This window comes from Stenotrophomonas sp. RIT-551, assembly GCF_026241915.1.
Lineage (GTDB): Bacteria > Pseudomonadota > Gammaproteobacteria > Xanthomonadales > Xanthomonadaceae > Stenotrophomonas > Stenotrophomonas bentonitica_A.
This window is the reverse complement of the sequence record NZ_JAPJIU010000010.1, coordinates 1-114259: the sequence shown is the minus strand read 5'-3', so window position 1 is coordinate 114259 and position 114259 is coordinate 1. Positions and strand designations below refer to the sequence as shown.

Below are 114259 nucleotides of genomic sequence, written 5' to 3'. Positions count from 1 at the left end.
GCACACGGCCGCACACCGCGTGGCGGTGGCGACATGGCTGGATTCCCCTGGTACCGGGTGCGGTAACGGCCCGGCGCAGGGGATCTTTAGCGGTTTGTGTGCGACATCACGGTGCAGGCCAATGCGCGATGCCCCGGCCGCTTACTCGAACGAACCCACCGAATCGTGCGACAGATTGTCGAAGCGGGTGTATTCACCGAAGAACTTGAGCTTGCACGAGCCGGTCGGGCCGCCTCGGTGCTTGCCGATGATGATCTCGGCCAGGCCCTTGTCCGGGGAGTTTTCCTTGTTGTAGTAATCGTCGCGGTAGATGAAGACGATCATGTCCGCATCCTGCTCGATAGCGCCGGATTCACGAAGATCGGCCATCACCGGGCGCTTGTCGGTACGCGTTTCCAGCGAGCGGTTGAGCTGGGACAGGGCGATCACCGGCACGTTGAGCTCCTTGGCCAGGCCCTTCAACGAACGCGAGATTTCCGAGATTTCGGTCGCGCGGTTTTCGCTGTTGCCCGGCACGCTCATCAGCTGCAGGTAGTCGATCACGATCAGGCCCAGGTCGTGCTCGCGCTTGAGGCGGCGGCACTTGGAGCGCAGGATTTCCGGCGACACGCCCGGCGTATCGTCGATGAAGATCTTGGTTTCCTTCAGCATCCGGATCGCGCCGGTGACGCGGCTCCAGTCCTCGTCTTCCAGCTGGCCGGTACGCAGGCGCTGGGCGTTGATGCGGCCATTGGAGGAAATCAGGCGCATCGCCAGCTGCGAGGCCGACATTTCCATCGAGAACACCGCCACGCCCTTCTTGGATTTGATCGCGGCGTACTCGGCGATGTTCAGCGCGAAGGTGGTCTTGCCCATGGCCGGACGCGCGGCCAGGATGATCAGGTCGGTCGGCTGCAGGCCGGCGGTCATCGCATCGAAGTCGGCATAGCCGGTCGGCAGGCCGGTGATGTTGCCGCCGTTTTCGAAGCGGATGCGCAGCTCTTCGAAGGCATCCTTCAGCGCGCCGGGCATCGCCACGAAATCGGTGCGGCCGCGCGCGCCCTGCTCGGCGATCGCGAACACGGATTTTTCCGCGGCCGAGAGCAGCTCGCTGCTCTCGCGCCCTTCAGGCTGGAAGCCATCGTTGACGATGTCGGTGCCGACCTGGATCAGCTGGCGCAGCACCGCCTTGTCGCGCACGATCTCCGCATAGGCGGCGATGTTGGCGGCCGACGGCGTGGTGCTGGCCAGTTCGATCAAGTAGGCGCCATCGCCGACCAGCTCCATCTTGCCTTGCGATTCGAACCACTCGCCCAGGGTCACCGCATCGAACGGGCGGTCGCGCTCGGACAGCTCGCGGATCGCGCGGTAGATCATCTGGTGATCGCGGCGGTAGAAGTCGGTTTCGGTCAGCTGGTCGTTGACCCGGTCATAGCTTTCCGGGGCCAGCATCAGCCCGCCCAGCACCGCCTGCTCGGCCTCGATCGAATGCGGCGGCACGCGCAGGGCGTCGATGCGCATCTCATCGCGATCAAAGCGGTCACCGCGGTCTTTGCGGTCGGAACGGAAACCAGAACGGGCGGACATGGGGGGCGTACTTCCTGCAGTGTGAGGCGTGGGACATGGTAGGCACGCGGGGAGCCCCGCAGCCATGCACAAACCTGTGGATAAGCAGTGGATGGGCTGGGGATACCGGCGCCTGCCGGAACGATCGGCCGGGGCCGTCGCATTGCGTGCGACGGACGCCATTGCGACGCCCGTCCACGCCATTATCGCAGAAGCGCCACCCTCCCGCGGTGGATCAGTGCGTGCCGCCGTGGGTGCCGACCCAGGCGATGAACGTGTCCACGAAGCCCTGCAGGAAGTCCTTGGTGCCCTCGTTGCTGATCGTGCCCTGCTCGTCGATCAGCCCTTCCTTGAAGTGCAGGAAGGCCTCGGGCTGGCCCAGCACCGGCATGTCCAGGTAGGCCAGGATGTTACGCAGGTGCTGCTGGGCCAGGGCGGTGCCAATCACACCGATCGAGGCACCGATCACCGCCGCAGGCTTGCCGGCGAAGGCACTGTCGCCATACGGGCGCGAGCCGAGGTCGATGGCGTTCTTGAGCACGCCCGGCACCGAGCGGTTGTATTCGGGGGTGACGAACAGCACCGCATCGGCGTCACGGATCTGCTGTTTGAGGCGGACGCCCTGGCTGGGGTAGTCCTTGTCGAAATCCTGGTTGTACAGCGGCAGGTCGCCGATCTCCACGTATGAGAACGCAGCCTTGCCGGCGGCCAGCTTCTCCAGCGCGCGCGCCAGCGCCTGATTGTGCGAGCCCTTGCGCAGACTACCGACGAGTACGGCGATCTTGTATTCGGCCATCACGTTTGCTCCGTTGGGGGGAAAGGTCCAGCCTAGGCGGGCCCACCTTCGGCAACGGTGAAGGCGACGTCAGCCACGCATGGCGCGGCGCTACGGCCGACACCACATACGGTAGAGCCACCCCATGGGTGGCTGCTTTCCGTGTCCGGACCCGCACGCGTAGCGCTATGCGCGCGTCACGTCCGCGCGTGCGCTGCGCCAATGCGCCTGCCAGGCCTGGAACATCAGCACGTTCCACAGGTGTGTGTGCCATTTGCGCTCGCCCTGCTTGAACTGCTGCCACAGCGGGGCGACCGCCTCGACATTGAACACGCCCTCCTCGGCCAGCCGCGCCGGATCCAGCAGGTCATCGGCCCAGCCGCGCAGGTCGCCCTTGAGCCACGCGCTGACCGGGGCACCGAAGCCACGTTTGGGGCGGTGCACCATGTCCTGCGGTACGTAGCGGCCCAGCACGCGCTTGAGCAGGTACTTGCTCACGCCATCGCGCTGCTTCATCGCCATCGGCAGCGACCAGGCAAACTCGGCCACGCGCCAGTCCAGCAGCGGTGCACGGGCTTCCAGGCTGACCGCCATGCTGGTGCGGTCCACTTTGCACAGCAGGTCATCGGGCAGGTAGGTGCTGAAATCAGCCAGCATCATCGCGTCGGCCGGCGAGCCGGCACCGTGCAGCGGATCGGCCAGGTCGTAGAAACTGCCGGCCGCCTGTGCGCCACGCACGGCCGCCACCGGGTCACGCCAGCGGGAAATCCGGTTGCGGTAGACATCGCCGATGCCGCGCGCGCCCGACTCGGCCAGCAGCGCGGCCAGCCCACCGGTGCGCGAGGCCTCGCCCTGCGTGTGTGAATGGCTGGCCATCCAGCGCCGCAGCGGCGCCGGCACCTTGCCCAGCAGCCGCCAGTTGCGCATCGCCCGCTGGTAGCGGGTGTAACCGAAGAACAGTTCGTCGCCGCCGTCACCGGACAGCGCCACCGTCACGCCCTGCCGCGCCAGCCTGGCGACCAGCGCCGTGGGCACCTGCGAGGCATCGGCGAAGGGTTCATCGAACATCGCCGGCAGGCTGGGCACCACCGCCAGCGCATCGGCGCCGCTGACATACAGCTCGGTGTGATCGCAGCCCAGGTGCTGGGCCAGCGCCTTGGCCAGCGGCGCCTCGTCATGGTCCGAACCGGTAAAGCCGATGCTGAAACTGTGCACCGGCTGGCTCGATTGCGCCTGCATCAACGCCGCCACCACCGACGAATCGGTACCGCCGGAGAGGAACACGCCGACCGGCACATCGGCCACCATGCGCAGCGCCACCGCGTCGCGCAGCACCGCATCCAGGCGTTCTTCGGCCTCGGCATCGTTGCCCGTGAACGGGGCGGCCAGCGCCTGCTGCATGCGCTCGCGCGCATTCCAGAATGGCTGCTGCAGCTGATCCGGGCGATGCGCGGCAGCACCGGCGGCTACCGCCTCGGCATCGAGCCGCAGCACGCGGCCGGGCATCAGCTTGAAGCAGCGCTCGTGGATGCAGTGCGGCGCGGGAATGTAATCCAGCCGCAGCAGCAGCGTCAGCGCATCGCGGTCGACCTCGTTGTCGAAGGCCGGGTGCTGCCAGAGGGCCTTGAGCTCGGAGCCGAACACCAGCGTCTCACCGGCCCAGCCGTAGTACAGCGGCTTCTTGCCGACCCGGTCGCGGGCCAGCCACAGACAGCGCTCGGCGCGATCCCACAGCGCGATGGCGAACATGCCGTTGCTGCGCTGCAGGGTTTCCTCGAAGCCCCACTGGGTGATCGCGGCGAGCAGCACTTCGGTATCCGAATGGCCGCGGAAGCCATGCCCCAGCGCTTCCAGCTCGGCGCGCAGCTCGGCGAAGTTGTAGACCTCGCCGTTGTAGGCCAGCACGTAACGGCCATCCACCGAGGTCATCGGCTGATGGCCCAGCGGCGACAGGTCCAGGATGCTCAGCCGGCGATGCGCCAGCGCGATGCCGGCCGAGGCATCGGCCCATACCCCGCTGTCATCCGGGCCGCGGTGCACCAATGCGTCGCCCATGCGCCGCGCCTGTTCTTCCAGTGCTGCCTGCTCCCTTGCCGGAGCGGGCAGCAGCATGCCTGCCAATCCACACATGTATCAATGGTCCTGCGCCAGCGCGAGGGCGGCGTTCAATACCGCATTGTCGCTTGGAAGCACGCACAATGCTGCCCCCGCCAGTGGCGTGTAGGTATCGGCCCCGCACACCCGCTGGATCGGCAGGTGCCCCAGCCCGGCCTCGACCAGCGCGGTGATCACGCCCTCCCCCACCCCGGCGCTGTGCCGGCCCTCATCGACCACCAGCACGCGCTGGGCATCGGCGGCCTGGCCGCTGATGAACCCGGCGTTGAGCGGCACCAGCCAGCGCAGGTCGACCACCCGCACCTGCCAGCCCAGCTGCTGCTCGATCGCCCGCGCCGCACGCAGGCTCATCGGCACGCCGTTGCCATAGGTGAAGATGACCAGGTCACTGGCCTCCGGCGCGTAGACCCGGCCCTCGCCGAGCACCAGTGCCTGGTCCGGTGCCGGATACGGGAACAGCCACTGGCCATCGCCCGGCGCGTGCAGGTCCTTGCTCATGTACAGCGCGATCGGCTCGAGGAACACCGCGACCCGGCCATCGACCGTCGCCAGCGCCGCCAAGGTGCGCAGCATCATCGCCGCATCGTCGCCGCGCGAAGGACAGCCGACCACCAGGCCGGGGATGTCGCGCAGCGCGGCGATGGAATTGTCGTTGTGGAAATGTCCGCCGAAGCCCTTCTGGTAGCCCAACCCCGCGATCCGCACCAGCATCGGGTTGCGGTACTGGTCATTGGAGAAGAACTGCAGCGAGCACGCCTCGCCCCGCAGCTGGTCGGCCGCGTTGTGGAGATAGGCCAGGTACTGGATCTCGGGAATCGGCAGCATGCCCAGGTTGGCCAGGCCCTGCGCCATGCCCAGGATCATGGTTTCATCCAGCAGGGTGTTGAACACCCGGCGCGGGCCGAACGCCTTGAGCAGGCCCTTGCTGACCGTATACACCCCGCCCTTCTGCGCGACGTCCTCACCGAACAGCAGCGTGGCCGGGTACTTGGCCATCAGATCGTGCAGGGCCTGGTTGATCTGGATCGCCAGGTGGCGCGGCGGTTGTGTTTCGGGCAGCTGCGCCGCACCGCCAAACGCAGCGACGCGCGCCTCATCAGCGGCCGTGCGCGTGGCTTCTGCCTGGACGGCCGCCGGCGAGTAGGGGGCCAGCGGCGCCACGACCTCGGCCAGATCGGTCAGCTTCGGCCGTCGATCCGCTTCGGCGGCCGCGGCGAAACAGCGTGCGCGCACGCGGTCGTAGAGATCGAGCACCTGCGCGGCGGTCATCCAGCCGGACTGCATCGCAATCGCCGCCGAGCGCAGCAGTGGATCGCTCGCTTCTGCCGCGCACAGCTCCGGCAACGGCCGCCATTCGATTTCGAAATCGGTCCCCGCATGGCCCATCAAACGCGTGGTGCGCAGGTGCAGGAAGGTCGGCCGCCGGGTCTGCCGGCAATGGGCCAGCGCGCGCTCCACCTGTGCATGCCCCTCCACCAGATCCAGGCCATCAGCGTAGAAATAATCCAGGCCCGGGCGGTGCGCGAAACTCTGCGCGATCCAGCCATCCGGGGTCTTCACCGAGATGCCGATGCCGTTGTCCTCGCAGACAAACAGGATCGGTGCCGGCAGCCGCTGGTACGCCGCCCACGCCGCGGTGTTGAACGCAGTTTGCGCGGTGGCGTGGTTGGCCGAGGCATCGCCGAAGGAGCAGATCACCACGCTGTCGCCGGGAATCGGCAGCGTGTGGCCGATGCGTCGCCCACTTTCGATGGCCAGCGCCGTGCCCAGGGCCTTGGGCAGGTGCGAGGCGATGGTGGAGGTCTGCGGCAGCACCCACAGTGGTTTGCTGCCCCACACCTTGTGGCGCCCACCGCTGGCCGGGTCGTCCCGGCTGGCCGCGAACGAGAGGGCCGCGTCCATCACCGGGTCCATGCCCGGCAGCTTGCGGAAGCGCTCGGCCATGAAACCGCCGGAGCGGTAATGCAGGAACGCCGGATCGGTATGCCGCGCCAACCGTGCCACCAGCGCATTGCCCTCATGGCCGGACGAGCCGATCGTATAGAAGACCTTGTTCTGCACGCGCAGCACGCGCGCCATCAGGTCCAGATGGCGGCTGACCAGCTGTGATTCCAACAGTTCGGCAAAGCCCTGCGCATCCAGGGTGCTGCCGGGCAGGATCGGCGCGTCGGGTGCCGGCGTCGGCGCCGGATCGCCGCGCCACTGCTGCACGAAATCGATGAAGTTGGCGTCGCAGATTTCGGCCCGGTTGAGGCCCTTCATGCGCGCGGGAATCGGCTCGGGAACCACGGCAAACATGCATCAGCCTCCGTGACGTGTTGCGTAGGCGGACAACCGGATGGGGCGGCCTGCCCACGATGCCGAGTCTGGCCTCACCCCATCGCATTTGCCAAGCGCGGGTGCAGCATCACCGCTGCGTGGCGCGACGCTGCTGCCACTGCTGCCGCGACTGGCCCCAGATCTCGATCGGCTTGCCGGCGTGCGGCGGCGGCAGCTCGCCCATGCGCAGCAGCGAGCTGCCGAGCTTGCGCGCGACCACCTTGGAGTTTTCGTTGGCCGCATCAATGGTGTGGATGATCTCTTCCCAGCCGAGCGTGTCGAACGCCCAGTCCATGCTGGCCACCGCCGCTTCGGGCGCATAGCCCTTGCCCCAGCTCTCGCGGCGGATACTCCAGCCGACCTCGGTGCCCGGCCAGTCCAGCGGTTGCCACGGGCCCATGCGGCCAACCCACTCGCCGCTGCTTTTTTCGATCACCGAGAACATCGAAAACCCATACAGGTGCCAGCTGCCCACCAGGCAGCTGAAACTGCGCCATGCCTGGGAGGGGGCCTGCACGCCACCCAGGTGCTGCATCACCTCAGGGTCCGAGCAGAAGCGCAGGAAGGCATCGAAATCCTCGGCGCGTGGCGGGCGCAGGATCAGGCGCTCGGTCTCCAGCTGGAGGTCGAAAATGCTCATGGCGTCCTCGTCTGTTGCGTGTGTACCGCCATGATCGCAGACGCAGCCACCGGCATGCCGTGCACCGTTCCCCACAACGCAACACGCCGGCAGTTGCCGGCGTGTTGGTGGTGCGTTGGAACGGCTGCGCTTTACTGGTTGTTCGCGCCCAGCGCGGCGGTCTGGGTGACCAGCTGACCGTCGATCACCGGCAGGCGATCGCTGCTCGGCTTGTTGTCCATCTTCACGGTCTTTTCGGCGCCGTCGTAACGGTAGGTCACGTTATAGCCGGTGACCGCATTGGTAGTGCCCATCGGGATGCGGTTGCCCGGCTTGCTGGCCATGCGCATCGTGCCGGTGGTGCCATCCTCATTGCGGTAGGTGACGTTGTAGCCGGTCACCCGGGTCGACTCGGAGGTCGCGGTCTCGGTGTGGCACTGGCGCTCGGTGCGGTTGACCACGCGGCCACCCACATGGCGCTTGTCCACCTGGTTGCCGATCATGCCGCCGGCAACGGCACCGGCGGCCGTGGCTGCCTTGCGGCCGTTGCCACCGCCGACCTGGTTGCCCAGCAGGCCGCCGATCACGGCACCGGCAACGGTACCGCCGACATTGCCATCGCGCTCGGGCAGGCGTTCCTGGACCACCACGTCCTGGCAGACTTCATGCGGGGTCTGCGTGCTGGACGTCTCGCGCACCGGCTCGGTGCCGATCACGGTGGCGTAGGCCTTTTCCTTCCTGGTCAGCGGATCGACCTTGACGATGTCGGCGTACTCGAGCTTGCCGGCCTTGTCTTCGATCGCCAGTTGGTCGGTGCGCGCGCCATCGTCGGCGAGTGGCGTGGTGTCCAGGGTGGGCCGGGTCTGAGCAGCGGTCACCGCGTCGGGCGAGGCACTGCCGCCCTTCATGAAGGCAGCAGTGGCGATCCCGCCGACCAGCAGCGCACCTGCAGCGACCAAAGCAGTAGTAGTTGTACTTTTCATAACCGGCTCCTTGCGGACGATCCGCAACGTTCTTGAGTGAATTCCAGCACGGCCAGCCTGAACGGAATCTCGACGGATCGTGAACATCCTCCCGCCCATTCAGGTTCAGCGAGCCCCAGGCTCGTGATAGCGTTCACAGCATCTGCCCAGGAGTGCCCCATGTCCAATCCCATACTGTTGCCGGTGCTGGAATGGGCGCGTCGGCTGCGCTACCCCACCCTGTTCAAGATCACGGCCGCGCTGTTCGCGGTGACCCTGGTGATCCCCGACCCGCTGCCGTTCGTGGATGAAATCCTGTTCGGCCTGGGCACGCTGCTGCTGGCCAACTGGAAACGGCGCGGCGACTCGACCCCACCGCCATTGCCGAGCAAGCGCCGCGCGTGAGGTTGATCGATAGTCATTGCCACCTGGATGCGGGTGAGTTCGATGCCGATCGGCCTGAGGTGATCGCGCGCGCCCGCACGGCGGGTGTTTTCGCGCAGGTGGTGCCGGCCGTCACCGCCGCCAGCTGGCCCGGGCTGCGGGAGGCCTGCAGGCTGGCCGACGGATTGCACCCGGCATACGGACTGCACCCGATGTTCCTGGATCAGCACCGCCCCGAGCACCTGGACGAACTACGCGCGTGGCTGGAGCGCGAGCGCCCCTGCGCGGTTGGCGAGTGCGGGCTGGATTTCTTCGTCGAAGGGCTGGACCCGGACAGCCAGCGGCATTACTTCCTCGGCCAATTGAGGCTGGCGCGCGAATTCGACCTGCCGGTGATCGTGCATGCGCGCCGCGCGGTCGATGCGGTGATCGCGGCGATCAAGCAGGTCGGGGGCCTGCGCGGCGTGGTGCACAGCTTTTCCGGCAGCCCCGAGCAGGCGCGGCAACTGCACCAGCTCGGCTTCCTGATCGGGCTGGGCGGCCCGTTGACCTATGACCGCGCCCAGCGCCTGCACCGCCTGGTGGCCAACATGCCCTTGGCGCAGCTGCTGCTGGAGACCGACGCACCGGACCAGCCGGATGCGGGCATCCGCGGCGAGCGAAATGAGCCGGCGCGGCTGCCGGTGATCCTGGAGGCGGTGGCGCGGCTGCGCGGGGAGCCGGCGGCGGTGATTGCCGCGCAGACCACGGCCAATGCCGAGGCATTGTTCGGCCTGTGAGTGGACGGTCCGCCCGGATCAAGCCTCGGCGGCCGCTGCACCCTTGTTCGGCTTCATCAACATCTCCAGCGCCTTGCCCACCGCCGCAAACGCGAACGCACCGGTGATGTGGGTGGCCGCGCCCAGGCCCGCGCCGCAATCCAGCTTCAGCGCCGCATCCGCGCCAAGGTTCGGACGGATGCCACACACGCTGCCGTCAGCCTGCGGGTACTTCACGTTCTCCAGCGAGTACACCGCCGGCACGCCGAAGTAGCGCGAGGCGTTCTTGGGGAAGTTGAAGTCGCTGCGCAGTTTCTTGCGGATCAGCGCCATCATCGCGTCGTGCTCGGTGCGCGACACATCCCGGATCCGCACCAGGGTGGGATCGGTACGGCCGCCGGCAGCGCCCACGGTCAGGATCGGCAGCTTGCGGCGGCGGCACCAGGCAATGGTCTCGACCTTGACCCGGAAGCTGTCGCACGCATCGATCACCAGATCGAAATCGCGGTCCAGCAGCTCGACCATGTTGGACACGGTCAGGAACGAGGCGATCGCATCGACGCTGATGTCCGGGTTGATCGCGCGGCAGCGCTCGGCCATCGCCTCGGCCTTGTTGCGGCCGTACTGGCCGGCCAGCGCGGGCAGCTGGCGGTTGGTGTTGGAGACACAGATGTCGTCGGCATCGATAAGGGTCAGATGCCCGACCGCCGTGCGCGCCAGCGCTTCCACCACCCACGAGCCAACCCCGCCCATGCCCACCACCGCCACCCGGCGGGTGGCGAGTAGATCCACGGTGCCTACCCCATACAACCGGTCGATGCCGGCAAATCGTTCGCGCAGTACGTCGTTCATGCGGACATTTTAATGCGCGCAGGCCAGCGCCGGTACGCGCCGTGGACAGGACGCGTCGTACCATCGCCGCAGCCGCCCCTCAAGGAAGCCTTCACCATGAACGACCCCGTGACGCCGTCCCGCCGCCCCTCCGCCGCCTATCGCTACCTGTTCGTCGGCCTGCTCGGGCTGGTGATCGGCCTGATCGCCACGGTGATGGTCTCGCGCGCCATCCAGGCCCGCCAGGACCCCTTCCCGGATGCGCTGATGCACGTGATGAACCGCCAGGTGGAGCTGCTGCAGGCGGCGCAGGCGCAGAACCGCTGCAGCCTGGCCGATACCGTGCCGCGGCTGCAGACCCTGCGCTCGCTGTCCAATGATCTGGACCTGGCCTTTCCCGGCCTGAAGGACAGCCAGGGCTTCCAGCAGCACGCCAGCGCCCTGCGCGCCACGCTCAACGAGGCATTGGCCGCACCGCCGACCGACTGCCCGGGCATGGCCACGCTGGTGGAAAAGATCCAGACCGACTGCAAGGCCTGCCACCAGGATTTCCGCTGATTCATCTTCCAGCCACGCTGGCAGCCCGGGATTGGCACGCTGTTCACGCAGCACAGGACACGATCTGCCCCATGCGCACCAGACGCATTCGACCACCCCTCTGGCCAGGAGATACACCATGAAGATTCAACTGATCGCCGCCGCTGCTGTTGCCACCGTCGCCCTGGCTGGCTGTGCCACCACCTCGCCGGGCTACGGCAGCAGTGGCTACAACAACGGTTACGGCAATTCCGGCGGCAACTACAACACCAACCGCTGCGCTGACTGCGGGATCGTGACCCGCATCAACCAGGTCGCTTCGGGCCGCAGCGCGCCGAGCGCGACCGGCGCGGTCCTGGGTGGCATCGTCGGCGCGGTCGCCGGCCATGAAATCTCCGACCACACCGGTGGCAGCCGTGGTAACAAGAACATCGCCGCCGCCGCAGGCGCGGTGGGTGGTGCACTGGCCGGCAACCAGATCCAGAAAAACGTGACCAGCGATACCTTCGACATCACGGTGCGCATGGATGACGGTCGCACGGTCGTGGTCAACCAGCGCGACCTGGGCGGAATCCGCGAGAACACCTATGTCCGCGTGGTCAACGGCAAGGTGATCCTGCGCTGATCTGCCCCGCACACGGCGTGCAATGAAAAGGGCCCGCTTGCGCGGGCCCTTTTCATGTCTCAACCAGGCAGGACCCGGCGTGCGCTCAGAGCGGCTTGACCTTGTCGGCCTGCAGGCCCTTCTGGCCAGTCACCACTTCGAACTCGACCGCTTGACCTTCCTTCAGGCTCTTGAAGCCCTGGGATTCGATCGCACGGAAGTGCACGAATACATCTTCGCCGCTCTCACGGCTGATGAACCCGAAACCCTTCGCGTCGTTGAACCACTTGACGGTGCCCTTCTCAGCCATCTCAGCTACTCCCTAACTGTCTTGTTGTTGGATACACCCGTACAGGCGGCTGACAGCAAGGGGGAAGCGAGGTGCAACGATGCAGCGGATCCGGAAGATCTACCATCATCAGGCCACGATCCACGGTGACCTTGCCAAGCTCAGCGCCTGCAACTTAACCCGAGCAAAACGAAAAAGCAACTAGCCAAAAGCTTGCGATGTCAACCCCATTTCAGGAACCATACTGGACAGCATGGACCCTTCATTCATCTTGTATCTGCTAGCCGTCCTCTTGGTGCTGGTCGGCATCGCCGGCATCATCCTCCCCGCCCTGCCCGGCATTCCCCTGGTGTTCGCCGGCCTGCTGCTGGCCGCATGGGCCGATGGCTTCGTGCATGTGGGATGGCTGCCGCTGACGCTGCTCGGCCTGTTGACGCTGGTTTCCTTCGCCGTGGACATCCTGGCCACCGTGGTCGGCGCGCAACGCGTAGGTGCCAGCCGCAAGGCCCTGTGGGGTACGTTCCTGGGCAGCATCGCCGGCGTGTTCTTCATGCCGATCGGTCTGTTCGTCGGGCCGTTGGCCGGCGCCCTGCTGGGCGAGTACTGGCACACACGCGAGCTCGGGCGGTCCACCAAGGTGGGCCTGGCGACATGGCTGGGCATCCTGCTCGGATTCGCCCTGAAGCTGGCGCTGGTGATCGCGATGCTGGGCCTGTTCGCCTTTGCCTGGATCTTCTGACCGCCCACGACACGCGGACTTTCACACCCCGAGCACACCACTGACCGGCATAAACCCGGTCAGATCGATGGCATCGCGTGCTGGCAGGAATGCCGGGCAGCGGCGACACTGTGCGATCAGACCCATTCATTTTTGTCACGCGGCCCTGCTCCCATGACCCTGCCCTATTCCCGCTCCGCCCTGTTCACTGCCCTGGCCCTGGCCGGCACCGCCCTGCCCGCTGCAGCACAGGAGGCGGCACCGAAGCCGGCGTCACCGGAGGCCTGCGCACTGGTGGACACCGACGCGGCGCGTCTGGCGTGCTACGACACGCTGTTTGGTCGTACGCCGGACGTGACCCTGGCCGCCGATGCGGCGGCCACCGCCGCAAAGCAGGAACGCCGCGAAGAGCGCCAGGCCGCACGCGGGGCCGATGCCGATGCGCCTGCGGCACAGCGGGTGAAGCAGCGTCTTGGCGAAGTGTTCAAGAACGACGGCCACCAGGACGCCCTGGCCAACGCCGGCAAGGGCTCGCTGCTGGACAGCCGCTGGGAACTGGCCCAGGACTCCAAGCTGGGCGCCTTCCAGCTGCGCGCCTACAAGCCGGTCTACCTGCTGCCCGCCTTCTGGACCAGCGACAAGAACCAGATGCCGCAGTCGCCCAACCCGGTCAATACGGTCACCACCTCGCAGCAGCTGGACAGCGCGGAACTGAAGTTCCAGCTCAGCTTCAAGACCAAGGTCGTGGAGAACCTGTTCGGCGACAACGGCGACATCTGGGCCGGCTACACGCAGAGCTCGCGCTGGCAGGCCTACAACGCCGACAACTCGCGTCCGTTCCGTGAGACCAATTACGAGCCGGAAGTGATGCTGATGTTCCGCAATGGCTACTCGCTCGGCGGCTGGCGCGGGCGCATGAGCGGGATCAGTGTCAACCACATGTCCAACGGCCGCGCCGATCCCCTGTCGCGCAGCTGGAACCGGGTGATCGCCACCGTCGGCCTGGACCGCGAGAACTGGGCGCTGGTCCTGCGCCCGTGGTATCGCATCCCGGAAGACCGCAAGGACGACAACAACCCGGACATCTCCGATTACATGGGCCGCGGCGACGCCACCCTGACCTGGAACAAGAACGGTCACGAGGTCTCGCTGATGGCGCGGCACTCGCTGCGTGGCGGTGATCGCTCGCACGGTGCGCTGCAGCTTGATTACGGCTTCCCGATCAGCAACCTGCTGCGCGGTCACGTGCAGATCTTCGATGGCTACGGCGAGAGCATGATCGACTACAACCACAAGGCCACGTATGTGGGCTTGGGTGTGTCGCTGCTGGAGTGGTATTGATGGCGGTGACGATCTGGCACAACCCGCGCTGCAGCAATTCACGCGGGGCGCTGGAACTGCTGCGTGAGCACGGCATTGAGCCGGTGGTGATCGAATATCTGAAGACGCCGCCCAGCCGTGCCACGCTGGCCACCCTGATCACGCGCATGGGCATCGCCCCGCGCGCGTTGCTGCGCAGCAAGGAGCCGGCCTATGGTTCGCTCGGGCTGGACGACGCCGCGCTATCCGATGCCGCGCTGATCGAGGCGATGGTCGCCCATCCCGAACTGATCAACCGGCCGATCGTGGAGACCCCGCGCGGGACACGCCTGTGCCGGCCGCCGGAGACGGTGCTGGAGATCCTGCCGGCGTAAGGCTGCGCCTCAGCTGCCTCCGCAGCGGCTGGTACACCGGTTGTTATCCTCGCCGCAGGTCAGTGCGGGCAGCCGGTTGCGGCAGTAGTCGCTGCTGGCCTGACATGATTTACGCAGGTCCGGGTTGTCGATCTTGTCGCACTTCGCGTCGCGCTGGGTCGCCACCCCGGCGCTACAGCTGTCGCCGCTGCCAAACCCGGTACGGCTGGTCATGCAACTATCGTACTGACGCTGGCACTGCTGCATGCACTGATTGGCAGCGGTGACCTCGCGCAGGCTGGGCGGGGCGGCGTGGAAATCGCCATCACTGCTGCAGGCGCTGACCAGCAGGATCAACAGCAGGGCGAAAAGCATCCGTGGCATCGTCGTGCTCCGTGTGGAAGGCATCCGGCCGTGGCCGGCATGTGTGCATGCCCGGACTGTAGCACTGCTTGTTTTCCGAATTAATAGCCGGGCTGCCACCGCAGCCGCAAATGCCCCTTCCGTTACGTCGGCTCAGGCGCTCACAATAGCGCCGCCCTTCTAACTGGATGCCAGCGGATGACCCGACCACGTCGCTCGTTCTTCGCCTACGGCTCGGCTCTGTTGGGACTGCTCAGCCTGATGGGCGTGGCCTGCTTTCATTTTCCGGATCTGCTGACCAGCCGCGAGTTCCGCGCGGTCTACAACGAACAGTTCGCCCGCCACCTGCTGCTGGTCGGGCTGGCCGCCTCCTTCATCATGGGCACCCTGGCGATCCTGCGCGACCGCAACAAGCGGATCGCCACGATCGGCGTCGGCAGCGCCACCCTCGCGGTGCTGCTGGGCGGTACCAACGTGCAGTTCGATGCGATCGGGCAGACCCCCTACTCGCTGGGTCTGGACTGGTTCGTGCTGTCGCTGTTCTTCTCGGCGCTGGTGTTCGTGCCGCTGGAGCGCTACCTCGGCCAACGTACGCTGTCGCCGCTACGGCCGGGCTGGCGTACCGATGTCGGCTATTTCTTCATGAGCCACGTGCTGGTGCAGTTCATCCTGATCCTGGTGACCGCCTCGACCTCGACCATTGCCGGGCTGGCCGCGTTTCCTGCGCTCAAGACGTTGATCCAGTCGATGCCGGTGTGGCTGCAGTTCCTGATCGCGGTATTCGTCGCGGACATGGCCCAGGCACTTCTGCACCGCGCGTATCACAACACCCCATGGCTCTGGCGCTTCCACGCCGTGCACCACTCCAGCCGGCACATGGACTGGCTGGCCGGCTCGCGCATCCATTTCGTCGAAATCGTCATGACCCGCAGCTGCGTGCTGCTGCCCCTGCTGGTGCTCGGCTTCTCGACCCCGGCGATCAACGCCTACGTGATTCTGGTGGGTCTGCAGGCGGTGCTGGCCCACGCCAACCTGGGCATCCGGTTCGGCTGGCTGGAGTACCTGCTGGTGCTGCCGCGCTACCACCACTGGCATCACGCGCGGCAGCAGGAGTACGTCGACGTCAACTACGCCATCCACCTGCCGTTGGTAGACATGCTGATGGGCACCTTCAAACTGCCACGGGATCAGCGCGAATGGCCGCGGGAATACGGTGTCATGAAACTGGAGACCGTGCCCAAGGGGCTGCTCAACCAGCACCTGATGCCATTCCGCGCGCGCCGCACCTTCGACGAGTACGTCGACTGAATCCAGTCAGCGCCAGTCGTTGATGCCCTCGCGCCGGTAGACCTCGGCGAACGCCGGCCGTGCTTTCAGGCGATCGGCGTAGGCCTTCAACGCCGGCCAGGTGTCACTCGGCGTGGGCATGTTGCGCGACCAGCGCATCAGCATCACCAGCATGAAATCGACGACGCTCAACGCGTCGCCCAGCACATACGGCCCGCGCGTGGACAGATGCTCGGCCAGGTGCTGCCACGCGCCTTCCAGCCGCTCGCGCGCCCGCTGGCGGGCCGCCTCCACATGCTCGGGGCCGGCCATTTCCTGCGGGTAGAACCACGCCCGGTACGCCGGCTGCACGGTGTTGGCACACCAAAACATCCAGCGGTAGGCCTCGGCGCGATCGGCAGTCCCCGGGGCCGGCAGCAGAGCCGCGTCCGGATGGCGGTCGGCCAGGTGCAGCGCGATCGCTGCCGCTTCGGTCAATACCTGCCCGTCCAGCACCAGCGTCGGCACCAGGCCTGCGGGATTCAACGCGAGATACGCGGCATCCTTGTGCTCGCGCTTGTCGAAATCCAACAGCACCAGATCGTGCTCGATCTGCAGTTCCAGCAACAGCCAATGGACGACCAGGGCGGCGGTACTCGGCGATCCATACAACGTGGTGCGCATGCGTGGGTGCCTCTCAGGGGAAGGCCCGCATTATGCGCGCGCCACGCGCAGGGGTGGACAACGAAAAACGGCGCCCTCGGGCGCCGTTTTCGTTTCAGCAGCGTATCAACCCGTGGCCGATACCTGCCGTATTGCCGCGACCGGAAGCCTCAGGCAACCACGACCGGAATCTTGCCGATGCGGGCCTGCCATTCGCGCGGGCCGGTCTGGTGCACGGACTCGCCGGTGGAATCCACCGCCACGGTGACCGGCATGTCCTGCACGGTGAACTCGTAGATCGCTTCCATGCCCAGATCGGCGAAGCCGACCACCTTGGCTGCCTTGATCGCCTTGGACACCAGGTACGCCGAGCCGCCGACCGCCATCAGGTAGGCCGACTTGTTGTCACGGATCGCTTCGATCGCCGCCGGGCCGCGCTCGGCCTTGCCGACCATGCCCAGCAGGCCGGTCTGTTCCAGCACCTGGCGGGTGAACTTGTCCATGCGGGTGGCGGTGGTCGGGCCGGCCGGGCCCACCACTTCGTCGCGCACCGGATCGACCGGGCCAACGTAGTAGATGAAGCGGCCCTTGAGGTCGACCGGCAGCGGTTCGCCCTTGTCCAGCATCTCCACCATGCGCTTGTGCGCGGCGTCGCGGCCGGTCAGCAGCTTGCCGTTGAGCAGCAGGGTCTGGCCCGGCTTCCAGCTGGCGACGTCTTCCGGAGTGATCGTGTCCAGATCGACACGGGTGCCCTTGGAGGCGTCGTAGGTGATCTGCGGCCAGTCTTCCAGCGAGGGCGGGTCGAGCATCACCGGGCCACTGCCATCCAGGGTGAAGTGCGCATGGCGGGTGGCCGCGCAGTTCGGGATCATCGCCACCGGCAGATTGGCGGCGTGGGTCGGGAAGTCCTTGACCTTGATGTCCAGCACGGTGGTCAGGCCACCCAGGCCCTGCGCACCGATGCCCAGCGCGTTGACCTTGTCGAACAGCTCCAGGCGCAGCTCTTCGGCGCGGTTGGAGGCGCCACGGGCCTTGAGCTCGTTGATGTCGATCGGCTCCATCAGCGATTCCTTGGCCAGCAGCATCGCCTTCTCGGCGGTGCCGCCGATGCCGATGCCGAGCATGCCCGGCGGGCACCAGCCGGCACCCATGGTCGGCACGGTCTTGAGTACCCAGTCCACGATCGAGTCGGACGGGTTGAGCATGGCGAACTTGCTCTTGGCTTCCGAACCGCCGCCCTTGGCCGCGACAATCACCTCCACGGTGTCACCCGGGACGACCTTGACGTTGACCACGCCCGGGGTGTTGTCCTTGGTGTTGATGCGCTTGCCGGCCGGATCGGCCAGCACCGAGGCGCGCAGCTTGTTGTCCGGGTAGTTGTAGGCGCGGCGCACGCCTTCGTTGGCCATGTCCTCCACGCCCATGGTGGCGTCGTCCCAGCGCACGTTCATGCCGATTTCCAGGAACACGGTGACGATGCCGGTGTCCTGGCAGATCGGCCGGTGGCCTTCGGCGCACATGCGCGAATTGATCAGGATCTGGGCCATCGCCTCCTTCGCGGCCGGCGACTCTTCGCGCTCATAGGCAGCGTTGAGGCTCTTGATGTAATCGACCGGGTGGTAGTACGAGATGTACTGCAGCGCGTCGGCGATGGACTGGATGAGGTCTTCCTGCTTGATCGATGTCACGACTTGCTCGCTTGCTGGAGGCTGGCGGGGGTTGAACCGCCGATTTTAACAACTACCGCCCGGCGGCGTTGAGAATCGCTCGCGGTGGCGGGGTTTGGTGCACAGTGGGCGCCCCGCCTTGTCACAGCGGCCTGCCCGGCCGCGTCCTCCTGGCATGACCCCGACCGATACCTTCCAGACCCACCGCCCCCGCCTGTTCGCCTTGGCCTACCGCCTGCTGGGCAGCCGCAGCGACGCCGAGGACATCGTCCAGGACGCCTGGCTGCGCTGGCAGGGCGCCGACACCGGCGTGATCCGCGACCCGGAGGGCTGGCTGGTCACGGCCACCACCCGGCTCGGCCTGGACCGGCTGCGCGCCCTGCGCAGCGCGCGCGTGGAGTACGTCGGGCCGTGGCTGCCCGAGCCGCTGGAGATCGCCCTGGACCCGGACCCGCTGCAGGACCCGGCCCAGCGCCATGCCCTCGCCGACGAGGTCTCGGTGGCTTTCCTGGCACTGCTGGAGCAGCTCAAGCCGGATGAGCGCGCCGCCTTCCTGCTCAAGGATGTGTTCGACTACGACTACCCGGACATCGCGCCCCTGCTGGAGCACTCCCCCGCCAACTGCCGGCAACTGGTGCACCGGGCGCGGCAGCGACTGCAGACCGGCGCCCCACGCTTCACCGTCTCGCCCGCCCAGCACCGCGACCTGCTGGCGCGCTTCATGGACGCCTCGCAGCAGGGTGATCTGGACGCGATCCGCGCCCTGCTCGATGCCAATGCCGAGATGATCTCCGACGGCGGTGGCCGCGTGACCGCAGCGATCCGCCCCCTGCTCGGCGCCGAGCGCATCGCGCAGCTGTACTGGGCGATCGCGCGCCGCAACGGCCAGCATCCGGCGCAGCTCGGCCAGGTCAATGGCGAGCCGGCGATCCTGCGTTTCGCGGGCGACCAGCTGCACTCGGTGACGATGATCACGGTCGATGCCGGACGGATCGTGCGCGTGCTCAGCGTGCTCAATCCGGAAAAACTCACCGGCCTTGTCACAGCGCGCGATGCTGGCGCGTCCTCCTGATGAAGACGGCCATTGCGGCCGTCATGGAGTCCCCGATGTCCACCTCACCGCGCGTTCCATACACCCGCCTCGCCGCCGAGGCCTTCAAGGGCCTGCTCGCCACCAGCAAGGCCGTGCACGACAGTTCGATCGACCCCGTATTGATGGAACTGGTGTTCCTGCGTGTCTCGCAGATCAATGGCTGCGGTTACTGCATGGACATGCATGCCACCACCCTGCGCAAGGGCGGCATCGAACCGCGCAAGCTCGATACGCTGCCAGCCTGGCACGAGAGCCGCTTCTTCGATGCGCGCGAGCGCGCCGCGCTGGGCTGGGCCGAGGCGCTGACGCGCTTGAGCAGCGCCGCCCCGTCCGATGCCGCCTACGACGCCCTGGCACCGCATTTCGATGAGCAGGGCATCAGCGACCTGAGCATGGGCATCGCGGTGATCAACGCCTGGAACCGCCTCGGCGCCGGCCTGCTGCCGCCGCTGCCATAAGGGTCGGGTAGTGCCGGCCGCTGGCCGGCTCCGCACGATGCTGGATGCGACCTGGAGCCGGCCAGCGGCCGGCACTACCGGGTAGCGGTGTACCGGCTGCACCTTTCTGCGGGGCGTACGCGTCTGCAATCTGCGCAGGCACTGACTTCATGCATCAACCACGGTCACGGCGCGCACAATACCGCCCATGCCCGCCTCCCCCGCTGCCGGTGCACCCGGCCAGAAGAATCCCAGCCTGCGTGAGCGCGTCAATGCGATGCGCAACCTGCCCCCGTTCCTGCGCCAGGTCTGGCAGAGCAGCCCGGGGCTGACCCTGGCCAGCCTCGGCCTGCGCGTGATCCGTGCGTTGCTGCCGGTGGCGATGTTGTACGTCGGCAAGTTGATCATCGATGCCGCCGTGCAGCTCAGCCAGCATGATGCCGGCTTCCCGCCGTTCGGCGAGGCACTGTCCAGTGGCCTGCTCAATCCCCTGCTGGGCCTGCTCGCGCTCGAGTTCGGCCTGGCGATGGCCTCGGACCTGCTTGGCCGCATGGTCAGCTACGCCGATACCCTGCTGTCGGAGCTGTTCACCAACGTCACCAGCGTGCGCTTGATGGAACACGCCGCCGAGCTGGACCTGGAGGATTTCGAAGACCCCGACCTGCAGGACAAACTGGACCGGGCACGGCGCCAGACCATGGGCCGGATGAACCTGATGAGCCAGCTGTTCGGCCAGGTGCAGGACAGCATCACGGTGGCCAGCCTCGCGGTCGGCCTGATCGTGTACGCGCCGTGGTTGATCCTGCTGCTGGCGGTGGCACTGATACCGGCCTTCATCGGCGAATCGCACTTCAACGCAGCCGGTTACAGCCTCAACTTCCAGTGGACGCCCGAGCGCCGACAGCTGGAGTACCTGCGCCAGATCGGGGCCAGCGTGGAGACTGCCAAGGAGGTGAAGATCTTCAACCTCCATCGCTTCCTGATCGATCGCTACAAGCTACTGGCCGAGAAGTTCTATCTCGCCAACCGTGCGCTGGCCCGCAAGCGTGCGATCTGGGGCACGCTGCTGGCAGCACTCGGTACGCTGGGCTATTACGCCGCCTACGCCTACATCGCCTGGCGCACCGTGCGCGGCGATTTCTCGATCGGCGACCTCACCTTCCTGGCCGGCAGCTTCCTGCGCCTGCGCCAGCTGCTGGAAGGCCTGCTGATCGGCTTTTCACAGGTTGCCGGCCAGGCGCTGTACCTGGACGATCTGTTCTCGTTCTTCCAGATCGAACCGGAAATCCACTCGCGCCCGGATGCCATCGCCATCCCGCAGCCGATCACCCAGGGCTTCGTGTTCGAGAACGTCGGTTTCCGCTATCCCGACGCCGAAAGCTGGGCGGTGCGGCATCTGGATTTCGACCTGCGTGCCGGTGAAGTTCTGGCGCTGGTGGGTGAGAACGGTGCCGGCAAAACCACCCTGGTCAAGCTGCTGGCCCGCCTGTACGACCCCGATGAAGGCCGCATCCTGCTCGATGGCCGCGACCTGCGCGACTACGACCTGGATGACCTGCGCGCCAACATGGGCGTGATCTTCCAGGACTTCGTGCGCTACAACCTCAGCGCCGGCGAGAACATCGGCGTCGGCCTGGTCGAGGCGATGGGCGACGACGCCCGCATCCGCGATGCCGCCCGGCGCGGCATGGCCGATGAGGTGATCGCCGGCCTGCCCGGTGGCTACGACCAGCTGATCGGCCGCCGCTTCAAGATGGGCGTGGACCTTTCCGGTGGCCAGTGGCAGAAGATTGCGATCGCGCGGGCCTACATGCGCGATGCGCAGGTCATGATCCTGGATGAACCGACCGCGGCGCTGGATGCGCGCAGCGAGTTCGAGGTGTTCCAGCGCTTCAAGGAACTGTCCGACAACCGCACGGCGGTGTTGATCTCGCACCGCTTTTCCTCGGTGCGCATGGCCGACCGCATCCTGGTGCTGGCCGGCGGCCGGATCGAGGCAAGCGGCACCCATGCCGAGCTGATGACCCAGGGCGGCCGGTATGCCGAACTGTTCGAACTGCAGGCGGCCGGTTACCGCTGAAACCCAGACACGACAGGCCTGTCCGGCCAGTCAATGAGAATTTATCTCATTTGAGATAAACTAGACCCGACGAAACCGACCAGAACCCCACCCCCATGTCTTCCGCTTTTGGCGCCGAAACGGTGCTTGAGGTCCGTCACTGGACCGACGCCTACTTCAGCTTCACCACGACCCGCGACAGCGGCTTCCGCTTCGAGAACGGCCAGTTCGTGATGATCGGCCTGGAAACCGAAGCGCGCCCATTGCTGCGCGCGTACTCCATCGCCAGTGCCAACTGGGAAGAAAACCTGGAGTTCTTCAGCATCAAGGTGCAGGACGGCCCGCTGACCTCGCGCCTGCAGCACATCAAGCCGGGCGACAAGGTGCTGGTCGGCAAGAAGCCTACCGGCACCCTGCTGATCAGCGACCTGCACCCGGGCAAGCACCTGTACCTGCTCGGCACCGGCACCGGCCTGGCGCCGTGGCTGTCGGTGATCAAGGACCCGGAAACCTACGAGCGCTTCGACAAGGTGATCCTCACCCACGGCGTGCGTTACGAAAAGGACCTGGCCTACCGCGAGCTGTTCGAGAAGGAACTGCGCGAGCACGAATTCCTCGGCGAGATGATCGGCGACAAGCTGCTCTACTATCCGGCCGTCACGCGCGAAGCCTTCCCCAACCAGGGCCGCCTGACCTCGCTGATGGAAAGCGGCGAGATGCAGAAGACCCTCGGCCTGCCGCCGCTGGATCCGGAAAACGACCGCGCCATGATCTGCGGCAGCCCGCAGATGCTGGCCGACCTGCGCACCGTGCTGGACAGCCGCGGCTTCCAGACCTCGCCGCGCATCGGCACCCCGGGCCACTACGTCTTCGAACGCGCCTTCGTCGAAAAGTAATCGCGGCGCCTGGCTCCGCGTGGCTGATCGACCAACCTGCGCGCCAGCCGGACAGAGCCCGGCTCTACGGAGCTGATTTGCCGACCGCGGCCCTGCCGGGCAGAGCCGACCCTTGGTCGGCTCTCGCGGCAACGAACGCATGCACGTTGGGCTATATTCCGCGTCAGCCCGGCAACGGCCGGGCCTGACCTGGAGCCGTACCGATGATCAGGAAGATCCGCCCCGCCCTCGCCTGCCTGCTGCTCGCCATGAGCCTGGCTGCCAGCGCCGCCGCGCCCGCGACGCCCTCACCGAGAGCCGGCGATATCCCGCCGCAGATCCTGGGCAAGGACCGCCAGGGCAATGTGGTGGACCTGGCCAGCCAGCGCGGCAAGGTCGTCATCGTCACGTTCTGGGCCTCGTGGTGCGGCCCGTGCCGCAAGGAACTGCCGATCCTGGGCCAGCTGCAGAAGGTCATCGGGCATGACGCGCTGCAGGTCTACGCGGTGAACCTGAAGGAACCGCGCGCCGATTTCGCCGCCATCGCCCGCAGCCGCAAGGCCCCGCCACTGGACTACATCCACGACGCCAAGGGCGAGGTCAGCGACCAGTACGGCATCCAGACCATCCCGCACATGTTCATCATCGGCCACGACGGCAGCATCGCCGGCGTGCATCGCGGCTACTCCGAGAAGAGCCTGCCAAAGATCGTCGACGACATTCTCGCCCTCCTGCCCGAAGACGTGCGCAACCGGAAAGCAGGCAGCTGATTCCACCGCTGTGGTGTAGAGCCACGCCATGCGTGGCTGGAACGTTGGGCGAACCGGTAATGCGAGGAGCCGGCCAGCGGCCGGCACTACCGGGATCACGGAGCCGGGCAGAGCCCGGCGTTACGCCAGCGCCGCTTCGATGTCGCCGCGTAGCGACTCGGGCTTGTCGGTCGGCGCATAGCGGCCCAGCACCTGCCCATCGCGGCCGACCAGGAACTTGCTGAAGTTCCACTTGATTCCCCGCGTGCCCAGCACCCCGGCCTTCTCGGCCTTGAGCCACTGCCACAGCGGATCAGCGCCGTCGCCGTTGACCTCCACCTTGTCCGACATCGGGAAACTGACCCCATAGGTCAGCGAACAGAACTCCCCGATCTGCGCCGCATCGCCCGGCTCCTGGTGCCCGAACTGATCGCAGGGAAACCCGATCACCACCAGCCCGCGCGGCCCGAATTCCCGCCACAACGCCTCCAGCCCCTCGTACTGCGGCGTGAAGCCACACTTGCTGGCCACATTGACCAGCAGCAGCACCTTGCCCCGGTACTGCGCCAACGCCTGTGGCTGGCCCGACAGGTCCACGAACGGGAAATCGAAGGCAGTGGTCATGGCAGGGGCTCCGGTGGAAAGGCCTCTCATCTTAGCTCGCCCAGCGTATTCGGCCTGGTGGGCTGAGGAGCCGGCCGGTGGGCCGAGGAGCCGGCCAGCGGCCGGCACTACGCCTCGGGACGGCAACGACCAGGCTGGCTCTTGCAGTGGCTGCAGCCTTCTCTATGCCCTGGCCTGGCCAAAACATGCCTTTCGACACAAGCCGCTCCCCAATGGCCCGGGTTACCCTCAAAGACTTGTCTGACCGGAGAATTCCCCTTGACCACCCGTCTTGCCCTCGCCGTCGCCGTGACCCTCGGCCTGGCCCTGCCCGCCTATTCCGCCACCGCCGCCACCCCGGCCGCGACCACCGCCCAGCAGGCCAACCCGTTCTTCGCCGACAGCCCGCTGCCGCTGCACTTCCCGCAGTTCGACAAGATCAAGGACAGCGACTTCGCCCCCGCCTTCGACGCCGGCATGGCCCAGCAGCTGAAGGAAGTGGAGGCGATCGCCAACAACAAGGCCAAGCCGACCTTCGACAACACCCTCATCGCCCTGGAAAAGAGCGGTGAAACCCTGGACCGCGCCACCACCGTGTTCTTCAGCCTGGTCGGTGCCGATACCAACGACGCACGCAAGAAGCTGCAGGCCGACTACTCCGCCCGCTTCGCCGCGCACAGCGACGCCATCGCGCTCAACGGCAAGCTGTTTGCCCGCATCCAGACCCTGTATGACACCCGCAGCCAGCTCGGCCTGGACGCCGAAGGCGTGCGCCTGGTCGAGAAGTACTACGAGAGCTACGTCCGCGCCGGCGCCAAGCTGTCCGAAGCCGACAAGACCAAGCTCAAGGAAATGAACGCCGAGCTGGCCAACCTGGGCACCAAGTTCAGCCAGAACGTGCTGGCCGAAGTGAATGCCTCGGCGATCACCGTCGATGACGTCAAGGACCTGGACGGCCTCTCGCAGGAGCAGATCTCCGCCGCTGCCGAAGCCGCCAAGGCCCGTGGCCAGGACGGCAAGTACGTCATCACCCTGCTCAACACCACCGGCCAGCCGCCGCTGACCAACCTGGCCAACCGCGCCCTGCGCCAGAAGATCTACGAAGCCTCCATCACCCGCGGCAGCCGCGGCGGTGAGTACGACAACACCGCCCTGGTCTCGCGCATCATGCAGCTGCGTGCCGACAAGGCCAAGCTGATGGGCTTTGCGAACTTCGCCGCCTACAACCTGACCAACCAGACCGCCAAGACCCCCGAAGCGGTCAACGCCATGCTCGGCCAGCTCGCCCCGGCCGCCGTCGCCAACGCCAAGCGCGAAGCCGCCGACCTGCAGGCGATGATCGACAAGGAGCAGAAGGCCGCCGGCAAGCCCACCTTCAAGCTGGAAGCATGGGACTGGGCGTTCTACAGCGAGAAGGTCCGCCAGGCCAAGTACAACTTCGACGAATCCCAGCTCAAGCCGTACTTCGAAATGAAGAACGTGCTCGAAAACGGCGTCTTCCACGCCGCCCAGCTGGAATTCGGCCTGACCTTCAAGCAGCGCACCGACCTGCCGGTCTACCACGACGACGTCACCGTCTATGACGTGTTCGATGCCGACGGCAGCCAGCTGGCGATCTTCATCTTCGACCCGTATGCACGCGCCTCCAAGCGCGGCGGTGCGTGGATGAACTCGTACGTCTCGCAGTCCGAGCTGACCGGCTTCAAGCCGGTGGTCGCCAACCACCTCAACATCCCCAAGCCGCCGGCCGGCAAGCCGACCCTGCTGACCTGGGATGAAGTGACCACCACCTTCCACGAATTCGGCCACGCCCTGCACGGCATGTTCTCGAACGTGAAGTACCCCTACTTCTCGGGCACCTCGGTGCCGCGCGACTTCGTCGAGTTCCCCTCGCAGGTCAACGAGATGTGGGCCGATGACCCGGTCATCCTGAAGAACTACGCCAAGCACTACCAGAACGGCACGGCCATGCCGCAGGCCCTGCTCGACAAGGTCGTCGCCGCCGCCAAGTTCAACCAGGGCTTCGCCACCACCGAATACCTCGGTGCGGCCATGCTCGATCAGCGCTGGCACCAGATCGGTCCGGACCAGGTCCCGGCCGCCAAGGACGTGATGAAGTTCGAAGCCGAGGCCCTGGCCAAGGACGGCATCTTCTACGCGCCGGTCCCGCCGCGCTACAAGACCCCGTACTTCAGCCACATCATGGGCGGCTACTCGGCCGGCTACTACGCCTACATCTGGTCTGAAGTGCTCGACGCCAATACCCAGAAGTGGTTCCGCGAAAACGGCGGCCTGAGCCGCAAGAACGGCGATCACTTCCGCCAGACCCTGCTTTCCAAGGGCGGCAGCGTCGATGCGATGGAACTGTTCCAGAACTTCGCCGGCCATGCCCCGCAGATCGAGCCGCTGCTCGAAAAGCGCGGCCTGACCTCGGGTGACGGCAAGAAGTAAGCGTTCGCTTCAACGACGTGCACGACGAAAAACGCCCGGCACCGCCGGGCGTTTTTTTGTGCCGCCATCTCATCTCACCGTGGCGCCAGGTAGCCTCCAGGCACGCCATTGGGCGACAACACCAGCTGCCACAACTGTGCATGCCGGCAGCGGAAACTCGCCATCGAACCGGCCAGATAGAACCGCCACATCCGGCGGAACCGTTCGTCATACCGCTGCGCATCCAGGCGCGGCCACGCCGCCTCGATGTTGGCCCGCCACGCCTGCAGGGTCCGGTCGTAATCGGTGCCGAAGTTGTGCCAGTCCTCCAGCACGAACACCCCTTCGAACGCGTCGGTCACCTGCGCCGCCGAGGGCAGCATCGAGTTCGGGAAGATGTACTTTGCGATCCACGGATCGGTGCGATGCCGCGACAGATTGCTGCCGATCGAATGCAGCAGGAACAATCCTTCCGGCCGCAGGCAGCGCCGCGCCATCTCGAAGTACCCGCGATAGTTCTTGTCGCCCACGTGCTCGAACATCCCCACCGACAGGATCGCGTCGAAGGACTCCTCCACGTCGTGGTAGTCCTGCAACCGTATCTCCACCGGCAACCCCGCGCACAACTGCCGCGCATAGTCCGCCTGCTCCTGCGAGATCGTCACGCCGACGCCGGACACGCCATAGCGCTCGGCCGCAAACTTCAGCGCCTCGCCCCACCCGCAGCCGATATCCAGAATGCGCTGGCCGGGGCGCAGGCCCAGCTTGCGGCAGATCAGATCGAGCTTGGCCTCCTGCGCCGCGTCCAGGTCCGCGGCCTCGCGCCAGTAACCGCAGCTGTAGACCAGCCGCTGGCCGAGCATCGCCTCGTACAGATCATTGCCCAGGTCGTAATGGCGACGGCCGACCTCGAAACTGCCGGCGCCGGCCTGCAGATTGAACACCCGCGCCTTGATCGCATCGGCCAGATCGCGCCAGCCGTGCACGCGTTCGTCCAGATGCGCCTGCATCAGATGAAAGAGGAAGTCGTCCAGCGCGCGGGCATCCCACTGCCCGTCCATGTAACTCTCGCCCAGGCCCAGCGAGCCCTGGGCCATGACCCGTGCATAGAAGCGCGGGTCGTGAACCGTGATGTCCTGCGGCTGGTCACCGTCAACGGTGACCCCCGCTTCGTGCAGCAACCCCGTGACCCGTCGTTGCAGCCCAGCGTCCACATCGCCTCCGTCGATCAGCCCCGGGCGAACAACCCCGCGACATCCTGACCCACGTGCGGCACCAGCACGGCGGCCGGGACGTCCACGGTCTGCGTGCCGTCCGAGTACGGCCCTACCTGGTAGGGCGGGAACACGAAGCGTATCGCAGAGATGCGTCCGTCGGAACCGGTCAGCGGCTGGAACTGGCTGAAGTTGTCCGCGCTGGGCCCGGTGCCATCGGCGATCATCCGGCTGGCGTTGCGCAGGGACTCCTGCATCTGCGCCGGCTCCATCTCATCGCCGCTCAGGCGCGTGGCCACGCGTTCGCGCAGCTGGTCGGCCACGTAGTCGCTGATCGCCTTCCAGCCCTTGGCATCGGCCACCAGCTTGTCGGCGGTCAGCATCTGCTGCTGCTCCGGCAGCCATACGAAGCGTGCCACCAGCGGCTCACCGTGGGCGCCACCGGTGTAACGGCTGCCATCGGCGGTCACCACCACCAGCTGCGGCGTCTCCAGCACCTTCTCGAAGGTCAGCGAGAGCTCGTAGGGCATGGTCGGCTTGTCGTTGCCCAGCCCGTCCAGCGCCTGCTGCAGCTCGGCCCGGGCGCTGTCGGCATAGCTGCCCAGCGTCTTGGCCAGGCCCGGATACCGCGCGATGTCCGGCGGATAGGTAATCCCGACCACCGCCTGCGGCGAGGTCTCGATCACGTCGCGCAGCTCGACCGGCGCATCCGGCGTCGCCGTCGGTGCAGCCGGTTCGGCGGCGGTATCGGCCGCTGCCACCGGCGCCTGCGCGTCACCGTCGCGCTTGCAGCCTGCCGCCACCACCAAGCCCATAGCCAAGGCCAACGCGCTGGTGCGCAGCGCGCAACGGTTTCCTGCGATGTTCATCCTGAAATCCCCTTGTTGTAACCCACCATCATGATCAGCCATCCCTGAAGCATGACCCGCTGCCCTCATCGGACCAGCAGGTCGTCGTACTCCTCGTGCCGCTGCAGGAACGCTTCGGCGTACGCGCAGGCAGGCACTACCTTGAATCTGTGTTCGCGCGCGTAGCGCAGCGCCACCTTGGTCAACTCACCGGCCACGCCGCGGCCGGCGATCGGCTCGGGCACCTCGGTGTGGGTGATGATCATCCGCTTGCGCTTGATCTGGTAATCCAGCAGCGCCAGATGCCCTTTGACCCGGGCCTGGAACCGGTGATGGGCCAGATCGTGCTCCACCTCGTAAGCCAGTCCGGGCGGCGTGACCGAAGCCATGAGCGGTGTCTCCTGCGGCGACTGCAGCGATAGTGCGCAGCCGGCCGCCATGATCGCGTGAAGCCTGAACAGGGGCAAGCAGCGACGTGGCGCGTCACATCCGGCCCTAAAGGCTGGAGCCGCCACGCCGATATCGGATCCGGACAGGGCGTAAAAGCTGGCATGGCTTTTGCGAAGACCTGCCTGCACGCACCCGCTCTTCCGGAGGTCCGCATGGACAACACCGCACCTGCCCCCGCCGCCCACGGCGATGCCGACAGCTCCCTGCTCGAGGGCCTGTTCCAGCTGGCCGTGAACGGCCAGACCCAGGGCTGGGAATTCGACCAGATCAACCACGAGGTCTACGCCCGGCTGCTCAGCACCTATGGCGTGGACGGCAAGAAGGCCGCCTGACGGTTGCCGGGCTCACGACCAACGGTCGTGAGCTACCCCCCCGACGCGACGACGCATCGACCCACCGTCGGTAGGTACCGACCGCTGGTCGGTACGCCCCACCCCGCGCCAGATACCACGTCGTAGGTACCGACCGTTGGTCGGTACGCGCCCAATCAACCGCCGAGGCGGAAGGCCGGGTTGCTCAGCTCACGCAGGAAGTGGCTGAAGATGCTCGGCTGCATGGCCAGCATGAACAGCACGCCGAAGGCCGCACCGGCCAGGTGCGCGCTGTGGTTGATGCGGTCGCCGCCACGGCGGTCCATCCAGATGCTGTAGCCCACGTAGAACACCGCATAGATGATCGCCGGGGCCGGAATGAACAGCACCAGGATGATCGACCACGGCTTGATCAGGATGAAGGCGAACAGCACTGCCGAGACCGCGCCCGATGCCCCCAGGCTGAGGTAGTTCGGATTCTTCTGGTTCTTCAGGTAGCTGGGAAGGATCGAGACCAGCAACGCACCCAGGTAGAACGCCGGATAGGTCAGGTAGCTGCCGCTCAACTGCAGCATCACCTGTTCGATGAAGCCGCCGAAGAAGAACAGCGTGATCATGTTGAACGCCAGGTGGGACAGATCGGCGTGGATGAACCCGTAGGTGATCAGGCGATCGTACTGACGGTTGCGGTCCACTGCCGGCGGCCACAGGATCAGGCGGTCGGCGAGCGCACGGTTCTTGAACGCCATCCACGACACGATGACGGTGATGGCGATCAGCAGCAGGTTGACTGGGGTCATGTCAGGCTCAGGCGGTGCGGTAGTTGTCGACCATACGATAGCGCTTGGCATACCAACCAAAGGCCAACGCCGCCAGGAACGCAAAGCCGGCGAAGAAGAACATCAGGAACGCCGCCTCGCTCAAGCCGGTACTGGCGATCTGGTGGGTCACCGTGTCGTTGCGCACCGCCGCGTTGGACAGCAGCACCCACAGGTTGCCGATGGTGGTGGTCAGGTTCCAGAAGCTCATCACCACGCCCTTCATGGCCTGCGGCGCCTGGCTGTAGGCGAACTCCAGGCCGGTGGCCGAGACCAGCACTTCACCGAAGGTCAGCAGCGCGTAGGGCAGCATCTGCCAGAAGATGGACATGACGTTGCCGCCATCCATCATCACCTGGATACCGCCGACCACGATCCAGGCCAGGCCGCTGAAGGCGATGCCGGCGGTCATCCGGCGCAGCGCGGTCGGCTCGAAGCCGAAGCGGCGCAGCATCGGGTACAGCACCAGGTTGTTGAACGGGATCAGGATCATCACCAGCAGCGGGTTCAGCGCCTGCATCTGCGAGGCGGTGAACCAGCTTGGCATCGCCATCTGCTGGCCCTGCAGGACCCAGGTCGAGGCCTTCTGGTCGAACAGCGAGAAGAACGGCGTGGTCAGGGCGAAGATCACCAGCACGCGCAGCACCGAGCGCACGCCCTCCACCGCCTCGGCCGGGTGCACGGCGCGGGCGCGGTCCAGCTGGATCCAGGTGCCGCCACCGATGCCGGCCAACAGCAGGACCAGCGCGATGCACAGGCAGATCACGATGCCCAGGCTGCCGACCAGCCCCATCGAGGCCACCGCCAGCACCGCACCGAGGATGGCCAGGGTACGACCCGGACGGCCCTTGCCCGGCACCTGCGCCGAGAGCGCCGTGCGCACCACGTTGCCGAACGAATGCGGGTCCTTCGGCGGCAGCGGCACCAGCACGTAGCGCTTGCGGCCCATCCAGAACACGAAGGTGGCCACGAACATCAGGATGCCCGGGATGCCGAAGGCCCACGACGGACCCAGGTTCTTCAGCGCCAGCGGAATCAGCAGCGAGGCGAACAGCGAGCCGAAGTTGATGATCCAGTAGAAGGCGTCGAACACGACCTTGGCCAGATGCTTGTTGCTCTGGTCGAACTGGTCGCCCATGAACGAGGCCACCAGCGGCTTGATGCCGCCGGCACCCAGCGCGATCAGGCCCAGGCCGACGAAGAAGCCCTGGCGGCTGTCTTCGAAGATGGCCAGGCAGGCGTGGCCGGCGCAGTAGATCAGGCTGAACCACAGGATGGTGTGGTACTTGCCGAAAAATTTGTCGGCCAGCCAGCCACCGAGCAGCGGGAAGAAATACACGCCGATCATGAAGCTGTGCATGATGTCCTTGGCCTCGCCGGCCCGGCCATCGGCCGTGATCTCCTGCAACAGCAGCGAGGTGATCAGGAACTGCACCAGGATGTTGCGCATCCCATAGAAGCTGAAGCGTTCGCAGGCCTCATTGCCGATGATGTAGGGAATCTGGCGCGGCATCTTTCCTTTGCCGGCGCTGGCGGCTGCGATATTGCTCATCCTGTGGGGCTGTCCTGCGAACACGAAAGGACCAAGATTACCGGAAGCCCCTACCCCAGCGCACGCTGCACAGCTGCATGACAGGGGCCACCGGACATGGCAGGCGGGCGGGAATCCCATCCGCGCGATGGCACCCGTGTCACGGATCCTCGACGGCGAAAGCGTAAACTTATCGTTATGCGCACGCACATCACCGGTGGGACCCGAGGTTGGACAGGCTGGATCCTGCTGCTGTTGCTGGCCGCGCCCGCCGCCGGCGCGCATGCGCGCCAGGCCGAGGACGCCCTTCCCTCGCTGAAGATCGCCACGCTGGAACTGCCGACCCAGGACGATGCCCAATGGCAACAGCGGCGTGACCAGGTGCTGCAGCTGCTGGAGTCGATGCAGCCGGACGTGATCGCGGTGCAGCGGGTGCTGCAGACCCAGGGCCGCAACCCCGCCTGCTGGCTGGCCAGCCGGCTGCGCTACAGCTGCGATTTCGTCACTGCCGATCCGCCCAGCCAGCCACTGCGCCACGGCAGCGCCATGCTGACCCGGCTGCCGGTGACCGATGACGCCGTCACCCTGCTGCACCCGCCGGGGCAGTTCAGCGCGGCCGGGATGCTGCGGGTCAAGCTGCGCGAGGAACTGATCAACATCTACGTGGCCCGGCTGCGCCCGGAACCGGACGACGCGCAGATCCGCCGGCACCAGACCACCGATCTGATGACCTGGATCGGCGCGACCGCCGACGGCCTGCCTTCGCTGATCGCCGGCGACTTCTCGGCCGAGATCACCGAGCTGGTGGGAAGTACCCCGGGCTTCCAGCCGGCCCGCAAGAACCCCGGCGAACGCGTGGATCCGCCGTCGCTGGCCGGCGCGGCACGGGGCCACGGCCTGGACGTGCTGTTCCAGGTGAAGCACTTCGGCGGCATCCGCCAGGACAGCATCAAGCTGCCGGCCAGCGAGGGCGACGCTGCGGCGATGCGGCTGGGCACCATGGCTACCCTGCGCCTGCAGACGCCGGAAAGCACCAGCGCGCCCTGACCGGCACCGTTTGCGGGGGCGCAACGAAAAACGGCCAGGCATCACTGCCCGGCCGTTGGTGTTTCAGGTGACCGTGCCGATCAGGCGATGGCTTCCTGGTAACGACGCTCGACTTCGTTCCAGTCGACGACGTTGAAGAACGCGCCGATGTATTCCGGGCGACGGTTCTGGTACTTCAGATAGTACGCGTGTTCCCACACGTCCAGGGCCAGGATCGGCGTGTTGCCGTCCATCAGCGGGCTGTCCTGGTTGGCGCTGCTTTCGACCACGACCTTCTTGTCCGGGGTGACGCTCAGCCAGGCCCAGCCGCTGCCGAAGCGGGTCAGCGCGGCCTTGGTGAAGGCCTCTTTGAACTTCTCGACACCGCCCAGCTGCGAATCGATCGCCTTGGCGACGTCACCGACCGGAGCGCCGCCGCCGTTGGGCGACATCACGGTCCAGAACAGAGTGTGGTTGGCATGGCCGCCGCCGTTGTTGCGCACGACGCCCTGCAGGTTTTCCGGCAGCGACTTGGTCTTCTTGACCAGCTCTTCCACCGGCAGGTCGGCATATTCGGTGCCTTCCAGCGCAGCGTTGACGTTGTTGATGTACGTCTGGTGATGCTTGGTGTGGTGGATTTCCATCGTCGCTGCGTCGATATGCGGCTCGAGCGCGTCGTAGGCGTAGGACAGCTTGGGGAGGGTATAGGCCATGTGGTTCTCCTGGTAGCTCACTCACCCGGCAAAGACCGGGCGTTGCGGAGTCGATGATGGGGATGGCCGACAAGCTTACCAAGGGCGATGTAAAGGAAACTTCGTCCTGCGTGGTCGATGGCGTGTCGGGCGCGTTACGCGACAGTGACGGTGTACGCCGCTGCGGCGCAGGACCCGCGGTGCAGCATGCCTGTTCGGCTGGGCCTCACCGTGCCGGGCGATGATCGCAGTAGAGTAGTGGCCTCGCCCCTCTTCGCTGGCCCCTCATGCGCAAGCCGCTGTTGTTGTTGATCGCCATCGTGCTGCTGGTGGGAGGCCTGGCCGCCATCAAGCTGGCCCAGCGCCCGCCCGCGCCGCAGTTCGCGCCATCGCTGACCCAGCCCGACAGCGCGCCGGCCGCCCCTGCACCGACGTCATCGAGCCGGACGACGCGCGATCCCCTGCCCCCGTTCCTGCCGGCCGAAGCGCGCGACACCATCGCGCTGATCCAGCGTGGCGGCCCGTTCCCGCACCGGCAGGACGGCAGCATCTTCAGCAACCGCGAACAGCGGCTGCCGCAGCGGCCGCGCGGCTATTACCACGAATACACGGTGGACACGCCCGGCGCAGGCAATCGCGGCGCACGGCGCATTGTCACCGGCGGCACACCCCCTACTGGCTGGTTCTATACCGATGATCACTATGAAACGTTCCGCAGTTTCGACGTTCCACCTGCCGGGAGCTGGCAATGACGCATGACGGATTCGAGTTGGGCCTGCACGACATCAACAACGCCGGCATCTATGCGATCGGCAACGATGATGTCGCCCCGTTGTCGGCGGCGATGCGCGATGCCGGCCTGCGTGTGATCCAGATCGACCTGGCCGGCTGCCAGGACAAGCGCACTTTGCTGATGCGGCTGGCCGCCCGCCTGGACTTCCCGACCGGCTTTGGCGGCAACTGGGATGCACTGACGGACAACCTGCGTGACCTGGCGTGGCTGCCGGCCAATGGCTATGCCCTGTTCTTCAACGACGCCGATGCGCTGCGCAGCGAGGCGGGCGCGGAGTTCGACACGCTGCTGGATGTGCTGGACGAAGCCAGCCGCTACTGGGGCGAGAGCAACGTGCCGTTCTGGGCGTTCGTCGCGCTGCAGGACGCGGACGTGGAACCGGACGCGGACCCCGCACCGTAACGCCCAGCATCCGGCAGAGTCACGCCATGCGTGGCTGCGAGGCGCCGTGACACCCGGCCGAAACCCAGCCACGCATGGCGTGGTGGCTCTACCCGCCGCCGAGGCCGCGCCTCATCGGCTGCCGTTGTCTTCCTGCAGTTCCTTCTTGAACGGGATGTCTGGCGGCGGACGCGCGATGGCTGGCTGGTCCTGCATGTTCGGATCGCTCAAGCCACAGCCGCCGCCGAACTGCAGCACGGAGATCACGCAGGAAATCGACGAGCTCGTGCCAGGGATCGGAATCTCCACCGCCTTGATGCCCTTGCGGACCCATTCGGCCAGCAACGATTCGTTGGGCGCCCAGTATTTGTCGAACGAGGTCGGGGTGTAGTCGTACGGCGGGCGCTTGAGCCAAGTGCCGGACTGCGCAATGCGCTCTTTGCTCCAGCCATCTTTCTCGCCGCCCGGTGCGCCCCGCTCACTGTTGCCGTGACCCTCCTGGCCGGGCACGCGCACACTGCCATCGGCCTTGAACAGACTGCTGCCATTGCCCTGGGTCGCACTGACGGCACGGCCATTGAGATCGGCGTCCTGCGGATGATTGGCCGCGCCCCAGTCATCGGACCGGTTGGGCGTGGTCCAGCTGCCGGGCGGTGCCTTGGATGGGCTCGCCGGGGCGCGGGTCGCGGCCGGCGCCGTGGACGTGCTGGCCGCCGTGCTGGCATTGGCGGCCGCCGGCGCCGTCGCCGTACTGCTCGCCGCGGCCGGTGATGGCGGTGCCGGACGCGGTGCGGCGTTGGGCACCGCGCGTTCGCGCACGGCGACCTCAGGCGATCGGCCCGGTACGGCCACCTCGCGCGTGGGCAGCGTGGCCACGTTCACCGCCGGCGCGGTCACCGGCCGGATCTCGCGTTCGCGGACCTGCACCTCACGTTGCGGCACGGTGGCCTCCACCCGGGGCCCGGCAATGGCCACGGTGGGAGTCGGGGCTTCGACCACCGTGACCTGCCGCTCCTGCACGGTCAGCTCGGGCGTGCGCAATTGCGGTTCGGCCGTGCGCGGGGCCGGCACGGTGGTACGCGGCGTCGGCGCTTCCACCGTGACCACGGTGCGCTCACGCACCGCGATGTCCTGCGGCTCGCGCGTCACCACCCGCACTTCGGTGCGCGGCACGCTGGTCGGCGGCACCACGAAATCGGTCGTGGCCTGGGCCACCTCGGTCGCCTGGACGGGCTGCTCCACCGCCGGCGTCGCGGGCGCCGGTGGCGCCGGTTGTGGCTCGCTTGGCGGTGCCGGCGCCGCGGTCGGCTGCGGGGCCGATGCTGTGCGTGCATCCGCCTCGGCCTGCGCCATCGCCTGCGCATTGGCCATCGCCGCAGCGATCGCCGCGTCCGCCGTGGCCGGCTCGGCAGCGGCCGGTGACGCCCCTTGCTCCTGCTGCGGGGTGCCGCGGCCGACGAACGCCACCTGCACGCGCCCGCTCTCGCCGCCCTGTTCGGGCTCGCTTGGCGGGCGAATCAAGGCCACCCACAGCAACAACAGCGCGAACATCAGATGCAGCAGCGCGCTGATCAGCGCCGAGGTCCAGCGCATCCAACGCTGATCGCGCGGGGCCGGGTCCCAGCCCTGCCAGAGCAGCCGGCGCATCGCCTGGACGAAACTCAGTTCGGGCAGGCGCCCACCCGCGGGCATCGGCTCACGCCGGGCCAGTTCGGCAAGTACTTCGCTGGCCCGGAACGGCCGCGGCAATGGCGACAACGCGCGCAGCCACAGGCCCCACCCATAGGGGAGGCCCGTGGTTTTTTCGAGAATGCGCTTGTCCGGCTGGCGAGCCAGCAGCCAATCGAGGATGTCGTCAGCCCGGCGCAGTGGCACGCAGCGCGATCAGGCAGCCGTGCCGCGGGGAATGTACGGCGCGTCGCCACTCTCGTGGTCGGTCGCGTCGCGCACCGCGGTGATGCCGGGCACACGTCCCATCAAGGTCTTTTCGATGCCCTGCTTGAGCGTGACGTCGGCCATGCCGCAGCCCTGGCAGCCGCCGCCGAAGCGCAGCAGCACCACGCCCTCGGCCGAGACTTCCTGCACTGCGACCTTGCCGCCATGCGAGGCCAGCTGCGGATTGACTTCGTTCTCCACCACCCAGCGCACCCGCTCGACCAGGGAAGAACCTTCCGTCGGCGCCTCGCCCTTGATCTTCGGCGCCTTGATGGTCAGCTGCTGGCTGCCGGTGGCGTTGGTGACGAAATCGATCTCGGCGCCATCAAGCCAGGCCACGCTGGTGGCGGCCACGTAGAGGGTGAAGCCATCGCAGTCCACCGCCCACTCATCACCGAGCAGCTCGCCGGGATCGGCGAACTCCAGGCGGGCATCGGCGCGCGGGGTACCCGCATCGACGGCGGTAAGGCGCACACCCATGCCGGGCACGGCCTCACGCTCGATCAGCTTGCGGAAATAGGATTGGGCAGTGTCGGATATCTGGATCATCGGGCTATTCTAGCCAATCCCTTGTTATGCGCTCATTCGGTTTATACACCCGACCGCGCATTGTTCAGTCATCCAGATGTGGAGGAACCCATGGCCGACCTGATTCCGCTGGCGCAGGCCCATTGCGTGCCGCGCAAAGGCAGCGACCACAAGCTCGGCACCGCCCGGGTCACCGAGCTGCTGGCCCAGATTCCCGGATGGGAGCTGGCCGAGGCCGGCCAGGCGCTGACCCGCACCTTCCGCTTCGACAACTACCACGGCACCATGGCCTTCGTGAACGCCCTGGCCTGGGTTGCCCATCGCGAAGACCACCACCCGGACCTGGGCGTGCATTACGACCGCGCCGTGGTGCGATTCTCCACCCATGATGTGGGTGGCCTGAGCGAAAACGACTTCATCTGCGCGGCGAAAGCCTCGGCCCTGACGGAGTAAGCCCATGAAACTGCAGTACATCGTGCTGTCCAGCCTTGCCGTGGCAGCCCTGGCCGGCTGCAACAAGACGCCCGAACAACCGGCCGCCCCGGTCGCTGCGCCCACCGAGGTCGCCGCGGTCAAGACGCCACCGCCGGAGTACCCCATCGAACTGGCCTGCCAGGGGATCGGCGGCACCAGTACCTTCAAGGTCACCATCGCCGCCGACGGCCAGCCCAGCCAGGTCCAGCTCGCCAGTGGCAGCGGCAACGCCCAGCTCGACGAGCAGGCGCAGAAGGCGGTCCAGGCCTGGCAGTTCAAGGCGGGCACCCGTGCCGGGCAGACGGTCTCGACCACGATCCAGGTACCGGTCAGCTTCAATCCGCCGCAGCCCAAGCCGGACGAGTGCTTCGCGATCGAAGAACGGCTGCGTCGCGGCGGCTGATCGCCGCAGGGTGTTGAGGTCAGCCGCCGCAAACCGCGCATCATGGATCGTCAAGGCGTCCGTCGGATCGACGCGTCGCCACGCGCCCGGTGAACACCGCCCCCACGGAGCACCGCATTTCAGCGGCCCGGTGGGGAGGTGGGGACCGCACGGCGCACTTTTCTCGTACAAGGACGCGTTGGCGGATGCCTGATATTTCCACTGAAAACGTATGGATCGCCCTGGCGGTCACCCTGGCCGCCGGCCTGGCCACCGCGCTGGGCAGCCTGATGGTGCTGTTCTCGCGCCGCCCCAACCCGCGCCTGCTGGCGTTCGGGCTGGCGTTTGCCGGTGGCGCGATGGTTTTCGTCTCGCTGACGGAGATCCTCAACAAGGCCATCGATTCATTCACCCAGGCCTATGACGCCCGATTGGGCTTCGCCTACGGCACCGCGGCCTTCCTGGTCGGCGTGCTGCTGATCGTGGTGATCGACCACCTGATCCCGAACCCGCACGAGAGCCTGGACAAGCAGGACCCGCTGTTCCGCGACAACAACAAGGCCTACATCAAGCGGGTCGGCCTGCTGACCGCCGTGGCGATCACCGCGCACAACTTCCCCGAGGGGCTGGCGACGTTCTTCGCCACCCTGGAGAGCCCCTCGGTCGGCATGCCGCTGGCCTTCGCCATCGCCATCCACAACATCCCCGAGGGCATCGCGATCGCGGTGCCGGTGTATTTCGCCACCCAGAACAAGTTCTATGCGTTCGGCGCCAGCCTGCTGTCCGGGCTGGCCGAGCCGATCGGTGCGGCGATCGGCTATGTCGCCCTGTCCGGGGTGCTCAACCATGCCACCTTCGGCTGGGTGTTCGGGATCATCTCGGGCGTGATGGTGTTCCTGGCCCTGGACGAACTGCTGCCGGCGGCCAAGCGCTACGCCAAGGGCCACGAGACCGTCTACGGCCTGGTGGCCGGCATGGGCAGCCTGGCGATCAGCCTGGTGCTGTTCAAGTGGTGATGCCGGGGGTTCTAGCCCGGCAACTCCGGGCCCTTTCAACCGGGTAACGTCAGCGCAGGGCCCCACCGCCCGGTAGTGCCGGCCGCTGGCCGGCGCTTCCCTTGTCGGTCGTGATTGTGCAGAGCCGGCCAGCGGCCGGCACTACCCTCCGTTCGGCGCGGCTTTGACGGCCTTACTTGAGCCGGTTCAACACCTCGACCAGCTCCTCGGCCAGCGGCGCATTGATCAGATAAGGGGTCTTGCCCGCATCCAGCGCGAACTCCAGCGAGGCCGCGTGCAGGAACAGGCGTTTCAGGCCGATCTGCTCACGAAGCCGCTTGTTGACGTCCGGATCGCCGTATTTGTCGTCACCGGCCACCGGATGACCCAGATGCTGGGCATGCACGCGGATCTGGTGGGTCCGGCCGGTTTCGATCCGCACTTCGCAGTACGAGTGGCCCCCCTTGCGCTCGAGCACCTTGAAGTGGCTGATCGACTCCTTGCCGATCGGATTGACCTGCACGTGGCGCTCGCCACCCTGGCGCAGGCCCACGTGCAGCGGGGCGTCCACGGTCATGGTGCCATCGGGCATGCGGCCGGCCAGCAGCGTCAGGTAGCGCTTGCGGATGCCGGCGCCGTGGTCTTCACGCAGCAGCGCCTGCAGCTCGCTCAGGGCCGAGCGCTTCTTGGCCACGATCAGCAGGCCGGAGGTATCCCGGTCCAGACGATGGACCAGCTCCAGGGTCTTGCCCGGCCGCAGTGCGCGCAGGGTTTCGATGGCGCCGAAACTGATGCCGCTGCCGCCGTGACTGGCCACGCCCGACGGCTTGTTCAGCGCCAGCAGCCGATCGTCTTCGAACACGATGGCATCGTCCAGCCGCTTCATGAACGCGGCCGGCGGCCCCGCCTTGTCGCCCTCTTCGTTGAGACGTACGGGCGGCACCCGGACTTCGTCGCCGCCCTCCAGCTTGCGCTCGGCCTTGGCGCGGCCGCCATTGACGCGGACCTGGCCACTTCGCACGAGCTTGTAGATCAGGCTGCGCGGTGCACCCTTGAGCTGGCCGAGCAGGAAGTTGTCCAGGCGTTGCCCGGCACGGTCGGCCGGAACAGTGATGATACGTACGCTGGTCATGGCTTCAGCGGCTTTGGGGGTGGGCTCGGTAACGGTCATTGGCCTTTTATTCTGTTACACTCGGCGGGCGAGATAAGGGATTGATTTCGTTGGAAGTTGCTCTGGGCCAGAAGCCCGACTTCCCGCGATTCCGGCACAGTGCGCAGCCACCGCCCCCGGGGCGGCCATGTTAGCGGCTCACCGGCGGTCCCGGCCATCGCCGGATGTCTGACACACATTCGCGCTGAACATGTCCCTGTGGCGCTCCAGCCTGGCTGAAAGCTGCCTCCGGCCCAGTTACACCCAAACCAAAACAAATGAAGCGCTCCCGCGGCCTGCCGTGGTGTCGTAGCGCTGGAAACCCAAACCGCCCTCCCCGCGCATGCGCGATGGGCGGTGAAGCGTGACCAGAAGCGAAACCCCATGGCGTTCCGCGCGGTAGCAGCGCGCGAGGAACGCAAGAATGAAGCGAATGCTGATCAATGCCACGCAGGCTGAAGAGCTGCGGGTAGCCATCGTGGATGGCCAGACGCTGTACGACATCGACATCGAACAGCCGTCCAAGGAACAGAAGAAGTCGAACATCTACAAAGGCCGCATCACGCGCCTTGAGCCTTCACTGGAAGCGGCCTTCGTCGAGTACGGCGGTGAGCGCCATGGCTTCCTGCCGCTGAAGGAAATCTCCCGCGATTACTTCCAGGCTGGCGTCGACCACAACAAGGCCGGCATCCGCGAGCTGCTGCGTGAAGGCCAGGAAGTCGTGGTCCAGGTGGACAAGGAAGAGCGCGGCAACAAGGGCGCTGCCCTGACCACGTTCATCTCGCTGGCTGGCCGCTACATGGTCCTGATGCCGAACTCGCCGAGCGCCGGTGGCGTCTCGCGTCGCATCGAGGGCGAAGACCGTGCCGCGCTGAAAGACGCGCTGGACAAGCTGAACATCCCCGACGACATGGGCGTGATCATCCGCACCGCCGGCGTCGGCCGCGATGCCGAAGAACTGCAGTGGGATCTGGATTACCTGCTGCAGGTCTGGAAGTCGATCGCCGAAGCGGCACTGACCAAGCCGGCCTCGTTCCTGATCTACCAGGAATCGCGGCTGATCGTGCGCGCCCTGCGTGACTACCTGCGCGCCGATGTCGGCGAGATCCTGGTGGACACCGAGGAGCTGTACGAGACCGCCCAGGAGTTCATGCAGCAGGTGATGCCGCAGACCCTGCGCAAGCTCAAGCATTACAAGGACGACATCCCGCTGTTCAACCGCTTCCAGATCGAATCGCAGATCGAAGGCGCGTATGAGCGCAATGTCCGCCTGCCGTCCGGCGGCTCGATCGTGGTCGACCAGACCGAAGCGCTGACCGCCATCGACGTGAACTCCTCGCGCGCCACCAAGGGCAGCGACATCGAGGACACCGCCTTCCAGACCAACCTGGAAGCGGCTGAAGAAGTGGCCCGCCAGCTGCGCCTGCGCGACCTGGGCGGCCTGGTGGTCATCGATTTCATCGACATGGCCTCCAACAAGCACCAGCGCGAAGTCGAGAACCGCCTGCAGAACGCGCTCAAGTACGACCGTGCGCGCGTGCAGCTGGGCCGCATTTCGCGCTTCGGCCTGATGGAAATGAGCCGCCAGCGCCTGCGCCCGAGCCTGGGCGAATCCAGCCAGATCGTCTGCCCGCGTTGCGATGGCCATGGCCGCATGCGCAGCGTCGAGTCGCTGTCGCTGTCCATCATCCGCGTGGCGGAAGAGCATGCGATGAAGGAGAACACCGGGCAGGTGCTGGTCCAGGCCCCGGTCGAGATCGCCAACTACCTGCTCAATGAAAAGCGCAGCGCGCTGCGTGAGATCGAACAGCGCCACGACGCGCCGATCGTGATCGTGGCCGATGAGCAGCTGCACACCCCGCATTACGAAGTGACCCGCCTGCGCGAGAACGAGCTGGGCGAAGAGAGCGGCAAGCCGAGCTACCAGCGCGGCACCCCGCGCAAGCTGCCCGTGCATGCACTGACCAAGGCCCAGCTGAACATCCCGGTCGCCCCGGTGGTGACCCAGGTCAAGCACAGCCAGCCGGCCCCGGTGCGTGAAGCCCCGGAACCGGTGGCCGCACCGGCCCCGGTCGCCGCCCCCGTGGCCGCCCCTGCCGCCACCGGCGTGGTGGGTTGGCTCAAGCGCATCTTCGGTGGCGAACCGGCCCCGGCCGCCGCACCGCAGCCGAGCAGCCGCCCGGGCCAGGACGGCAACCGCAGCGGTCGCAACAAGGACCGCAACGGCAAGGACCGCAACGGCCGCCGCGATGAGCGTGGCGAGCGCGGCGGTAACGGCAATGCGCAGGCGCAGGGCCGTGGCAAGGACCGTGGTGAGCGTGGCGAGCGCGGCCCGAAGGGCGAGCGTCGTGACGAGCGCCGCCAGGACACCGCCGCACCGGCCAATGGCAACGCAGCACAGGTGCAGGCGCCCAGCCAGGGCAAGCCGCGCAACGAGCAGCAGCCGGCCAAGCCGCGCAATGAAGCGCGCAATGACCAGCAGCAGCCGAAGCTGAAGCAGAAGCAGGGCCAGAACGGCCAGGCCAAGCCCCAGCAGAATGACGGCGACAAGCCGGCCGTGAGCGAAAAGCCCGCGCGCCAGCCGCAGGCCGATGCACCCAAGCCGACCACCGCTGCCCCGGTCGCCGCCGATGCCGCGGTGATCGCCGCCGCTGCCGTGGTCGCCACCGATGCTGCTGCATCGGCTGCCCACGCGCAGGACGCGACCAAGGCCGTTGTGGCCGAGGACACGCAGGCTGCAGTGAGCGAGGCCACCGAACAGGGTGACGCCCCGGCCAACGCCGAAGACGGTACCGGCGAAGGCGCTTCGCGTCGTCGTCGCGGTCGTCGCGGTGGCCGTCGTCGTCGTCGTGGCAACGGTGAGCAGGCCGCCGGAAGCGATGGCCTCAATGGTGACGAGAACGGTCTGGATGACGAGGGCGACGATCAGGATGGCGATCAGGACGGCGACACCGCCGCCCCGGCCGAGCGCCAGGTCGCCAACCATGGTCAGCCGCAGCCGGAGTTCGAGTTCGACGACGAATCCGGCAACGCGCCGGCCGCCGCCGCTGTCCAGGTCCAGGCCCCGCGCCCGGCTCCGGCAGCCGCTGTCGCCGCTGCCGCTCCGGCGGCGGTGGTCAGCAGCCCGGTCGTGACGGCGGGCCACACCGAGCCGACCCCGGCGCCGGTGGCAGCACCGGTCGCCGAAAAGGCACCGACCCCGGTCGTTGAAAAGGCCACTGCCCCGGCAGCCGAACCGGTCGCCGAGAAGGCCCCGGCCTCCTACAACGACCCGGTGCCGTTCGTGGAAAGCCCGAAGCCGACCCCGGCCGCTGCGCAGCCGGCTGCACCGGTGGAAGCACCGCGTGTGGTTGAACCGGTGGCTGCTCCGGTGGCTCCGGCTCCGGTGGCTGCTCCGGCGGCTCCGGCTTCGGTGGCTGCTCCGGCGGCTCCGGTTCCGGTGGCTCCGGCTCCTGTCGCTGCTCCGGTGGCTCCGGCCCCGGTCGCTGCTCCGGTGGCTCCGGCTCCGGTCGCTGCTCCGGCGGCTCCGGCCCCGGTCGCTGCTCCGGTGGCTCCGGCCCCGGTGGTTGCTCCGGCGGCCCCGGTCGTCGAGACCGCCCCGGAAGAAGTGAAGGAGCCGACCGCCGCGCCGGTGCAGACCAGCATGCTGGATGCCGTCGATGCGACCCAGGCCCCGGCACAGCCGGCAGCCCCGCAGGCCCGCACCGAATCGGCCCCGGCCGGCCCGGTCGTGCATAACGGCCAGCTGTTCGGTGCGACCGCCAGCGAAGCCCCGGCCACCACCAATGCCGCCGAACAGGCCGCCCAGGCCGAGGCCCGCGAGGACATCCCCACCGATGCCCCGCAGGCCGACGAAGGCGACAAGGCTGACCAGGAAAAGAAAGACACGCTCTGATCCTGGGTGAGTGACGCAACAAACAGACAGCGGCCTTCGGGCCGCTGTCTGCGTTTGGGCGGTTGGATGGCGGAGCCAGCGGCGCGGGTCAGGCAGTCATGATGGCGGCGTTGAGCGTATCCACGCACGGCGTGGATCTACACAGGCCGTGGGATGCAGCAAGGGTAGATCCACGCCATGCGTGGATCCCGGATCGGTCGCATCAAGGGCAGATCCACGTCATCCGTGGAGGCAGCCGGTAGCGCGCTACACCATCACCGATGACGTGGCGCGCGCCTCAGGGCGTCGTCGCGCCAGCGTTGCCGGTACCCGGCGCGAACTGCAGCCGGGTCCACACGCCGTAGTGATCCGAGGCCCAGCGGCCATCGGCGTACGGCTGATCGAACAGGAGCTTCGCTTCGCGGGCAAGCAGGCGATCCTGCTGGAAGAAGATATGGTCGATGCGCGATGGCGCATCGTAGTAATGGCGGTTGAGCGTGCTGACCTGGGCCAGCTCGTTGTTGACGTGCACGCTGCCGTAGCTGTCGCCGTAGTGATTGCGCAGCTCGCTCAGGTCACCTGCATCCACCAGCGCGTTGAAGTCCCCGGCCACGACCACCGGCGCATCACCTGCGGTCTGCGCGATGAACGTCAGCAGATCGGCCACCTGCTCGCCGCGGATGCGGCTGCCCACCTCGTCCGAGCGCTCGTTCAAGTGCGTGGCATAGACGTTGACCGGCCGACCGTCCACATCGATGCGCAGATGCGCCACGGTGCGGTAGTCGTTGATCGGTGCCAGCAGGTGGTCGTTGCGCGTCAGCACCGGGCGCCGGGTCAGCAGTGCATTGCCATAGCGCTTGAAACGGCCCGGCGGATCGGTGGAAACGAACTGGTACTCATAGCCCAGCTTGCGCGCCAGCCATGCGGCCTGGTTGCGCACATGGGGCTTCTGGATCACCTCCTGCAACGCGATCGCATCGGGCTGCAGGGCCTGCAGCTCCCGCAGGATCACCTGGCGGCGGGCCGGCCAGTTTTCGCGGTCGTGGTGCAGGTTGAAGGTGACCATGGTCATCTCCTGCCCGGCCCCTGCCCCTGCGGCCTGCGCCATCGCGACCACCGGCGCGAACGCCAGCACGGCGGCCAGCAGGCCGCGCCTCATTCTCGTCATCTGCCGCATTACGGTGCCTTGCGTTCCGCCCGGCGTACCGATGCCGGAATCTCGATCTCGACCTTGGCCGGCACCTGCATCACCCGCAGCTCGCCGCCCACCCATTGCGCTGGCTCACCGTTGATGGTGGTGGCGCCCGGCTCGCCGCTGTACGGCCATGGCAACACCACGCCACCGGCGGGCGGAATCAGGCCGGCCGACACGGTCAGGGTGAGCTGCTTGTCATTGCGGACCAGTGCGTAGTTGAGCTGACCGTTCGGCGTGCGCAGGCCCTGCACGCCGACGCCCTTGCCTTCCAGCCAACGCGACGGCACTCCGGCGGCCAGCACCAAGCTGTCGTCGATGTCGCGGCTGTAGGCGAACATGTCCAGCGCGGAGCGCACGAAGTCCGAGGCCACCCAGGCGTGTGGCAGGTCGCCCAGGAAGAACGGCTTGCGCGGCGTGCGCGAGACCACTTCGGCCCACTGGTTCCAGGGCTGCGGCGCGCGGTCCTTGAAGAAGAACTCGGTCGCCTGCCAGGCGCGGTCACGCCAGCCCAGGCGCACGAACGCAGCCACGTTGCGCCACTCGTACGGGGTGTAGTCCTTCCACTCGCGCTTGCCATCACGACGCGCTTCGAACTCGCTCCAGTAGCGCTCGAAGGTGTTGTTCAAGTACGGCTGCGGCAGGCGCCCCTGCTCACCGGCCGGGGCCAGTGCGATGGTGGTCGAGGTCGCGTCGAAATCGCCCAGCTCGGCCGAACCGGGCAGGTAGTCGATGCTGTGCTGCGCGGTCGCTGCCAGCAACGAGGCCTGCAGGTCGTCACGGAACTGATCGCGCGACTCGCTGATCTGCATTGCCTCGGCCTTGCCCAGGGTGCTGGCGATGATCGCGGCATCCTTGTAGCCACGCAGCGCCCAGAAGTTGTCCCAGTAGGAATGCATCGGCTTGGCCGAATAGCCTTCGTGGCTGATCGAGACCGGCATCATTCCGTAGAAGGCCGGGTTGCGGGCGCGGTTCTCCTCGGTGCGCTCGCTCAGGCGCAGCTGCTCCATGTACTGGTAGGCGCCCTGCACGTGCGGCCACATCACTTCCAGGAAGGTGGTGTCGCCGGTGTAGCGCCAGTATTCGGCGATGTTGAAGATCAACTCGCCGTGGCTGTCGTTCTCCGGCACCGGATCGCTGCCGCGCGAGTCCACGCAGCACGGCACCTTGCCGTTGTCGAACTGATACGGCGCGTACCAGTTCACGTACTGGCGCACCGCATCACTACGGCCCATGCGCAGCAGGCCCTCGGAAATCATCGCGCCGTCGCGGATCCAGCTGCGCGAGTACGAGCGCGTGCCCGGCTGGATGCTCGGCCCGATCCGCGAGATCAGCATGTGCGCCAGCGCGGTGCGCAGGGTATCGGCCAGCGGCTTGCCGGCGGCCGGCACCTGCAGCGTCACCTGGTCCAGCTTGGTCCGCCACATCGAGGCGACCTGCTGTTGCGCCTTGGCGGCATCAAAGGCCTTGGGCATCGTCCAGTTGCCGGTCTGCGGCAGCACGATGGCGACCTCCCGGCTCTGGCCGGGCTCCAGCTTCCAGCGATACAGCAGCGCGCCCGAGGCCAGGCCGGTGCCGTCCTTCACTTCGGTGGTGCCCGGCAGCTTGCCGCTGGCCAGGTGGACCACGTCCAGCTTGCTGTCGAAGGCGGTGGCGAAGGCCGCATCCGGCGCCTGCGCCGGATACAGGCGCGGCTTGCCGTTGACGTCCACATGGGTCGGGTCGACCGACAGGTTGTCGATCCGGCTCACACCGCCAACGGTGTTGAGGAACTGGGTCGGCGGGTTGACCTGCCACGGGCGCACCGCCAGGGCCAGGGTGTACTCGTGGGCGACCTTGTCCGGGTTGCGCAGGGTGTAACGCCCGACCAGCTGCGCATTGTCCGGCGTGCCCTGCACGAAGCCGGTGACCTGCAGGCCGGCCTTGTCGTGGGTCCAGCCGACATTGGCGATCGGCAGGTAATCATCCTGCAGCGACTGGCTCGTCTTGACGTCGGCCCAGCTCAGCAGCTTGTTGTCCACCAGCACGAACGGCTCCACGCTGAAGCTGGACTTGGCCACTTCCAGCGCACCGTCTTCGCCGATCAGGGCCTGTTCGCGACCACCATCCAGGCCCAGCAGCGTCCAGTACGGCTGTTCACCGGTGAAGCCACGCGGCACCGAACCGCGCGGCAGGTCGGCGCCCACCGAGCGGACGAAATCATTCGGGGTATCGGCGAACTCGAGCGGCTTGAGCGTGATGTCACGGATGCCGTAGCGCCAGCTCGGGCCGCCCTTGAGGTCGAAGCGCAGATAGCGCGCCTCGGTATCCGGCAGCGCCAGCCAGTCGCGGCCACCGCCGCCGGCGGTCACCTCGCGGCGCGTGTCCCAGCTGCGCCCGTCGGCCGAGGAGCGCACTTCATACCGCGTGGCCTCCAGCCCGGGCAGCCACTCGATCACCGCCCCGCCGAACTCACGCACCTTGTGCAGGTCCAGGGTGATGGTCTGCTCGGCCACGCCGCCGCTGATCCAGACCGTGTCCGGCTTGCCATCGACGATGCGGTTCTGCAGCGCGGTGGCGGTATCGGCGATCACCGATGGGCTCAGCGAAGAGGTATCGGCCGCCGGCAGTCCCTGCAGCGTGAGCCGGTCGAAACAGACCGTGCCCTTGCCGCCGACCTTGCTGTAGATGGTGAACTCGATCGCGGCGCTGCGCTTGAGCGTCGGGTCCGTTTCCGGCCCCCAGGCCTTGTCGATCTGGCGCTTGCGGTACTGCACCGGTGCCCAGGCCTTGGGGAAGGCATAGCCGGGGCGGTTGACCCACCAGACGTTGTCGCCGCTGGCGTCGATCAGCTTGAACTGCAGATCGTTGGCCGGGGAATCACCGCGCAGCTGGAAGCCGAACTGGTAATTCTCCGGGTACTGGATGCCCAGCTCGCGGCGGATGCCGACGTAGCCGGACACGTTGTGGAAGTCGTAGTCCAGGCAGAGCGCGCGCCCGCCGCCGTTGCCGGCGACGCTGCGCAGCGAGCCGCTGACCTGGTCGGAGACGACCAGCTTCCAGGGCGTCATGTCGTCGAAGCTGTCCAGCACCTTGGGTGCGGGCAGCACCGGCGTCGCCGGCGGTGCGGCCGAGGCCGCCAGTGACCAGACCAGACCCAGACCCACCGCGACGACGGCATGCTTCACCCTTTGACACTCCCCAGCAACAGACCTTGGATGTAATAACGCTGCAATGCCAGGAACAGCAGCAGCACCGGAACCACCGTGACCACCGCGCCGGCCATCATCATCTCAACGTCCATGATGTGCTCGCGCGAGAGCGTGGCCAGGGCCACCGGGAGAGTGTAGTGCTCCTGGTCGGTCAACACGATCAAGGGCCACATGAAATCGTTCCACGCGGCCATGAAGGTGAAGATCGACAGCGTCACCAGCACCGGCTTGAGCATCGGCAGCACGATCTGGAAGAAGATCCGCAGCTCCCCTGCCCCGTCGATCCGGGCCGCTTCGAGCAGCTCGTCCGGGATCGAACGGGCGTACTGGCGGACCAGGAAGATGCCGAACACGGTCGCCAGCGCCGGCACGATCACGCCACCGAAGTTGTTGACCAGGCCCAGCTGCTTCATCAGCAGGAACAGCGGCAGCATCGCCACCTGCGCCGGGATCACCAGCGCGGCCAGCAGCAGCTGGAAGATGCGCTCGCGGCCGGCGAAGCGCAGCTTGGCGAAGGCATAGCCGGCCATGGTGTTGAGCAGCAGCGAGCCGAAGGTGATCGCCAGCGACACCATCAGGCTGTTGACGAAGTTGTTGGCCATGCCGGTACGGGCGAACAACTCATGGTAGTTCGCGGTCGTCAGCGACGAGGGCAGCAGCGGCGGCGGGAAATGCGCCGCCTCGCCGGTCGGCATGAACGACACCGACAGCATCCACAACAGCGGCGCCAGGCTCAGCGCGGCCAGCACCAGCAGGCCACCATTGACCCACCAGGCGTGCCAGCGCGATTGACCGATTTCACGACTCATACCAACTGCCTCTTGCGGCCGAAACGCAGCATGATGCTGGTCACGCCCAGGATGATCAGGAACAGCAGGAACGCCACCGCGGAGGCGCGGCCCAGGTTCCACCACTTGAAGCCTTCTTCAAACATGAAGTACAGCACGCTGACGGTGCTCTGCAGTGGGTCGCCACGGGTCATCACGTAGGGCTCGGCGAACAGCTGGAAATAGCCGGACACGGTGATCACGCCGACCACCAGCAGCACCGGGCCGAGCATCGGCAGGGTGATGTGCAGGAACTGCTTCCAGCGCGAGGCGCCGTCGATCCGGGCCGCCTCGTACAGGTCATGCGGGATCGCCTGCAGGCCGGCCAGGAAGATCACCATGTTGTAGCCGAAGTTCTTCCACACCGCGAACAGCATGATGGTCGGCATCGCCCAGTTCGGGTCGCCCAGCCAGTCGATCGGGCTGATGCCCAGGTGGCCCAGGCCGTAGTTCACCAGGCCGTAGCTGGTGTGGAACAGGTAGCGCCAGATCACCGCCACCGCCACCAGGGTGGTCACCACCGGGGCGAACAGTGCGGTGCGGAACAGCGCCTTGAAGCGCGCGGCCGGGGCGTTGAGCAGGATCGCCGCGCCCAGCGACACCGCGATCGACATCGGCACACCGACGATCACGAAGTAGGTGGTGTTCCACAGCGACTTCCAGAACATCGGGGTCTGCAGCAGGTCGATGTAGTTGCCCAGCCCGACGAAGCGCAGGTTCTCGCCGTCGGCCAGTGCGTACAGATCGAAATCGGTGATGCTCAGGGCCAGTGCCGAGAACACCGGCAGGCCGAAGAACACCGCGATGACCAGGATGGCCGGGCCGGCGAACATCCAGCCGGCAAGCGAACGCTGCTTCATGGCGCCGCCTCCGTGGCGACCGCGCTGGAGTGCTGCTTGTCGCTCACCCCGGAGGCGTCGCGCCGGTGCTGCTCATGCATCCAACGGCGTTTGGCGAGGACCTTGTCCACGCGTTTGTCCAGTTCTTTCACTGCCACGTCCTGATCCATGCCACCACGCACCACCTGTTCGGTGATGATCCGCATTTCCTGCACGATGCGCTCCCACTCCAGCACCTTCGGCGTGGGCTTGACCCGCTCGAGCTGGTCGCGGAAGGGCTGCGCCAACGGGTCGTTGGCCAGCGAGGGGTAATCCCAGGTGCTGCGCCGGGGCGGCAGGTCACCGATGATCGAATGGAAGCGTTCCTGGATCGCCGGGCGCGACAGGAACTCGATCAGCTTCCACGACGCTTCCTTCTGCTGCGAGGAGCGGAAGATCACCAGGCTGGTTCCACCGGCGATGCCGGCGCCGGGGCCGTCCGGGCCCGGCAGCGCAGCGGTGCCCCACTGCCCTTCCAGCGCCTTGGGCTGCAGCTTCTTGAACTCGCGGATGTTCCAGGGGCCGGACACGTAGAACACGTTGAAGCCACGGAAGAATTCATCCCAGACGTTGGAGATCTGCGTCTCGGACATGCGCGGGGCCCAGCCCTGCGCGAACATGTTCTCGTAGAAGCCCAGCGTCCTGCGGAAGCCGGGGCTGCTGAAGTTGCCGCGGGTATCATCATCGCGCAGCAGCGGGTCCGGCTGCTGCAGGGCGAAGGACAGCTGCTGCTCGAACTCGTTGATCGGCATCAACACGGCATAGCGGTTCGCGCCCTGCATCTTCTTGATCGCCGCCATCATCGCGTTCCACTCCACCCAGGTGCGCGGCGGATGGTCATAACCGGCCTTGGCGAGCATGTCCTTGCGGTAATACAGCAGGCGGGTATCGACGTACCACGGCACGCCGACCAGCTCGTCATGGATGACGTTGGTATCCCAGATGCCCTGGAAGTAATCGGCCGGGTCCACGACCTTGGACTGCGCCACGTAGGGCTGCAGCGGGGTCAGGGTATTGAGCTCGGCGAATTCGGGAATCCAGGTATTGCCCAGCTGGCACACATCCGGCAGGCCGTCGGCCGCGAACGCGGTCAACAGCTTTTCATGCGCGGCCGTCCACGGGATGTTCTGCACATCCACATGGATACCCGGGTTTTCCGCCTCGAACTCGCGGATCAGGCCGGTGACGACTTCGGCCTCGCGGCCCATCGCCCAGAAACGCACGGTCACGCCTTCCGGTTCTTTCCGGCAGGCACTCAACAACAGGCTGCCGACCAGCAGCAGCAACAGACTCAACCCCAGCTTCGGGCGCGACGACGATGGCACTGCTTACTTCCCCTGCTGCTGGTTGCGGTTCGAATTGGAATTGTTCTTCTGTTCCTGGGCGGCTGCCGCACGCGATTCGGCGATGCCGACCGAGCGGGCCGAGGCCGCCTTTTCATCTTTCTGCAGTTCCATCGGCTGGTCCTCGCCTTCCGGCGTCAGCCAGCCACCGCTGAAGCCGGCGCGCTCCAGACCCTTGCGGATATGCGCGTTCTTCTTCATCACGTTCCAGACGAAATCGTTCCGGTAGTTGGCGATCATGGTCAGGATCGGGCCCTGGTCGATGCCGATGTAATCGCTGGCCACCCAGCCGCGATCCGGGACCAGGCGACCGGTCTTGATCGGGATGTCGTAGTTGAAGCTCGGGTTGAACGAATCCAGGAACCCGTAGCTGGAGTAGATGTAATCGCCGTAGCGCTTGTGCATCTCCACCGCGGCCGGGATCACTTCTTCCGGGGCGAACACGATCGAGGAGATCGCGGCGGTCGGTGCGATGGTGCCGTCATCGAAATTCTCGCGCAGGCCCGCGCCGCGCGAGGAGTAATGGCGGAACTGGCGCTGCTCGCCGCGGTACTCCTGGGTGGTGTTCTGCGGGCCGTCGCTGGCGGTCAGGCCCCACACGTTCTGGCCGTAATCCTTCCAGTTCATCGGGTTGGCGATCGCGTATTCGCGCTGCGCCAGGGCGGCCGAGCGGCTGTTGAGGAAGTAGGTGCTGCCCCGCTCGCGCATGTAGGCATCCTGGATGTCGCGGAAGTCCACCCACACGTGCGTGTACTGGTGGCCGAACAGCGGGCCGAAGGACAGGTATTCCTGGCCCTGGTAGACACCCCAGTCGTTGTCGTAGGTGCGCGTCCAGACCGTCCAGGCGTCCGGGCTGACCGGGTGGGTCGGCGAGCCGAGCGCGAGGATGTAGACCATCATCGCCTCGTTGTAGCCCATCCAGTCGTGATCGATGAAGCCGCTCTCCGGGAACCAGCCCATCGAGATCAGCGGTGCGCGCTGCTGCAGCCAGGGCCAGTCCACGCGCTTGTAGAGCGTGTCGGCGATCTCGCGGATCTCTTTCTCGCGCGCGTCGTCACCGTCGTAATAGGACTGTGCGAACAGCACGCCCATCATCAGCAGCGCGGTATCCACGCTGGAGAGCTCCACCCAGCTGTCGTAGCGGCGGCCTTCCTGCATGTCCAGGAAGTGGTAGTAGAAGCCCTTGTAACCGGCCTTGCCGGTGCGCTGCGGGCCCATCGGCAGGTCGCGGAAATACTTCAGCGTCAGCAGGGTGCGGTCGATCGCCTGGGTGCGGCTGACCCAGCCGTTCTCGATGCCGATCGGATAGGCGGTCAGCGCATAGCCCACCGAGGCGATGCTCGCGAACGGGCGCGACGGGTAACGGTCCGGGCTGAGCCCGTTGACCTCGTTGGTGGTATCCCAGAAGAACTGGAAGGTGCGGCGCTCGATATCGTCGAACAGCGGCGGCAGTTCCGGCTTCATCGGCCGCGGCGGCACATCCGCCTCGACCAGGATCACGGGCGGCTTGGGCTTGGCCGGCTCCTGCTGGGCCTGCGGCTGACAGGCAACGGCGGCGACGCTGATCGCCGCAGCGGTCAACAGGTGGCGTGCCTGCATGGGCCAACTCCTTCTACGGTGTTCGTGACTGGGAAGCATAACGTCCAATGACCTGAAATCGTTTACAGAACGCCGCTTAAAAAAACCACGCGTGCGTGGTCCGAACAAGCGGGTCATTGCCCAGGCCGCTGCCACCCTCCGTGGCAGCGGCCTGGACAATGGACTGGCCCGAAGGCCAGCCATTGCCATGAAACCGGCCCCGTCCAAAGACGGGGCCGTTGTTGCATCAGAAGCGGAAGCCGACTTCTGCCTTGACCTGACGCGGCGTACCGATGATGTCGCCGGTCTCGTTGTAGCTGGCCTGCAGCTTGCCGTTGGTCTTGACGTAGTTGTAGGTCGAGAAGTTGTCGAAGTTGAACACGTTGATGATGTCGATACGAGCGTACAGCTCGGTCTCGCCCGGCATCTTGAACGTCTTCGTCGCCTGCAGATCGACCGAACGGTAGCCGAAGATCTTGCCACCCAGCAGGAACTTGCCATTGGCATTGGGCACGGCTGCCTGCGGGGTCGGCAGGTTGTAGCCACTGGCCTGCGGCACCGGGTACCAGTCGTTGACGGCGGTCGGGGTAGCCAGGGTGACCTTGCCACCGAAGGTGATGCCCCAGAAGCCCGCGTACGAACCGGTGACCACCAGGCGGTGGCGCGGCGCGCCGTTGGAACGGATGGTCGGATAATCTTCGATCAGGCCGCGGTCGAAGGCGTACTTCTCGTTGATGTCACGGTTGTGGCGCGCGGTGGTCCAGGTGTAGGCCACCGAGGTGCCCCAGCCGCTTTCCTGGGTGAACGGCTTCTGCGCCGACAGCAGGACCTGGGTCGCGCGGGTCTTGATGCCCTGCTGGCCGATGATCAGGCTGCCGAAGCCCGGCACGTTGCAGCTCCAGGCCTGGCTCAGGCCCGGGTCGGTGCCGCCGCACAGGCGCGGGTCATCAAAGAACTGGCCGGTCGGGTAACGGTTGCCCAGGGTGAAGGCGAAGCCGTCGTAGCTCAGCGTGCGGGAAATGGTGGCATCGGTCAGCCACTCACCGACCTGGTTGCTCATGCCGAAGCTGAACTGATCCGAGTACGGCACCTTGAGGTTGTTGTTCAGCAGATCGACTTCCAGGCCGGCGTTGCTGGTCGAACCGACCAGGGCCTGCAGGTTGCCGATGCCGTTGAGCAGGTTCGGGTTCCAGTCATAGCAGGCGGCCTGGCCGTCGATGCAGGTGCCGGTGGCCGGGTTGCGGAAGTAGATGGTCGGCTGCGGCAGGGCCAGCTTGGTGGTTTCCAGCTGCAGGTTGTCGAACAGATCGCGGTCATACGAACGACCGGCACCACCGTGGAACACGTGCTGCTCGTCGGCATTGACGTCATACGAGAAGCCCAGGCGCGGCTGCCAGGCATCCTTGAACGCCTTGCGGTTGTGGCCGTTGCTGATGTAGTCGCCGATGTTCAGGCCGCCCAGCGCCAGCGAATCGGCGTAGGTCTGGCCCGCGGCGGCGCGCGGATCCTGCGAGTAGATCGCGTCGACCACCTGCTGCGGGGTCACGAAGTCCAGGTAGGACGGGGTCTTCTCGTAGTCCCAACGCAGGCCGAGGTTCAGCTGCAGATGGTCGTTGACCTGCCAGTCGTCCTGGATGAACAGGCCGATCTGCTTGGACTTCGAACGCACTTCGCCCGACACGCCCGACACGCCGGTCACCGGCTTGACGAACTGCGCCTTGTACGGAATGGAAGACGGGAAGTCCGGATCACCCAGGCTGTAGGTGAAGGTCGGATTGATCTGCGCGGCATCGGATGCGTACAGATCGATCTGCTTGTACTTGGCGCCCATCTTGATGGTGTGGTCACCCTGCCACTCGATGCCGTCCAAGGTCAGGTTGTCTTCGATCGACCAGCCCTTCTGGCCCTTCACCTGCGAATCCAGCGCCGATGCGCCACCGATCTTCACCACGGTGCGGTCTTCGGTGCCGTCCGGTGCGGTGTAGGTGATGCCGTTGGCCAGGGTCAGCGGGGTCGGGTTGTTGAACGAATCTTCGTGGGTGACCATCAGTTCGTTGTAGTAACGCTCGCCGCTGTGGTTCCAGCGCAGAGCGTAGCGTCGGTCGGTGTTGACCACTTCGCGGCCGGCTTCCGGCGAGGTCTGGCCGCTGAACTGCGACTGGGTTTCATCGCGGTCCTGGAAGGTCAGCTCGATGCGATCGTTGTCGGTCGGCTCGAAGTCGATCTTGCCGAAGATCAGATCCTGCTGGAACGGCTGGCTGGCCGGGCCGAGGCCGGCGGCGCCTTCCGGGGGCAGCAGGGCGGCAGCGCGGCCGACCGCGCCGTCCGGCGCGATGGTGACCGGCAGGTCGAAGCGCTTGGCTTCGTAGGTCACGAAGAAGTGCGCCTTGTCCTGGATGATCGGGCCACCCAATGCAAAACCGTATTCCTTCTCGGCCGATGCCTCTTTGCTCTGGCCAGCCTGGCGCTCGGCCGGGGTCTTGGCGCGCATGTCTTCGTTGGTGTAACGGTAGAAGGTTTCACCCTTGAACTCGTTGGTACCGGACTTGGTGGCCGCGGTCACGGCCGCGCTCGACACCTGGCCGTATTCGGCCTTGTAGTTGCCGCTGATGACCTTGTATTCACCGATCGCCAGCTGCGGGAACGGGTTGCCGGCACTGCCGGACTGGCCGGCCACGCCGCCGCCCTTGACGTAGCTCTTCTGGCCCACGCCGTCGATGTAGACGTTGGTGCCGTCGGAGTTGGTGGCACCGCCGCGCAGCGAGGTGTTGCCCTTGGCATCACGGGTGAAGATCAGGCCCGGGACCGCGTCGGCGAATTCCAGGAAGTTGCGCGACACCTGCGGGGTGGTCTGGATCTGCTGCAGGCTGACGGTCTTGCCCACTTCGGAGGTACGCACTTCCTGCAGCAGGGTCGGTGCAATGACGTTGACCGTGTCCAGGTTGGTGGCGTTGGCGGTGCCGCCGTTGGCCGGTGCGCCGCTGAAGTTCAGGGTCGCGGTGGAGGCCACGGTGACCGTCACCTTCTGCGTCTGGCCATTGGCCACGACGTTGTAGGTGCCCGGGTCCAGGCCCATCAGCGAGTAGCTGCCATCGGCACGGGTGGTGGCGCGGCGCACGGTGCCGCTGGCCACGTTGGTGGCGGTGACTTCGGTGCCGGCGGCAGCCTCGGCGACCTGGCCGCGCAGCGACGAGGTAGCCGACTGCGCCATCACGCTCGGGGCGGCGCCCAGCATCAGGCAGGTGACCAGCGCGCTGGACAACAGACTGCGTGCGGGCGCGCGGTTGCGGTGATTGGAATACGTCATGTAACTCTCCGGGTGGTGGTGGCCGTCTTTGCGGCCCCTGTCGTTTTATGTGGTGCGTTTTTTTAGGGCGTCACGACCAACGGTCGTGACCTACTGCTCGGTTCTGGCTCTGCTCGAATCACGCACGATCAGGGTCGGTACAAGCGTCTGCTTGTCGCCGGCCCCTTCTGTGTTGTTGCCATCCATCAACTGCAGCAGGCGCGTCGCGGCCTTATCGCCGAGGTCGGCGATACTCACCTGCATCGTTGTCAACGATGGGTGAACGAAACGTGCCAGCGGAATGTCATCGAACCCCGCCAACGCGACATCGAACGGGACACGGACGCCTGCCTGCGCGAACGCATACAGACACCCCAGCGCCATCATGTCGTTGGCGGCGAACACCGCGTCGGGCAGCGTGCCGGCTGCCAGCAACTCCTGTCCGGCGCGATGGCCGGAAGCTTCGTCAAAGTCACCGGGCAACTCGATCCCTTCGGCAGCATCGCCGAAGGCCGCCAGCGCATCGCGGAAACCGCGCAGGCGCTCACGGGCGTCGTAGTTGAGGTCCGGACCGGAAATGAAGGCGATGCGCCGATGCCCGACGTCCAGCAGGTGGCGGGTCATGGCCATCGCGCCGGCATGGTCATCGATGCTCAGCACCGGATGATCCTGCTCGGGCAGATACGTGTTGATCAGCACCGTGGGCAACGACTGCGGCAGGTTGTCGGTCAGGAAGCCCGGGCTCTCGGCATACGGCGAGAGCACCAGCAACCCATCGACACGGCCGCGCATGGCCCGCAGGGCCGCGCCCTGCTGCTCCTGGTCACCGTGGTAACTGGACACGAGCAGATGCTGGCGACGCTCGCGGGCCACCCCATCGATGCCGCGCATCAGTTCGGAGAAGAATTCGCCATAGAGATCGGGCAACACCACGCCAATGGTATTGGTCCGCCGGCTGCTCAGGCTCCGGGCCGCTGCATGCGGGGTGTAGCGCAGTCGCGCCGCCACCTCCAGCACCAGCTTGCGCACGGGCTCGGCAACATTTTCATGGCCATTGAGTGCGCGCGAGACCGTGGCAACAGAGACACGGGCTTCACGGGCGACATCTTTGATAGTGATCGCTGCCTTGTTCACTTCGCCGCCCTCCACGGCTTAGAGATCTGGGCTTGGCGCGGAATGTAAGCGTTTTCAAACCCGGATGTAAACACTACGTTAGCCTCATGTCGTACGGCGGTAACCAAAAGCTGTCCACGGCGACCCTGTCCGGGACCGACCAGGACAAGGCGGGACAAGGGTTTCAGCGGTTTTTGACCGGTGTCTCGGCGCGAATGGACAACGCGTGGATATCGGTCTCCATCATCGTCCCCAGGGCCGCATAGACGGCCCGATGGCGCGCCAGCGGGAGCTTTCCTTCGAAGGCTGCGCTGACCACGTGCACCTTGAAGTGCCCCCGGCCATCACGCGCGCCCTCGTGGCCGGCATGGCGATGACTGTCGTCCTTGACCTCCAGCAGCTCCGGATCCAGCGCCTGCTGCAGCGCCTCGCGGATGCGGTCGACCCGGTTCATGGCAGGACCTTGCGGAACGGACGCACCTGGACGCGCACGTAGACGCCCGACTCCACATAGGGATCGGCGGCGGCCCAGTCCTGGGCGTGGGTCAGCGAATCGAACGCGGCGATCACCACGCTGCCGCTGAAGCCGGCCGGACCGGGATCTTCGCTGTCGATGGCCGGGCACGGGCCGGCCAGCAGCAGCCGGCCTTCATCCTGCAGGGCCTGCAGCCGGGCCAGATGGGCCGGGCGCGACGCCAGACGGGCGGCCAGCACATCGGTGCCGTCATAGCCTTCAATCACATACCACACGGGCAACTCCGAGGTCTTGTTGAATCGATCCCGCGCATTCTAGCGGGGCTGGCTGGACACTGGCGCCCCAACCCCGTAGTCTTAGCTCCATTGCACGTGGCTGGACGCAGCGCCCCGTCGGCCCCCGGCTCCACCGCCAGCCGACGACCGATCCACTGCCCCACACCAGCACACGTAGACGACCTCCCCGTAGTTCTGTCGCTGCCCATCGCGGCGCGCCTTGCTGTTTGAAGTGTGGAACCGCGCCGACCCAGGCGTGTCATGGCTTGCCATCCTGCCGCCCGGGACCGTTCCGGACGCTGGCATGGTGCGGCGACCGGTCCGTTGCAATACTGACGTCTATTTGATGACTGCCGAACTCGCGCCCGACGCGAACCCGCCAACCCGAGTGCCCGCCCCACAGCAGCAGGAAATGCCGCTGGCCGTGGTGCATGGACAGCCGGTCCTGCAGATCCCGCAGGACCTGTACATCCCACCGGACGCGCTGGAAGTCATCCTGGATGCCTTCGAAGGTCCACTGGACCTGCTGCTGTACCTGATCCGCCGGCAGAACCTGGACATCCTGGACATCCCGGTGGCCGAGATCACCCGCCAGTACGTCGAGTACATCAACGTCATGCAGGAGCTGCGCTTCGAACTGGCGGCCGAATACCTGGTGATGGCGGCGATCCTGGCCGAAGTGAAGTCGCGGATGCTGCTGCCGCGGCCGCCCAGCATCGAGGGCGAGGAAGCCGATCCACGCGCCGAGCTGGTGCGCCGGCTGCAGGAGTACGAACGTTTCAAGCAGGCCGCCGAAGACATCGACAGCCTGCCCCGCCAGGACCGCGACACCACCGTGGCCCACGCCTTCGTCCCCGACCGCGCGGCCGTCAAGCTGCCGCCGCCGGTGGATCTGAAGGAAATGCTGATGGCGCTGCACGACGTGCTCAAGCGCGCCGAGCTGTTCACCGGCCACGCGATCAAACGCGAGGCACTGAGCGTGCGCCAGCGGATGGGCGACGTGCTGGGTCGTCTGGAAGACGGCAGGTTCTACCGGTTTGAAACGCTGTTCACCGCCGAAGAAGGCAAGCTGGGGGTGCTGGTCACCTTCCTGGCCCTGCTCGAACTGGCCAAGGAACAGCTGCTGGACATCGTCCAGGAAGCTCCGCTGGCGCCGATCTACGTCAAGTCCCTGGCCGCCGGCAACACCAACGAACCGCTGCAGTTCAACAGTGAGTTCGACGACAACGACGCCGCCAACGAATCCGACTGAGCACCCGACCCACGTATGGATCAACCGCTGATCAACCGTATTGTCGAAGGCGCCCTGCTGGCCGCCAGCGAGCCGTTGACGCTGGCGCAGCTGCAGGGTCTGTTCCCGGAAGAGGAACCGGCACCGCCGGGCAGCATCGAACGCGCGCTGGAACTGCTGCGCGAGGGCTGCCAGGACCGCGGCGTGGAACTGGTCGAGGTGGCCTCCGGCTTCCGCTTCCAGGTCACCAGCGAGGTGCACGGTTACATCACCCGGCTGTGGACCGAACGCAAGACCCGCTACACCCGCGCCACCCTGGAAACGCTGGCCCTGATCGCCTACCGCCAGCCGATCACCCGCGGCGAGATCGAACAGGTCCGCGGCGTGGCGGTCAGCAGCAACATCATCCAGGCCCTGGAAGAGCGCGAATGGATCCGCGTGATCGGCCACCGCGACGTGCCCGGCAAGCCGGCGCTGTTCGGCACCACCAAGGGCTTCCTGGATTATTTCGGCCTCAAGCGCCTGGACGAACTGCCGCCGCTGTCCGAGCTGCGCGACCTGGGTGAGCTGGAACCGCAACTGCCGCTGGACAGCGAAGGCCAGCCGGCCGGCCGCCTGCCCGCTGGCGCGGCGACACCGGATGCGGCGCTGGACAGCGACGCGGCCAACGACGACGACGCCCCGGCGCCGACGGACCCGGCGGACCCGGCGGAGCCGCTGGATCCTGCAGCGCCGGTGGATCCTGCAGACCCGGTGGACCCGGCCGCCGCCCGCCTGGCCGCCCGCGTGGCGCTGGCCTCGGCCCGGCTGGCGGAGCAGCCGGCAGATCCGGACAATAGCGAAGCTTCCGCCGATGCGGACGCTTCGGACACCCCATTCCATGCGCCGTTGTCGCCTGCCGACGACGACGCGGATACGACCGCCAGCGATGGCGAACCCGATACCGCGCCGGGAGAGCGCGCGGCGCCCCAGAACGAAACCGAAAACAACGCCGTCGCGAAGACGACCGTGGCTGTTGACGAAGCCGATCCCGAACCAGAGGCCGACGCATCCGTTGCCGGCCGGAGCCAAGTAAATGAGTGACACCCCCCGCAAGCCGTCGTTGAACAAGCTTTCGCTCAAGCGCGAAACCGCCTCCGAACAGCCCAAGCTCGAAGAGCGCCTGCACAAAGTGCTGGCGCAGGCGGGCCTGGGTTCGCGCCGCGCGCTGGAACAGCGCATCGCCGATGGCCTGGTCAAGGTCAATGGCGAGGTCGCGCAGACCGGCCAGTCGATCAAGAGCGGCGACAAAGTCGAACTGGACGGCCGTGGCTTCGTGGCCACCGCGCTGACCGAAACATCGCGCGTGCTGGCCTACAACAAGCCGGAAGGCGAAGTGACCACGCGCGAAGATCCCGAAGGTCGCCCGACCGTGTTCGAAGCGCTGCCTGCCCTGAAGGGCGCGCGCTGGATCGCGATCGGCCGCCTGGACATCAACACCACCGGCCTGCTGCTGGCGACCACCGACGGTGAGCTGGCCAACGCGATGATGCACCCCTCCTACGAGGTCGAGCGCGAATACGTGGTGCGCGTGCGTGCCCCGGAAGGCGAAGAGAAGGTGCCGGACAGCATCGTCGACCGCCTCGCCCGTGGCGTCGCGCTGGAAGACGGCCCGGCCAAGTTCGACGAGATCGAACGCATCGGCGGCACCGACTCGCACGACTGGTTCCGCGTGGTCGTCAAGGAAGGCCGCAACCGCGAAGTGCGCCGCCTGTGGGAATCGCAGGGCTGCCAGGTCAGCCGCCTGAAGCGCACCCGCTACGGCAAGGTGAGCCTGCCGCGCGAACTGCTGCGTGGCCAGTCGGTCGAACTGCCGGCCAAGCAGGTCGAAGCACTGCGCGCCGAACTGAAGCTGGAAGAAGGCGCGCCGTCGGCGCTGACCCTGCAGCCGGTGATCGGCCAGCGCCGCGCCGCCAAGACCACCGTGCGCGTCTCGCGCGAGGGTGGCCGTGGCAACGCCTACGTCAACGGCCACAACTCGGCCGATGAAGGCCGCGAACTGCGTCGTTTCGACAACGTGCGCGAAGAGCGCGGCCGTGGTCGCGGCGGCAAGGGCGGCGGCTTCAAGGGTGGCCTGACGGTCAGCGGCGAAGCAGCAGCCAAGCAGTCGCAGCGCCCGTTCAAGGCGCGCCCGGACAAGGGCAACCGTGCGCTGCCGGAAGGCAACCCGGCCGCGTTCCGCAGCTGGTATGTGCCCGACGGTGTCAGCACCGGCCCGAGCGGCCACCGCAATGCCGGCCCGGGCGCTGCCCGTGGCCCGGGTGCACGTGGTCCGGGTGCCGGCGCAGGCGCCGGCGGCCAGGGCCGTCCGTACGGCAAGCCGAAGGGTCCGGGTGGCGCAGGCGGCCCGGGTCGCGGCAGCTACGGTGGCGGCGCTGAAGGCCGCGGCGGTTATGCCGGCGGTGGCGAAAGCCGTGGCGGTTATGGCGGCCAGGGCCGTCCGGCCGGTCCGGGCGGCGGTGGCAACCGCGGCGCCCAGGGTGGCCAGGGTCCGTCCCGCCATCCGTATGGCCATCCGGGCAATGCGCCGAGCTTCCCGTCCGACCACGCCAATCCGGGCGCCAGCCCGTACGGCAGCGCGCGCCCGGCGGGCAACCGCGGTCCGGGTGGTCCGGGTGGCAACCGTGGTCCGGGCGGCGCCAATGCGCGCGGTCCGGGCGGCAATCGCGGCCCCGGTGGTCCCGGCGGCAACCGGGGCCCGGGTGGCCCGGGTGGTCGCGGTCCGGGCGGCCCGGGCGGTCGTCCCGGCGGCAACCGTGGCCCGGGCGGCGGCGGTCACCGTGGTGGCGGCCCGCGCGGCGGCTGATCAGTGACACAAAAAAACCCCGGCTTCGGCCGGGGTTTTTTGTTGGGTCCGCGCGGGCGGCGATCAACCCGGTCGTGGAGAGCCACCCCATGGGTGGCTGCGCGTCATGCCCAAGACGGTGGTGCAGCCACGCGTGGCCTGGCTCTACCTCAACGTCGCTCGATGGTGAAGCGGCCGACACCCACGCCCAGGTCCCAGCCCTTGCCGGTGCCCGCCAGAGCGAGTGAGATATCGCCCTTGGTCATGACCTGGGCATTGCTGGATTTGTCGGCACCTGCGTGCGCTTCAACGGCGGCATAGGAGCCGATCAGGTCGTTGACCGAGTAGGCGCCGGAGAACTTGCCCTTGCCATCGACGATCTTGGACTTGCCCACGGTGAGGCCGCCGCCCTTGGCGGTGATCTTGACCGGAATGCGCGCGCCGTTGTCGCACTGGATGGTGCCCGTGCCGGAAGCGGTCTTGTACAGCACCGACCACCCGGCCAGGTTGTAGTGCAGCTCGCAATCAATGTTGCCGGCGGCCTGCGCAGCCGGGACGGCCGAGATACCGGCCAATGCGATCAATGCCAGGGAGAACTTCTTCATGCGGGTCCGCTCGTACTGAAGGGGTAACGCGCCGAATCTAGCAGCGTGCGCGTGTGGCGCGGATGATGCACACCGCCCGCATCCGGCGTCTGTTCAGCCCGAGCGGCCCCGGTAGTGCCGGCCGCTGGCCGGCTCCAGGCAATCCTGCAATGCCCATGAGAACCGGTCGCTGGCCGGCGATGCGCACCGCCTGCAACGTGCAGAGCCGGCCAGCGGCCGGCACTACCGTTTCAGCTGCGTTCCTGAAGGCTGAAGCTGTCCGCATCAAGCATCGCCGGGAAGCGCGCGCGGTGCGCGGCCAGGGCCGCTGCCGAGATGGCGGTGGTGACCACCTGCTCGCGTTCGCGCACTTCCACCTGTGGCTGGCCCAGGAAATCGATCACGGCACTGTCGCCGGCGTAATGCAGCTCGTTGCCGTCCACGCCGATCCGGTTGACCGCCGCCACGTAGCAGAGGTTCTCGATCGCGCGCGCGCGCAGCAGCGTCTTCCAGGCGTAGGCGCGTGCCGAGGGCCAATTGGCCACGAAGATCTGCAGATCGAAATCCAGCTGGTCGGCGCGCTCTACGTTGTAACGGTTGCGGCAGAACACCGGGAAACGCAGGTCGTAGCAGACCTGCGGATTGATCCGCCAGCCCTTCCACTCCACGCTCAGGCGCTGCCTGCCGGCGGCATAGCGCTCATGCTCGCCGCCGTAACGGAACAGATGGCGCTTGTCGTAGTACTGCAGCTCGCCATCCGGCGTGGCCCACAGCAGACGGTTGTAGACGCCCTCGCCTACCCGCAGCTGCACGCTGCCGGTCACCGCCGCGCCCAGCCGCACGGCCTGCTCGCGGATCCACGCCACGGTCGGGCCGTCCATGCCTTCGGCCTTGTCGATGGCGTCGTTGGAGAAGCCACTGGTGAAGGTTTCCGGCAGGATCACCAGGTCGGTCTGCCCGGCCAGCGGTGCCAGCAGCGCACCGTAGTAGGCACGGTTGCCGGCCGGATCGTGCCAGCGGGTGTCGCCCTGGACCAGGGAAATACGCAGATCCTGCAGTTCGGCCACGGTGCCCATCACAGTGCCCGCAGGCGTTCGATCGCCGCGTCCATCGTGGCGTCGTTCTTGGCAAAGCACAGGCGAACCAGGCGCTGGCCGGCGGGCGCGGTTTCATAGAACGGCGACAGCGGGATCGCCGCCACGCCCTTCTCGATCGTCAGCCACTTCACGAATTCGTGGTCGGGCAGATCGCTGATCGCCGAATAATCCACCAGCTGGAAATAACCGCCCGGCACCGGCAGCGCCTTGAGCCGGGTACCGGCCAGCTGCTCGCGGAAGCGGTCGCGCTTGGCCTGGTAGAACGCGCCCAGTTCCAGATGATGCTGCGGCTCGTCGCGGATCATCGCGGCGAAGCCGTACTGGGCCGGCCCGAAACTGGTGAAGGTGTTGTACTGGTGCACCTTGCGGAATTCGGCGGTCATCGCCGGCGGCGCGATCGCATAGCCGATCTTCCAGCCGGTGCAGTGGTAGGTCTTGCCGAAGCTGGAAATCACGAACGCGCGCTCGCGCAGTTCCGGATGACGCAGCGAGGATTCGTGGCGGCGACCGTCGTAGATGATGTGCTCGTACACCTCATCGGAGATCAGGTAGATGTCGGTGCCGCGCAGCACATCGGCCAGGGCCTGCATGTCATCGGCCGTCAGCATCGCGCCGGACGGGTTGTGCGGGGTGTTGACCATCAGCAGACGGGTGCGCGGGCTGATCGCCGCACGCACGCGGTCCCAGTCCACCGCGAAGGTCTGCGGGTCCAGCGGTACGTGCACGGCGCGCGCACCGGCCAGGTCGATCGCCGGTTCGTAGCAGTCGTAGGCCGGGTCGAGCACGATCACTTCCTCGCCCGGGCGGACCACGGCGTGGATGGCATTGAAGATCGCCTCGGTGGCGCCGCTGGTGACGGTGATCTCGGTGTCCGGATCAACCTGCGCGCCGTACAGATCCAGCGACTTCTGCGCGATGGCCTGGCGCAGCGGCGCCACGCCGGTCATCGGCGGGTACTGGTTGAGCCCGCCCTGCATCGCGGCGATGGTTTCATCGATCAGCCGCTGCGGTGCGGAGAAATCCGGAAAGCCCTGACCAAGGTTGACCGCGCCGTGTTCGGCGGCGAGCTGGGACATCACGGTGAAGATGGTGGTGCCCACCTTGGGCAGCTTGGTTTGCGGTTGCATCGGCAGCAGGGAAAGAACCGGGGGAACTCCCAGTGTACGCAAATCATCCGACCCGTTCCCCCGATACAATGGCGGCCCATTCCGGTGCAAAGATCCCGCCCCTTGAACGCCCCTCCGTTGCTGGCCGCGCATGGCCTTGGCTTCAGTCGCAACGACGAACCCGTCTTCGGCCCGCTGGACCTGCACGTGGATGCCGGGGAAGCCCTGCTGGTGCAGGGCGACAACGGTGCCGGCAAGACCACCCTGCTGCGGGTGCTGGCCGGGCTGCTGCGCGCCGGCAGCGGCCAGGTGGAGATCGATGGCAAGCGCGCCGGGCACAAGGAGCGCGCCCACTATGTGGCCTATCTCAGCCACCTGCCCGCACTCAAGCCGGACCTGGACACGCTGGAGAACCTGCATTTCCTGTGCGGACTGCACGGCCGCCGCGCCCGCCAGATGCCCGGCAACGCGTTGGCGATCGTCGGCCTGGCCGGCTATGAAGACACCCTGGTGCGACAGCTCTCGGCCGGGCAGAAGCGCCGCCTGGCGCTGGCCCGCATCTGGCTCTCGCCCGCGCCGCTGTGGCTGCTCGATGAGCCCTACGCCAATCTCGACCTGGACGGCATCAACCTGGTGAACCGCATGATTTCCGCGCACCTGCGCAGTGGCGGCGCCGCCCTGGTCACCACCCACGGCGCCTACGCGGCCCCGCCGGTGCGCACGCGCCTGCTGACCCTGGGAGCGGCGGCATGATCGCGCCAGGCACCGAACCGGGTCTGTGGCAGACCGCACGGGCCCTGATTGCCCGCGACATGCGCCTGCTCTGGCGGCGCCGCGGCGATGCGCTGCAGCCCTTGCTGTTCGCACTGCTGGTGGTGGTGCTGTTCGCACTGGCGCTGGGCCGCGACCCGGAGGCGATGGCGCGCGTGGCCGCGGCGGTGATGTGGCTGGCGGTGCTGCTGGCCGGGCAGCTGGCGCTGGACTCGCTGTTCCGCAGCGATGCCGAAGATGGCTCGCTGGAGCAATGGCTGCTGGCCCCGGTTCCGCTGGCCTGGCTGGTCCTGGTGCGGGTGCTGGTGCACTGGGTCACCACCGCCCTGCCGTTGATCGTGATGTCGCCGCTGCTGGCGGAAATGCTGCATCTGCCGCATGACCAGCTGCCGATGTTGCTGGCATCGTTGCTGCTGGGAACGCCGTTGTTGAGCCTGATCGGCGGGGTGGTCGCCGCGCTGACGGTCGGCATCCGGCGCTCTGGTATTCTCGTGGCGCTGCTGGCCCTGCCGCTGTATGTGCCGGTGCTGGTGTTCGGCGCGGGCAGCGTGGCCGCGGTCGCCCGCGGCCAGGACCCGATCGGCGCCCTGCTGATGCTGGGCGCCGGGCTGGTGGTGGCGCTGGTGCTGGCCCCGCTGGCGACAGCCGCGGCGATCCGCATCTCGCTGAGTTGAGCGGTATGGCGTACTGTCGGTGGCGTGTGCTGTGTTGTGTTGTGAGCGTCACCTGCCTCCGCGTCATCCGTTGCCGAGCCACTCCACGTCCGTTTCATCGCCGCCTTTCGTTGGATAGCCACTGCCGCATGCACCCGATCGTCCGCTGGTTCCACCAACTCGGTTCCCCGCCCACCTTCGACCGCTTTGCCGCGCGCTGGTCGCGGGTGTTCTACCTGGCGGCGGTACCGGTGCTGCTGGTCGGTATCTGGCAGGCGCTGGCCGTCGTGCCGGCCGATTCCAAGCAGCTGGACAGTTTCCGCATTCTTTACATCCACGTCCCCAGCGCGTGGATGAGCCTGTTCGTGTTCGCGCTGATGGCGCTGTACGCGGCGATCGCGCTGATCTGGCGGATCAAGACCTGCGAGGTACTGGCGATGGCCTGCGCCCCGCTCGGCGCCGGCTTCACCCTGATCACCCTGCTGACCGGCAGCATCTGGGGTAAGCCGACCTGGGGCACCTGGTGGGACTGGGACCCGCGCATGACCACCGAGCTGATCCTGCTGTTCCTGTACCTGGGCGTGATCGGCCTCTACCACGCCATCGAGGACCGTCGCAGCGCCGCGCGCGCGGCGGGCCTGCTGTCCATCGTCGGGGTGAGCCTGTTGCCGGTAATCCGCTATTCCGTGGAATGGTGGGGCAGCCTGCACCAGGGCCAGACCATCCGCCTGTTCGGCGAGTCCACGCTGGATGCCAGCATGGCGCTGCCACTGTGGCTGATGGTGATCGGCACCAAGCTGTGGTTCGCCGGCTCGCTGCTGGCCAAGGCCCGCGCCGACAACCTGCTGCGCGAGGCCGGCAAGGCCTGGGTCACCGCCGGCACCCGTGCACCGCTGGAGGACACCCGCCCATGACCCACCTGCCCTATGTGATCGCCGCCTATGCGGTGTTCGTGCTGGTGCTGGGCAGCGATGCCATCGGTTCCTGGCTGCGCCTGCGCTGGGCGCGCCGCCTGGCCGCGCGCCGCCAGCAGCGCCAGCAGGCCCGCACGGCCGCCGGCAACGCACCGCCGCTCGCGCCGGAGCTGACCCGATGAATCCGGTCCGGCGTCGCCGCCTGCTCTGGGTGATGCTGCTGGTGCTGGCCTCCGGTCTGGCGACCGCGCTGGTGGCGATGGCCCTGCAACGCAATATCGCCTACCTCTACACACCCTCCGAAGTACTGCGCGGTGATGCCGGCGACCATGCCCGGTTCCGCCTGGGCGGCATGGTGGTCAAAGGCTCGCTGCAGCGCGCGCCCGGCTCGCTGGATGCGCACTTCGTGGTGACCGATGGCGATGCCACCCTGCCGGTGGTCACCTCGCGGATCCTGCCGGACCTGTTCGCCGAAGGCACCGCGGTGGTCGCCACCGGGCGCCTGCAGGACGGCCGCTTCGTCGCCGAAGAAGTGCTGGCCAAGCACGACGAAACCTACATGCCCAAGGAAGTAGCCGACAAAATGGGCCAGGCGCACACCAAGCACGATGTGCCCGTGCCGGCACCGGAGACGTACTGAGTGCTGCCGGAACTGGGGCAGATCCTGCTGGTCACCGCGCTGTTGATGGCCGTGCTGCAGACCGTGCTGCCGTTGTGGGGCGCCCATCGTGGCCGCGCCACGTGGATGGCGGTGGCGCGACCGGCGGCGTACGCCCAGCTGGCGCTGCTGCTGGGCGCGTTCGGCGTGCTGACAGCGGCCTTCGTCACCCAGGATTTCTCGGTGCGCTATGTGGCCGAGAATTCCAACTCGCTGCTGCCGCTGGCCTACCGTTACTCGGCGGTCTGGGGCGCGCATGAAGGCTCGCTGCTGCTGTGGGCGCTGGTGCTGGCGCTGTGGTGCGGCGCAGTTGCGCTGTGGTCCAAGCGGCTGCCGGCCGAGGTCTGCGCGCGCGTGCTCGGGGTGCTCGGCATCATCAGCATCGGCTTCCTCGCGTTCTTGATCTTCACCTCCAATCCCTTCGCGCGGCTCATTCCGGCGCCGCTGGAAGGACGTGACCTCAACCCGCTGCTGCAGGATCCCGGGCTGATCATCCACCCGCCGATGCTGTACATCGGCTACGTGGGTTTCTCGGTGCCGTTCGCATTCGCGATCGCCGCGCTGCTGGAAGGCCGCGTGGACGCGCGCTGGCTGCGCTGGACGCGGCCGTGGACCAACGTGGCCTGGGGCTTCCTGACCATCGGCATCGCACTTGGCAGCTGGTGGGCGTATTACGAACTGGGCTGGGGCGGCTGGTGGTTCTGGGATCCGGTCGAGAACGCCAGCTTCATGCCCTGGCTGGCCGGTGCGGCGCTGATCCACTCGCAGGCCGTCACTGAAAAGCGCGGCAGTTTCGCCAGCTGGACGCTGCTGCTGGCGATCGCTGCCTTCGCACTGTCGCTGCTCGGCACCTTCCTGGTGCGCTCGGGCGTGCTGACCAGCGTGCACTCGTTCGCCGCCGATCCCTCGCGCGGCACCTTCATCCTGATCTTCCTGGCGCTGGTGATCGGCGGCGCGCTGCTGCTGTACGCACTGCGTGCCGGTGCGCTGACCAGTGACGACCCGCGCCGCGGCTTCCTGCCGACCTCGCGCGAGACCCTGCTGCTGGCCAACAACCTGCTACTCGCCGCGGCCTGCGGCATGGTCCTGCTCGGCACGCTGTACCCGTTGCTGGCCGATGCCCTGGGTCTGGGCAAGGTGTCGGTGGGGCCGCCCTACTTCGGCACGCTGTTCGTGGTGTTGATGGCGCCGCTGGTGGCGCTGCTGCCGTTCGGGCCGCTGGTCAACTGGCAGCGCGACCAGGCCTCGCGCCGGTTGGCGATGCTCGCCCCGTGGGCCGGGCTGGCCGTGCTGCTCGGCGTGGTCGCCTACTTCATGGCGCCGCAGGGCGCGTTGAAGACCGCCGCTGGCGTGACCGGTGCGGCCTGGGTGGCGTTGGGTACCGGGCGCTTCGTCTGGACCCGCCTGCGCGGCAACGGGAAGTTCACCGCCGAAATGGTCGGCATGCTGCTTGCCCACGGTGGCGTGGCCGTGTTCCTGGCCGGCGCGCTGCTGGTGGAGGCCTTGAACGTGCAGCGCGAAGTCGCGCTGGCCCCGGGCCAGTCGCTCGTGGTGGGCACGTACGAGGTGCGTTTTGAAGGCGTGGACCACCAGCAGGGACCAAACTACGTGGCCGATCGCGGCCACCTGCGCGTGTTCCAGCATGACCGCCAGCTGGCCCTGCTGCATCCGGAAAAACGCCTGTACGCCAGTGGCGGGCAGGTGATGACCGAGGCCGGCATCCACGCCCGTCTCAACGGCGATGTTTACGTGGCACTCGGCGAGTCGCTGGGCAACAATGCATGGGCCGTGCGCGTGCACATCAAACCGTTCGTCCGCTGGATCTGGCTGGGCGCGCTGCTGATGGCGCTGGGTGGTTTCGTCACCGCTGCCGATCGTCGTTTCCGTCGTCCCTAGGAGTTTCCCGTGTCCGATCCCCGCCCCGCCTCCCGTCCGCTGCCGCCCGTGGCCATCGTCATCGGGGTGCTGTTCTTCTTCGGGCTGCTGGGGCTGATGATCTACGGGGTGATGAAATCCGGCGCACCGGATCGCGACGTGCTGCCCTCGGCGCTGATCGGCAAGCCCGCCCCGGCCTTCGAACTGCCGGTGCTGCACGATCCACACATCAAGGTCAGCAGCACCGAGCTGCGCGGCGCCCCGTATGTGCTCAATGTCTGGGGCAGCTGGTGCGCGGCCTGCCGTGACGAACATCCGATCCTGACCCGATTTGCCGAAACCAAGCGCGTGCGCGTGATCGGCTACAACTGGAAAGACGAGCCGGCCGATGCGCTGCGCTGGCTGGAACAGCTGGGCAATCCGTTCGTGCTGGTGCTGAGCGACATCGAAGGCCGCACTGCGATCGACTGGGGCGTCACCGCCGCGCCCGAGACCTTCCTGGTCGACGCCAGCGGCGTGGTGCGCTGGAAGTACAGCGGCGCGCTCAGCCAGCGCGTGATCGATACCCAGCTGATCCCGGAACTGGAAAAGGTGGAGCGTGCCCATGCCGATGCCCAGCCGCAGCTGCCCGCTTCGCCGTAACCGCCTTGTCCGGCTGGCCAGCGTCGTGCTGATCGCGCTGACGCTGGCCGTGGCGTTGCCGGTGATGGCGCAGGCCGTCTCCGACCCGACCCCGTTGCAGTACCGCGATGCCGCCGAGGAAGCCCGTTTCCACGCGCTGGCTGCCGAGCTGCGCTGCGTGCAGTGCCAGAACCAGTCGCTGGCCGATTCCAATGCGCAGATCGCGCACGACCTGCGCCGGGAAGTGCTGGTGCTGATGCAGCAGGGCAACAGCGATGCACAGATCAAGCAGTTCCTGGTCGACCGCTATGGCGAGTTCGTGCTGTACCGGCCGCCGATGGAGGCCCGCAATGCGCTGCTCTGGTTCGGCCCGCCGGCGGCATTGCTGATCGGTGCCGGCGTATTGATCTGGGTGGTGCGCCGTCGCAGCCGTGGAATCGAACCGATGGACAAGAGCGAGGAGCGCTGGTGAGTCTCTGGATGGCCCTGAGCGCTGCGGTCGTTGCCGCTGCCGTCGCTGCACTCGTGTTGCGGCCGCTGCGTGCAGGCGGCCAACGCGGCCCCTTCGTGATCGCGATGCTGGCCCTTGGGCTGGCCGGCGGCGCGCTGTACCTGCTGGTCGGCACGCCGGATGCCGCCGAGCGGACCGCGGCCAACGACGAGCCCGCCACGCTGGAAGATGGCGTCCAGGCGTTGGAACAGGCGCTGGCGAAAGATCCGCAACGCGCCGATGGCTGGGCACTGCTCGGCCGCTCGCAGCTGGCGCTGGGCAAGCTGGACGAGGCCACGGCGGCGTTCGACCGGGCCGTGCGGCTCGCGCCGGACGACCCTGGCGTGCTGGTCGAAGCGGCCCAGGCACGGGCCCAGGCAGCGCCGGGCAAACAATTCGATGACCAGGCCCTGCAGTGGCTGCGCCACGCCAACGCGCTCGCGCCGGAGAGCGAACGCGCTGGCTGGCTGATCGGCATCGCGCTGCGTCAGCGCGGGCAGGACGCCGAGGCTGCGGCCGCCTGGGAAGCCCTGCTGCCACGGCTGGAGCCGGGCGCGGCGCGCGCGCTGCGCGAGCAGATCGCCATCGCGCGCGGCAATGCCGGCCTCTCGCCCCTGCCGGAGACGCCGGCCCCTGCGGCGGCCGGGAACCACGCGCTCGCGGTACAGGTGCGGTTCGCGTCGGAAACCGCTCCGGATCCGGCGCTGGCCAACGCCACGGTGTTCGTGATCGCGCGCGCGCCGGACGGCCCGCCGATGCCGATCGCCGTGCAGAAACACCCGGCCAGCCGGTTGCCGCTGCTGGTCACGCTCGGCGATGGCGACAGCCCGATGCCGACCAGCACGCTGTCGCAGGTGCAGGAGGTGGAGGTCTTGGCGCGGCTGTCGCGTTCGGGCCAGGCCAACCGCCAGCCGGACGATGTGGAAACCGCCCCGGTACGGGTGCGCCTGCCGCATGCCGGGCCGGTGCCACTGGTGTTTGATCGCCCTTGATCGCTGCGCGGCCGCGACGCAGCGTGCCGCCCACCACCACGGCGCCATCGCGGCACCCGGCTAAACTGCGCGCATGACTGAATTCATTCCCCCCGGCACCCGCTACCACGCCCTGCCCTCGCCGTTCGCGTTCAAGCGCGGCGGTGAGCTGCGCGATGCCCACGTGGCTTACGAAACCTGGGGCACGCTCGACGCGGACGCCGGCAATGCGGTGTTGATCGTCACCGGGCTCTCCCCCGATGCGCATGCCGCAGCCAACGCCGACAACCCGGCCGCCGGCTGGTGGGAGGCGATGGTCGGCCCGGGCAAGCCGATCGATACGGATCGCTGGTTCGTGATCTGCGTGAACTCGCTGGGCAGCTGCAAGGGATCGACCGGCCCGGCCAGCATCGACCCGGCCACCGGTGAGCTGTATGGCCTGCGTTTTCCCGAGCTGTCGATCGAAGATGGGGCGCGTGCGGCGGTGGAGGTGGTGCGCGCATTGGGCGTGACCGAACTGGCCTGCGTGATCGGCAACTCGATGGGCGGGATGACCGCGCTGGCGCTGCTGTTGCTGCATCCGGGCATCGCACGCAGCCATATCAACATTTCCGGCAGTGCCCAGGCACTGCCGTTCTCGATCGCGATCCGCTCGCTGCAGCGCGAAGCGATCCGGCTCGATCCGCAGTGGAATGGCGGTCGTTATACGGATCAGGCCTATCCGGAATCAGGCATGCGCATGGCGCGCAAGCTCGGCGTGATCACGTACCGGTCCGCCCTGGAATGGGACGGCCGCTTCGGCCGCGTGCGCCTGAATTCGGATCAGGCCGATGACGATCCGTTTGGCCTGGAGTTCCAGGTCGAAAGCTATCTGGAGGGACACGCACGCCGTTTCGTGCGCTTCTTCGATCCCAACTGCTATCTGTACCTGAGCCGCTCGATGGACTGGTTCGACCTGGCCGAATACGCCGACGGCGACGTGATGGCCGGGCTGGCGAAGATCCAGGTGGACAAGGCGCTGGCGATCGGCGCCAACACCGACATCCTGTTTCCGGTACAGCAGCAACAGCAGATCGCCGATGGCCTGCGCGCCGGCGGTGCCGACGCACAGTTCATCGGGCTGGATTCGCCGCAGGGCCACGATGCGTTCCTGGTGGACTTCGCACGGTTCGGGCCGGCGGTCAGCGGGTTCCTGTCCTCACTCTGAGTTGGACCATGCGCCTTCAAGGAAAGATCAGCGAGTGGAACGACGCGCGCGGCTTCGGCTTCGTGCAGCCCAATGGCGGCGGCGAGCGGTGCTTCGTGCATATCCGCGCGTTCGCCGCACGTGATCGACGCCCGGTGTTGGGCGATGTGATCACCTATGACGTGCAGACCGATGCACAGGGGCGCCGTAATGCCGCCGCGATACGGTTTGCGCTGGGCCGCGATGGTCGCCGCCCTGCTGCACGCGCAGCGGCGCGGGGTGCGGGGCCGGATCGATTGCCACGTACGGCCATTGCGCTGGTGTTCCTCGCAGGCCTCGTTGCTGTGGCGCTGTGGAAGCACTGGCCGATGTGGGTGCCGGGCATCTACCTTGTCCTGAGCGTGGTCACGTTTGCGTGGTACTGGCATGACAAATCCGCCGCCCAGAATGATCGCCAGCGCACACCGGAAAGCACGCTGCAGGGGCTGGCCCTCCTGGGCGGCTGGCCGGGGGCATTGATGGCGCAGGCCGTGCTGCGCCACAAGAACCGCAAAGCGTCCTTCCAGCGGGTGTTCTGGGTAGCGATGGTGATCAACGTCGCAGGCTTGGGATGGCTGATCCGCGACGGCAGGTTCCTCGGGTAGATCCACCTCAAGCGTGGATGACGTTCCACGCTGTGTGCAGATCGCCTTCGCCGCTACCCTTCCAACCGCCCATCCCGCAAACGATAACTGCGATGCACGATGCCGTCCGGCAGTTCGTCGTGGGTGATCATCAACAGACTGCGGTTGCCCAGCGCCGCGACCATGTCGTGCAACAACGCATGCGCGGTATCCACGTCCAGGCCTTCGGTGGGTTCGTCCAGCAGCAGGATCGGCGCGTCGCGCAGCAGCGCACGTGCCAGCGCCAGGCGCCGCGCCTGCCCGGCCGACATGGTCGCACCGTTCTCGCCCACCCATGCCGAGAGCCCGCCGATCTGTTCGGCCCACGTCTGCAGTCGTACCTCTGCCAACACCTGCCACAGGCGCGCGTCGCTGGCCGCTGCACCGCCCAGCCGCAGGTTGTCCGCCACCGTGCCGGCGAACACCGGCGCATTCTGCGGCAGCCAGGCGATCTGGCGGTGCCACTCGGCCTGCGCGAATCCGCGGATATCGGCATCGCCGTAACGCACGCTGCCCCCCTCGGGATCCCATAGCCGCAGCAACAACGAGGACAGCGTGGTCTTGCCACTACCGCTGTCACCGCGGATCGCGATCCGTTCGCCGGGCGCGAGCTGCAGCTGCACCTGGTCCAGCAGCACCCTCGCCTGGCCGGGCCAGCGGAACACCACCTGATCAAACCGCAGCGTGGCCGGCACCGCGGGCACGGCCACCGGCGCCTGCGCCTCGACCACGCCCGGCGCCTGATCCACGATGGCCTCCAGCCGCACCGCGGCGACGCGGCCGGACAACCACGATTGCCAGGCCAGACCGATGCCGGCCCACAGCTCCAGCAGTGCGACGGTGAGGAACACCAGTGCGGCCGCCAACGCGGCATCCACACTGCCGCGCTCGAAGGCCTGCAGGGCCAGCCACAGCATCGCCACCAGCCCCCCCGCGCCGCACAGGCCATGCAGCGCGTTGCCGCTGATCAGGCGCCAGCGACGGCGCTTGTCACGTGACTTCAGCTGCTTGGACGCGACCAGCACGCGCTGATTCCAATGCTCGCGCGCCTGCAGCGCGGCGAGGTCGGCCGCGCCTTCCAGGCCTTCGAACGACTGCGTGCGCAGCTGCGCGCGGTGCAGCGCGCGGTCACGCTCCTGGTCCGCGGCGCCCCGCACGGTCAACCACGGCACGCCGACGCCGATCAGCAAGGCGAGCAGCGCCAGCAGGCCGGCCGCCGGCGGATAGATGATGCCGGCCGAGACCACCGCGACCAGCGAGATGCCACCGAGCGCCAGCAGCGGGCCGATCGCGCGCACCAGCAGGCCGTCGACCTCGCCGATATCGGACATCAGCCGCGCCAGCAGTTCACCGGTGCGCACCCCTGCCAGGCGGGCCGGCGCCAGCGGCAGCGCGCGACGGAAGAACCACACGCGCAGGTCGCGGGCGATGCGCAAGGTGACATCGTGGCCCACCAGCTTTTCGAAGTAGCGCGACACGATCCGCGCCATGGTCAGCCCGCGGATGCCCGCCGAGGGCGAGAAGAAGTTGAAGCCATTGCCGAGCCCGGCGGCCCCGGCCAAGGCGGCGGCGGTCAGGAACCCGCCGGACAGCCCGAGCAACGCGGTACCGGCCAGCATCGTGGTCCACAGCAGCAGCACGGTCAGCAGCAGCCGGCCGCGGTGCCGGGAGAACACCCCCTTCAGCGAATCGATCCGGACAGCCTTCATGGCGACACCTCCGAGGCCAGGCGTGCACCGCCGGCGGTCAATGTCAGGCGGGTGTCGGCCCACCGCATGGCGGTTTCGCTGTGGGTGGCGATCACCACGCTGCGCCCACGCGCGAAGGCAGCCAGGGTGCGCAGCAGATCGGCTTCGGTCTCCGGATCGAGGAAGGCGGTCGGCTCGTCAAGCAGCAGCAGGTGTGGGTCGCGCAGCAACAGCCGCGCCAGGCCGATCCGGCGCGCCTCGCCGCCGGACAAGCCGAAGCCGCGTTCGCCGATCACCGTGTCCAGCCCCAGCGGCAACGCGGCGGCGAAGCGCATCACCTGTGCCGCCTCGGCCACGGCGCGCAGGTGCGCATCGGTCGCGCCCGGTGCGGCCAGGCGCAGATTGTCGGCGATCGTGCCGTGGAACAGATAGGGGCGCTGCCCGGCATAGCCCACTTCCAGCCCGGGGCGCAGCACGATGCTGCCCTCGCGCGGTGGCAGCCACCCGGCCAGCGCTTCCAGCAGCGTGCTCTTGCCGCTGCCACTGGGCCCGACCAGCGCCACGCGTTGCCCCGGTTCGATCTGGAACGAAAGGTGCTGCACCACATCGTGGTGCGCACCGAGCGGGCGCAGGCTCACGTCGCGTACGACCACCGGGGGCGCGTGCTGTTCCAACAGCTCCGGCGCGCGCGCGGTGGCGGGCGGTGCGTCATCGACAACGGCTGCGGCAGGCAGCTCGCCAAGCAGGCGCTCCACTTCCGCCGCGGCGGCGAGCGCATTGGCGCGGTCGTGATAGTGCGCGGCCAATCGCCGCAGCGGTGCGTAGAACTCCGGTGCCAGCAGCAGGCAGAACATGCCCACGCCCAGGGTCGGCACCTGCGCATGCAGCGACATCAGGCCCAGGTAGCTCAGGCCAAGGTAAAGCGCGACCATCGCGACGCTCACCGAGGCGAAGAACTCCAGCACCGTCGAAGAGAGGAAAGCGATCCGCAGCACTTTCAGGGTGCGCTCGCGCACCCCTTCGGCCGCGCTGGCCACGCCGTCCAGCTCGGCCTCGCCACGCCCGTACAGGCGCAGCAGGCCGAGGCCCTTGATGCGATCGGCGAAGTGGCCGCTCATCCGCGCCAGTTCGCCCAACTGCGCGCGCCCGGCCGCTTCAGCGCCCCAGCCGACCAGCATCATGAAGAACGGCACCAGCGGCGCGGTGAACAGCAGGATCAGCGCGATCACCCAATCGGTCCAGGCCACCGCGATAGCGATCAGCAGCGGCACCACCACCACTTCGATGCGGACCGGCTGGTACCCCGCGTAATAATTCTCGATCGCATCGGCATGGGCCAGCATCAGCTCGCCGAGCTCACCGGTGCGCTGCTGGCGCAGCCACAGCGGACCGCTGCCGAGCAGCCGCTGGTAGACCCGTTCACGCAGGGCCAGCCGCGCGGCATCGGCGACGTCCCCGGCGGCGGCCTGGGTCACGCTGCCCAGCAGGGTGCGGATCCCGAGCACCGCCAGCAGCCCCAGCAGGACCGGGGTGGCCTCGGCCAGCGGGCGGTGATCGACCAGCACGGCCTGGATCAGCCACGCAATGGCGGCCGCCTGGCCGATCAGCAGCGCGCCGGACAGGCAGATGCAGATCGCCGCCAGGCGTTGCTTGCCGCGCGCGGCGGCGGGCAGCCCGCCCAGCCAGTGCAGGCGCTGCCGGCGCAGGGCGGTTGTCTCAACAATCGACGCGTCGGGGGATATGCTCAAAACAAGTCACTGGCGGCCACAGGGAGGTTCCGTCGATTGTAGTAGGTGCTGGCCCGGCCCCCGTGCGGCCAGCGGTCGCAGGGGCGGGATGGCATACGATCCCCGTGCGAGTGCGTTTGTACATTGATCTGAATCAAGGCTGTTTGAAGTTGCTGGTCACAGAATTCACCCCGTAGACCCCCCTTCCCGCCACCTGAAACGGCAAAACCCAACGAGGTAGCCAGGCCATGATTGATCAGACAGTCGTAGAACTGTCGCGGCTGCAATTCGCTCTGACCGCGATGTACCACTTCCTTTTCGTTCCCCTCACGCTTGGCCTGTCGTTCATGGTGGCCATCATGGAGAGCGTCTACGTCATGACCCGCAAACAGGTCTGGCGCCAGATGACGCTGTTCTGGGGCACGTTGTTCGGCATCAACTTCGCCATCGGCGTCGCCACCGGCATCGTGATGGAGTTCCAGTTCGGCATGAACTGGTCGTACTACAGCCATTACGTCGGCGACATCTTCGGCGCACCGCTGGCGATCGAAGGCCTGATGGCATTCTTCCTGGAAGCGACCTTCATCGGTCTGTTCTTCTTCGGCTGGAAGCGCCTGAGCCCGGTCAAGCACCTCACCGTGACCTGGCTGATGGCCCTGGGCACCAACCTCTCGGCGGTGTGGATCCTGATCGCCAACGGCTGGATGCAGAACCCGACCGGCGCGATCTTCAACCCGGAAACGATGCGCATGGAGGTGGTGGATTTCGCCGCCGTGCTGTTCAACCCGGTGGCGCAGGCCAAGTTCGTGCATACGGTCAGCGCCGGCTACGTGACCGGCGCGGTGTTCGTGATGTCGATCAGCGCCCTGTTCCTGCTGCGCAACAAGCACAAGGACATGGCCCGTCGCTCCTTCGCGGTGGCGGCGGCCTTCGGCCTGCTCTCCTCGCTTTCGGTGGTGGTGCTGGGTGATGAAAGCGGCTATGCCGCCAGCGAACACCAGAAGATGAAGCTGGCCGCGATCGAAGCGATGTGGGAAACCGAGCGTGCCCCGGCTGACTTCACCGCCTTCGGCATTCCGAACCAGACCACCCAGCAGAACGATTACGCGATCAAGATCCCGTACCTGATGGGCCTGATCGCCACCCGTTCGCTGAACCAGCCGATCCCGGGCATCCTGGAGCTGGTGGAACGTGCCGAGCACCGCGTGCGGGGTGGCCAGCTGGCCTACGGCGCGCTGGAACGCGTGCGCAAGGACAAGAACGACGCCGAAGCGCGTGAGATGTTCGACCGTCATTGGCAGGATCTGGGCCACGGCCTGCTGCTCAAGCGCTACCGCGAGGACATCCTCAACGCCACTCCGGAAGAAATCTCCAAGGCCGCGATGGACACCGTGCCGCGGGTCGCCCCGCTGTTCTGGACCTTCCGCATCATGGCCGGGCTGGGCTTCTATCTGATCGCCTTCTTCGCGCTGGCCTTCTACTACTCGTGCCGCCACAACTTCCAGGACAAGCGCTGGTTCCTCAAGCTCGCGCTGTGGTCGCTGCCGGCACCGTGGATCGCGATCGAATGCGGTTGGTTCGTGGCCGAGTACGGCCGCCAGCCGTGGGCGGTGGACGGCGTGCTGCCGACCTTCTACGCCGCCTCGGGCCTGGCCCTGCATGAAATCCTGACCACGCTGGCGGTGTTCACCGGGCTGTACACGGTGCTGCTGGTCATCGAAGTCAAGCTGATGCTCAAGGCGATCCGCAAGGGCCCGGACGACATCCTGCCGTCGCTGCAGGCTGCAGCCACGTCCCTTTCCCCTAATGCCGCTGCGCCGACCCACGGTCGGGCGTAAGGCAGGAGAACCCAGATGGAATTCATTGGACTCGATTACACCACGCTCCGCGTGATCTGGTGGCTGCTGCTCGGCATCCTGCTGATCGCCTGGGCGGTGATGGACGGTTTCGACCTCGGCGTGGGCACATTGCTGCCGTTCGTGGCCAGGACCGATGACGAACGCCGGCTGGTGATCAACACCGTCGGCCCGGTGTGGGAAGGCAACCAGGTGTGGCTGGTGCTCGGTGGCGGTGCGATCTTCGCCGCCTGGCCGCCGCTGTATGCGGTCAGTTTCTCCGGCTTCTACCTGGCGGTGTTCCTGATGCTGTTCGGGCTGATCCTGCGCCCGGTCGCCTTCAAGTACCGCAGCAAGATGCCCAGCAAGCGCTGGCGTGAGAACTGGGACCGTGCGCTGTTTGTCGGCGGGCTGCTGCCGGCACTGATCGCCGGCGTGGCGGTGGGCAATGTGCTGGTCGGCGTGCCGTTCCACTTCGATGACAGCATGCGCATCTTCTACACCGGCACCCTGATCGGCCTGCTCAACCCGTTCGCCCTGGTGGCCGGCCTGGTCAGCGTGGCCATGGTGGTCTCACACGGTGCGGCGATGCTGGTGCTCAAGACCGACGGCCCGGTGGCCGAGCGCTCGGCCCGCTATGGCAGCGTCGCGGCGGTGCTGACCTTCGTGCTGTTCGCCCTGGCCGGCGTCTGGGTGGCCTTCGGCCTGCCGGGCTACCAGATCACCTCGCAGGTGGTCACCGATGGCCCGACCAACCCGCTGCTCAAGACCGCTGCCGTCGGCGCAGTGGCCGGTGGCTGGCTGCGCAACTACCAGAGCATGCCGCTGACCCTGCTGGCCCCGATCCTCGGGCTGGTGGGTGCGCTGGCCAGCGCGGTGCTGCTGCGGGCCCGCCGTGGCGGCCTGGCCTTCCTGGCCTCGGGGGCCTCGATCACCGGCATCATCCTGACCGTCGGCTTTGCGATCTTCCCGTTCCTGCTGCCCTCCTCCAGCCAGCCGGGCTCCAGCCTGACCGTCTGGGACAGCTCCTCCAGCCACCTGACCCTGGGGATCATGCTCATCGCCACGGCCATCTTCCTGCCGATCATCATCGCCTACACCTCCTGGGTCTACCGCGTGATGAAGGGCAAGACCACGGCCGAAGACATGAGCGACAACCCCAACGCTTACTGATGCGCCCCACGGCGCCATAGGAGACTTACCATGTGGTACTTCGCTTGGATTCTGGGTGCAGGGCTGGCCTCGGTCGTGGCCATTCTCAACGGCATGTGGTTCGAAGCCCGCGAGCAGAGCCGTACGGATCACGAAGAAGGCTAAAAAAAGGTTGCCGATCGGGTCTTCACACCGTATCCTTGTCGGCTCCTTCGGGGTGTAGCTCAGTCTGGTAGAGCGCTACGTTCGGGACGTAGAGGTCGCAGGTTCGAATCCTGTCTCCCCGACCACTTCGGTGGTCGTATTGAAGCCTGGGAACACGTTTCCAGGCTTCTTTATCAAGGGCCGTGGCAACACGGCACCGAAGGTGAAAAACGCGATCCCCCCTTGCCGCCGACCGGCGGGATCGATACAATAGGCGGCTCCTTACGGGGTGTAGCTCAGTCTGGTAGAGCGCTACGTTCGGGACGTAGAGGTCGCAGGTTCGAATCCTGTCTCCCCGACCATCTGATGGTCACAATCAAGCCTGGAAGACATCACTGTCCTCCGGGTTTTTTTGTGTCTGGGGATTGGCACGCCGGGTAGCGGCTGCGGATTTCCCCTTCGCAGCTGCCGGTGTAGCGGTAGCCCTTCCCCAGCATGCACCGTTGTGCCGCGTTGAGCTTGTCGCGTGAAAGATTGGCGGTTTCCTCACCCGTGGCACCTTGCCGGTCTGGGGAGATGTTCCCACTGCGTTGGCCGCCGCAGGCCTGCCAGTCCGTATCACGCACCAGGGAACCTGCGTCCGGCCTGCTCCAGTCGTGGCCCGGCGGCACCAGCTGCCGGGTTGCCGCAGGGTTTCCATTCATCCACATCCCACCTGCACCACAGGCGGTCAGCCCGAACAGCATGCCGAGCACCACCGTCGCACGACCGGTGTGCCGTTTGGCGACATGCTTGCGACAGATGAACCCCCTACGGACGAACAGCAGTGTCATGCGCATCGCATTCACTCCACCGGAAACCCACGACGCACGAACTCGAACCCCTCGCCGGCCATGCATGCGTCATGGAGCTGGCCCAGCCGGGCGGCGATCTCTTTGCGCCGCTTCTTCTGTGCCGAGGTCCGTTCGGCATGCCAGATCTTCGTGATCACGGCGCTCTCCTTGAGAAGCCCAACGTACTCGTCGTTGTTGCGCAGGTGCTGGCTGCATTGCTGTCGGGCCAGGTCCGCGTCGGCCTTGCTCGCCCCCGCCTTGCGCCAGTACTGCCGCGTCGGCATGACACGAACGGAACCCGCCGGAACAGGCCCCATGTCCGTCACCGCCACCTGCCCCGGTACAGCGGAAGTGCTGGCACAGCCTGCAACCGCGAAAAGCACGGTCGCCATCAGCATCGATATGCGTCTGACCCTCCGGCTCGCGCGAGGGTGCTCATGCGCCGTCCGCCGATCCCAGGGATCAGGTGCAGCGGTGAACGCACCTCCACGAGGCCGCCGCACGTTCATCGCGACTGGCAGGCGGGGAATCGACTCGCAATATCCCCTGAGCATGTCCCGGTGTATCGGTATCCCTTTTGCATCATGCAGCGCTGGACGTCGTCATTCTTCCGGGTGAGGCGCTGCACGGTTTCGGGACCGTTGCCGCCCTGCTGGTCGATGCCGACATTGCCGTTCGCCATGCCGCCGCATGCCACCCACGCCGCCCCCAGTTGCGAGGCATCGGCCTCGCCCGCCGCCCAGCTGTCGCGCTGCGAAGGGGGATTGGCCAAGGCGTCGTAGGTTTTCTTGTCACAGTAGGCGCGCGGCGTCTGCGGGCCGCATAAGCGCCCGTTGCCCGCGGTGCAGCCCGTCATGACCGCTACCGCCATCAGCAGACCGAACCCCGTACAGCTTCGCCTTCGAACCTGCTTCATGCGTTTCGTCCAGGATGTCCGCAGACGCCTTACTTCTGGCATGCGGGATATTGACTGCGTATATCGCCTTCGCAGGAGCCCGTGTATTGATACCCGCGGGACATCATGCAACGCTGCATGTCGTCGAACTTGCGGCTCATCGCCTGCTGGATCACCGCAGAGCTCGATCCATCCGACGTGGCGACGTTGTAACCGCCGCTGTCCGCCCCGCCACAACCGAGCCAGTCCGCACTGCGGGCCGCGGGGTCATTGCCTGCTTTCTGCCAATGATCGCGCGGTGGAACGATGTTCCTGCCCACGGACGGATCTCCATTCATCCACATACCGCCGATGCCACAACTGGCGAGCATCAACGTTACACAGGCAAGTAGGAGCCTGTTTCCTGCACGCGGGGAACTCATGCTGACGTACCTTTTCTTTGAGGGATTGAGGAGGGATGTCATCGACTGGCACCGGCAAGAATGGAGATCGCGGACCAGACCTGGGGCGGCAGCGCCTTCGCCATTGCGAAGGGAGCCGCCACGGGAATCGCGACGACGGTCCAGCCTTCGTGGAAGGTGGACAGCGCCCATGAACGGCCACGACGTGCATTCCCCTGCTCATCGTACAACCCTGCAAGTTGCCCGCCGATCATGTCATGCGGGCCGGCGAAGTACTCGATCAGCCTGTCCTGCCAGTCTCCTGGCTTGTAGGGGTCGCCTCGCAGCGTCCCTGTCCAGCCTTGGATACCCCCAGTTACGCCGCCCAGTTTCTTGCCTTCCTCCGACGCTAGGTACTGGGCGAGGGTCAATCCCCCCTGTTTATCGTCGAACTGCACGCGTCCCAGCGAATCCAGGGCAAGTGTGCCGTCTGGATTCGTTGCACAGCGGATGCTGCCAGGTCCGCACAGCTGATCCAGGTCCACGCGGGTTCCCCCGATCTTGAACTCATCGCCATCCACACCGGCACTCTTTCCGTGGATGTTGTCCAGTGTCGTCACGCCGTCGGTGACACCCGGGAACAACTGCGAGTTCTTGATCATCTCCTGCCGCATCCAGTCCGCCGCACTGGCCAGCGCCTCCTTGGAGACCGCGCTGGTCGCCGAGCCGGTCACCGCGCCGATCAGGATGTTGAGCATCTTCTCCTGCGTGCGCAGTTCATCGGCTTCAGCCTGCAGCGCAGCCTTCTGCTCCGGCGTGTCGGCGTGTTCGTAACGCTCCTTGATGCTGGCGCCGCGGCTGGCCACATAGCTGCCCACGGCACTGTGCGCCTGCTGGGTGAACGCTGCGCTGATCTGCGCTTCGGCCTGCACCTTCTGCGCGAGCTCCACCGGATCCCAGTTACGGATCAGCCCGTTGGCATCGTCGCCACTGAGCACACCGCGATTGAGGCTGGCCAGGGTGTCGTCGATGCTCTTGCCGGTCTTGGCCAGCTGCGCGTTGCCATCGGTGATGGTCAGCGCGCCTGCGCTGATGCCGCTGCGGGTGGTGCTGGCATCGCTGCCCTTGTCGCTGGCATAGCCGGGTGCGGCGGCGCTGGCATCGTTGCCATAGTTCTGCCACGACCAGCTGCTGCCCTGCCCGGCTGCACCGGTGGACCCAGGCGTGCCGTCGTTGCCACGGCCGCTGTTGCCGCCATTGGACGGGCCGCCTGTGCCGCTCTTGCTGAAGCCGCCGGACAGGCTCAGGCTGCTGGCCTTGTAATCGCTGCGGTTGTCCAGATCGCGCACGCTCAATGTGCTGGTGATCAGCTGGTTGCGACCGTCGGCGATGGCCTGCTCGCTGGAGGCGATCACGCCACCGATCAGATCGGTATTGCCGCCTACGCGCACCTGGTAGCCACCGTCGCCCGCCTTGATCCCGCTCTGCTCGACAACGCTGGCGTAGTCACCATCGACCTTGGTGTTGCCGTAGCTGGCGCTGCCGGAGAAGCCCAAGCCGACCGTGACACTGCCGCCGACACTGGTGTCCTTGCTGTGGAAGGTGGAGGTGTCCTGCAGGCTCTCGATGTTGAGGTCGCCGCCGATATCGGCGATCACCTCGCGGCCGCTGGCCACCGCGCCACGCAGGGTGGTGTCGCCACCGGATTCGAGCACCAGCGTGTTGCCGGCGTTGACGTGGCTGTTGGTCCACTGCACGTCGGTGCCCTCGCCCTTGCCCTTGGAGCCACTGGCGTTGGCGGTGATGCCCGCACTGGCACCGCCGGAGCCGATGCTGATGGCCACGCCGACACCACCGCTGGCCGCGCTGCTCTTGCGATCGGTTTCCTGCGTGTTCTTCGCCGCCAGCAGGGCGATATCGCCATCGGCCCGCAGGTAGGCGTTGTTGCCGGCGTTGATGGTGCTGCCAATCACGGTCAGATCCGAATCCTTGCCCGCGCCCGTGGCACTGATGCGCACGTCGCCGCCCGCGGTGATGCTGGAGCCGGCTGCGTTGTCATGCGTGGTGGTGGTCTTGCTGTCGCTGCGTGCGCCGCCCACGGTGATGGAGATGTTGATGCCGCCCGCCGCGCCCGGATCGGCCTGCACCGCACCCACCGCTGCCGCCGTATTGAGCACGGTGGTCGCCGCCGCCAGCGTCTTCATGCGGCTGTCGTCGGTCTGGCTGGCCGCCTTCTTCATCTGCTCGGCGCTCTGGATCGCCGAGATCACCGGCGCGGTCAGCGCCACCGTCAGGCCGGCCTGGCGGAACTTGTCCTCCTGGGTGGCGACGCCGGTCTCGCGGGCCTCCACGATGTCGACCTTGCGCGCATGGATGTCGATGTCGCCCTCGGGCGCGACGACGTGGCTGCCAACCTGGCGGTAGTTGTTGCCCGCCACCATCACCACGTTGCCCGCGGTGGAGCCGATGGTGGACGCCGCGGCACTGGTACTCACGTCCTTGGCATCGCGGCTCTGCATCTGCGTGCCGACCGTGAACGCGACGCCGCCGTTGTAGAGGAAGCCGCTTTCATCCTTGCGCTTGTAGTGGCTCTCGCCGCGCGTGTTGGTCGCCGCCTCCACGGTCAGATCATTGTCGGCCAGCAGCACCGTACCCGCATCGGAGACCACGTTGCTGCCGGTCACGGTGATGTTGTTGCCGCGCACCGCCACCTGGTGCCCGCTGAGCGTGCTGGCGATGGCCTGGGTTTCCTCCAGGCTGTCGCGCGTGGTGTTGGTGGTGGACTTCAACAGCCCGCGATGGGTGTGCTTGCGGCCCTCGCTCCAGTTGTTGCTCTGCTCGCCGCTAGCGATGGTGACGTCGTTGTCGGCCCTCACCGAAATCGCGCCATCGCTGCTGTAGACCTGCGCGGCGCGCAGGTCCACGTCGTGGCCGGCCTGCAGCTGCACCGCGCCAGCTGCGTCGATGGTAGTGCCGACCTCGCGCTCGTAGCCTTGGCGCAGGTAATTGTCGTTGTTGCGGACATTGTTTTCCTGGCGTGCCTCGGTGACCGTGCCCAGGGAGAGATCGCGGCCCGCCGCGAGCAGGGTCTGGCCCTGTGCGCCGGCATTGACCACCTGGGCGCCGTCCATGCGCAGGTCGCGACCGGCCTTGGCCAGCAACGTGGCGCCCTGGTCGCTCACGAACAACCCGGCCACGCGGTCGATGTTGGTCCTGCTGAAGTCGCTCAACCCCGCGGTGTTCTGACCGCTGCGGGTGGTGGTGACCATGTTGAGATCGCGGCCGGCACTGGCGACCAGCACGCTGCGCGCATCGATCAGGCCGCCGAGGTTGTCCAGATCGGTACGCGCGTTGGCACTGACCGTGTCACCGCTGATGCGGCCGTCCAGGTTGCGCAGGTTCTGCGCGTCGATCTTCACCGCGGTGCGGCCGGCGATGGTCCCGCTGTTGACCAGGTCGCCGCGCAGGTTCAGCTCCACCGAGCGGCCGGCCAGCAGCGTGCCGGTGCCGTCGATATCACCGGGGCGCACGCGAACATATACCTGCGGAACCAGTGCGGTGGTGGTGCTGCCATCGGCCAGGGTCACGCGCTGCTCGACCAGCCAGACGATGTCGCTGGTGAGCTGGGCCATCTGTGCCGGGGTCAGCGCCACGCCGGGGCGCAGGCCCCATGCGTCGGCGATGGTGGCCGCATTGTCGAGCAGCGCGCGGTATTGCGCTTCATCGTCGGCATAGCCATCCAGGAAGCGGCGGCCGGTGAGCTGGGCGACCTGATCGCGGACCAGCTTCTGTTCGTAGAACCCATCGCCCAACCGCTTCTGCACGTTGGCCGGGTCCACGCCCATCTTCTGCAGCAGGTACTCCGAACCGAGCCAGTTGCGGTAATCGGCAAAACGCGGATCGGTTTCGACCAGGTATTGGCCGGCATTCGGCCCGCTCTGGAACAGGCTGCTCTGCGGCAGTTCGGCCTCCACGCCGATGGTGCGGATCACGGTCGGCTGGTTGCCCGCCGCGCCCTGCGCACCGGTGCCCGCCGTGCTGCCGGGACCGGCCAGCGAGGCCACGCTGGCGCTGACTTCGGTCACCTGGCGCTGCCCACCCACGGCACCGGCATCGGCCGCACCCCCGACCTGCCCACCGACGGAACCCGTGCTGACCCCGCCCACCTGGTAGCCGCTGCCACCGTCGCGGGTGTTCTGTTCGGTGCGGGTCACGCCCAGATTGATGGTGCGCACTTCATCGGCCGGGCGATAGGCGATCTTCCGGTCCCACTTGCGCTCGTGATAGCGCTTGAAACCACCGCGCCAGCGACTGTAGGTGTATTGGCTGGTGCCTTCCTCGTGCACCCGGTACTCGCCGAATGCGTCGATGTTGCGGAGGTTGCCGAGATCGCCCAGCAACGCGCCGCCGGCCAGGATCTGGCTCTTGTCGTTGATCAGCTCATCGCCACGCAGCGTCATGTTGCCGCCGGAAATGATGCGACCCGGCGCGCTGGAGGTGACCTGGGTTTCGTACTCGGTGTGGGTGACGTCGTACTGGGTCCAGTCCTTGACGTCGCCGTTGCCGTTCTTCCACCAGTACTTGCCGGCACGGCTCCAGCTGGACCAGGTGAACTCGCTGGCATCATGCATGCCGGGCGTGCCCTTGGGCTGGATGTACAGCTTCTTGGTCGGGCCCACCACCATCACTTCAGTGGTTGCGAAATGCTCGTTGCTGTTGAGCAGGCGCGTGGCATCGATACTCAAGCCACCCAGCGACTCGATGGTCGCGCTGGCGTTGTGCACCGAGCCGGCGCGACCGACTGCATGGCCCTGCGCATCCAGCGCACCGCCGATGTTGAGTGCATTGTCGCCACCGCCGGCACTGAAGATCAGCGCCTGCTCGCGGTTGACCACGGAGCCGGCGCCGATGTCCAGGCGCTCACGCGCAGCAATGGTGGCTGCGCGGGTGACGCCCTCCAGCGTTTCATCACTGTTGACCAGGGTGGTGGCACCGATCGACAGGCGGTCGCCGTAGATGCGGCCGGTGCCTACGTTGAGGATCACATCGGCATCGACGCGGGTATCCACGCCGTCGATCAGCCCGCGGTTGCCGAGCACGCCATCGGCGCGCACCTGGGTGCGGATGCCGCTGATCTCGCCAGTGGCCAGGTTGTCGATCTGGCCGGCGTGCAGGTCCAGATCACCGGCCTGCACCTTGCCCGCGTTGGTCCACAGCCCCTGCGTGGAGACCGTGGCCTTGCCGTTGGCGGTGATCTGGCCATCGTTGCGGTAATCCTGCTGCAAGGCCAGCACCAGATCGCCCTGCGACAACACCCGGCCCGTGCCATTGAGTGCGTTGGCATGCAGCGTCTGGTTGCCCGCCGACAGCAGCGTGCCATCGGCGTTGCCGACCTGGCCGGCGCGCACGTCCAGGCTGCCCGCCGAAGACACCAGCCCCTGCTGGTTGAACAGTGCATCGCCGGCCTGCAGCGCGATGCGCTGGTCGGCGGCAATCATGCCGGTGCTGTTGTCGATCTGCGCGGCGGCGAGGTCCACGCTGCCGCCCTGCAGGCCGAGTGCAGTGCTGCCGCCAGCGGTGGCGCGGTTGTCGATGCGCGCGGCATGGGCGACCAGATCGCCACCGGCCACGGCCAGGCCGGCCTGGTTGACCAGCTCACCGCTCAGATCCAGGGTCAGATTCCGGGTGGCCTGCAGGCGGCCGCCGCTGTTGTCCACGCGCTGCGCCTGCAGCAGCAGCGAGGCCCCGCTGCCGACCTGCCCGCCGCTGCGGTTGTCCAGCGTGGCCAGCCGCGCGTCCAGCGCCGTCTGCGCCTGGACAAGGCCGGCACGATTGTCCAGCTCACCGGCACGCAGGGTCAGCCCGGCACCGCTGACGATGCCACCGCGCGCGCCCGCGTCGGTATTGCCCAGCCGCTGGCCGTGAGTATCGATGCGCATCGCCGCACTGGACTGCAGCAGGCCAGCGCGGTTCTCCAGCGCACCACTGCGGACATCCAGCGTGCCGGCGGTGGCGGCGATGATGCCCTCGCTGTTGTCCACGCTGCCAAGGCCGGTGTCCAGTGCAAGGGATGCACCGGCCAGGGTGCCGCGCACGTTGGCCAGTCCCTGGCTGGCGACCGAGAGCGCACGTTCGGCCTGGATCACACCGGCGGTGTTGTCGATATCGCTCGCGCTGTCGAGCGTGACATCGCCCTCGATGGACGCCAGCGTGCCGGCGTCACGGTTGACGATGCGGCCGGCCTGCACCTGCAGCGTGCCGTTGGCAGCGACGGTGCCGGCGCTGTTGTCCAGCGCCTGCGTCACCGCCACGTCCAGCGTATCGCCCGCGTTGACGGTGCCGCCGCGGTTGTCGAGGCTGCCGGCGCGCAGCTGCTGCGCACCGCCGGAGGCGACCAGGCCGCCCTGGCGATTGTCGAGCAGGCCGTCCACGCCCAGCTGCAATGCACTGTCGCCGGCCGCCTGGACCGTGCCGGCCTGGTTGTCCAGCTGGCCGGCCCGAAGGCTCAGATCACCGGCGCTGGCCAGTGTGCCGCGCTGGTTGTCGATCGCGCCGCTCACCTGCAGCGTGGAGGCCGCCTCACCTGCCGCCAGCAGTTTGCCGTCGCGGTTGGCCAGGCTCCCAGCCTGTACGGCGAGCGCACCATTACCGATGATCTGGCCGTTCTCGTTGAGCAGCGCGTTGGTCACCCGCAGGGCCAGCGCGTCGGTGCCGGTGGCGATCAGTTCGCCATGACGGTTGTCCAGCTGCCCGGCGTCGATCGCCATGCGCGCCGCCGAGGTGATGCCGCCGGAGACGTCAATCGCCTGGCCCTGCAGTTGCAGCGCGCCATTGCTCAGCAGTTTGCCGCCCGCCCCGGCCAGCGTTGTGGCGTTGATATCCAAACGGCCGCTGCCGGCCTGCTGCACCTGGCCGCCCGCGTTGCGCAGCAGGGGGGTGTCGATGGCCAGATCGCCGTTGCTGGCGAGCGTGCCGCCGTCGTTGTCCAGTGCAGTGGTTGCCCCGATACGGTTGCCCTCGCTGCCGGTGGCCAACAGCTGGCCGCCACGGTTGTCGAGCGTATCGACCTGGACATCGAGCGTGCCGGCCTGCAGTTCCGCCTGGCGGTGATCGACCGTCCCTGCGCGCAGGGTAAGTGTGCCGGCCGTGGCGATCTCGCCGCGCTGGCCGTCCAGCATGCCGCTGGTGAGCTGCAGGCCGTCGCTGCCGGCGTGCATCAGCTTGCCATCGGTGTTGACCAGCACCGCGCTGGTCAGTGCCAGCGAGGCAGCGTTGCTGGCGAGACTGCCGCCGGTGTTGTCGAACGTGCCCGCCACCTGCAGCTGCGCAGGTGCGCTGCCGCTGTGGGCGATCGTGCCGCTGCGGTTGGACAGCTGCACGGTGCGCGCATCAAGCGCGCCGCCGACGTTCATGACGCCGGCGTCGTTGTTCAGCGCCTGGCCCTGCACGCGCAGGTCACGCCCCGTGGTCAGCTCGCCCTGCCGGTTGGACAGGCCGCCCCCCTCCACCGCCAGATCGCGCACCCCGAGGCGACCGCCGTCGTTGTCCACGTGGCCCGCGCGCAGATCGATATCACCTCCGGCAAGGACCGCGCCGGCATCGTTGTCGAGCACGCCGGCAATCACCACGCGGCCCTGTGCGAGCGGCGCGGTGGCCGGCGGCGTCGAGCCCGGGGTGCTGCCACCGGTGCCACCGTTGCCGCTTCCGGTTCCCGTGCCCGGGCTGCCCGTGCCGTCGCCATCGCCCGGTGAGGTCGGCGCCGTACCGTCCTGCCGGGCCAGTGCGCCGATGCTGCCCTTGTCACGGTTCTCCAGGCGCCCGCTCTGCACCGCCAGGACCTGCACGCCAGCCTGTTCGATGCTGCCGCCGCGGTTGACCAGCGAGGCCGCCTCCAGGTCCAGACGGGTGCCATTGAGCTGGCCACCCGTGTTGTCCAGATCCTGACCGGTGCGCAGGTTCAGTTCACGCCCGGCACTGACCAGCCCTTCGTTGCGCACACCGCCGCTGGCAGCGATACGCGTATCGTCGCGCGCCTGCAGTTTGCCGGTGTTTTCCAGCCGGCCATCGACAGTCACGACCAGTTCGCCGGTCTGCGCCCCGAGGTTGCCCGCGTTGCGCACGCCCACGCCGTGCTCGGTGCCCATCAGCAGGATCTTGTTGGCGTACATGCCGCCCAGCTGGGCCACATCGAGCGCGTACTGCGGCGCATTGCCTTCGGCGGCCTGCGCCTGCACGCGGCCCAGATCGGCGCTCACCGTGTTCGCGCCGGTGGTGACCTGCAGCTGCTGCGCCCACAGGCCCGCATTGAGCTGCACCGAGCGTGCGATCAAATCGGTGTAGTCGACCCGGCTGGCATCCATGCCGGCACCGAAGATGTGGATCGCTCCGCCCTGCACGCGGTATCCCTCCAGCGCACCGCCATTGAACATCGGGGTGCCGGTGGTCAGGGTGATGCGGTTGGCGTTGATGAAGCCGCAGCCATCGCAATCGATGCCGGCCGGGTTGGCGATCACCACCTGCGCGCGGTCGCCGGCCACTTCCACATAGCCGCGCAGCTGGCTCGGGTTGGCGCCATTGACCTCGTTGAGGATCACCCGTGCGGTGCCGCCGGCCAACCACGGATTGCCCTGCACCCAGCCACCGAGCTGCGACTGCGTATTGCCGCGTGAGTTGTTGAGGATGGCGCCCTGCTGGTCAACGTCGAAGCGCTGGTAGGTATTGCGCGAAACACCGGCAGCACTCGGCGTCTGGATATTGATCTGCGGCGTGCCGTTGGCGGTTTCCAGCACGGTCGGGCGCTGGTTCCCGGGGGCATTCGGGTCCGCGACCACCTGCGCCGCCGCCAGGCCGGTTACGCCTACCCAGCCCAGCATCACCCACAGCGCGAACGCCATCGGGCGCAGTGCCGCCGTGCGATCGCCATCCTGCCCGGTACCGGCGCCGCCGGGGCGCGGGGTGATCTCCGCGGCGACCTGCCAGAGCATGAGGGCGTGGTTGAACACGAGGCGGTACAGATGCTTGTTCATGACAATTCCTTTGTATGCGTGCGGTCGGTGCGGCGCGAACGCGCCCGCACTGAAATCAGAACGACCAGCTCAGGGTGAATCCGGTGACGGTGTAGGCGTTCTGGAAACCAGAGGGCTTCTTCAGCGGGGCGCCGACGAAGCCGTCCCAGTACAGGCCGCGATACGACCCACGCAGGCCGATCACGCTGCCCGCCAGGTCGTTGCCTACCTGCCATTGCGTGGCGCTGCCGCCGACATGGCCGTAATCGGCGCCGACGTAGAATTCCTGCCCGCCGCCCAGGGCCAGGCCGATATCGTTGCGGATCAACCAGCCGCGCTCGCCCATCAGCGACATCTCGCCATCGAAGCCGCGCACGGTGTAGCGGCCACCGATCGCGAAGCGGTCCTGCGGCACCAGCCCGCCACGGTTCCATTGCGCTCGCCAGCTGCCGGTGTAGCGCAGGCGCTGCTGGCCGAGCTGGAACGGGAGGCTGAGCTGCGCGTCGGCGAAGTAGATCTTCGGGTGCGAGGTGGCTTCACCGAACAGCTCCTCGGGTGCTGCGATCGAGCCGAAGGCCCCGGTGCCACGGCGGAAGCCGACGGTGCCATCGAGCGTGGCCTGGCCGATGAAATGACGGTGGTTCAGGCCGAGCTCCCAGCCGCCCATGCGCCGGCGCTGGACCAGGATTTCGGTGTCGTCGATGAAGTTGCGCGAGTCGCGCTCCCAGGCACGCAGATACATGCTGGTCTTGCTGCTCGCGTTGCGGAAGAGCAGGCGCGTGGCCCGTACTTCGGCGTTGTAGCTCTCGCCGCTGTAGAGATACGACTGCTGGTTGCCGGCCACGGTCTGCTCGTACTCGTAGCCGCTGCGCGTGGCGCCGAACAGCCAGTAGCCGACCGGCACGGAGTAGTGGAAGGTGAAGCCCTTGGTGCCGCGCTTGCCGCCGCTGAACACGTCATGGTTGAGGTTGACGTAGAACAGGTCGTTCTGGCGCAGCGCGTGGTCCAGCGACATCGTCGCACCGGCCTGGGTCTTGCCGGTGGCCTTGCTGCCGGAATCGTCCAGGCTGAGGTTGAAGCGGACCAGCCGTTGCTGCGACCACTGCACCACCAGGTCGCTCTGGCCAGGTGCGGCGTCGGCGCCTTCGGCCGGGCTGATCTGGATGTCGGCCTCGGCGGTCGGCACGCGCTTGAAATTCTCCAGCCCCTGTTCGATATCCCGCAGGTTGAGCAGGTCGCCACTGCGTGCCGGGATCGCGTTCCACAGGGTGGCGTCGCGATGGGTGCCCTCGGCGAAACGGATCTGGCGGAGCGTGCCGGGCACCACGGTCAGTGCCAGCGTGCCGGTGGTGAGGTCCTGCGGCTGGGCCAACACGCGCGTGGTGACGTAGCCGCGCTCGACGATCGCGTTCTGTACCCGCGACATCACCACGTTGATGCCTGCGGTGCCCAGGCAGCGGCCGAGCGCCGGATCGCCTTTGCCGTTGGCTGCGGGCAACGCCCACTGGAAACGGTCGGCCTGCTCGCCTTCCAGGGTGATCCGGTTGATCACGAAGCAGGGTGCTTCGTCCTGGGGCAGCCGCTCCGGTGCGGCCACCGGTGCGTCCTGCAGACGTGCATCGGGCCGGGTTTCAAGCTGCTCGCGCAGGGCGCGTTCCCGCTCCTGCTGGCGAAGCAGCTCCTGATCGGGGGCGGGCAGCTGCTGGGCATGCACCGGCGTGCAGATCAATGCGACGGCGGCGGCCAGCGGGGCCAGCGGGGCCAGGAGCAGGGTGCGCCGGGAAGCGCGGTGCATACCGGCGCGAGCCGGGGTGGGTAGTGCGTTGTTTGGCATGCAGGATCTCGAACGTGGGCTGGCACGAACCATCGTTCGCTATAGACCGCCCCTATGGAGGCCCGCCAATTTAAGAGCTATTCGCGACATGAGAACCGTCAAAAACCCCACCCACCCCGTAAGAGAACTACCCGCTCGCTTGTAGGGATTTTCCTAAATAGTCATTTTTTTGACGCAGCGCACATGGAAGGGGACCGCGTGGCCCTTGTTGTGAAGGCGTTTTCACACGTAGCGCCTCGCACTGCGCGCGGCGCGGCATCGTGCCCGCGGCCGGGCCTGTCGCGTCGGCGCCGCATCATCTCGCCCCACACTGCGCGACCTGTCGGGATCGAACCCGTACAATGCCCGGTCCTGGCCCTGCTTACGGCAGCGGCCCAGTCCCCTACCCCGCAGCTGCCGGCCACTGGCCGGTCTCTGCCGTTGCACCCGCGCGCCGGCATGGCCGCAGTGCGCCACCTGTCAGGAAACATGCTGATGACTCACCCCACCCCACCGTCCCAGTCCCTGCTGCACGGGCGCCTTCTTGCATTCGCCGCGATCCTGCTGGCCGCGTTGAACCTGCGCACCGCGGTCACCTCGCTGACCCCGCTGCTGGATGTGCTCGGCCAGACCTTCGGCTTCGGCACCACCATGACCGGCGTGCTTGGCATGCTGCCGACCGCAGCGTTCGCCCTGTTCGGCGTGACTACCCCGGCAGTGGCGCGTCGCCTGGGCCTGGAACGGACCGCCCTGCTGGCCATGAGCCTGGCCACCGCAGGGCTGCTGCTGCGGTCGATGGCCGGCGGCGTGGGCAGCCTGCTGTTCGGCTCGGTGGTGGCGCTGGCCGGCATGGGCATCGGCAACGTGGTGGTACCGCCGCTGGTGAAGCGCTACTTCGCCAACCGCGTGGGCACCATGAGCACGCTCTACATCACCGTGTTGCAGATCGGCACGATGATGCCGGCCCTGCTGGCGGTCCCGGTCGCGCAGCAGGCGGGCTGGCGTGTGTCGCTGGGCATCTGGGCGCTGATGTCGCTGGCCGCGGCGCTGCCGTGGCTGATGCTCTCGCGTGCACGGCCGCACCCGGACACGATCAGCGCGGCCAACGATCCGTCCAGCGCGCCGCACGGCAAGGTCTGGAAAACCCCGCTGGCCTGGGGCATGACGCTGATGTTCGGCATGACCTCGCTGATGACGTACTCGATGTTCACCTGGCTGCCGAGGATCGTGGTGGAAGCCGGTGCGACGCCGGCCTTCGGCGGCATCATGGTGGCCATCTTCGCGGCCTGCGGCCTGCTGCCGTCGCTGACCATGCCGGCCCTGGCCGTGCGCCTGCGCAACCCGTTCGGGCTGGTGCTGATCGGCTTCAGCGCGTTCCTGATCGCCTTCGCCGGCCTGTTGTTCGCGCCGATGAAGGCCCCGTGGCTGTGGGCGGTGCTGCTCGGCATCGGGCCGTCCACCTTCCCGCTGGCGCTGACCCTGATCAACCTGCGTACCCGCACGCCCGCCGGCTCTGCCGCGTTGTCCGGCTTCATGCAGGGCGTGGGCTATGCCTTCAGCTGCCTGGGCCCGTTCCTGTTCGGCTGGCTGCATGCCGTCAGCAACGGCTGGCACCTGCCGTTTGCTTTCCTGGTGCTGTGCGCGGTGGTGCTGTTGTGCGCCTCGTGGGTCGCCTGCAAACCGCAGAAGCTCGAAGACCAGTGGTAAGCGCCGCTGGCGCGTCCATCTACACGCGTTGTGCGCAACTGCTGACGTAGCGTGTCGCTAACTGACCCGGTGTGCTGCACCGGGCAGTGTTCGGAGCCGCTGGCGCCGCCAGCCGGCTGAACAGCTTCATCGCGATGGAGTGCGCTTTCCATGCTGGCGACATGGGTTGAACGTGTAGCAATTCAATGACTTGCCTCTCCCCTCCGGGTTCCACCCGGGGGCTGATCGGTCGTACCCGCGTCTTAACGATTTGGCAACAACTGCGCAGTCAGGCACGATTGGCATGTGATGTGCGTCACACTTTTGACGCTACGCACTTTTGAAAGGACGCTCCAAGGGGGGTTCCATGTACGACCATCGGCCGCTGGCGCTCAGCGTCGGCCTGGCATGCGCCGCACTCGCTTTCTCCGCTCCGGCTCCGGCAGCCGCCGACCCGCGGGCGGATGCGTTGGCCGAGATCGGCCACTACCGTGACCAGGCCCATTGGCTGGATGCGCTGGCCGTGATCGAGCGGGCCCGGGTGCAATCGCCCGACGACGAACTGCTGTATCGGCTGCAGGTGCTGACCCTGTCCGACATCGGCAACGCGCACCGCGCCTGGCAGCTGTACCTGGCACGACCGGACCTGTTCGACGCCGCCCAGAAAGAACGGCTGGAAGGCAATTACCTGGCCAAACTCGTGGGCTGGAGCCTGGCCTACGGCCCCAGCGAGGACACCCGCCTGGATGAAGCCGATGCGGCCCTGGTGCAGATGCAGCAGTACCTCGAGCGCGACGGCACCACCGTGCAGCAGGCCCCGCTGAGAATCCGCTACGACCGCCTGATCCTGCTCAACCGGCTGGGCCGCCATGCACAGGTACGCGATGAGTACCGCAGCCTGCTCGCCGAGGGGCACCCCGTTCCCAACTACCTGCTGGCCGCCGTCGGCGATTCGCTGATGGCCACCCAGCATCCCGCCGAGGCGATCCCCGTACTGGAAGCGGCGCTCAAGGCCGATCCGTCGCTGCCGCAGGCGCGGTCGGAACTGGCCTACGCCTATCTGGAAGACGAGCAGGCTGATACCGCCATCGCCCTGCTGAAGAAGTGGCAGGCCGATGAGCCGGCCTGGCGCTGGGCAAACGGTGCCAAAGCGCCGTATGCGAACTGGCCGCGCTACGAGGCCGATCTCAACCTGGCCATGGTGCGCGCTTACAGCGGCGACCTGCCCACCGCCCAACATGACCTGGAGAAGATGGTCGAGATCGGGCCGGGCAACACCGGCACGCAGTCCTCGCTGGGCAACATCTACCTGATGCGCGGCTGGCCACGCCGGGCGCTGGAGCGCTACAGCATGGCCAACACGCTGGACCCGCGTGACGTCCCGGCGCGGCTGGGCCAGTACGACGCCTACGTGCAGATCCAGCGCGATGACCTGGCGCGCCCCCTCCACGACACCCTGCTTGCCGCCTACCCCAACCAGCCTTCCGTGCAGCGCATGGACCGCAGCTGGCGTGCGCATCGCGGCTGGCAATGGCATGCCTACGCCGAAGGCGGCCGCAGCTCCGGCGGTGGCGGAGCCTCACCGCTGGGCAACGACGACGGCCGTTACGGCGTGGAAGTGCAGTCGCCGGTCCTGGACGACCGCTGGCGGCTGGTCGCCTTCGCCGACCGGCGCAGCGTGGATTTCCAGGACCAGACCATCGACCCGCTGCGGGTCGGCGTGGGCACGCGCTACCGCTACGGGCACGCCGATGCCGAAGCCTTCGTCAACCGCGCCAATGACCACATCGGCGATACCGGCCTCAGCGCCGGGTTCGGCTGGCAGTTCAGCGATCAATGGCATGCCGGCATCACGGCCGCACGCAACGATCCGGATGCCTCGATGCAGGCACGTGTCTCGGGCATCACCGCCGACAGCATCGCCCTGGCGGCGGACTATCGTCGCGATGAACGCACCCACTGGAGCCTGGGCGCCAGCCAGTTCCGCTACGACGACGGCAACCGCCGCGATACCGTCAGCACCGCCATCGAGCAGCGCCTGATGACGCGGCCCACCGTGTTCCTGGACGGCCTTGGCAGCCTGTACGCCAGCCGCGGCAGCCGCGACGACGTGCCCTACTTCAATCCGTCCGAGGATCACTCGGTGGAAATCGGCCTGCGCGTGGACCAGCAGCTGTGGCGCCACTACGAACGCCACTTCCGGCATCGCCTGACGGTCTCGGTGGGCCAGTACTGGCAGCAAGGGTATGGCAGCGCGATCGTGCCCTCGGCGGAGTACCGCCACGAATGGCAGCTCGGCGAAGGACGCATTTTCGAGTACGGCATCAGCTGGTCGCGACCGGTCTATGACGGGCAGCGTGAACGACACATCGGCCTGGATGCCGGCCTGCGGTGGGGAGAATGACATGCGGCACATGGACTTGAAACGCTGGACCCACTGGCTGTTGCTGGCCCTGCTCACCGTCGTGCTGCCGGCCCAGGCCCAGCAACGACCCGCCATGCTTGATGCGGCCGATAACGGGCTGCTGGTGCTCAGCTACCACGACGTCCGCGATGAGGTGGCCGAACGCGGCGACCCGGATGCGTATGCCGTCAGCACGCAGAACTTCGCCGCGCACCTGGACTGGTTGTCCGCGCACGGGTATCACCCGGTGTCGCTGTCGCAGCTGATCACCGCCTCGCAGGGCGGCACGCCGCTGCCGCCCAAGCCGGTGCTGCTGACCTTCGATGACGGCCTGCGCAGTGTGTACAGCAAGGTCTTCCCGTTGCTGCGCGCCTACAACTATCCGGCGCTGGTCGCCGTGATCACCGATTACGTGGACATGCCGGCCGGGCGCCAGATCGATTACGGCTACCGCCCGTTCACCCGCGATGATTTCCTGACCTGGGCGCAGCTGCGCGAGATGCAGAAGAGCGGGCTGATCGAACTGGCCAGCCACACCGACAACCTGCACCATGGCGTGCAGTCCAACCCGCAGGGCAACTCCACGCCGGCGGTGATCACGCGCATCTACGACCCGACCCGCAAGACCTATGAAACCGCTGCCGAGTACGAAGCCCGCCTGCGCGCCGACCTGGGCCGCAGCGTGGAGCGCATCCAGCGCAATGTCGGGGTCACCCCGAAGGCGATCGTATGGCCGTACGCCGCCTACAACGCGTTGAGCAACGATATCGCCGAGCAGTTGGGCATGCCGGTCTCGTTCGATCTGGAAGGGCGCAGCACGCCGGTCAAACGTGATCTGCATGGCCTGGCGCGCTTGCTGGTGACCAACAACCCGACCGTGGTTCAGTTGGCCTACGAACTGCGCCGGGATGTGGAACGCGATGGCATGCGTGCGCTGCAGATCGACCTGGATGCGGTCTACGATGCCAATCCGGTGCAACAGGGCAAGAACCTGGATGCGCTGATCGATCGGGTCAAGAAGATCGGCCCGACCCACGTGTTCCTGCAGGCCTTCGCCGATCCGGACGGCAACGGCTCGGCCGATGCGCTGTACTTCCCCAACCGCCACCTGCCGATGCGTGCGGATCTGTTCAACCGCGTGGCATGGCAGCTCAAGACGCGCGCCGGGGTCAAGGTGTATGCGTGGCTGCCGGTGCTGGGTTACGAGCTCAAAGACCCGGCCATCCGCAAGGCCCTGGCCATCGAGAGCCCGGAAAGCGATGGCATCTTCCGGCTGGATTTCACCCGGCCGCACGTCCGCCGGATCATCGATGACATCTACGAAGACCTGGCGATCAACTCGTACTTCGAGGGCCTGCTCTTCCACGATGACGCCTACCTGCGCGACACCGAGCTGACCCAGTTGCCGCCCGAAGGCGAGGATGGCGCACGTACACAGGCGCTGATCGACTTCACCCTGGAGCTGCGCAACGCCGCGCAACGCTGGCGGCCCAAGCTGGGGACCGTGCGCAACCTGTATGCCCAGCCGGTGCTGGAACCGCAGAGCGCCAGCTGGTTCGCCCAGCGCCTGGACCTGTTCAACAAGGCCTACGACCACACCGCCTTGATGGCGATGCCGTGGATGGAAGGCAGCCGCAGCCCGGAGCGCTGGCTGGACCGGCTGGTGGTGGCGGTGAAGCAGCACGATCCGCAGTTGTCGCAGACGATGTTCGAGCTGCAGACGTTGGACTGGCGCACCGGCAAGCCGATCCCCGGCGACCGCCTGCGCGCGCAGATCCGTCGCCTGCAGGCGCAGGGCGTGCGTCATTTCGCCTGGTATCCGGATGACTTCATCGCCGGACGTCCCTCCACGTATGACGCCCGCGCGGCCATGTCGGCCCGCAGCTTCCCGTACGAGGAAAAGTGAGGTCGCCATGCATCCTCTTCTCTACGCGCTGTTCCAGTTCGCCTTCTTCTACCCGATGGTGATGGCGTTCTTCTGGATGTCCGGCGGCCTGTATTACTTCTTCCGGCGCGAGCGAAAGGCCCGTGACCGTAATGACCCGCCGCCGATGGATGTCTATCCGTTCGCCTCGATCCTGATCCCCTGCCACAACGAAGCGGAGAATCTGGACGACACGCTGGGCTCGGCGCTAAAGCAGAATTACCCGGATTTCGAAGTCATCGCCATCAACGATGGCAGCAGCGACGATACCGGGGCGCGGCTGGATGCCCTGGCCGCCCTGCACCCGCGGCTGCGGGTGGTGCACCTGGACCGCAACCTGGGCAAGGCCAATGCGCTGCGCATGGGCGCACTCGCCGCACGCTCGGAGTTCCTGGTGTGCATCGATGGCGATGCGATGCTGGAGGAGTACGCCACGCACTGGATGGTGTGGCACCTGACCTCGGGCCCGCGCGTGGGTGCGGTGACCGGCAACCCGCGCATCCGCAACCGCTCCACCCTGCTGGGCCGGCTGCAGGTGGCCGAGTTCTCCTCGATCATCGGCATGATCAAGCGGGCGCAGCGGGTGTACGGGCGCATCTTCACCATCTCCGGGGTGATTGCCGCGTTCCGTCGCACGGCCCTGCACCGGATCGGTTACTGGTCCGATGACATGGTGACCGAGGACATCGACATCAGCTGGCGCCTGCAGCTGGACCATTGGGACATCCGTTACGAGCCCAATGCGCTGTGCTTCATCCTGATGCCGGAAACCTTGAAGGGGCTGTGGCGGCAGCGCCTGCGCTGGGCCCAGGGCGGTGTGGAAGTGCTGCTGCGGCATGGCGGCTCGCTGTTCCACTGGCGCAAGCGCCGCATGTGGGGCGTGCTGCTGGAGTACATCCTCAGCGTGCTGTGGGCCTACACGATGCTGGCGATCATCGTGCTGTGGGCGGTGGGCAAGTTCATGGTGCTGCCGCCGGAGCTGTACATCGCCACGCTGCTGCCGCAGTGGCATGGCGTGATCCTGGCCCTGGTCTGCCTGATGCAGTTCGCCAGCAGCCTGATCATCGACCGCCGTTACGAAACGCATATTGGACGTAACTACTTCTGGGTGATCTGGTACCCGATGGCGTACTGGCTCATCAGTCTGTTCACGACCCTGGTGGCGTTCCCCAAGACGTTGTTCAAACGTCGTGGCAAGCGCGCGGTCTGGGTCAGTCCTGACCGGGGTATCCGATGAACACCGTCAAATCCACCCGCCGCTTCGATTCGCGGCTGATCCAGAAACCGCGCCAGCAACCGCGCCTGCAGCGCACCGCCTGGGGCTTTGTGACCATCGCCTTCTGGGCGTTCTACTTCTACCTGTGGGCACCGCTGGTCACGCTGATCTCGTGGCTGCTCGGCGGGCGGATGGCGTGGGCGCAGCTGTACGAACAGAAGCAGACGGTCGATCCGTTCGTGGTGATCGCGCTGCCGGTGATGCTGGTGTGCTGCGCGGCGCTGCTGATCGCCTGGGCCGAGTACAACCGCATGCGGTTCACCGGCAAAGAGCGCCGGCTGCCGCATGACGATGTGACCCGCGAGGAGATGGCGCACGACCTCGGCGCGAGCGCGGCGGTGGCCGCGTCGCTGGCCGATGGCAAGTCGGTGACGCTGCACATGGACGAGCACGCGCGGCCGGTACGGGTCACCGCGGGGGCATTGGCGGTCGCATACCGGTAATCGCGCGGGGGTTGGCAGACCGGTCGTGCCGGCCGCTGGCCGGCGCCACGGATTGCCAGGATGCGAAGGAGCCGGCCAGCGGCCGGCTCTACCGGGTCACGCGCGCGTCTGGCCTTCGCCGCGGACGACGAAGCGTTCGACGGTGAGCGCCTCCAGCCCCATCGGGCCATAGGCGTGCAGGCGGGTGGTGGAGATGCCGATCTCCGCACCCAGGCCCAGCTCGCCCCCGTCGGAGAAGCGCGAGGAGGCGTTGACCATCACCACCGCCGAGCGCAGCGCATGCACGAAGTGCTCGGCTGCCGCGGCGTCTTCCGTGGCAATCACTTCGGTATGGTCCGAGCTGTACTGCTGGATATGCGTCAGTGCCTGTTCCAGGTCATCGACCACGCGCACGGCGATGATCAGATCCAGATACTCGGCGGCGTAATCCTCCTCGCTGGCCGGCTCGGCATCGGGCAGCCACTGTCGCGCCACCGCGTCGGCGCGCACCCGCACGCCGCGCTCGGCCAGTGCCTGCGCGGCCAGCGGCAGGAAGCTCGGCGCGAGGTCGGCATGGACCAGAAGCGTCTCCAGCGAGTTGCAGGCCGAGGGTCGGCTGCATTTGCCGTCCACCAGCAGGCGCAGCGCAAGCGCGGGGTCGGCGGCGCGGTCCACGTACAGATGGCAGACACCCTTGTAGTGCTTGATCACCGGCACACGGGCATGCTCGGCCACGAACCGGATCAGCCCTTCCCCACCGCGCGGAATCGCCAGATCGATCAGATCGTTGAGCTGCAGCAGGGCAAGCATGGTCTCGCGGCGCAGATCCTCCACCAGGGTCAGTGCGGCATCGGCGACGCCCGCCTCGCGCAGCGCGCGCTTGAGCGAGGCGGCAATGGCAGTGTTGGAGTGGATCGCCTCCGAGCCACCGCGCAGGATCACGCCGTTGCCGGCCTTGATGCACAGCGCGGCGGCGTCGGCGGTCACGTTCGGGCGCGCTTCGTAGATCATCGCGATGACGCCCAGCGGCACGCGCACTTTCTGCACCCGGATGCCATTGGGACGCACGTCATCGCGGGTCACCTGCCCGACGGGATCGGGCAACGCAGCGACCTCGCGCAGCGCGGCGGCGATACCGGCCAGACGCTGTGGGTTCAGTGCCAGGCGGTCCAGCATCGCGGTGCCGATGCCCTTTTCCGTCGCCGCCGCAAGATCGCGTGCGTTGGCCGCGAGAATCGCATCGGTATCGGCTTCCAGCGCGGCGGCCATCGCGTCGAGCAGATCGGCCTTGGCCGACGCAGACAACTGCGCCAGCTGCCGGGCAGCGTCCCGGCAGGCCAGCGCCTGGCTGCGGATGTCGGTGGTGGAGCTGGCGACCATCTCAATATCCTCGGAAAAAACGGTAGGGCCACGCCATGCGTGGCCGGGGGATGTCGAACGGACCCAGGTTGCGCAGCCACGCATGGCGTGGCCCTACCGTGGATGTTCTTACGCTTTACAGCAACACCAGATCGTCGCGGTGGATGACGTTGCCACCGTAGTTGTAGCCCAGCACGCTCTCGATGTCGCGCGAGTGGCGCCCGGCGAGGCGGCGGATGTCGCTGGCCGAATACTGGCTGACGCCGCGCGCCAGGCAGACCTCACCACTATCAAGGCGCTGCCGGATCTCGACCATGTCGCCGCGACGGAAGTCGCCCTCGGCGCCCAGCACCCCGCCAGGCAGCAGCGAGGCACCCTTGCCGCGCAGCGCATCGGCTGCGCCGGCATCGACCAGGATCGCGCCCGGCTCCAGCGGCGCGTGCCGCAGCCAGTACTTGCGCGCGGCCACCCGGGTCTGCGCGGCATGGATGCGGGTGCCGAACAACCGCCCCTGGCTGAGCGCACGCACCACCTCGGCACTGCGCCCGTTGAACAGGCAGGTCTCGATGCCCACCCGCCCGGCCTTGGCTGCGGCTTCCAGCTTGGTGTGCATGCCACCGGTACCGGCGCCACTGCCGGCGCCGCCGGCCATCGCCAGGACCTCCACGGTCAACTCCGGCACGTCATGGATCGGCCGCGCCTGCGGATCGCGACGCGGGTCGGCGCTGTACAGGCCGTCGATATCGGTGGCGATGAACAGCACATCGGCGTCGATCAACGCGGCTACGGTCGCAGCGAGGTTGTCGTTGTCGCCGAGCTTGAGCTCGTCCACCGAGACGGTGTCGTTCTCGTTGACCACCGGCAGCGCGCCCAACCGCAACAGCTCGTTGAGCGTGGCGCGGGCGTTGAGGTAACGGCGGCGGTTGCGCAGGTCATCATGGGTCAGCAGCACCTGCGCCACCGGGCGCTCGAAAAAGCGCTGCCAGAGCCCGATCAGCTGTGCCTGGCCCAGCGCCGCGAGCGCCTGCCGCGCTGCCATCGCCGCGCCGGCTTCCAGCGCGCGCGGCACGATCGCCCTTCCGGCCGCAACCGCGCCGGAGGATACGATCACCACCTCGCGCCCAGCCAACACGTTGGCCGAGACGAACTGGGCCAGGCCCAGTGCGTGGCGTGGCGAGAGGCCGCCGCCGTCAGCGGCCAGCAGGCTGCTGCCCACTTTGAGTACGGCGCGTTTCCACTGCGGGACGGCTTGTTCGGTAAACGGCGAAGGCACGGGCTGGTTCATGTGGTCGGCGCGCTCAGCGCGTGCTCCATTCGTGGATACGGGCGGTGGCGCTGCCGTGCAACAGCAGCGGATCACTGTCGACCAGCGCCTGCGCAGCGGCCAGGTCGGCGATGTCCTGCAGCACGTAGGCGCCGCCGCTCTTGTCGGTGAAGCCACCGGTCAACAGCAGCTGCCCGCGGGCACGCACCTCATCGAGAAAACGCGCGTGTTCGGCACCGACCTCATCGCGGAAGGCCGGCGTACGGGTGACCATCACCAGGTAACAGGGTTTCATGGCGCTCCTTTCTCCAGGCAAGGCCCGGCGAGACGTTGCAGAAACGGCGGCCTCGCGGCCGCCGTCGTGATCACACCAGCGCCGCCCAGCGGGCGCGCAGTTCATCCAGCCGCAGGTCGGCCGCCGCGCCGGGCGACACGCGCGCGGCCAGGCTGCCTTCGGGGGTTCGCCCCTGCCCTGCCGTGTCCGCCGCCGCGGCGGCGGCCTTGTAGGCCTCGCGGAACGGCACACCGGCCACGGCCGCCTCCACCGCGACATCGGTGGCGTACATGCCCGAGTCGATCGCCGCGCGCAGCTTGTCGTCGCGCCATTCCAGGTTGGCCAGCAGCGCCGGCAGCAGTTCCAGCGCGGCCAGGCCGCGGCCGAAGCCGTGGAAGATCGCGCCTTTGCTGCTCTGCAGATCGCGGTGGTAGCCCGAGGGCAGCGACAGCAGCTGCTCGATCTCGGTGCGGGCCGCGGCCACGCTGGCATGGGTGGCGCGCATCAGTTCGATCACGTCCGGGTTGCGCTTGTTCGGCATGATCGAGCTGCCGGTGGTGTACTGCGCCGGCAACGCCACGAAGCCGAACTCGCCGCTGGTGAACAGCGACAGGTCCCATGCGATGCGGCGCAGGTCCAGGGTGGCGCCGCCGAGTGCTTCCAGCGCGGCCAGTTCGAACTTGCCGCGCGACAGCTGCGCGTAGATCGGCGAGATCTGCATCCGTGCAAAGCCGAGCGCTTCAGTGGTGTGCGCGCGGTCCAGCGGCAGGTTCACGCCGTAGCCGGCGGCCGTGCCGAGCGGATTGGCATCGACCAGGTTGAACGTGTCGTGCGCGCGGATCGCGTTGTCGATGAAGGCCTCGGCCCAGCCGGCCCACCACATCCCCGCCGAAGACACCACGGCGCGCTGGATGTGGGTGTAGCCCGGCACGGGGAGGTCCTTCTCGGCCTCGGCACGATCCAGCGCGACCTTGGCGATCTCACGGCTCAGTTCGGCCACGCGCAGCAGCTTGTCCTTCAGCCACAGCCGGGTCGCGACCAGGATCTGGTCGTTGCGGCTGCGCCCGGTGTGGATCTTGCGGCCGGCATCGCCGAGGCGCTCGGTCAGGCGCGCTTCGATCGCCGAGTGGCAATCCTCGAAGCGCTCATCCAGCACGAACGCGCCACTGCGGAAATCCTCGGCCAGCACGTCCAGCTCGCGCTGCAGGCCGATGCGCTCGTCATTGCCGAGAATGCCGATGTTCTCCAGGCCCTGCGCGTGCGCCTTGCTGGCCGCCACGTCGTAGAGGAAGAACTCGCGGTCCAGGATCACATCATCGCCGGCCAGGAAGGTCTGGATCTTGGCGTCTACCGCCACGCCGGGCTTCTGCCACAGAAGGTCTGCCATGTCTTGCTCCATAGGCGGAATCGCTCCGCCGGGTTGTCAGGGCGCGCGCAGGGGGCGCGCAGCGCCGTGGGAATCAGTGCGGGATGGAGGCCAGTTCGTCCAGACCCAGCGCCAGGTTGAGGTTCTGCATCGCCTGTGTCGCCGCGCCCTTGAGCAGGTTGTCCAGGGTCGCCACCACCACCACGCGCTTGCCGCCCGGGGCCACGTCGAAGCCGCCGATCTGGACGCCATGCCGGCCGGCGATCTGGCTGACCCACGGCGCTTCGTCGAGCACCTCGATCAGCGCCTCATCGGCGTAATACTTCTGGTAGAGCGCGATCACATCCTCGCGCTTGACCACCGTGTTGAGCCACAGGTTCACCGTCATGGTGATGCCACGGAAATGCGGCGCCACGTGCGGCATGAACTCGACCGGCACGCGCAGATGCGCGGTCACTTCGCGCTCGTGCACATGGTTGGTCAGTGCATACGGCATCAGGTTGTCGCGCAGCAGCTCGGGGTTGTTCTTGTCCGAGGGCGTGGTGCCGGCACCGGAGTAACCGGAGACCCCGAAACACTGCGGCGGGCCGGCCAGCTGCTGCAGCAGCGGGCTGATCGCCAGCTGCATCGCGGTGGCATAGCAGCCCGGGTTGCTGATGTGCCTCTGGCCCAGGTAATCGCCGCGGGTCAGCTCCGGCAGGCCGTAATACCAGCTCGGCTCGAAGCGGTGATCGGCCGACAGGTCGACGATCACGGTCTCCGGCCGGGCCGCATCCAGCGCGGCGACGAACGGTGCGGCCAGGCCATTGGGCAGCGCCAGGATCACCGCGTCCATGCCCTTTGCAGCGACGGCATCGGCATCCAGGTTTTCGAACTGCAGCTCACCCTGCCAGTCGCCGTGGTGATCGCTCACGCGCTGGCCGGCCAGCTCGCGCGAGGAGACGAAGCCCAGCTGCAGGCTCGGGTGGGCGGCGATCAGCTTGATCAGCTCGGCGCCGGTGTGGCCACGTGCGCCGACGATGCCGACGGTGAAGATCTTGGTACTCATGCGTGTGCGTCCAGGCGGTACTGCAGGTGGCGTTTCACCCCCTGCCATTCCGCATCGATGATGGAGAAGATGACGGTGTCGCGCGGGGTGCCGTCCGGGTGGCGCTTGTGGTTGCGCAGCACGCCGTCCTGCTTGGCGCCCAGCCGCGCGACCGCGGTGCGCGAGGTGACGTTGAACCAGCTGGTCTCGAACACCACGCTCAGGCATTCCAGCCGCTCGAAGGCATGGGTGAGCAGCATCAGTTTGGTTTCGGTGTTGATGCCGGTGCGCTGGGCGGCTTCGCCATACCAGGTGTAGCCGATGCTCAGGCGCGGCACCTCGGCGTCCAGATCGTAGTAGCGGGTGGTGCCGACCACTTCATCGGCATCGTTGAGGACCACGAACGGCAACACCTTGCCCTCGGCCTGCGCCTGCAGCGCGGCCTGGACATAGGCGGTCATGGTCTTCGCACTCGGCACCTGGGTGTACCAGAGCTTGGACAAGGTGCCATCCCCCAGTGCGCCGCGCAGGCCATCGATATGCGCCATCTGCAGCGGCTCCAGCCGGGCATGGGTGCCGGCCAGCGTGGGGACCTTGGTCCAATCGGCAAGATTCATCGGGTTCAGCCCTCCAGGCTGGGGGTGCGTGCGGCGCAATGCTCGACGTACGCTTTGATGCGGTCGAAGCCATCGGCGCCGAACCAGAACACCTTCCAGTGGCCCTGCTTGTAGCAGCCATCGGATTCGGCGTAATAGAAGTGATTGATCGGGTTGCCGTTGCGCGAGCGCCAGAACAGCTGCGGAGTTTCGTCCAGCATGACATTCCAGACCGCGCGGCCAAGGCCTTCGCCCTGCGCGTCATCGAGCACCGCGAACTTGTCCAGGTAGACCCCTTCCGCTTCATCGGTGAGGATCACCGCGGTGCGGTAGTTCTCGCTGACGTAGGCGCGCAGCAGCTTGGTCTTCTGGAAGTAATCCGCCACCAGGGTGCGGCCGAAGCTGGATTCGATCAGCTGCTTGAGGCGCGGCAGATCGAGTTCGTCCCAGCGGGTGGCGCGCAGCACTTTCTCGCCCTTGCGCACCAGCGTGCCCGAGCCCTTGTGGGTGAACAGTTCCTTGGCCAGGTCCGCCGGGCGGGTGATGGAGACCGAGGATTCCAGCGGCAGCCGATCCAGCAGGTCCTTGATCTGTTCGATCTTGACCCGCATGCCGCCATGGATCCACGGCTGCTGCATCAGCTGGTCGTACTCGGTGGAGAGGTTGATCGAATCGATCACCTTGCCCTCTTCATCCAGCAGGCCGCCGGTGCCGGTCAGGAAGATGATCTTGTACGGCTGCAGTTCCTGCACCAGCTCGTTGGCGGCGAAATCAGCGTTGACGTTGAGGATCTGCCCGCAGCGGGTCTCGCCCAGGCTGGTGATCACCGGGATCGACCCGGCGCGCAGGCTGGCCTCGATCGGGGCCAGATTGACCTTCTTGACCTCACCGACCAGGCCGTAGGTGGCCTGGTCCAGGTACTCGGCTTCGAACACGCCCCCGGTGATAGAGGTCGCGCGTGCGCCATTCTGCTGCAGCGCTTCGACCAGTTGCAGATTGGAGGCCTGGAACACCCGGCGCACGATCGCCAGGCCTTCGGCCGAGGTCACGCGCAGGCCGTTCACGGTCTGCTTCTCGATGCCGGCCGCCGAGAGCTCGGCGTCCAGCTGCGGGCCGGCACCATGCAGCACGATCGGGGTCAGGCCGACTTCCTGCAGGAACGACAGCGAGGAGGTCAGCGCGTCCAGGTCATCGCGCAGCACCGCGCCGCCGACCTTGACCACGGCGAAGCGTTTGGCGTCCAGCTGCGAGAAACGCTTGAGGTACTGGCTGATCTCCTTCGCGCTGGCCATGCTCGAGAGCAGGCGCACGATGGTCTGACGGGTCTGGCGGTGGGGCTGGGAAGAAGGCATTTCGATATCGTCGCAGGCGGCCGCAGCCGCGATGGGAATTCCGTCAGTGGGGGACCACGACGGCGTCATTCGATCAGGCGCCGTGCGCGATGATGCGGTGCACGGACTCGGTGTAACGCTGCAGCTGCTCCAGCGTCACGAACTCATCGGCGGTGTGGGCCTGGGCGATGTCGCCCGGGCCGTACACCAGCGTGGTGTAACCGCCGGCCGAAAACAGCGAGGCCTCGGTCCAGAAATCCACTGCGTTGCCGATCGGGATGCCCAGCGCATCGGCCACGTCACGCGCAGCCAGACGGCGGTTTTCTGCTTCGGCGATATCGCCGGCCGGGAAGCTGGGCCCGCGGAAGGTCTCAGTGAACACCGCGGCCTCCGGTTCGGCGAAACCGGCAAAGGTGGCCAGCAACGCGTCGATATCCATCGACGGCAGCGGGCGGAAGCCGAAGCGCACCTCGGCGGCGGGCGCGATCATGTTGGCCTTGATGCCGCCTTCCACGCGCCCGATGTTGAAGCGCAGGCCGGTCAGCCCGCCAAAGCGCGCATGCGACAGCGACTCGACATGGTCCAGCGCGCGGTTGCCCCAGCGCATCGCCTGGTGCAAGGCGCTGGCGGCCGCATCCTGCTTGCCCGAGGCATGCCCGGCCCGGCCCTTGAACTGCATCAGCACCGAACTGATGCCACGGTGCGCGAGCACCGCTTCGCTCATCGTCGGCTCGGCGACCAGCACCGCTTCGTACGGAATGCCCCGGGCGAGGAAGGCGGCGATGCAACGCGGGTCGTTGGCCTCCTCGTCGCTGGAGAACAGGAACGCAGCATCGCCATCGCTGGCGTTGGCCGCGGCCACCAGGGCCGCCGCAGCGCCCTTGATGTCGCACACGCCCAGCCCGATCACGCGATCGTCCGCACGCCGCATCACGTGCGGGTCGGCCGTCCAATGCGGCGAGTCCGGCACGGTATCCAGGTGCACGTTGAACAGATACTTCGGCGTGCCACGCACCGCATACAGGCTGACCGCACCGTCGCCATGGTCGAGCACCTCCACGTTGAACCCGGGCAGGTTCGCACGCAGGTAATCGAAGATACCGCCAGTGGTGATCGCACGCGGCGGGTTGCGCGTGTCGAAGGACACGAGCTGCTGCAGGTGATCGAGTGTCTGTTCAAGCATGTGTCTGAGTATCCGTAGGGTTCAACATCGGTAGTGCCGGCCGCTGGCCGGCTCTGCAATGATCCAGCCGTGCCACGCGCCGGCCAGCGGCCGGCACTACCATCGATCGGCGTTGCCAGGCGCCGGCCAGGGGCCGGCACCCCGGTGCATCGCCTTAGCGGTTCACCTGCGCGTACAGGGTGGAGCTCATGCCGAACAGCTTGATGAAGCCTTCCGCTTCTTCCACGCCCCAGTCGGCCGACTGCGCATACGTAGCACCCTTGGTGTTGAGCAGGTGCGGCGACTTCACCGCAACGGCGTCCACACGGCCACCGCGGGTTTCCAGCACCACTTCGCCGTTGACCTTGGCCTGGGAGGACTTCAGGAAGGCCTCGATGTCGGTCTTGAGCGGGTCGTGGTAGAAGCCTTCGTACACCAGCTCCACCCACTTGCGCGCCACGTCCGGCTTGAAGCGGTTCTGCTGCTTGGTCAGCACGGCGTCTTCCAGCGCGCGGTGCGCGGCCAGCAGCGAGACCAGGCCCGGCGCTTCGAACACGATGCGGCCCTTCAGGCCGATCACGGTGTCGCCGGTGTACACGCCACGGCCCACGCCGTACGGGGCGAACAGCTTGTTGAGCCTGGCCAGGATCTGCTCACCCGGCAGCGCCTTGCCGTCCAGCTCGACCGCTTCGCCTTCGACGAACTTCAGGGTGACCGTCAGGGCCTGTTCCGGCCATTCGCTGCGCGGTGCGCACCAGCCGCGGGCACCCTCGCCCGGGGCTTCCCAACGGTCGATCTCGCCGCCGGACATGGTCAGGCCGAGCAGGTTCTCGTTGATGGTGTAGGCCTGCTGCTTGGCCCGCACGCCGAACCCGCGCTCTTCCAGGTACTTCTGCTCGTAGGCGCGGGTCTGGGTGTGTTCTTTCTGGATCTCGCGGATCGGCGCGACGATCTGGTAGTCGCCCAGTGCCTTCACGGCCAGGTCGAAGCGGACCTGGTCGTTGCCCATGCCGGTGCAGCCGTGGGCGATGATGTTGGTGCCCAGTTCGGCGGCGCGCTTGAGCGCGGCGTCCACGATCAGGTAACGATCCGAGACCAGCAGCGGGTACTGACCCTGGTAGCCCTCACCGGCCCACACGAACGGCTTGACGAAGCCACTCCAGATGGCCGGGCCACCGTCGACGGTGACGTGGCTGGTGACGCCCAGTTCGGCGGCACGCTTTTCGATGAAATCGCGCTCTTCGTCATCCACGCCACCGGTATCGGCGAACACGGTGTGCACGTTGTAGCCGCGCTCCTGCAGGTAGGGCACGCAGAAGCTGGTGTCGAGTCCGCCGGAGAAGGCCAGGACGATGTCTTTCTTGCTCATGGGGGTCAGGTCCAAGTGGGAATGCAATGTGGAATGCGTTTTTCGAGGCGGTAGAGCCACGCCATGCGTGGCTGCTATTGGTTGGGCGTCGCGAAGCCACGCATGGCGTGGCTCTACGGCCGCCGTGCTGCTTATCGTCCTGCCAGCGCCGACATGATCGCCTTCTGCACATGCAGGCGGTTCTCGGCTTCGTTGATCGCGATGCACTGCGCCGAATCCATCACGCCGTCGGTCGCCTTCACGTTGCGGCGCAGCGGCAGGCAGTGGCTGAAGACACCGTTGTTGGTCAGCGCCATCTTGGCTTCGTCCACGATGAAGTGCTTGTACTGGTCGCGGATCGGCTTCTCCGGCTCCCAGTTGCCGAAGAACGGCAGCGCGCCCCAGCTCTTGGCGTAGACGACATCGGCGCCGGCGTAGGCGCTGGCGATGTCATGGCTCACCTGCAGCGAACCACCGCTCTCGGCCACGTTCTGCTCGGCCCAGCCCATGTAGCGCTCATCCAGGATGTAATCCGGGGTCGGGCACAGCAGGGTCACGTCCATGCCCATGCGGGTGGCGATGGTCAGCGCCGAGTTGGCCACGGCGGTGTTCAGCGGCTTGGGGTGGTAGGTCCAGGTCAGCACGTACTTCTTGCCGCGCAGGTCCTGGGTGCCGAAGTGTTCCTGCAGCGCCATCACATGGGCCAGTTCCTGGCACGGGTGGGTGATGGTTTCCATGTTGATCACCGGCACCGGCGAGTACTTGGCGAAGCTCTTGAGCACTTCGTCTTCGCGGTCCTTGGTCCAGTCGATGAACTTCGGGAACGCGCGCACGCCGATCAGGTCGACGTAGCGGCCCAGCACCCTGGCCACTTCGGCGATGTGCTCTTCGGTATCCCCGTCCATCACCGTGCCCAGGTTGAACTCGATCGGCCAGGCATCCTTGCCCGGCTGCAGCACGATCGCGTGGCCGCCCAGCTGGAACGCGCCCAGCTCGAAGCTGGTGCGGGTACGCATGGAGGGGTTGAAGAACACCAGGGCAATCGACTTGCCCTTGAGCTCGTCGCCCAGCTTGTTGCGCTTGAACAGCGCGGCCTGGGTCAGCAGGGCATCCAGGTCGGTGCGGCTCCAGTCCTGGGTGTTCAGGAAGTGCTTCAGGGACATCGATCGATCCTTTGCGGCTGGTTTTCCACCGTTTCCGGCGGAGGTTGGGGGCGCCGGGGCGCGGTCAGGGCTCAACAAAACACATACAGATGAAACTTTTCAGATCGCAGAAACGAAAAAACCCAGCGCGGGGGCTGGGTTTTCCGAACAGACAGCACGAAGCTCCGGTTACCCAGCGAAAATGTGGGGTTCCGGTCGGCGGGCACGCGACGTCATGCCCGTAGCCATACGGGCGGCGCTGGTGTCGTGCTGGAAGTCGGTGAGTTTCATGGCCGCCCATCTTTGCATGCACCCGGGGTGGGTGCAAGGCCTGAATGGAAATTCAGGTTGAAGGTGTCGCCGATGGGGCGACGGGAGGGGTCACGGATTGGCGCCGCCGGCCTGTTCATTGCCGACCCAGGGGGTGATCGAGACCCGGATCTTGAGCCGGTTGCCCGGGTCTTCGGGCAGGCGCGAGCGGTACTTGGTGCCCTTGTAGACGTAGTCCACGTCGTAGGCGATCGGGCGGCGGAACTCACGGCCCACCGGAATGATCTTGCAGTCCCGGGTCAGCAGTGGACCGGTATTGGCCGGCGCGGCCTCCACCACGACGGTTTCCGAATAGCCACTCTCATCGGTGCTGCCATCTTCGCGGCGGAAGATCGAGCGCACCGAATCCATGAAACGTCCGAAACGACCCTTGTCTTCCTGCGGCTCTTCGCCGGTGACGTTGACCGGAGCCAGCGTGCGGGTGGAGACCGGCTCGCAGTGCTCCTCGGTACGCGTGGCGCGCAGGGTCTGGAAGACCGGCTCCACGTTCAGCACCTGGGCGTAGTCGAACTTGACGTTCTCCACGATCACCACCCGGTTGCGCACCTCACCGTCCTGGGCGCACGCCCCGAAGGCGGCACTTCCGAGCAGGCTGACCAGCGTCAACAACGAAGCGGATTTCATTGGCAACAAGGAAAAGGACAAGGGGGATAGTTTAGGCAGTGCCAGGCACAAGGGGCTGAACATTACCCTTCCGTGACGCGTATGCCCATAGGCCGGGCCCAGACGCGGCCCCGGGGCGCGCGTCCACGGGGCCGATCGGCTGAAGCCTTCAGCCGGCGGCCGTGGTGACGCGAACGCCTGCATGCCCTGCCCCGCATCCCCCCAAAGGCCCCGACACGTTCTAAAATCGACCGCTTACCCCCGCTCCCGACCCTCATGACCCTGCGCCTGCACAACAACCTGACACGCCAGCTCGAACCGTTCACCCCGCTCGATCCGACCTGTCCGACCCTGTATGTGTGCGGCCCCACGGTCTACAACTACGTCCACATCGGCAATGCCCGTGGCCCGGTGGTGTTCGGAGTGCTGGCCGACCTGCTGCGGCGCCGTTTCGGCGGCCTGCGCTATGCCCGCAACATCACCGACGTGGATGACAAGATCAACACGGCCGCGCGCGAGCAGCAGGTCCCGATCAGCACCATCACCGACCGCTTCGCCGCCGCCTACCGCGAGGACATGGCCGCGCTGGGTGTTGTCCCGCCGGACATCGAGCCGGAAGCCACCGCGCATATCCCGCAGATCGTGACGATGATCGAGCAACTGATCGCCAACGGCCACGCCTATGCGGCCGAAGGCCATGTGCTGTTCTCGGTGGGCTCCTACGCCGATTACGGCAAGCTCTCGCGCCGCGACCCGGACGAGATGCTGGCCGGCGCGCGCGTCGACGTGGCGCCGTACAAGCGCGACCCGGGCGACTTCGTGCTGTGGAAGCCCTCCAGCGACGAGCTGCCCGGCTGGGCATCGCCCTGGGGCCGTGGCCGCCCGGGCTGGCACATCGAGTGCTCGGCGATGGCCGCCGCGCATCTGGGGCCGACCATCGACATCCATGCCGGCGGCGTGGACCTGCAGTTCCCGCATCACGAGAACGAGATCGCGCAGAGCGAGTGCGCGCACGGCGGGCAGACGTTCGCCAGGTTCTGGCTGCACAACGGCATGCTCAACTTCGGCGGCGCCAAGATGAGCAAGTCGATCGGCAACATCGAGCGCGTGCACGACCTGGTCCGCCAGCATGCCCCCGAGGCGCTGCGCTATGCGCTGCTGTCGGCTCACTACCGCCAGCCGCTGGACTGGTCCGACGCGCTGATCGAGCAGTCGGTGCGTACGCTGGACCGCCTGTACGGCACCCTGCGCGACCTGGTCGACGTGGATGCCGCTGCGGTGATTCCGGCCGAGATCGAGGCCGCGCTGGATGACGACCTCAACACGCCGCAGGCACTGGCCGAGCTGGCCCGCATCGCCGGCGAGGCACGCAGGGCCGGCGACGCCGACAAGGCGCACTGGAAATCCGCCCTGCTTGGCGCCGGTCTGGCGCTGGGCCTGCTGCAGCAGGCGCCGGCCGCCTGGTTCGGTACTGCAGGCGGCACCGATGACGATGCGGCCATCCAGGCCCTGATCGACGAACGCGCCGCCGCCAAGCAGGCGCGTGATTTCACCCGCGCCGATGCGATCCGTGACCAGCTGGCCGCCGAAGGCATCGTGCTGGAAGACACCGCCCAGGGCGTGCGCTGGTCGCGCAGACGCTGAACGACCGCCCGGCTGACCGTCGGGCGCTGCCAGACACTGCCCGGTCCGCCGGGCGTCGCCACGACACAGGCCCGGCCACGGACGGCCAGGCT

General features: G+C 67.1%; 98 protein-coding genes and 2 tRNA genes. 47 read left to right on the top strand and 53 right to left on the bottom strand.

The features are described from left to right. Positions 1–141 precede the first annotated feature (141 nt). The 6 genes from ORK51_RS13140 to ORK51_RS13115 form a co-directional block, all read right to left on the bottom strand. The gene (locus ORK51_RS13140) at positions 142–1566 is read right to left on the bottom strand and encodes a replicative DNA helicase (RefSeq protein ID WP_019185928.1); all 1425 of its coding nucleotides are present in this window, start codon (positions 1564–1566) and stop codon (positions 142–144) included. Between the two features lie 214 nt (positions 1567–1780). Continuing rightward, entirely contained in the window at positions 1781–2341 is a 561-nt protein-coding gene (locus ORK51_RS13135) for an NADPH-dependent FMN reductase (RefSeq protein ID WP_266085144.1), read from the bottom strand. A gap of 165 nt (positions 2342–2506) precedes the next feature. Then, positions 2507–4450 (bottom strand): asparagine synthase (glutamine-hydrolyzing), encoded by a 1944-nt coding sequence (gene asnB, locus ORK51_RS13130; protein ID WP_266085143.1) that lies wholly within the window; start codon positions 4448–4450, stop codon positions 2507–2509. A 3-nt stretch (positions 4451–4453) separates the two neighbouring features. Continuing rightward, entirely contained in the window at positions 4454–6733 is a 2280-nt protein-coding gene (locus ORK51_RS13125; protein WP_266085142.1) for a thiamine pyrophosphate-dependent enzyme, read from the bottom strand. Positions 6734–6842: 109 nt separating this feature from the next. Continuing rightward, on the bottom strand, positions 6843–7394 hold the full coding sequence (locus ORK51_RS13120) for a GNAT family N-acetyltransferase (protein WP_266085141.1): 552 nt from the start codon (positions 7392–7394) through the stop codon (positions 6843–6845). Between the two features lie 131 nt (positions 7395–7525). Further along, positions 7526–8356 (bottom strand): glycine zipper 2TM domain-containing protein, encoded by an 831-nt coding sequence (locus tag ORK51_RS13115; RefSeq protein ID WP_019185923.1) that lies wholly within the window; start codon positions 8354–8356, stop codon positions 7526–7528. 159 nt (positions 8357–8515) lie between these two features. Here ORK51_RS13115 and ORK51_RS13110 point away from each other — a divergent pair, with 159 nt between their 5' ends. After that, entirely contained in the window at positions 8516–8740 is a 225-nt protein-coding gene (locus ORK51_RS13110; RefSeq protein ID WP_046274184.1) for a DUF6116 family protein, read from the top strand. Next, positions 8737–9498 (top strand): TatD family hydrolase, encoded by a 762-nt coding sequence (locus ORK51_RS13105; RefSeq protein WP_266085140.1) that lies wholly within the window; start codon positions 8737–8739, stop codon positions 9496–9498. The genes ORK51_RS13110 and ORK51_RS13105 overlap by 4 nt, the downstream gene beginning before the upstream one ends. Positions 9499–9516: 18 nt before the next feature. On the opposite strand, the gene ORK51_RS13100 is transcribed toward ORK51_RS13105, so the two are convergent. Continuing rightward, positions 9517–10329 carry a tRNA threonylcarbamoyladenosine dehydratase gene (locus ORK51_RS13100; protein WP_266085139.1) on the bottom strand — a complete coding sequence of 271 codons (813 nt, stop codon included), beginning with the start codon at positions 10327–10329 and terminating at the stop codon, positions 9517–9519. 96 nt (positions 10330–10425) lie between these two features. On the opposite strand from ORK51_RS13100, the gene ORK51_RS13095 reads away from it, so the two are divergent. Together ORK51_RS13095 and ORK51_RS13090 are read left to right on the top strand one after the other, a co-directional pair. Beyond that, complete coding sequence (locus ORK51_RS13095) at positions 10426–10866, top strand: cytochrome c (protein WP_019185919.1); 441 nt, start codon at positions 10426–10428, stop codon at positions 10864–10866. Between the two features lie 118 nt (positions 10867–10984). After that, on the top strand, positions 10985–11470 hold the full coding sequence (locus ORK51_RS13090) for a glycine zipper 2TM domain-containing protein (RefSeq protein WP_019185918.1): 486 nt from the start codon (positions 10985–10987) through the stop codon (positions 11468–11470). An 85-nt stretch (positions 11471–11555) separates the two neighbouring features. Here ORK51_RS13090 and ORK51_RS13085 read toward each other — a convergent pair whose 3' ends face one another. Next, positions 11556–11759 carry a cold-shock protein gene (locus ORK51_RS13085; RefSeq protein ID WP_019185917.1) on the bottom strand — a complete coding sequence of 68 codons (204 nt, stop codon included), beginning with the start codon at positions 11757–11759 and terminating at the stop codon, positions 11556–11558. 232 nt (positions 11760–11991) lie between these two features. On the opposite strand from ORK51_RS13085, the gene ORK51_RS13080 reads away from it, so the two are divergent. The 3 genes from ORK51_RS13080 (at position 11992) to arsC (ending at position 14150) form a co-directional block, all read left to right on the top strand. After that, positions 11992–12477 (top strand): DUF456 domain-containing protein, encoded by a 486-nt coding sequence (locus ORK51_RS13080; protein ID WP_102788002.1) that lies wholly within the window; start codon positions 11992–11994, stop codon positions 12475–12477. Positions 12478–12630: 153 nt separating this feature from the next. Beyond that, the gene (locus tag ORK51_RS13075) at positions 12631–13797 is read left to right on the top strand and encodes a phospholipase A (protein WP_070425494.1); all 1167 of its coding nucleotides are present in this window, start codon (positions 12631–12633) and stop codon (positions 13795–13797) included. Then, the gene (gene arsC, locus ORK51_RS13070; RefSeq protein WP_070425495.1) at positions 13797–14150 is read left to right on the top strand and encodes an arsenate reductase (glutaredoxin); all 354 of its coding nucleotides are present in this window, start codon (positions 13797–13799) and stop codon (positions 14148–14150) included. Before ORK51_RS13075 ends, arsC begins: the two co-directional genes overlap by 1 nt. Positions 14151–14159: 9 nt before the next feature. Here the strand turns inward: arsC and ORK51_RS13065 are convergent, their stop codons facing one another. Beyond that, positions 14160–14513, bottom strand: a complete 354-nt coding sequence (locus ORK51_RS13065; RefSeq protein WP_266085138.1) for a hypothetical protein — start codon at positions 14511–14513, stop codon at positions 14160–14162. 177 nt (positions 14514–14690) lie between these two features. On the opposite strand from ORK51_RS13065, the gene ORK51_RS13060 reads away from it, so the two are divergent. Further along, positions 14691–15800 (top strand): sterol desaturase family protein, encoded by a 1110-nt coding sequence (locus tag ORK51_RS13060; protein WP_070425497.1) that lies wholly within the window; start codon positions 14691–14693, stop codon positions 15798–15800. Positions 15801–15806: 6 nt separating this feature from the next. Here ORK51_RS13060 and ORK51_RS13055 read toward each other — a convergent pair whose 3' ends face one another. After that, a complete protein-coding gene (locus ORK51_RS13055; RefSeq protein WP_266085137.1) occupies positions 15807–16442 on the bottom strand; it encodes a glutathione S-transferase family protein in 636 nt (211 codons plus the stop codon). Positions 16443–16591: 149 nt separating this feature from the next. Then, positions 16592–18109 (bottom strand): fumarate hydratase, encoded by a 1518-nt coding sequence (locus tag ORK51_RS13050; RefSeq protein ID WP_019185911.1) that lies wholly within the window; start codon positions 18107–18109, stop codon positions 16592–16594. Positions 18110–18263: 154 nt separating this feature from the next. Here ORK51_RS13050 and ORK51_RS13045 point away from each other — a divergent pair, with 154 nt between their 5' ends. The 5 genes from ORK51_RS13045 to ORK51_RS13025 all read left to right on the top strand — a co-directional run bounded on the left by ORK51_RS13045 (position 18264) and on the right by ORK51_RS13025 (position 23322). Further along, a complete protein-coding gene (locus tag ORK51_RS13045; protein WP_261996984.1) occupies positions 18264–19160 on the top strand; it encodes an RNA polymerase sigma-70 factor in 897 nt (298 codons plus the stop codon). A 35-nt stretch (positions 19161–19195) separates the two neighbouring features. Beyond that, complete coding sequence (locus ORK51_RS13040) at positions 19196–19639, top strand: carboxymuconolactone decarboxylase family protein (RefSeq protein ID WP_266085136.1); 444 nt, start codon at positions 19196–19198, stop codon at positions 19637–19639. 187 nt (positions 19640–19826) lie between these two features. After that, positions 19827–21698: an ABC transporter ATP-binding protein gene (locus ORK51_RS13035; RefSeq protein ID WP_266085135.1), complete on the top strand. Its 1872-nt coding sequence runs from the start codon at positions 19827–19829 to the stop codon at positions 21696–21698. Positions 21699–21793: 95 nt separating this feature from the next. Continuing rightward, complete coding sequence (locus ORK51_RS13030) at positions 21794–22573, top strand: ferredoxin--NADP reductase (protein WP_046274192.1); 780 nt, start codon at positions 21794–21796, stop codon at positions 22571–22573. Between the two features lie 203 nt (positions 22574–22776). Then, complete coding sequence (locus ORK51_RS13025) at positions 22777–23322, top strand: TlpA disulfide reductase family protein (RefSeq protein WP_266085134.1); 546 nt, start codon at positions 22777–22779, stop codon at positions 23320–23322. 120 nt (positions 23323–23442) lie between these two features. Here the strand turns inward: ORK51_RS13025 and ORK51_RS13020 are convergent, their stop codons facing one another. Next, positions 23443–23925, bottom strand: a complete 483-nt coding sequence (locus tag ORK51_RS13020; RefSeq protein ID WP_070425503.1) for a glutathione peroxidase — start codon at positions 23923–23925, stop codon at positions 23443–23445. A 258-nt stretch (positions 23926–24183) separates the two neighbouring features. Between ORK51_RS13020 and ORK51_RS13015 the strand changes: the two genes are divergently transcribed. Continuing rightward, complete coding sequence (locus ORK51_RS13015) at positions 24184–26355, top strand: M3 family metallopeptidase (RefSeq protein ID WP_070425504.1); 2172 nt, start codon at positions 24184–24186, stop codon at positions 26353–26355. A gap of 74 nt (positions 26356–26429) precedes the next feature. Here ORK51_RS13015 and cfa read toward each other — a convergent pair whose 3' ends face one another. The 3 genes from cfa to ORK51_RS13000 are packed head-to-tail and all read right to left on the bottom strand — an operon-like array spanning position 26430 to position 28785. Then, positions 26430–27548 (bottom strand): cyclopropane fatty acyl phospholipid synthase, encoded by a 1119-nt coding sequence (gene cfa / locus ORK51_RS13010; protein ID WP_266085133.1) that lies wholly within the window; start codon positions 27546–27548, stop codon positions 26430–26432. A gap of 14 nt (positions 27549–27562) precedes the next feature. Continuing rightward, the gene (locus tag ORK51_RS13005) at positions 27563–28459 is read right to left on the bottom strand and encodes a DUF3298 and DUF4163 domain-containing protein (protein WP_429000672.1); all 897 of its coding nucleotides are present in this window, start codon (positions 28457–28459) and stop codon (positions 27563–27565) included. Positions 28460–28482: 23 nt separating this feature from the next. After that, positions 28483–28785 carry a GNAT family N-acetyltransferase gene (locus ORK51_RS13000; RefSeq protein WP_019182900.1) on the bottom strand — a complete coding sequence of 101 codons (303 nt, stop codon included), beginning with the start codon at positions 28783–28785 and terminating at the stop codon, positions 28483–28485. Positions 28786–28998: 213 nt separating this feature from the next. On the opposite strand from ORK51_RS13000, the gene ORK51_RS12995 reads away from it, so the two are divergent. Next, complete coding sequence (locus ORK51_RS12995) at positions 28999–29178, top strand: hypothetical protein (protein ID WP_019182899.1); 180 nt, start codon at positions 28999–29001, stop codon at positions 29176–29178. 155 nt (positions 29179–29333) lie between these two features. Here the strand turns inward: ORK51_RS12995 and ORK51_RS12990 are convergent, their stop codons facing one another. Next, positions 29334–29957 carry a rhomboid family intramembrane serine protease gene (locus ORK51_RS12990; protein WP_266085131.1) on the bottom strand — a complete coding sequence of 208 codons (624 nt, stop codon included), beginning with the start codon at positions 29955–29957 and terminating at the stop codon, positions 29334–29336. 7 nt (positions 29958–29964) lie between these two features. After that, positions 29965–31527, bottom strand: coding sequence for a POT-type proton-dependent oligopeptide transporter (locus ORK51_RS12985; protein ID WP_070470348.1), 1563 nt, complete (start codon positions 31525–31527; stop codon positions 29965–29967). Between the two features lie 177 nt (positions 31528–31704). On the opposite strand from ORK51_RS12985, the gene ORK51_RS12980 reads away from it, so the two are divergent. Further along, positions 31705–32553, top strand: coding sequence for an endonuclease/exonuclease/phosphatase family protein (locus ORK51_RS12980; protein WP_019182896.1), 849 nt, complete (start codon positions 31705–31707; stop codon positions 32551–32553). Between the two features lie 80 nt (positions 32554–32633). On the opposite strand, the gene ORK51_RS12975 is transcribed toward ORK51_RS12980, so the two are convergent. Continuing rightward, the gene (locus tag ORK51_RS12975; RefSeq protein WP_019182895.1) at positions 32634–33245 is read right to left on the bottom strand and encodes a superoxide dismutase; all 612 of its coding nucleotides are present in this window, start codon (positions 33243–33245) and stop codon (positions 32634–32636) included. Positions 33246–33511: 266 nt separating this feature from the next. Between ORK51_RS12975 and ORK51_RS12970 the strand changes: the two genes are divergently transcribed. Together ORK51_RS12970 and ORK51_RS12965 are read left to right on the top strand one after the other, a co-directional pair. Continuing rightward, complete coding sequence (locus tag ORK51_RS12970) at positions 33512–33976, top strand: guanyl-specific ribonuclease (protein WP_019182894.1); 465 nt, start codon at positions 33512–33514, stop codon at positions 33974–33976. Beyond that, positions 33973–34419, top strand: coding sequence for a barstar family protein (locus tag ORK51_RS12965; protein ID WP_019182893.1), 447 nt, complete (start codon positions 33973–33975; stop codon positions 34417–34419). The genes ORK51_RS12970 and ORK51_RS12965 overlap by 4 nt, the downstream gene beginning before the upstream one ends. Before the next feature lie 111 nt (positions 34420–34530). Here the strand turns inward: ORK51_RS12965 and ORK51_RS12960 are convergent, their stop codons facing one another. Beyond that, on the bottom strand, positions 34531–36273 hold the full coding sequence (locus ORK51_RS12960; RefSeq protein ID WP_266085130.1) for a hypothetical protein: 1743 nt from the start codon (positions 36271–36273) through the stop codon (positions 34531–34533). A 9-nt stretch (positions 36274–36282) separates the two neighbouring features. Continuing rightward, positions 36283–36882, bottom strand: coding sequence for an NfuA family Fe-S biogenesis protein (locus tag ORK51_RS12955; RefSeq protein WP_019182890.1), 600 nt, complete (start codon positions 36880–36882; stop codon positions 36283–36285). Between the two features lie 90 nt (positions 36883–36972). Here ORK51_RS12955 and ORK51_RS12950 point away from each other — a divergent pair, with 90 nt between their 5' ends. From ORK51_RS12950 to zupT, 3 genes are all read left to right on the top strand, one after another. After that, entirely contained in the window at positions 36973–37314 is a 342-nt protein-coding gene (locus ORK51_RS12950) for a 4a-hydroxytetrahydrobiopterin dehydratase (protein ID WP_019182889.1), read from the top strand. 4 nt (positions 37315–37318) lie between these two features. Continuing rightward, positions 37319–37738 (top strand): energy transducer TonB, encoded by a 420-nt coding sequence (locus tag ORK51_RS12945; protein WP_019182888.1) that lies wholly within the window; start codon positions 37319–37321, stop codon positions 37736–37738. A gap of 185 nt (positions 37739–37923) precedes the next feature. Then, complete coding sequence (gene zupT / locus ORK51_RS12940) at positions 37924–38733, top strand: zinc transporter ZupT (RefSeq protein WP_070425510.1); 810 nt, start codon at positions 37924–37926, stop codon at positions 38731–38733. 172 nt (positions 38734–38905) lie between these two features. Here the strand turns inward: zupT and ORK51_RS12935 are convergent, their stop codons facing one another. Continuing rightward, positions 38906–39883, bottom strand: coding sequence for an RluA family pseudouridine synthase (locus ORK51_RS12935; RefSeq protein ID WP_429000671.1), 978 nt, complete (start codon positions 39881–39883; stop codon positions 38906–38908). A 403-nt stretch (positions 39884–40286) separates the two neighbouring features. On the opposite strand from ORK51_RS12935, the gene ORK51_RS12930 reads away from it, so the two are divergent. Beyond that, positions 40287–43757 (top strand): Rne/Rng family ribonuclease, encoded by a 3471-nt coding sequence (locus ORK51_RS12930; protein WP_266085128.1) that lies wholly within the window; start codon positions 40287–40289, stop codon positions 43755–43757. A 277-nt stretch (positions 43758–44034) separates the two neighbouring features. Here the strand turns inward: ORK51_RS12930 and ORK51_RS12925 are convergent, their stop codons facing one another. From ORK51_RS12925 to ORK51_RS12880, 10 genes are all read right to left on the bottom strand, one after another. Continuing rightward, on the bottom strand, positions 44035–44895 hold the full coding sequence (locus tag ORK51_RS12925) for an endonuclease/exonuclease/phosphatase family protein (protein WP_429000670.1): 861 nt from the start codon (positions 44893–44895) through the stop codon (positions 44035–44037). A gap of 17 nt (positions 44896–44912) precedes the next feature. Continuing rightward, positions 44913–48095 (bottom strand): discoidin domain-containing protein, encoded by a 3183-nt coding sequence (locus ORK51_RS12920; RefSeq protein ID WP_261996995.1) that lies wholly within the window; start codon positions 48093–48095, stop codon positions 44913–44915. Further along, positions 48092–48928: a carbohydrate ABC transporter permease gene (locus ORK51_RS12915; RefSeq protein ID WP_019182882.1), complete on the bottom strand. Its 837-nt coding sequence runs from the start codon at positions 48926–48928 to the stop codon at positions 48092–48094. The genes ORK51_RS12920 and ORK51_RS12915 overlap by 4 nt, the downstream gene beginning before the upstream one ends. Further along, positions 48925–49806 (bottom strand): carbohydrate ABC transporter permease, encoded by an 882-nt coding sequence (locus tag ORK51_RS12910; RefSeq protein WP_019182881.1) that lies wholly within the window; start codon positions 49804–49806, stop codon positions 48925–48927. The genes ORK51_RS12915 and ORK51_RS12910 overlap by 4 nt, the downstream gene beginning before the upstream one ends. After that, entirely contained in the window at positions 49803–51119 is a 1317-nt protein-coding gene (locus ORK51_RS12905) for a sugar ABC transporter substrate-binding protein (RefSeq protein WP_266085127.1), read from the bottom strand. The genes ORK51_RS12910 and ORK51_RS12905 overlap by 4 nt, the downstream gene beginning before the upstream one ends. A gap of 33 nt (positions 51120–51152) precedes the next feature. After that, complete coding sequence (locus ORK51_RS12900; protein ID WP_019182879.1) at positions 51153–52766, bottom strand: glucoamylase family protein; 1614 nt, start codon at positions 52764–52766, stop codon at positions 51153–51155. A gap of 226 nt (positions 52767–52992) precedes the next feature. Then, positions 52993–56052, bottom strand: a complete 3060-nt coding sequence (locus ORK51_RS12895; protein ID WP_019182878.1) for a TonB-dependent receptor — start codon at positions 56050–56052, stop codon at positions 52993–52995. A 90-nt stretch (positions 56053–56142) separates the two neighbouring features. Beyond that, positions 56143–57180: a LacI family DNA-binding transcriptional regulator gene (locus ORK51_RS12890; protein WP_019182877.1), complete on the bottom strand. Its 1038-nt coding sequence runs from the start codon at positions 57178–57180 to the stop codon at positions 56143–56145. Between the two features lie 148 nt (positions 57181–57328). Further along, a complete protein-coding gene (locus tag ORK51_RS12885) occupies positions 57329–57598 on the bottom strand; it encodes a BolA family protein (RefSeq protein WP_019182876.1) in 270 nt (89 codons plus the stop codon). Continuing rightward, positions 57595–57894, bottom strand: coding sequence for a YciI family protein (locus tag ORK51_RS12880; RefSeq protein ID WP_070425514.1), 300 nt, complete (start codon positions 57892–57894; stop codon positions 57595–57597). Before ORK51_RS12880 ends, ORK51_RS12885 begins: the two co-directional genes overlap by 4 nt. A gap of 346 nt (positions 57895–58240) precedes the next feature. On the opposite strand from ORK51_RS12880, the gene ORK51_RS12875 reads away from it, so the two are divergent. From ORK51_RS12875 to ORK51_RS12865, 3 genes are read left to right on the top strand one after another with little or no spacing between them, the layout of a single operon-like run. Then, positions 58241–59146 (top strand): segregation and condensation protein A, encoded by a 906-nt coding sequence (locus tag ORK51_RS12875; RefSeq protein WP_019182874.1) that lies wholly within the window; start codon positions 58241–58243, stop codon positions 59144–59146. Positions 59147–59161: 15 nt separating this feature from the next. Further along, positions 59162–60208, top strand: a complete 1047-nt coding sequence (scpB, locus tag ORK51_RS12870) for an SMC-Scp complex subunit ScpB (protein ID WP_266085126.1) — start codon at positions 59162–59164, stop codon at positions 60206–60208. Further along, the gene (locus tag ORK51_RS12865; protein WP_266085125.1) at positions 60201–61970 is read left to right on the top strand and encodes a pseudouridine synthase; all 1770 of its coding nucleotides are present in this window, start codon (positions 60201–60203) and stop codon (positions 61968–61970) included. The genes scpB and ORK51_RS12865 overlap by 8 nt, the downstream gene beginning before the upstream one ends. 149 nt (positions 61971–62119) lie before the next feature. Here the strand turns inward: ORK51_RS12865 and ORK51_RS12860 are convergent, their stop codons facing one another. The 3 genes from ORK51_RS12860 to ORK51_RS12850 all read right to left on the bottom strand — a co-directional run bounded on the left by ORK51_RS12860 (position 62120) and on the right by ORK51_RS12850 (position 64757). Beyond that, positions 62120–62554 (bottom strand): hypothetical protein, encoded by a 435-nt coding sequence (locus ORK51_RS12860; RefSeq protein WP_019182871.1) that lies wholly within the window; start codon positions 62552–62554, stop codon positions 62120–62122. Positions 62555–62784: 230 nt separating this feature from the next. Further along, positions 62785–63591, bottom strand: coding sequence for an amidohydrolase (locus tag ORK51_RS12855; RefSeq protein WP_070427427.1), 807 nt, complete (start codon positions 63589–63591; stop codon positions 62785–62787). 17 nt (positions 63592–63608) lie between these two features. After that, positions 63609–64757: a pyridoxal phosphate-dependent aminotransferase gene (locus ORK51_RS12850; protein ID WP_070425517.1), complete on the bottom strand. Its 1149-nt coding sequence runs from the start codon at positions 64755–64757 to the stop codon at positions 63609–63611. A gap of 102 nt (positions 64758–64859) precedes the next feature. Here ORK51_RS12850 and ccmA point away from each other — a divergent pair, with 102 nt between their 5' ends. The 11 genes from ccmA (at position 64860) to ORK51_RS12795 (ending at position 73519) form a co-directional block, all read left to right on the top strand. Continuing rightward, positions 64860–65489 carry a heme ABC exporter ATP-binding protein CcmA gene (gene ccmA, locus ORK51_RS12845; RefSeq protein WP_070425518.1) on the top strand — a complete coding sequence of 210 codons (630 nt, stop codon included), beginning with the start codon at positions 64860–64862 and terminating at the stop codon, positions 65487–65489. Continuing rightward, a complete protein-coding gene (gene ccmB, locus ORK51_RS12840; protein ID WP_019182867.1) occupies positions 65486–66181 on the top strand; it encodes a heme exporter protein CcmB in 696 nt (231 codons plus the stop codon). The genes ccmA and ccmB overlap by 4 nt, the downstream gene beginning before the upstream one ends. Positions 66182–66309: 128 nt before the next feature. Beyond that, positions 66310–67074 carry a heme ABC transporter permease CcmC gene (gene ccmC, locus ORK51_RS12835; RefSeq protein WP_019182866.1) on the top strand — a complete coding sequence of 255 codons (765 nt, stop codon included), beginning with the start codon at positions 66310–66312 and terminating at the stop codon, positions 67072–67074. Beyond that, positions 67071–67256, top strand: a complete 186-nt coding sequence (gene ccmD / locus ORK51_RS12830; RefSeq protein ID WP_070425520.1) for a heme exporter protein CcmD — start codon at positions 67071–67073, stop codon at positions 67254–67256. The genes ccmC and ccmD overlap by 4 nt, the downstream gene beginning before the upstream one ends. Further along, positions 67253–67714, top strand: coding sequence for a cytochrome c maturation protein CcmE (gene ccmE / locus ORK51_RS12825; RefSeq protein WP_019182864.1), 462 nt, complete (start codon positions 67253–67255; stop codon positions 67712–67714). Before ccmD ends, ccmE begins: the two co-directional genes overlap by 4 nt. Further along, positions 67715–69628 (top strand): heme lyase CcmF/NrfE family subunit, encoded by a 1914-nt coding sequence (locus tag ORK51_RS12820; protein WP_070425521.1) that lies wholly within the window; start codon positions 67715–67717, stop codon positions 69626–69628. A gap of 9 nt (positions 69629–69637) precedes the next feature. Next, the gene (locus ORK51_RS12815; RefSeq protein WP_019182862.1) at positions 69638–70249 is read left to right on the top strand and encodes a DsbE family thiol:disulfide interchange protein; all 612 of its coding nucleotides are present in this window, start codon (positions 69638–69640) and stop codon (positions 70247–70249) included. Continuing rightward, complete coding sequence (locus ORK51_RS12810; protein WP_429000676.1) at positions 70218–70700, top strand: cytochrome c-type biogenesis protein; 483 nt, start codon at positions 70218–70220, stop codon at positions 70698–70700. The genes ORK51_RS12815 and ORK51_RS12810 overlap by 32 nt, the downstream gene beginning before the upstream one ends. 8 nt (positions 70701–70708) lie before the next feature. Beyond that, a complete protein-coding gene (locus ORK51_RS12805; protein ID WP_429000675.1) occupies positions 70709–71710 on the top strand; it encodes a tetratricopeptide repeat protein in 1002 nt (333 codons plus the stop codon). Between the two features lie 73 nt (positions 71711–71783). Further along, positions 71784–72896, top strand: a complete 1113-nt coding sequence (gene metX / locus ORK51_RS12800; protein ID WP_266085124.1) for a homoserine O-acetyltransferase MetX — start codon at positions 71784–71786, stop codon at positions 72894–72896. A gap of 8 nt (positions 72897–72904) precedes the next feature. Next, a complete protein-coding gene (locus tag ORK51_RS12795; RefSeq protein WP_266085123.1) occupies positions 72905–73519 on the top strand; it encodes a cold shock and DUF1294 domain-containing protein in 615 nt (204 codons plus the stop codon). A gap of 53 nt (positions 73520–73572) precedes the next feature. Here ORK51_RS12795 and cydC read toward each other — a convergent pair whose 3' ends face one another. Further along, on the bottom strand, positions 73573–75246 hold the full coding sequence (gene cydC / locus ORK51_RS12790; RefSeq protein WP_266085122.1) for a thiol reductant ABC exporter subunit CydC: 1674 nt from the start codon (positions 75244–75246) through the stop codon (positions 73573–73575). Continuing rightward, a complete protein-coding gene (gene cydD, locus ORK51_RS12785) occupies positions 75243–76973 on the bottom strand; it encodes a thiol reductant ABC exporter subunit CydD (protein WP_266085121.1) in 1731 nt (576 codons plus the stop codon). Before cydD ends, cydC begins: the two co-directional genes overlap by 4 nt. A 227-nt stretch (positions 76974–77200) precedes the next feature. Between cydD and ORK51_RS12780 the strand changes: the two genes are divergently transcribed. The 5 genes from ORK51_RS12780 to ORK51_RS12760 all read left to right on the top strand — a co-directional run bounded on the left by ORK51_RS12780 (position 77201) and on the right by ORK51_RS12760 (position 80445). Continuing rightward, on the top strand, positions 77201–78790 hold the full coding sequence (locus ORK51_RS12780) for a cytochrome ubiquinol oxidase subunit I (protein ID WP_019182854.1): 1590 nt from the start codon (positions 77201–77203) through the stop codon (positions 78788–78790). A gap of 15 nt (positions 78791–78805) precedes the next feature. Beyond that, complete coding sequence (gene cydB / locus ORK51_RS12775) at positions 78806–79960, top strand: cytochrome d ubiquinol oxidase subunit II (RefSeq protein ID WP_070425526.1); 1155 nt, start codon at positions 78806–78808, stop codon at positions 79958–79960. 30 nt (positions 79961–79990) lie between these two features. Beyond that, on the top strand, positions 79991–80104 hold the full coding sequence (gene cydX / locus ORK51_RS12770; RefSeq protein WP_019182852.1) for a cytochrome bd-I oxidase subunit CydX: 114 nt from the start codon (positions 79991–79993) through the stop codon (positions 80102–80104). A gap of 48 nt (positions 80105–80152) precedes the next feature. Continuing rightward, a tRNA-Pro gene (locus ORK51_RS12765) sits at positions 80153–80229 on the top strand. Positions 80230–80368: 139 nt separating this feature from the next. Then, positions 80369–80445: transfer RNA gene (locus tag ORK51_RS12760), tRNA-Pro, on the top strand. A gap of 30 nt (positions 80446–80475) precedes the next feature. Here the strand turns inward: ORK51_RS12760 and ORK51_RS12755 are convergent. From ORK51_RS12755 to ORK51_RS12730, 6 genes are all read right to left on the bottom strand, one after another. Beyond that, the gene (locus tag ORK51_RS12755) at positions 80476–80916 is read right to left on the bottom strand and encodes a hypothetical protein (RefSeq protein ID WP_266085120.1); all 441 of its coding nucleotides are present in this window, start codon (positions 80914–80916) and stop codon (positions 80476–80478) included. Positions 80917–80927: 11 nt separating this feature from the next. After that, positions 80928–81314 carry a hypothetical protein gene (locus tag ORK51_RS12750; protein WP_266085119.1) on the bottom strand — a complete coding sequence of 129 codons (387 nt, stop codon included), beginning with the start codon at positions 81312–81314 and terminating at the stop codon, positions 80928–80930. A gap of 107 nt (positions 81315–81421) precedes the next feature. Next, on the bottom strand, positions 81422–81832 hold the full coding sequence (locus tag ORK51_RS12745) for a hypothetical protein (RefSeq protein ID WP_266085118.1): 411 nt from the start codon (positions 81830–81832) through the stop codon (positions 81422–81424). Between the two features lie 29 nt (positions 81833–81861). Continuing rightward, positions 81862–82233 carry a hypothetical protein gene (locus tag ORK51_RS12740; protein ID WP_147433862.1) on the bottom strand — a complete coding sequence of 124 codons (372 nt, stop codon included), beginning with the start codon at positions 82231–82233 and terminating at the stop codon, positions 81862–81864. Positions 82234–82271: 38 nt separating this feature from the next. After that, positions 82272–91217 carry a two-partner secretion domain-containing protein gene (locus tag ORK51_RS12735; protein WP_266085117.1) on the bottom strand — a complete coding sequence of 2982 codons (8946 nt, stop codon included), beginning with the start codon at positions 91215–91217 and terminating at the stop codon, positions 82272–82274. Between the two features lie 55 nt (positions 91218–91272). Then, on the bottom strand, positions 91273–92991 hold the full coding sequence (locus ORK51_RS12730; protein ID WP_266085116.1) for a ShlB/FhaC/HecB family hemolysin secretion/activation protein: 1719 nt from the start codon (positions 92989–92991) through the stop codon (positions 91273–91275). Positions 92992–93498: 507 nt separating this feature from the next. Between ORK51_RS12730 and ORK51_RS12725 the strand changes: the two genes are divergently transcribed. From ORK51_RS12725 to pgaD, 5 genes are all read left to right on the top strand, one after another. Next, positions 93499–94716, top strand: a complete 1218-nt coding sequence (locus ORK51_RS12725) for a CynX/NimT family MFS transporter (RefSeq protein ID WP_429000669.1) — start codon at positions 93499–93501, stop codon at positions 94714–94716. 346 nt (positions 94717–95062) lie between these two features. After that, positions 95063–97099, top strand: coding sequence for a poly-beta-1,6 N-acetyl-D-glucosamine export porin PgaA (gene pgaA / locus ORK51_RS12720; protein ID WP_266085114.1), 2037 nt, complete (start codon positions 95063–95065; stop codon positions 97097–97099). 10 nt (positions 97100–97109) lie between these two features. Beyond that, positions 97110–99005: a poly-beta-1,6-N-acetyl-D-glucosamine N-deacetylase PgaB gene (gene pgaB / locus ORK51_RS12715; protein ID WP_266085113.1), complete on the top strand. Its 1896-nt coding sequence runs from the start codon at positions 97110–97112 to the stop codon at positions 99003–99005. A gap of 7 nt (positions 99006–99012) precedes the next feature. Continuing rightward, positions 99013–100260, top strand: coding sequence for a poly-beta-1,6-N-acetyl-D-glucosamine synthase (pgaC, locus tag ORK51_RS12710; RefSeq protein ID WP_266085112.1), 1248 nt, complete (start codon positions 99013–99015; stop codon positions 100258–100260). Further along, positions 100257–100742 carry a poly-beta-1,6-N-acetyl-D-glucosamine biosynthesis protein PgaD gene (pgaD, locus tag ORK51_RS12705; RefSeq protein WP_266085111.1) on the top strand — a complete coding sequence of 162 codons (486 nt, stop codon included), beginning with the start codon at positions 100257–100259 and terminating at the stop codon, positions 100740–100742. Before pgaC ends, pgaD begins: the two co-directional genes overlap by 4 nt. A gap of 96 nt (positions 100743–100838) precedes the next feature. Here the strand turns inward: pgaD and ORK51_RS12700 are convergent, their stop codons facing one another. The 11 genes from ORK51_RS12700 to ORK51_RS12650 form a co-directional block, all read right to left on the bottom strand. Next, entirely contained in the window at positions 100839–102101 is a 1263-nt protein-coding gene (locus ORK51_RS12700; RefSeq protein ID WP_266085110.1) for a glutamate-5-semialdehyde dehydrogenase, read from the bottom strand. Positions 102102–102216: 115 nt separating this feature from the next. Next, positions 102217–103365 carry a glutamate 5-kinase gene (gene proB, locus ORK51_RS12695; protein WP_266085109.1) on the bottom strand — a complete coding sequence of 383 codons (1149 nt, stop codon included), beginning with the start codon at positions 103363–103365 and terminating at the stop codon, positions 102217–102219. A gap of 13 nt (positions 103366–103378) precedes the next feature. Next, on the bottom strand, positions 103379–103639 hold the full coding sequence (locus ORK51_RS12690; RefSeq protein ID WP_266085108.1) for a YciI family protein: 261 nt from the start codon (positions 103637–103639) through the stop codon (positions 103379–103381). Positions 103640–103709: 70 nt separating this feature from the next. Next, positions 103710–105005 (bottom strand): argininosuccinate lyase, encoded by a 1296-nt coding sequence (argH, locus tag ORK51_RS12685; RefSeq protein ID WP_070425538.1) that lies wholly within the window; start codon positions 105003–105005, stop codon positions 103710–103712. Between the two features lie 73 nt (positions 105006–105078). Next, positions 105079–106032: an N-acetyl-gamma-glutamyl-phosphate reductase gene (gene argC / locus ORK51_RS12680; protein ID WP_266085107.1), complete on the bottom strand. Its 954-nt coding sequence runs from the start codon at positions 106030–106032 to the stop codon at positions 105079–105081. Continuing rightward, positions 106029–106628 carry a GNAT family N-acetyltransferase gene (locus ORK51_RS12675; RefSeq protein WP_266085106.1) on the bottom strand — a complete coding sequence of 200 codons (600 nt, stop codon included), beginning with the start codon at positions 106626–106628 and terminating at the stop codon, positions 106029–106031. The genes argC and ORK51_RS12675 overlap by 4 nt, the downstream gene beginning before the upstream one ends. Before the next feature lie 5 nt (positions 106629–106633). After that, positions 106634–107959, bottom strand: a complete 1326-nt coding sequence (locus tag ORK51_RS12670) for an acetylglutamate kinase (protein WP_046273198.1) — start codon at positions 107957–107959, stop codon at positions 106634–106636. Between the two features lie 73 nt (positions 107960–108032). Next, entirely contained in the window at positions 108033–109121 is a 1089-nt protein-coding gene (locus ORK51_RS12665) for an acetylornithine deacetylase (RefSeq protein ID WP_266085105.1), read from the bottom strand. A gap of 154 nt (positions 109122–109275) precedes the next feature. Continuing rightward, complete coding sequence (locus tag ORK51_RS12660) at positions 109276–110469, bottom strand: argininosuccinate synthase (protein ID WP_070425541.1); 1194 nt, start codon at positions 110467–110469, stop codon at positions 109276–109278. A 131-nt stretch (positions 110470–110600) separates the two neighbouring features. Further along, entirely contained in the window at positions 110601–111611 is a 1011-nt protein-coding gene (locus ORK51_RS12655; protein ID WP_019182833.1) for an N-acetylornithine carbamoyltransferase, read from the bottom strand. A gap of 360 nt (positions 111612–111971) precedes the next feature. Beyond that, positions 111972–112544 carry a hypothetical protein gene (locus ORK51_RS12650; RefSeq protein ID WP_266085104.1) on the bottom strand — a complete coding sequence of 191 codons (573 nt, stop codon included), beginning with the start codon at positions 112542–112544 and terminating at the stop codon, positions 111972–111974. 255 nt (positions 112545–112799) lie between these two features. Here ORK51_RS12650 and cysS point away from each other — a divergent pair, with 255 nt between their 5' ends. Next, complete coding sequence (gene cysS, locus ORK51_RS12645; protein WP_261997015.1) at positions 112800–114167, top strand: cysteine--tRNA ligase; 1368 nt, start codon at positions 112800–112802, stop codon at positions 114165–114167. The last annotated feature ends 92 nt before the right edge of the window (positions 114168–114259 follow it).

Bases quoted from the DNA above. Each gene is read 5' to 3' on its own strand.
- ORK51_RS13115 (WP_019185923.1), bottom strand. From the start codon at position 8,356: ATGAAAAGTACAACTACTACTGCTTTGGTCGCTGCAGGTGCGCTGCTG.
- ORK51_RS12900 (WP_019182879.1), bottom strand. From the start codon at position 52,766: ATGCAGGCACGCCACCTGTTGACCGCTGCGGCGATCAGCGTCGCCGCC.
- ORK51_RS13135 (WP_266085144.1), bottom strand. From the start codon at position 2,341: ATGGCCGAATACAAGATCGCCGTACTCGTCGGTAGTCTGCGCAAGGGC.
- ORK51_RS13095 (WP_019185919.1), top strand. From the start codon at position 10,426: ATGAACGACCCCGTGACGCCGTCCCGCCGCCCCTCCGCCGCCTATCGC.
- ORK51_RS12745 (WP_266085118.1), bottom strand. From the start codon at position 81,832: ATGAAGCAGGTTCGAAGGCGAAGCTGTACGGGGTTCGGTCTGCTGATG.
- cysS (WP_261997015.1), top strand. From the start codon at position 112,800: ATGACCCTGCGCCTGCACAACAACCTGACACGCCAGCTCGAACCGTTC.
- ORK51_RS13075 (WP_070425494.1), top strand. From the start codon at position 12,631: ATGACCCTGCCCTATTCCCGCTCCGCCCTGTTCACTGCCCTGGCCCTG.
- ORK51_RS13085 (WP_019185917.1), bottom strand. From the start codon at position 11,759: ATGGCTGAGAAGGGCACCGTCAAGTGGTTCAACGACGCGAAGGGTTTC.
- ORK51_RS12915 (WP_019182882.1), bottom strand. From the start codon at position 48,928: ATGAGTCGTGAAATCGGTCAATCGCGCTGGCACGCCTGGTGGGTCAAT.
- ORK51_RS12780 (WP_019182854.1), top strand. From the start codon at position 77,201: ATGATTGATCAGACAGTCGTAGAACTGTCGCGGCTGCAATTCGCTCTG.
- ORK51_RS12810 (WP_429000676.1), top strand. From the start codon at position 70,218: ATGCCCAGCCGCAGCTGCCCGCTTCGCCGTAACCGCCTTGTCCGGCTG.
- ccmD (WP_070425520.1), top strand. From the start codon at position 67,071: ATGACCCACCTGCCCTATGTGATCGCCGCCTATGCGGTGTTCGTGCTG.
- ORK51_RS12660 (WP_070425541.1), bottom strand. From the start codon at position 110,469: ATGAGCAAGAAAGACATCGTCCTGGCCTTCTCCGGCGGACTCGACACC.
- ORK51_RS12885 (WP_019182876.1), bottom strand. From the start codon at position 57,598: ATGAACCGGGTCGACCGCATCCGCGAGGCGCTGCAGCAGGCGCTGGAT.
- asnB (WP_266085143.1), bottom strand. From the start codon at position 4,450: ATGTGTGGATTGGCAGGCATGCTGCTGCCCGCTCCGGCAAGGGAGCAG.
- ORK51_RS12805 (WP_429000675.1), top strand. From the start codon at position 70,709: ATGGCCCTGAGCGCTGCGGTCGTTGCCGCTGCCGTCGCTGCACTCGTG.
- ORK51_RS12980 (WP_019182896.1), top strand. From the start codon at position 31,705: ATGCGCACGCACATCACCGGTGGGACCCGAGGTTGGACAGGCTGGATC.
- pgaD (WP_266085111.1), top strand. From the start codon at position 100,257: ATGAACACCGTCAAATCCACCCGCCGCTTCGATTCGCGGCTGATCCAG.
- ORK51_RS12955 (WP_019182890.1), bottom strand. From the start codon at position 36,882: ATGATCCAGATATCCGACACTGCCCAATCCTATTTCCGCAAGCTGATC.
- ORK51_RS12975 (WP_019182895.1), bottom strand. From the start codon at position 33,245: ATGGCCTATACCCTCCCCAAGCTGTCCTACGCCTACGACGCGCTCGAG.
- argH (WP_070425538.1), bottom strand. From the start codon at position 105,005: ATGGCAGACCTTCTGTGGCAGAAGCCCGGCGTGGCGGTAGACGCCAAG.
- proB (WP_266085109.1), bottom strand. From the start codon at position 103,365: ATGAACCAGCCCGTGCCTTCGCCGTTTACCGAACAAGCCGTCCCGCAG.
- ORK51_RS13090 (WP_019185918.1), top strand. From the start codon at position 10,985: ATGAAGATTCAACTGATCGCCGCCGCTGCTGTTGCCACCGTCGCCCTG.
- ORK51_RS12850 (WP_070425517.1), bottom strand. From the start codon at position 64,757: ATGCAACCGCAAACCAAGCTGCCCAAGGTGGGCACCACCATCTTCACC.
- ORK51_RS13100 (WP_266085139.1), bottom strand. From the start codon at position 10,329: ATGAACGACGTACTGCGCGAACGATTTGCCGGCATCGACCGGTTGTAT.
- ORK51_RS12950 (WP_019182889.1), top strand. From the start codon at position 36,973: ATGGCCGACCTGATTCCGCTGGCGCAGGCCCATTGCGTGCCGCGCAAA.
- ORK51_RS12985 (WP_070470348.1), bottom strand. From the start codon at position 31,527: ATGAGCAATATCGCAGCCGCCAGCGCCGGCAAAGGAAAGATGCCGCGC.
- ORK51_RS12735 (WP_266085117.1), bottom strand. From the start codon at position 91,217: ATGAACAAGCATCTGTACCGCCTCGTGTTCAACCACGCCCTCATGCTC.
- ORK51_RS12675 (WP_266085106.1), bottom strand. From the start codon at position 106,628: ATGAATCTTGCCGATTGGACCAAGGTCCCCACGCTGGCCGGCACCCAT.
- ORK51_RS13020 (WP_070425503.1), bottom strand. From the start codon at position 23,925: ATGACCACTGCCTTCGATTTCCCGTTCGTGGACCTGTCGGGCCAGCCA.
- ORK51_RS12925 (WP_429000670.1), bottom strand. From the start codon at position 44,895: ATGAGGCGCGGCCTGCTGGCCGCCGTGCTGGCGTTCGCGCCGGTGGTC.
- ORK51_RS12965 (WP_019182893.1), top strand. From the start codon at position 33,973: ATGACGCATGACGGATTCGAGTTGGGCCTGCACGACATCAACAACGCC.
- ORK51_RS12740 (WP_147433862.1), bottom strand. From the start codon at position 82,233: ATGAGTTCCCCGCGTGCAGGAAACAGGCTCCTACTTGCCTGTGTAACG.
- ccmC (WP_019182866.1), top strand. From the start codon at position 66,310: ATGCACCCGATCGTCCGCTGGTTCCACCAACTCGGTTCCCCGCCCACC.
- cydB (WP_070425526.1), top strand. From the start codon at position 78,806: ATGGAATTCATTGGACTCGATTACACCACGCTCCGCGTGATCTGGTGG.
- ORK51_RS12970 (WP_019182894.1), top strand. From the start codon at position 33,512: ATGCGCAAGCCGCTGTTGTTGTTGATCGCCATCGTGCTGCTGGTGGGA.
- ORK51_RS13060 (WP_070425497.1), top strand. From the start codon at position 14,691: ATGACCCGACCACGTCGCTCGTTCTTCGCCTACGGCTCGGCTCTGTTG.
- ORK51_RS12935 (WP_429000671.1), bottom strand. From the start codon at position 39,883: ATGACCGTTACCGAGCCCACCCCCAAAGCCGCTGAAGCCATGACCAGC.
- ccmB (WP_019182867.1), top strand. From the start codon at position 65,486: ATGATCGCGCCAGGCACCGAACCGGGTCTGTGGCAGACCGCACGGGCC.
- ORK51_RS12895 (WP_019182878.1), bottom strand. From the start codon at position 56,052: ATGACGTATTCCAATCACCGCAACCGCGCGCCCGCACGCAGTCTGTTG.
- ORK51_RS12910 (WP_019182881.1), bottom strand. From the start codon at position 49,806: ATGAAGCAGCGTTCGCTTGCCGGCTGGATGTTCGCCGGCCCGGCCATC.
- ORK51_RS13125 (WP_266085142.1), bottom strand. From the start codon at position 6,733: ATGTTTGCCGTGGTTCCCGAGCCGATTCCCGCGCGCATGAAGGGCCTC.
- ORK51_RS13005 (WP_429000672.1), bottom strand. From the start codon at position 28,459: ATGGCTGATCATGATGGTGGGTTACAACAAGGGGATTTCAGGATGAAC.
- ORK51_RS13030 (WP_046274192.1), top strand. From the start codon at position 21,794: ATGTCTTCCGCTTTTGGCGCCGAAACGGTGCTTGAGGTCCGTCACTGG.
- cydX (WP_019182852.1), top strand. From the start codon at position 79,991: ATGTGGTACTTCGCTTGGATTCTGGGTGCAGGGCTGGCCTCGGTCGTG.
- ORK51_RS12655 (WP_019182833.1), bottom strand. From the start codon at position 111,611: ATGTCCCTGAAGCACTTCCTGAACACCCAGGACTGGAGCCGCACCGAC.
- ORK51_RS12690 (WP_266085108.1), bottom strand. From the start codon at position 103,639: ATGAAACCCTGTTACCTGGTGATGGTCACCCGTACGCCGGCCTTCCGC.
- ORK51_RS12860 (WP_019182871.1), bottom strand. From the start codon at position 62,554: ATGAAGAAGTTCTCCCTGGCATTGATCGCATTGGCCGGTATCTCGGCC.
- ORK51_RS12990 (WP_266085131.1), bottom strand. From the start codon at position 29,957: ATGACCCCAGTCAACCTGCTGCTGATCGCCATCACCGTCATCGTGTCG.
- pgaC (WP_266085112.1), top strand. From the start codon at position 99,013: ATGCATCCTCTTCTCTACGCGCTGTTCCAGTTCGCCTTCTTCTACCCG.
- ORK51_RS13035 (WP_266085135.1), top strand. From the start codon at position 19,827: ATGCCCGCCTCCCCCGCTGCCGGTGCACCCGGCCAGAAGAATCCCAGC.
- ORK51_RS13055 (WP_266085137.1), bottom strand. From the start codon at position 16,442: ATGCGCACCACGTTGTATGGATCGCCGAGTACCGCCGCCCTGGTCGTC.
- ORK51_RS12730 (WP_266085116.1), bottom strand. From the start codon at position 92,991: ATGCACCGCGCTTCCCGGCGCACCCTGCTCCTGGCCCCGCTGGCCCCG.
- metX (WP_266085124.1), top strand. From the start codon at position 71,784: ATGACTGAATTCATTCCCCCCGGCACCCGCTACCACGCCCTGCCCTCG.
- ORK51_RS12725 (WP_429000669.1), top strand. From the start codon at position 93,499: ATGCTGATGACTCACCCCACCCCACCGTCCCAGTCCCTGCTGCACGGG.
- pgaB (WP_266085113.1), top strand. From the start codon at position 97,110: ATGGACTTGAAACGCTGGACCCACTGGCTGTTGCTGGCCCTGCTCACC.
- ORK51_RS13025 (WP_266085134.1), top strand. From the start codon at position 22,777: ATGATCAGGAAGATCCGCCCCGCCCTCGCCTGCCTGCTGCTCGCCATG.
- ORK51_RS12750 (WP_266085119.1), bottom strand. From the start codon at position 81,314: ATGCTGATGGCGACCGTGCTTTTCGCGGTTGCAGGCTGTGCCAGCACT.
- pgaA (WP_266085114.1), top strand. From the start codon at position 95,063: ATGTACGACCATCGGCCGCTGGCGCTCAGCGTCGGCCTGGCATGCGCC.
- ORK51_RS13140 (WP_019185928.1), bottom strand. From the start codon at position 1,566: ATGTCCGCCCGTTCTGGTTTCCGTTCCGACCGCAAAGACCGCGGTGAC.
- argC (WP_266085107.1), bottom strand. From the start codon at position 106,032: ATGAGTACCAAGATCTTCACCGTCGGCATCGTCGGCGCACGTGGCCAC.
- ORK51_RS13120 (WP_266085141.1), bottom strand. From the start codon at position 7,394: ATGAGCATTTTCGACCTCCAGCTGGAGACCGAGCGCCTGATCCTGCGC.
- ORK51_RS12755 (WP_266085120.1), bottom strand. From the start codon at position 80,916: ATGACACTGCTGTTCGTCCGTAGGGGGTTCATCTGTCGCAAGCATGTC.
- ORK51_RS13045 (WP_261996984.1), top strand. From the start codon at position 18,264: ATGACCCCGACCGATACCTTCCAGACCCACCGCCCCCGCCTGTTCGCC.
- scpB (WP_266085126.1), top strand. From the start codon at position 59,162: ATGGATCAACCGCTGATCAACCGTATTGTCGAAGGCGCCCTGCTGGCC.
- ORK51_RS12930 (WP_266085128.1), top strand. From the start codon at position 40,287: ATGAAGCGAATGCTGATCAATGCCACGCAGGCTGAAGAGCTGCGGGTA.
- ORK51_RS12670 (WP_046273198.1), bottom strand. From the start codon at position 107,959: ATGCCTTCTTCCCAGCCCCACCGCCAGACCCGTCAGACCATCGTGCGC.
- ORK51_RS13040 (WP_266085136.1), top strand. From the start codon at position 19,196: ATGTCCACCTCACCGCGCGTTCCATACACCCGCCTCGCCGCCGAGGCC.
- ORK51_RS13110 (WP_046274184.1), top strand. From the start codon at position 8,516: ATGTCCAATCCCATACTGTTGCCGGTGCTGGAATGGGCGCGTCGGCTG.
- ORK51_RS12945 (WP_019182888.1), top strand. From the start codon at position 37,319: ATGAAACTGCAGTACATCGTGCTGTCCAGCCTTGCCGTGGCAGCCCTG.
- cydC (WP_266085122.1), bottom strand. From the start codon at position 75,246: ATGAAGGCTGTCCGGATCGATTCGCTGAAGGGGGTGTTCTCCCGGCAC.
- ORK51_RS12875 (WP_019182874.1), top strand. From the start codon at position 58,241: ATGACTGCCGAACTCGCGCCCGACGCGAACCCGCCAACCCGAGTGCCC.
- ORK51_RS13000 (WP_019182900.1), bottom strand. From the start codon at position 28,785: ATGGCTTCGGTCACGCCGCCCGGACTGGCTTACGAGGTGGAGCACGAT.
- ccmE (WP_019182864.1), top strand. From the start codon at position 67,253: ATGAATCCGGTCCGGCGTCGCCGCCTGCTCTGGGTGATGCTGCTGGTG.
- ORK51_RS12665 (WP_266085105.1), bottom strand. From the start codon at position 109,121: ATGCTTGAACAGACACTCGATCACCTGCAGCAGCTCGTGTCCTTCGAC.
- ORK51_RS13080 (WP_102788002.1), top strand. From the start codon at position 11,992: ATGGACCCTTCATTCATCTTGTATCTGCTAGCCGTCCTCTTGGTGCTG.
- arsC (WP_070425495.1), top strand. From the start codon at position 13,797: ATGGCGGTGACGATCTGGCACAACCCGCGCTGCAGCAATTCACGCGGG.
- ORK51_RS12795 (WP_266085123.1), top strand. From the start codon at position 72,905: ATGCGCCTTCAAGGAAAGATCAGCGAGTGGAACGACGCGCGCGGCTTC.
- zupT (WP_070425510.1), top strand. From the start codon at position 37,924: ATGCCTGATATTTCCACTGAAAACGTATGGATCGCCCTGGCGGTCACC.
- ORK51_RS12650 (WP_266085104.1), bottom strand. From the start codon at position 112,544: ATGAAATCCGCTTCGTTGTTGACGCTGGTCAGCCTGCTCGGAAGTGCC.
- ORK51_RS12865 (WP_266085125.1), top strand. From the start codon at position 60,201: ATGAGTGACACCCCCCGCAAGCCGTCGTTGAACAAGCTTTCGCTCAAG.
- ORK51_RS13065 (WP_266085138.1), bottom strand. From the start codon at position 14,513: ATGCCACGGATGCTTTTCGCCCTGCTGTTGATCCTGCTGGTCAGCGCC.
- ORK51_RS12995 (WP_019182899.1), top strand. From the start codon at position 28,999: ATGGACAACACCGCACCTGCCCCCGCCGCCCACGGCGATGCCGACAGC.
- ORK51_RS12700 (WP_266085110.1), bottom strand. From the start codon at position 102,101: ATGGTCGCCAGCTCCACCACCGACATCCGCAGCCAGGCGCTGGCCTGC.